The organism is Pseudomonas sp. WP18, from assembly GCF_036689585.1.
Lineage (GTDB): Bacteria > Pseudomonadota > Gammaproteobacteria > Pseudomonadales > Pseudomonadaceae > Aquipseudomonas > Aquipseudomonas chlororaphis_E.
Window position 1 is genome coordinate 1,133,847 of the sequence record NZ_CP144758.1, and the last position, 115,343, is coordinate 1,249,189.

Here is a 115,343-nt window from a genome sequence, read left to right on the forward strand (position 1 = left end):
ACGAAGTTCGGTCGGTTGCTGAAGTCCTTGCCGATCAAGTCGTCGGCCAGGGGCGGCTCCTGTGCCAGCAGGATCCCGTCGCGGCTGATCAGGTTCACCGTGCCGCCGTGGCCAATGTTCAGGCTCTTGAACAACTGGCTGAAGTAGTTCAAGCGCATCCCGGCCTCGGCCACGCCCATGAACTCACCCTGTTCATCGTTCAATCGATAGCTGAAGCTGATGCGCCAGTCCTGGGCGACACTCCTGGAGCGAAACGGACGGCTGATCATCATGCCCAGGCTCGGGTCGTCGAGGTGCACGCGAAAATATTCCCGGTCGGCGTAATTGCCCTGGCGCGGGATGACCGACGCGGAGTCGGCGATCACGTCACCGCGCTTGTCGAGCAGCAGTATGTCGCCCTTGTAGGGCGCGGCGGTGGCGCGGTCGAACAGGGCCAGGTGACGAATCGCCGGCGACACCCCGATGAGGTCACTGCGCTTGGCCGTGCTGATCAGTCCTTGTAGCGACAGGTCATAGAGCTCGACGTTGCGCAGCACGTCGGCGTCGATCAGTTGCACGATGTTGGTGGCCGCGCGGGTAGCGGCCAGTTGTGCGCTGGTATGTTCGCGAATCAGCAGGAACGTCACGATGCTCAGGATGGCCGTGACCACCAGCGAGCTGGCGAAAACGAGTGCCCGTTCCGAGCGTATCGAAAACAGGGTATTGCCGGGTGTCGCACTGCTCGTGCTCATGGTTACAGTGTCTGCATTGTCTGTGGCGGGGATCCATCCCAAAGGGCACACGGCTGGCAAATGAGCTGCATGCTGGCCTTTTGCTGATTGTGCTTGGATCGGTGAAGGCGGGCAATCCATCTCTGCGCAATCGCCCGTTCGCCGATGTCGCAGGCCGTGATCGCCTGATTCTGATTCAATTGCCTTTCGCCCAGCATTCAATGGGCAAAAGGCCGTTGGGATGCGACGTGTGGAACGTCAGGCGGGCAAGCGGATCCCGAAGGTGTTGGCCCCCCGCTCGCTGTGCACGAACACGTCGCCGCCATGCATCAGGGCGATGGCCTTGACGATCGCCAGCCCCAATCCGTGGTTGGCGCCGCTGTTGCTGCGCGAGGCATCGACCCGGTAGAAGCGTTCGAACAGGCGCGGCAGGTGTTCACCGGCAATCGGCTCGCCGGGGTTGGTGACGGCCAGGGTGATCTGGTCGGCCTGGACCTCGATGCGCACGTCGATGACCTGTCCGGCAGCGGTGTGCTGCACGGCATTGCTCAGCAGGTTGATCAGCGCCCGGCGCAGGTGGGCGATCTCGATGTTGGCCTGGGCGTCGCCGCTGACCCGAACCTGGACCTGGGCGTCTTCCAGGATGAAGTCCAGGTAGTCGAGGGTGGTCGCCACTTCGCTGGCCAGGGAGGTGCTGGTCAGCTTGGTGGCCTTGCTGCCCTGGTCGGCGCTGGCGAGGAACAGCATGTCGTTGATGATCGAGCGCAGCCGTTCCAGTTCTTCGAGGTTTGACTGCAGCACTTCGAAGTAATGTTCGGCCGAGCGCCCGCGGGTCAACGCCACCTGGGTCTGGCCGATCAGGTTGGTCAGCGGGGAACGCAGTTCGTGGGCGACATCGGCGTTGAACGATTCGAGCCGCGAGTAGGCCAGTTCGACCCGGTCGAGGGTGGCGTTGAAGGAGCTGACGAACTGGCTCAGTTCCGGCGGCAATGGCGTCAGTTGCAAGCGCCCGGACAGCCGTGGCGGCGTCAGGCGCTGGGCTTCGTCGGACAACTTGATCAAGGGCTTGAGGCCGATCCGCGCCACCCAATACCCCAGCAGGGATGCCAGCAGCACGCCGACGATGGCCAGGCTCACCAGCGCCACCAGCAGACGGTGCTGGGTCTGGTAGAACGTCTCGGTGTCGATGCCGATCATGAAGCGCAACGGTGGGCGTTGGTCCTTGGCCGGGAACTGACTGACCAGCACTTTCATCGGATAGGGCCGGTGAGGCAGCTTCAAGTCGCGCTTGCCCAGCGGCCCCTCGGCGAAGGCGCGGATCTGCGCATCCGGGTTGCCGTACTCGAAGCGTGGGTCGCCGCTGACGATCCAGAAATGGATGCGTTTGTCTTCTTCGCCCAGCAACCGCAGCTTGTTATTGATCTTCACCCAGTGTTCGGGGGTGCCGTAGCGGCCCACCGTGGATTCGAGCACGCTGTAGCGCGCATCGAGTTCGGCTTCCGGCAACAGGCCCAGGCCCTTGGCAACCTGCTGGTACAGCGCACCGCCGATCAACAGGAACACCAACGCCGCCACCAGCGTGAACATCCCGCTCAGGCGCAGGGCGAGGCTGTTACTCACTGCGGCTCTCCAGCACATAGCCCATGCCGCGGATCGTGTGCAGCAGCTTCTGCTCGAACGGCCCGTCGAGCTTGGCCCGCAGGCGCTTGATCGCCACTTCGACCACGTTGGCGTCGCTGTCGAAATTGATGTCCCAGACCATTTCGGCAATGGCGGTTTTCGACAGGATCTCGCCCTGGCGACGGGCCAGGACGCTGAGCAGGGAAAACTCCTTGGCGGTCAGGTCCAGGCGTTGCCCGGCCCGTGTCGCCTTGCGGCTGATCAGGTCGATCCACAGGTCGGCGATGGTCACCTGCACGGGTTCGTGGCCACCGCTGCGGCGGGTCAGGGCTTGCAGGCGGGCCACCAGTTCCAGGAAGGAGAACGGTTTGCCCAGGTAGTCATCGGCGCCGTCGCGCAGCCCCTTGATGCGATCCTCGACCCGTTCCCGGGCGGTCAGCATGATCACCGGGGTCTGCTTGCGGGCGCGCAAGGCCCGCAACACGCCGAAGCCGTCCAGGCCCGGCAGCATCACGTCGAGCACGATCACCGCGTAATCGGTTTCCAGGGCCAGGTGCAGGCCCTCTATGCCGTCCGGCGCGACGTCCACGGTGTAGCCCTGTTCGCTCAAGCCGCGGTGCAGGTAGTCGGCGGTTTTTTCTTCGTCTTCGATGATCAGGACACGCATGGGCCGGCCTCAGTGTGTGGTCGCCAGGGCCGTCGGCGCTGGCTTGGGCCGATGGAACAGTCGCTCGAGCCACAAGTATATGACCGGCGTGGTGAACAGCGTCAGCGCCTGGCTCACCAGCAGGCCCCCCACCACGGCGATGCCCAATGGCTGGCGCAGTTCCGCGCCAGTGCCGTAGCCGAGCATCAGCGGCAGGGCGCCGAGCAGGGCGGCCAGGGTCGTCATCATGATCGGCCGGAAGCGGGTCACGCAGGCCTGGAAGATCGCTTCCTGAGGGGGCAGCCCGCCGTTGCGCTGGGCGTCGAGGGCGAAGTCGATCATCAGGATGCCGTTTTTCTTGACGATGCCGATCAGCAGGACCAGGCCGATCAGGGCCATGATCGAAAAGTCCTGGCCCAGCAGCCAGAGCATGATCAGCGCACCGAGGCCCGCCGAGGGCAGGGTGGAGATGATGGTCAACGGATGCACGAAGCTCTCGTAAAGCACGCCGAGGATGATGTACACCGCCACCAGCGCGGCGAGGATCAGCCACGGCTGGCTGGCCAGCGAGCTCTGGAACGCCTGGGCCGCGCCCTGGAAGTTACCGGTGATGGCGGCCGGCATGCCGATCTCGTTCTTGGCCTGGTCGAGCATCCACACCGCATCCCCTAACGCCACGCCCGGTGCGAGGTTGAACGAGAGGTTGGCGGCCGGGAACATGCCGTCGTGGGCAATCGACAACGGGCCGCTGCTCGGTGCGTCGAAGCGGGCCAGGGCCGAGAGCGGCACCATCTCGCCGCTCAGGGGCGAGCGCAGGTAGAAGTACGCCAGGCTCTCGGCCTTGCCGCGTTGTGCGGTGTCGAGTTCCAGGATGACGTTGTACTGGTTGGTCTCGGTCTGGAACTCGTTGATCTGCCGCTGGCCGAAGGCGTCGTACAAGGCCTGGTCGACGTCGCTGGCGGTGAGGCCGAAGCGCGCGGCGGCACTGCGGTCGATGTTGATGTGGGTGATGCTGCCACCTGGTTGCAAGTCATTGGAGATGTCGCGGAACGCCGGGTTGCCACGCAATTTGTCGGTGAGCTTCTGGGTCCAGGCCGTGAGGCTCGGCCCGTCGTTGCTCTTGAGCACGTATTGATACTGGGCACGGCTGGGGCCGGAGCTTAAGTTGATGTCTTGCCCGGCTCGCAGGTACAGGACCACGCCGGGGATCTTCAGCAGCTTGGGGCGAATCCGGTCGATGAAGCCACTGGCCGAGACATCCCGCTGGTCCCGAGGCTTGAGGGCGATCCAGAAGCGGCCGTTGGCGATGGTCTGGTTGTTGCCCGAAACGCCGACGGAGTGGGAAAAGGTTGCCACGGCCGGGTCGGCGGCGACGATGTCGGCCAGGGCCTTGTGCTTGGCGACCATGTCCGGGAACGACACGTCGGCGGCGGCCTCGCTGGTGCCCAGCACCAGGCCGGTGTCCTGGACCGGGAAGAAGCCCTTGGGAATGAACACGTAGCCGCCCACGGCCAGCGCCAGGGTCAGGCCGAACACGCCGATCATCAGCTTCTGGTGAGCCAGGGCCCGCCGCAATCCGCGTTCGTACCGGGCTAGCAGGCGTTCGCCGAAACCCGGCTTGCCGTGGGCATGATGTACCGGGGCGCGCATGAAAAGCGCGGCGAGGGTCGGCGCCAGGGTCAACGACACCACCACCGAGATCAGGATGGTGGAGGTGGCCGTCAGGGCAAATTCCTTGAACAGCCGCCCGACCACGCCGCCCATGAACAGCAGCGGGATGAACGCGGCGATCAGCGAGAAGCTGATGGACACCACCGTGAAGCCGATCTCGCCGGCGCCCTTGATCGCCGCCTCGCGCATGCCTTCGCCGGCCTCAAGATGACGGTGAATGTTCTCCACCACCACGATCGCATCGTCCACCACGAAGCCCACCGAAATGACGATCGCCACCAGGGTCAGGTTGTTCAGGCTGAAGCCCATGATGTACATCAGGGCGAAACTGGCGGTCAGCGAAACCCCCAGCACCGCCGAGACAATCAGGGTTGCCGAGAGCTGGCGCAGGAACAGGGCCATGACCGCCACCACCAGCAACACGGTGATCAGCAGGGTGATTTCCACTTCGTGCAGCGAGGCGCGGATGGTCTGGGTACGGTCGATCAGCACCTTGACCTGCATCGCGGCGGGCAACATGGCTTGCAGGGTCGGCAGGGCCGCCTGGATACGGTCGACGGTCTCGACGATGTTCGCCCCCGGCTGCCGGAAGATCACCAGGTTGAGCCCCGGTTCGTTGTCGGACCAGGCCTGGACGTAGGCGTTTTCCGAGCCGCTGATGACCTTGGCGACGTCCTTGAGGTGCACCGGTGCGCCATTTTTGTAGGACACGATCAGCTCACGGTATTCCTCGGGCTGGAACAGCTGGTCGTTGGTGGACAGGGTGGAAATGCTCGATTCACCGTACAGGGCGCCCTTGGCCAGGTTGAGGCTGGCCTGTTGCAGCGACAGGCGGATGTCGGCCAGGGTCAGGCCGATGGCGGCGAGCCGGTCGGCCGAGGCCTGGACCCGGATCGCCGGGCGTTGCTGGCCGGTGATGTTGACTTGCCCTACGCCATCGATCTGGCTGATCTGACGGGCAAGAAGCGTTTCGACGTAGTCGCTCAGCTCGGTACCGGGCATCAGGGTGGAACTGATGCTGAGGATCAGCACGGGGCTGTCGGCCGGGTTGACCTTGCGCCAGGTCGGCAGGTTCGGCATGTCGTTGGGCAGTTTGCCGGCGGCGGTGTTGATGGCCGCCTGCACTTCCTGGGCGGCGGTGTCGATGCTTTTGCCGAGGCTGAATTGCAGGATCAGGTTGGTCGAGCCCAAGGCGCTGCTGGAGGTCATCTGGGTGATGCCGGGGATGGCGCTGAATTGCACCTCCAGCGGTGTCGCCACCGACGACGCCATGGTTTCCGGGCTGGCGCCGGGTAGCTGGGCGTTGACCTGGATGGTCGGGAACTCCGCCTCCGGCAACGGCGCGACGGGCAAGCGGGGAAACGCGATCAGCCCCAGCAGGACCAGGGCGAATGTCAGCAGCACCGTGGCGATCGGGTGGTTGATGCACCACGTCGAAATCGAGCCGCGGCCCTTCATGGTTGCGGCTCCGCGGACTTGGCCAGGGCCGGTGGGTCACTGAGCACCTGGATGTGGCTGCCGGGCTTGAGCCGTGATTGGCCGTCGCTGACCAGTTGGTCGCCGGGGTTCACGCCCTTGATGATGTTCAGGTCGCTGTCCTGATGGACCATCACCACCGGCACGCTCTCCACCGTATCGCCCTTGACCCGGTACACGAAGTGTTGCTCCAGCCCGCGCTGGACCACGGTCGGCGGCACCACCAGGGCGTCCTTGTCGACCGTGGTCTGGATCTTCAGGGTCACCAGTTGCCCTGGCCACAGCCGTTGCGCGGCGTTGCTGAACTCAGCCTTGGCCCGCAGCGTTCCAGTGTTGGCGTTGATCTGGTTGTCGATCAGGCTCAGCCGACCCTCGCCGAGCAGTTCCCCGGTCGTGGCATCGGCGCCGATGAACGCCTGGACCAGGGCCTGGTCGGGCGCGGCGATCAAGCGTTGCAGGGTGGGCAGCATTTGCTGGGGCAGGGAGAACTCCACCGCGATCGGGTCGATCTGGGTCACCGTGAACAGGCCTTCGGTGTCGCTGGTGCGCAGGAAGTTGCCTTCGTCGACGTTGCGGATGCCGACGCGCCCGGTCACCGGGGAACGGATCTGGGTGTAGGACAACTGCACCGTGGCCGCGTCGATGGCCGCCTGGTTGCCCTGGGCCGTGGCCTTGAGCTGATTGACTAAAGCCTGTTGCTGGTCGTAGGTCTGCTTCGACACGCCGTCGTCGACGCTCAGCAGCTTGTAGCGCTTGAGATTGACCTGGGCCACCGCCAGTTGAGCCTGGCTCTCGCCGAGCTGGGCCCTGGCCTGGTCGAGGCTGGCGCGGATCGAGCGGTCGTCGATGGTCGCCAGCAGGTCGCCTTTTTGCACCCGTTGCCCTTCCTTGACCAGCAGGCGGGTCAGGATGCCGTCGATCTGCGGACGAATGACCACGCTGTGCAGCGACAGCACCGTGCCGATGCCGCTGGCAAAGCGCGGCACGTCCTTTTGCACCACGCTGACCACCCGCACCGGAATGGCGGCGGGCGCGGCAGGCTTGGCGGTGACGGGCTTCATGAGCAACCAGAAGACCAGGGCCGCCAGGGCGACCAGGAACGCAACGAGCAGGACGGTTTTTTTCTGGATGTGCATGGATGCGAAGAGCCGGTTCAGGACGGTGGGATTTCTACCGCTCTTATATAGCGTTGCGAGGCGGTCAGGAAGGTGACGCCTAACTGACAGGCGCGTCAGTTTCGTCCCAAGGGGCTGTCGGACGAGTGGTGACGCTGATCGAATCTGCCCGATGCATTGCCGTGGCGGGCGGGTATACTGCGCGCTTTCGTGGCTCGCTCAACCGCCCCGACACGCACCTATTGTGGGGCTGCTGCGCAGCCCAGCGGGAGCAAGCTCCCTCGCCACGGATTGATGTCCCACCTCAAGTGAACACATTGACATGACTTCCCCGACACCGTCGCTCGCCGACGACCAGGCCGAGCGGCCTGACAGCGATGTTCCCAGCGCCGAGCGCGACAAGGCGGTGATCCCGGCCTTCAAGTTTCCGTTCAAGCCCGGCGAGTTGGCCGCGGCCAAAGGGGCCGCGCAACAGCCGTGGTACAAGAACGGCGCGAAGAACGGCCACACCAAGACCCCGGGCGCCGCGCCTCCCGGCACGCGTCGCTCGATGGGCAAGCGCTGAGCCGCCTCTGTTGAGCACGGGCGGTTTCAGTTCACCGCCCGTGCGCCCGCCAGGCTGCCACTCAATTCATAGGCCGTGAGCTCGGCCTGGTGCGCCGCCAGGATTTCCGGCAACGAGCCGCGCAGGTATTCGACCCAGGTCTTGATCTTTGCGTCCAGGTATTGGCGTGAGGGGTAGATAGCGTAGAGGTTCAGTTCCTGGGAGCGGTAGTTGGGCATGACCCGCACCAGCGTGCCGTTACGCAGGCCTTCGATGGCGGCGTACACCGGCAACACCCCGATCCCCATGCCGCTGATGATCGCGGTTTTCATCGCGTCGGCAGAATTCACCAGGAACGGTGAGCTGTTGATGGTGACCATTTCCTGGCCTTCCGGGCCGTCGAACACCCATTTTTCCAGCGGAATGACCGGGCTGACCAGCCTCAGGCAGGCGTGGTTGAGCAGGTCGCTGGGCTTTTGTGGGCAGCCGCTGGCCTTCACGTAGGCCGGGGACGCGCAGACGATGCTGTAGGTGATCCCCAGGCGCTGGGAGACGAAGCCTGAATCCGGTAATTCGCTGGCGAGCACGATGGACACGTCGTAGCCCTCGTCGAGGATGTCCGGCACCCGGTTGGCCAGGGTCAGGTCGAACGTGACGTCCGGATGGGTCTTGCGGTAGCGGGCAATGGCGTCGATCACGAAATGCTGGCCGATACCGGTCATGGTGTGGACCTTCAACTGCCCGGCGGGGCGCGCGTGGGCATCGCTGGCCTCGGCTTCGGCTTCTTCCACATACGCCAGGATCTGCTCGCAACGCAGCAAGTAGCGCTTACCCGCCTCGGTCAGGGCAATCCGTCGGGTGGTGCGGTTGAGCAAGCGGGTTTGCAGGTGGGCTTCGAGGTTGGAAACCGCGCGCGAAACGTTGGCCGTGGTGGTGTCCAGTTGCGCGGCGGCAGCGGTGAAACTGCCAGCTTCGGCAACACAGCTGAACGCGCGCATGTTTTGCAAGGTGTCCATGGAGGGCTCTCTTGGGAGGTAGCAAATTGTGACATGAAGTTACAGCGCTACGGGACCCCGACGATGGGATTATCGCGTTAACGGTAACAAAGATTCGCAGAAAGGTCGGCTTATCGCCGATGAGCCTCGTACCTAGAATTGCCTCCACTGTTGCAGCGCCTTACACCGAGGTCTTGAGCCCGGGCTTGCTGTGGGAGCGAGCTTGCTCGCGATAGCGGAGTGTCAGCTTGTAAAGAAGCTGACTGTGACGCCTTCATCGCGAGCAAGCTCGCTCCCACAGGTTTGGCGGTAACAGGCAACTACCTTCCTTCTGTCATGCCCATCTCAGGATATTTTCGCAAGTGCCGCGTTGCATCAGCAGAGAGCTGAAGACTCTCAGTGTTTGGGTTCTGGCGTTCACCATCAGCGGTTGCATCGGTACGGGAGGGATTGCGCCGCGGGGCGAGGCCATGCCGGCCGATCAACTGGCCACCGATGCCGCCATTCGCGAAGCCGCCCGCGATGCCCACTGGCCCGAACGCCAGTGGTGGCAGGCTTATGGCGATCGGCAGTTGGATCGCTGGATCGACCTGGCCCTGCAAGGCAACCCGAGCCTGGCGATGGCCGCGGCCCGGGTTCGACAGGCCAAGGCCATGGCCGGTGTGGTCGAGGCCGCCGAGTCGCTGCAGGTCAACGGCGAAGCGACCCTCAAGCGTCACAACTGGCCCACCGATCAGTTCTACGGCCCTGGCGAGCTGGCCAATACCACCACCTGGGACAACAATGCCGCCCTGGGCTTGAGCTATGCCCTGGACCTGCGGGGCCGGGAGCGCAACGCCAGCGAGCGGGCGGTGGACCTGGCCCACGCGAGCGTGGCCGAGGCGCGGCAGGCGCAACTGGAACTGCAGAACAACATCGTGCACGCCTACATTCAGTTGTCCCTGCACTACGCCCAGCGGGATATCGTCGTCGCGACGCTGCACCAACAGGAGCAGATTCTCGACTTGGCGCAAAAACGCCTGAAGGGCGGCATCGGCACCCATTTCGAGGTGAGCCAGGCCCGGGCGCCGTTGCCCGAGACTCACCGTCAACTCGACGCCATCGACGAAGCCATTGCCTTGAGTCGCAATCAATTGTCCGCGCTGGCGGGCAAGGGACCGGGTGCGGGCGCGCAGTTGCAGCGTCCGACGCTGGTCCTTGGCGCCCCCCTGAAACTGCCCTCGGCACTGCCCGCCGACCTGCTCGGCCAGCGTCCGGATGTGGTGGCGGGGCGTTGGCAGGTGGCGGCCCAGGCCCGGGGTATCGACGTGGCGCACGCGGGGTTCTATCCCAATGTCGACCTGGTGGGCAGCCTGGGTTACATGGCCACCGGCGGTGGCATGCTGGAGTTTCTCACCGGCAAGAAGCTCACCTACAACGTCGGGCCGGCGATCTCGCTGCCGATTTTCGAGGGTGGGCGCCTGCGCGCGCAGTTGGGCGAGGCGGCCGCCGGCTATGACCTGGCCGTAGCGCATTACAACCAGACGCTGGTCAATGCGCTCAAGGGCATCTCCGACCAGCTGATCCGTCGCCAGTCCATGGACAAGCAACACGCCTTCGCCGCCGAGTCCGTGGCGGCCGCGCAACGCACCTACGACATCGCCCTGGTGGCGTTCCGGCGCGGGCTGACCGACTACCTCAACGTGCTCAACGCCCAGAGCCTGTTGTTCAAGCAGCAACAGGTGCAGCAACAGGTGGAGGCCGCGCGCCTGAGTGCCCACGCCGACCTGGTGACGGCGCTGGGCGGCGGGCTCGACGCCGGTAGTGATGTGCCCGCGAAATGAACTGGAACCGTACCGTGGCGAGGGCGCTTGCCACAGGGGCAGTGTTTTCCTTGGTTGAGTGCTGCCTATGACACCGCTATTTGCCTCCCTGCGCTGGCTCTACCGCCTCGAATGGCGCCGCGGCTTCTACGACTGGGCCCGCAGCGACGGGGTGACCTGGGTCTACATGTTCAAGGTCCTGCTGGCCGCCTTCCTCACGCTGTGGTTGGCGATGCGCCTGGAACTGCCACAGCCGCGCACGGCCATGATCACCGTGTTCATCGTCATGCAGCCGCAGAGTGGCCAGGTGTTCGCCAAGAGTTTCTACCGCTTTCTCGGCACCCTGGCCGGCTCGGCGGTGATGGTGGCGTTGATTGCCCTGTTCGCCCAGAACACCGAATTGTTTCTCGGCAGCCTGACGCTCTGGGTCGGTCTCTGCACGGCCGGCGCGGCGCGTTATCGCAACTTTCGTGCATACGGTTTCGTGTTGGCCGGCTACACCGCCGCGATGATCGGCCTGCCCGCCCTGGCGCACCCGGAAGGGGCGTTCATGGCGGCGGTGTGGCGGGTGCTGGAGATTTCCCTGGGAATTCTCTGCGCCACCCTGGTCAGCGCCGCGATCCTGCCGCAGACCGCCAGCGCCGCCATGCGCAATGCCTTGTACCAGCGCTTCGGCGTGTTTGCCCTGTTCGTCACCGATGGCTTGCGCGGACGCAGCCGGTGGGAGGCATTCGAAGCCGGCAATGTGCGCTTCATCGCCGAAGCTGTCGGCCTGGAAAGCCTGCGCAGTGTGACCGTGTTCGAAGACCCGCACATGCGCCGCCGCAATGGCCGGCTCAGTCGCCTGAACAGCGAATTCATGGGCATCACCACCCGCTTCAACGCCTTGCACCAGTTGCTCGAACGCCTGCGTGGCAGCGCCGCCGATCACGTGGTGAATGCCATCAAGCCGGGCTTGCAGACGCTGGCGGAACGGCTGGACGGTTTCAGTGGCCGGCCGCTGACCGACACCGATGCGGCGCGGCTGGCGGTGGCGCTGGCCGAGTACAAGGCCGACCTGCCGGCGCAGGTGCGGCGGCTGCGGGCGCTGTTCCAGGAAACGGCGCCGAGTGACGCCCAGCAGTTGGATTTCCATACGGCTTATGAACTGCTCTACCGCTTTGTCGATGACCTGCACGGTTATGCCCTGACCCACGCCTCCCTGGCCGACCACCGTCACGAACGTGAGCGCTGGGACGAGCCGTTCGTGCCCCAGACCAATGGCCTGGCGGCGGTCGCCTCGGGGTTCCGCGCCGCCTTCATCCTGTTGGTGCTGGGCAGCTATTGGGTGGCCACGGCCTGGCCGAGCGGCGCGACGATGACGATGATCGCCGCGGCTACTGTGGGTTTGTCGGCGGCGACGCCGAACCCCAAGCGCATGGCGTTCCAGATGGCTTGCGGCACTTTGCTTGGCGCGTTGATTGGCTTCGTCGAGATGTTCTTCGTGTTTCCTTTGATCGACGGTTTCCCGCTGCTCTGCGTGATGCTCGCGCCGGTCATCATGCTGGGGTCGTTTCTCAGTTCCCGACCGCAGTACGCCGGCGTCGGGCTGGGGTTGCTGATCTTCTTCTGCACCGGCTCGGTGCCGGACAACCTGACCGTCTACAACCCCTACGCGTTCATCAACGATTACCTGGCGATGATCCTCGGCATGCTGGTGTGCGCGGCCGCCGGCGCGATCATCCTGCCGCCCAATAGCCGTTGGCTGTGGCGTCGGCTCGAACAGGATTTGCGCGAGCAAGTGGTGTTCGCCATCAGCGGCAAGCTCAAGGGCCTGGCCTCGGGGTTCGAAAGCCGTAGTCGGGACCTGCTGCACCAAGCCTATGGCTTGGCGGCGGGCCAGCCTGGGGTGCAGCGTGATCTGCTGCGCTGGATGTTCGTGGTGCTGGAAGTCGGCCACGCGATCATCGAGTTGCGCAAGGAGCAGGCGATCCTGCCGGTGCACCCGGCGTATGCCGAAAGCCAGCCGTGGCGCCAGGCGATCCGCGGGATGGGCAGGGCGCTGGTGCGGCTGTTCCGCCAGCCGGGCCACAGCAACCTGGAACGGGCCCTGGCGGCGGTCGATCACGCCATCGGGCGCGTGCAGGCCACTGACGAACCCTTCGCGCCGCACTTCGACACGTCCGCCCTGCGGCGGGTGAAAAGCTACCTGCATTTCATCCGCACCTCGCTGCTCGACCCGCAATCACCATTGGCGGCCTACGCACCGCCGCTGCGCCAGGAACCTGAACATGCCCCGTGAGATCGCCTTCCATGGCGTGTACATGCCGACCATGACCCTGATGTTTTTCATCGCCGCCGCCTTGGCCTGGGCCCTGGACCGTTTCCTGTCCGGGCTGGATCTGTACCGCTTCTTCTGGCACCCGGCGCTGCTGCGCCTGAGTCTGTTTACCTGTCTGTTCGGCGCGTTGGCGCTGACGGTCTACCGTTGAGATCGATGCGATGAAAAAGTTTTTCAGCCTGCTTGCGACGCTGCTGGTGCTGGCCTTGGCGCTGTGGATCGGCCGTGCGTTGTGGGAGCACTACATGAACACGCCCTGGACCCGAGATGGCCGGGTGCGGGCCGACATCATCAACGTGGCCGCCGATGTCAGTGGTGAAGTGGTCGAGGTGGCGGTGCGCGATAACCAGCGGGTGAGCAAGGGTGACCTGCTGATGCGCATCGACCCCGAGCACTATCGCATCGCGGTCAAGCAAGCCCGCTCCCTGGTGGCCTCACGCAAGGCCACTTGGGAAATGCGCAAGGTCAACGCCCATCGCCGTGCCGACCTCGACAGCCTGGTGATCTCCCGGGAAAACCGCGACGACGCGAGCAACATCGCCGACTCGGCCCTGGCCGATTACCAGCATGCCCAGGCGCAACTGGAGGCCGCCGAGTTGAACCTGACGCGCACCGAAGTTCGTGCGGCGGTGGACGGCTACGTGACCAACCTCAACGTCCACCGTGGCGACTATGCGCGCATCGGCGAAGCGAAAATGGCCGTGGTGGACATGAACTCGTTCTGGGTCTACGGCTTCTTCGAGGAGACCAAGCTGCCCAAGGTGCGGATCGGCGATCCGGCGCAGCTGCAACTGATGAGCGGTGAGGTGCTCAAGGGGCACGTGGAAAGCATCTCCCGCGGCATCTACGACCGCGACAACCCGCAAAGCCGCGAGCTGATCGCCGACGTCAACCCGACCTTCAACTGGGTGCGCCTGGCCCAGCGGGTGCCGGTGCGCATCCACCTCGATGAAGTGCCCGAGGGCGTGTTGCTGGCAGCGGGGATGACCTGCACCGTAGTAGTCGAAAACCAGGCCGAGCGGTGACTGTGGGAGCAGGGATTTTGTGGTGTATGTGGATTTGTGGCGTGCCACGAAATCTGTGGGAGCGAGCTTGCTCGCGAAAGCGGTGGTTCAGTGGGCATTGACGGTGGCTGTGCTGGCGCTTTCGCGGGCAAGCCCGCTCCCACAAGAGAGCCGGGGCTGAGGCCAAATCTGCGCCCAAACCACAATCCTCCTGTGGGAGCGAGCTTGCTCGCGAAAGCGGTGGTTCAGTGGGCATTGACGGTGGCTGTGCTGGCGCTTTCGCGGGCAAGCCCGCTCCCACAAGAGAGCCGGGGCTGAGGCCAAATCTGCGCCCAAACCACAATCCTCCTGTGGGAGCGAGCTTGCTCGCGAAGGCGGTGGTTCAGTTGGCATTGACGGTGGCTGTGCTGGCGCTTTCGCGGGCAAGCCCGCTCCCACAATAGAGCCGGGGCTGAGGCCAAATCTGCGCCCGAACCACAATCCTTCTGTGGGAGCGAGCTTGCTCGCGAAGGCGGTGGGTCAGTTGGCATTGATGGTGGCTGTGCAGGCGCTTTCGCGGGCAAGCCCGCTCCCACAATAGAGCCGGGGCTGAGGCCAAATCTGCACCCAAACCACCCCCCTCCTGTGGCAGCCGCCGGGAGGTTTGTGGCCGTCGCGGTCCCCGTGGCGAGGGAGCTTGCTCCCGCTGGGTGGCGCAGCCGCCCCAAAAAATGCCCGGCGTTAAAGCGAGCCCCCCAGGCCAAACCGCTTCCTCAAGCCCTTCTCCAGCAACCCCTTGGGCAGCAAGCCCGCCATCAAGGGCAAGGCCCGGCTGCCGTTGCCCAGGCGCAGCAGGCGGGGTGGTTTGGGTTGTTGGGCGGCCTTGAGCAGTCCGGCGGCGAATTCGTCGGCTGGGGTCGGGTTGTCCTGGGAGGCCCTGGCCCTGGCGCGGATGCCGTCGCGCAGGGGCCACCAGGGTGATCGTTCGGTGAGCAGCTGTTCGGCTTCATGGCCGGCGTTCTTGGCGAAGCTGGAGGCGATGGCGCCGGGCTGGACCTCCATGACCCGGATGCCGAACGGCGCCAGCTCCATGCGCAAGGCATCGCTCAACGCATGCACGGCGGCCTTGGAGGCGCAGTAGGCGCCTGCGAACGGCGTGACCAGCACCCCGGAAACGCTGCCGATGTTCACCACCAACCCCCTGGCCCGACGCAGTACCGGAAACAGCGCGCGCGTCACGCCGACGATGGCGAACACATTGGTCTCGAACTGGCGCTGCATGGCCGGCACACCACCGTCGAGCAACGGGCCCATGGCGCCATAGCCGGCGTTGTTGATCAGCACATCGAGGCCGCCGTGCTGCTGGTTGATCCGCTCGCTCAACTGCTCCAGCGCCGCGCCATCATTCACGTCCAACTGAACAGCGGTAAACCCGGCGGCGCTCAGCGCCGCCACATCCTCAGCTTTACGTGCACTGGCCCAGACCTGATACCCGGCGGTCTTGAAGGCATCCGCCAGGGCGCGGCCGATGCCGCTGGAACATCCGGTGATCAACGCGACAGGCATGGTGCATTCCTTGTGCAAGAAAGTGGAGGCGTGGAATCAGTTGGAGAAACTACCGTGCAATCGCTCGGCGCGAAACTCCAGGCTCTGCGCACGATAGCCCGGACGCAGTGGCGGCAGCGGCAGGCAGTCCTGCCAGCTGGCGCCCGGTTGCAGTTCGCCGGGGCCACGATAGCGCGGTGCATCGTAGGGATTGTCGGCCAGGTTGAGGGTATCACCGGGGGCGTAGGCTGCGACCTGCCAGTACAGCTCGGTCAACGGCACGTCATTACCGTTGTTCAGGTTCAGCGACAGTGGACGGTCGGCGGGGCAGCGCTCGGGCGCATAGGTGATGCGCAGCTCCAGGCGATCGAGCTGGCGGTTCTCGCGGTTTTCCTGCCAGAGCACCCACGCCGCCACCAGGCCCAGCCCGACGAACGCGGCCAGGGACACCGGCAACGCCTTGGCCGGGTAGCGCAGCAACAGGATGAGCCAGGTGATGACCAGCAAGACGCCGATAAGCATGGTGGAAGCCTCCGATACCGTCGTCACATCCTACCGAACGCAACGGCGGTGGCGAAGCGCTGATGCGTGCCAGGACCGCAATGAAAAAAAAGCCCCCACCCAGGCCACTGCGGATAGGGGACGCAGTGGCCTGGATGGGGACTTTTTGTCTTGCCCGGTGTTATTGCGCGATGGTTTTCACCGACACGCCACGTTCGACGGGAGTGGAACGCCCGTAGATGTCCTCGAAGCGCTCGATGTCGTCTTCGCCCAGGTAGCTACCGGACTGCACTTCGATGATTTCCAGCGGGATCTTGCCCGGGTTGCGCAGGCGGTGGACCGACGCGATCGGGATGTAGGTCGACTGGTTCTCGCAGAGCAGGAACACGTTCTCGTCGCAGGTCACTTCGGCGGTGCCGCTGACCACGATCCAGTGTTCGGCACGGTGGTGGTGCATCTGCAGCGACAGGCACGCGCCCGGCTTGACCGAGATGTGCTTGACCTGGAAGCGACCACCCATGTCCACGGAGTCATACGAGCCCCACGGACGATACACTTCGCAGTGGTTCTGAGTTTCGGTACGACCCTGGGCGTTGAGGGTGTTGACCATCTTCTTGACGTCCTGGACCTTGTCCTTGTGGGCAATCATCATGGCGTCCTTGGTCTCGACCACCACGATGTTCTCCAGGCCGATCACCGACACCAGCTTGCCGTTGCCGTGGATCATGCAGTTGCGGCTGTCCTGGACCACCACGTCGCCCTTGGTGACGTTGCCGTCGGCATCCTTGGGATTGACTTCCCACAGCGACGCCCAGCAGCCGACATCGCTCCAGCCCGCCGACAGCGGCACCACGCAGGCGCGCTGGGTTTTTTCCATTACCGCGTAGTCGATGGAATTGTCCGGGCAGCAGGCGAAGGTGGCTTCGTCGAAGGTGATGGTGTCCGCGGTCTGCTCGCTGCGCTCAAGGGTCAGCAGGCAGGTGTCGTAGATGTCCGGATCGTGCTTTTTCAGCTCTTCCAGGAAACGGCTGGCGCGGAACAGGAACATGCCGCTGTTCCAGAAGTAGCCGCCGGCCTCGACGAACTCGGTGGCGCGCTTGACGTCGGGTTTTTCGACGAAGTGCGACACGCGGCTCACGCCTTCAGGCAGCAGCGCGTCGTTGGTCGACTTGATGTAGCCATAACCGGTTTCCGGTTTGGTGGCGGGTACGCCGAACAGCACCATTTCGCCTCGCTCGGCGGCCACGGTGGCCAGGGCCAGGGCGCGTTGCAGGGCCTTCTGGTCATCGATCACGTGGTCGGCCGGCAGCACCAGCATCAGCTCGTCGCGGCCTTCGTTGACCAGCATCATCGCGGTCAGCGCCACGGCCGGGGCGGTGTTGCGCCCGAATGGCTCCATCAGGATGCGCTGGGCTTCCAGGTTGCGGCCTGCCAGCTGCTCGTTGACGATGAAACGGTGGTCTTTGTTGCAGACCACGATCGGCGTGTCCATCCCTTCGAACACCAGGCGCTCGAGGGTTTGCTGGAACAGGGTGTGTTCGCCGGTCAGGGCCAGGAACTGTTTAGGGAATTGCTTGCGCGAAAGCGGCCAAAGACGTGAGCCGCTACCACCTGACAAGATCACCGGAATCATGTGTGTTACTCCTTTGAAGCGTAATGGTTATAGAGCTACTGCGTTCTGTCGTTTCACTCTTGTTTTTATTCCGTGCCCGACTGACACCCCAATTCAGGGTGGGAGCGGGCTTGCTCGCGAAAGTGGTGTTTCAGCCAACATCAATGTTGAATGTGAGACCGTATTCGCGAGCAAGCCCGCTCCCACAGGGGCACAGCGTCAATCAGGTGAATTCATCAGCGGGTCGACACTGGGCGTTTCACCCATACCGGCGACAGGCTGCTGCCGGAACCGGTGACGTAGAGCACGGCGGCTTCGCCACGCTCCAGGGCCACAGGCTTGAGGTCGCCGACTTTCTTGTCGCCTTCAAACAGCGCCAGGCTTACTTTCACCGGGTTGATTTCACGCTCGCCACGGCCTTTGGCCGCCACGTTCGGGACCACTTCGGTCTTGCCGTCGGCGGTCTTGAGGGTCAGAGCCTTGTCGCTGAGGTTCTGCACGCGCACCAGGGACTTCTGCTTGTTCTTGAACGGTGGTTCTTCGATCAGCTGAGGCTGGCCGCTGGCGTTGTTGACCAGGGTGTAATAGTGATCGGGAGCCAGTTTGACCGGGACGGTCTGGCTGCCGACCTTGGCGCTGTAGTCGCCGCCAGGCATGAAGCTGAAGTCGCTGCTGGCCAGTGGGGCCACGTCGTTGAGGTTGGTGCTGCCGACGGTGGCGCTGACTTCGGCGTTGCTGGCGTTGTAGATGCGCACGAAGCTCGAGCCTTTTGGCGCGACTGGGCCGTACAGGGCCGAGTCACCGGCAAAGGCGGAGAGCGAGAGGGCGCTCATGCTGGCGACGAGGGCGACAGCCTTGAAGGAGCGAGCGGCGAGACGGCGAGGAGTAGTGTTGAAAGTCATGGTGGACCTCTCTTTCAGTTTTGCGCCCGGTCGGGCGTCTCGGATGGGGTGTTGGCGGCTACGTTCTGTTGACGCGCGCCGGCTTGCTTGAGCTCTGCGACCCACTGCGGGTCGGCGTCGCCGATTTCGTTGTTCACAGGCAGGTAACGTTCAGGAAACTCCCAGATCAGCACCTGTGGCGGGCTGTTCTTGAAGGCGTCGCTCTTGAGGTAGCTGAGCATCGGCAGAATCGGGCCGTGGCCGTCTTCGGCGTAGTTCACGACGTCGCTGTGCAGGGCTTGCTTGAGGGCACCGACGAAGTTCCAGTTGGGGTTGGCGCTGTAGCTGGTGCCGATCAGGGCCACGGGCACCTGGGCATCGGCGAACAGCGCGTCGCCTTCGGCCGGCTGGTCGTCGGCTTCGCGGGTGTTGCGTTTGACCAGCGGCTCCTGGGCTGGCATCAGGTTCTCGAACAATGGATCGAGTGGCAGGAACTGGCGCAGGTCGCCCTTGTGGGTGATTTTCTCCGCGGGCTCGGTCACGAAACGCTGTGGCTGGCCTTCCAGCGGCGTGCGTTCGGCAATCGCCTTGGCGATGTGCTCGGCCGCGACCTGGGCACCTTCCGGAGTCCAGTGGGTGTCGGTGCGCAGGAACACTTGCTGGCCGCTTTGCTTGGCCTGTTGCAGGGGGCCAAGCAGGTCGGGGGCGAGGATCTTGTCAGCCGCCACGCGGCTGTGGAAATCCTGGTAGAGGTTGGCGTGAATGCTCGAAGGCTTCACTTCACCCAGGTGCTCGGGGTACAGCCGCGCCTTGGCCGGCACGATCGCCATGACCAGGGTCACGCCTTGTTCCTTGAGCTTCTGGCGCACGCCTTCGACCAGCGCGTAGTTGCCTTGCAGGTTCAGCTCTTCGTTGACGATCGGGTTGAACTCTTCGTCGCTGTACAGCCACTGGTCGCGGCCCAGGACCACGCCCTTGCGGCCTTCGTTGAACAGCTTGTAGTCCAGCGCGGCCCAGATGTTGGTGCCCAGGCGCTTGATCGGGAACTCGTCGTCGTAGTGCGTTTCCACGGCTTTGGCCCAGCGACCGTTGAGCACGGTCGCGTCCGGGTTGGTGTTGAAGCCGAAGAAGCTGCGCATCGACCAGAGACCCAGGGCCGTCAGGATCACCATGAACAGCGTGACATAGAAGATGCGTAATGAGCGGGTCATGTTCAGATCCCTCAGAACTGGAAGTAAAGGAACGGCGAGAAGCTTTGCGCCGAGAGTTTGAGAATCGAGGCAATGAACAGCAGCAGTACCAGGGCGCGCATCACGTAGCGCGACCAGTCCACGGTCCAGTAGGCCGGTTGCACCTGGGCTTCGACACCGACGGTGTAGCCGGGTTCGTGGATAGCCGACGGGTTGTCGCCTGGTACGGCCTTGATCAGGCCCGGTTGGGCGGTGGCCGGGCCGTTGGCCTCGGTGTTCACTTCAGGCTTGGCCTTGACCGGCGGACGGTTGGTGTAGAAGTCGCGCAGGCCGAAGAAGGCGAGGGTGACGTAGGCCACCACCAGCGTGGCGATCTGCAGGCCGGTGAGGTTGGCGCGGGTCAGTTCCGACAGCGACCAGTCGCCGAAGCTGAACATGGCGCCGTACATGCGACCGGCCACGTGCAGGTTCTCGGCACGGAAAATCACCCAGCCCATGACCACCAGCAGGAAGGTCAATGCCCAGCGGATCGGGTTGATGGTGCGTGGGGTGGTATTGATGCCCACGGCCTTTTCGATGGCCAGCCAGATGCCGTGCCAGGCGCCCCAGATCACGTAGGTGATGTTCGCACCGTGCCACAGGCCACCGAGCAGCATGGTCAGGAACAGGTTGCGGTAGGTCATCAACGTGCCTTTGCGGTTACCGCCCAGGGTGATGTAGAGGTAGTCGCGCAGCCAGGTGGAGAGGCTGATGTGCCAGCGACGCCAGAACTCGGTGATCGATTGGCTGATGTAGGGCTGCTTGAAGTTTTCCATGAAGCGGAAACCCATCATCAGGCCCAGGCCGATGGCCATGTCGCTGTAGCCGGAGAAGTCGAAGTACAGCTGCGCGGTGTAGGCCAGCGCACCGAGCCAGGCGTCACCGGTGGTCGGGTTCTGCAGGGCGAAGCAATGGTCGGCCACCACCGCCAGGGTGTCGGCGATGAACACTTTCTTGATGAAGCCCTGCATGAAGCGCGTGCAGCCTTCGGAGAACTTGTCCAGGGTGTGGGTGCGGTTGTTGAACTGGTCGGCCAGGTCGCGAAAGCGCAACACGGGGCCGGCGATCAGGTGCGGGAAAATCGCCACGAACGCCGCGAAGTCGATCAGGTTGCGGGTGGCCGGGGTGTCACCGCGATAGACGTCGATGATGTAGCTGATGGACTCGAAGATGTAGAACGAGATCCCGATCGGCAACAGCACGTGGGTCAGGATGAACGGCTCCAGGCCGAAGCTGGTCATGATCGCATTGAGGCTGTCCACGCCGAAGTTGGCGTACTTGAAGTAGCCCAGGATGCACAAGTCCACTGCCACGCCGAGCAACAGCCAGCGCTGGGCCGGTTTGGTCCGCACGCCGGCGGCACCGACCTTCAGGCCGATCCAGTAGTTCCACAGGGTGACGGCGGCGAACAAGGCCAGGAAGTCCACCCGCCACCAGGCATAGAACACATAGCTGGCAATCAGCAGCAGCAGGTTGCGATAGCGTTGCCCGCTCAAGTAATACAGGCCGAGAAAGATCGGCAAGAACAGGAACAGGAACACATTGGATGAAAATACCATCCCGATCTCTCCATGTTGAATCAACAGTCAAGGGCCAGAGCCCCCCCAAACCCCCCCATGAAAACCGGGGAGTGATGACCCTGTGGGAGCGGGCTTGCTCGCGAAGGCGGTGTGTCAGTCGACATCGATGCTGGATGTCAGAGCGCTTTCGCGAGCAAGCCCGCTCCCACAGGGATCCGTGTGTATCTAAGAACCTTTGCTGCCTTTTTCGTTGGCCGGGTCATACACCTTGGTCAAGTCCCCGCCGAGGCGGAAGGTCTTGAACGGTTGCATTTCATGCTTGCGTTCCAGCACATCCTCGGGGCAGCTGTAGAGGCTGCAGAACGGTTCGAGCCAGGCGAATTTCGAATCGACCCTCAAATCTTTCATGTCCTGCTCTTCGCCGTTCTTCTCTTCGAAGATCTCCGGGTCCTTCACCCCGGCCAGCACCCGGTCACCCAACCGCTTGAGGGCACCGTTGTTTTCCTGGCGCAGGTCGACACCGTTGACCTGGGCGAAACTGGCGATCATCGCCAGCGGCGGCAGGGCATAGTTGTGATACGACAAGGCCCGTTGCTTGCGCTTGAGTTCGTTGGGCAGGTAGCCGTCGGCGTCGACCTGGTTGACCCCGACCTTGTATTCCTTGACGGCCCAGTCGAACAGGTCGCGGCGGTTGGTTGCCACGGAGGTGGCCATCACCGACCAGGCGGCCCAGTACGAGTGGTTGTTGGTCTTGTCCAACGGCAGGTTGTCCCAGTCGCTGACCACCTGGTCGGCCATCTTGCTGAACCAGCTTTCGATCAGTTGCGCTTGTTCCTGATGGTTGGCCAGCGGCCGCGACTCGGAGAACTTCAAGCGCACATAGGCCGAGGCCATGCTGCCCAGGGCCCATTTGCGCATGGACTTGCCGGTGTGGTTGAAGTCCTTGGACATCAGCGCATCGGCCTTGGCCCAGGTGGTCAGCCAGTTCAGGGTGCATTCCAATTGTTCCGGGCGACCGTCACGCATGAATTGCATCACCTGCTTGCTGACGCCGCGCTCGATCTTGGTGATGTCGGCGGTGCTGTCGCGAAAGGCTTTTTCCGATTGCACGTTCAGGGTCGCGCGGGCCTTGTCGGAGCCCTCGTACTTGCTGCGAAATTGCAGGGAACCGGTGTAGGGCGTCGGGGTGGCATCGCAGCCTTGGGAGGCGTCGCCCACCTTGACCTTCTCGATCGGTGCGAAGTAGCCCTGTGGCGGGCGCAGCGGGGCCGCCGCCTGCGTGGCCCCGGCGAACATCGCCAGGGTCAGCAGGGACGGTGCCAGCAGTGTTTTCAACGTTCGGGTATGCGTGGTTCTGGTCATGAGACGAGACCTCATTGTCCGATCTGAGCCGTTTGTTCGGCTTGCACAGATGCGTTGCGTTTGCAGACTTTCGCTTCCACCTGCAGAGGGGCTGCACCGGCTTCAGGCCCCTGGACTTCCAGGGCCAGCAGGTTCTGGGAAGCCCAGTCTTCGTCGGTGCGCAGTTGGAAGGCGAAACGCCCGTCGGTTTCGGAGGTATCCGGTTTTTCGATCTTGATATCCTCGTGGCGCCCATTCATGTACCAGAGGGTGGCTTGCAAGGTTTTCACCGAGGTATCGGCGAAGCGGATGTCGATCTGGTGACTGCTGTTACGCAGGTCCATATTCTTGCTATTGACCATCAATTCGTTCTTGCCCGGCTTGAGGGCGGTCTTGCTGCTCATCAGCGCCGGCTTGCCTTCACAGCCGTTGTTGTCGAGCAACGCCATCATCTGGCGGTAGATGGTTTCCTGGTCCAGGCGATACAGCGGCGAGAACTCCCAGATGAGGATCTTCGGCGGGTTCTTCTGGAACTCTTCGCTGCCCAGGTACTGGATCATGGCGCCCTCGAAACCGCCGCCGGGGAAGGCCACGTTGAGGATGTCGGCGCCGATGGCTTCTTCCAGGAAACCGGCGAAGTTGTAGTTCTTGCCACTGTGGCTGGTGCCCACGAGGGTGATCTGCGGGTTGCCGGAATCGCCGAACAGGTCGCCGTCACCGGCCTCGCCCTTCGGCTCGGTGGTGAACTGGTCCATGTACTGGATGGCATAGCTGGTGCCGCACAGTTGGCCGGCCATGTTGTGCAGGGTGCCGGTCTTGCCCATGCGGCCGGACTTCTTGGTCTCGAATTCACGCTTGGGAATGTCGGCGAAGGCCGGGAGCTGCTTGACCTTCTCGGCAACGATCTTGGCCGTGCGTTGGGCACCGTAAGGCGTCCAGTGTTGGTCGCCACGGAAGTAGAAGTCGTGGGCCGGGAGGGTTTCAGGCAGGTTTTCGTTGGTCAGCGGCGACAGGTCCGGCACCACGTAACCCATCTGGGCGAAGCGGCCCAGCATGGTCTTGTAGTTGGTCAGGGCCTTGTCGAAATCGAAGCTGGCCTTCTCCTGGGGGTTGAGCTTGTTGCGGTTCACCAGGCCACGGGTCGGCTGGTAGACCAGCACCAGTTCGACACCCTTGGCCTTGAACGCGTCATGCAATTGTTGCAGGCGCTTGTAGCCGGCCGGGGTGGTGTTGAACTCGGTACGCAGGTCTTCCTGGGTCCGGAACAGCCAGTCACCCTGGGCCTGGACCAGCGTGGTGAAGTTCTGCTGGTAGCGCGTGGTGTAGTTCTTCGCATCGTGGGCCGCAGGGCACAGGTTGCAGCAAGGCTCGGCCGTGAAGGTCGGTGCCTGGATTTCATCGGCGCGCGCGCCCGAGGTGGCGGCGAGAATGCCGGCAGTCAGGGCGGACAGGCCCAGAAGCTTGATCATCTGTGGGTTCATAAAGGTCATCCTCAGTCCCGCAATTCGGTCTGGCTTTCGACAGGGTCGATCAGCACGGCTTTCTGCTGGCGCACCAGCAGGTCGAGAATTTCATCCTGGCGTTCACCCAGGATTCCCGTGAAGCTGATGCCGCTGGATTTGGTCGGCGCGAGCATGGACACGCGGTACAGCTCCACGCTCAAGGGCGAGTCGATGGACAGTGGGCCGCTGCCGTTGGCAGCCAGTTCACCACCCACCACGATCAGCGAGACCTCGGCGTCGAACGGGTCGAGCTTGATGTCGCGGTCAGTGTCGGACAGGTCCTTGATGTGGCCGTAGATCCCGGTCAGGCCGTTGGCCATGGATACGTTTTCGTAGAGGCGGATGTTCACGCTGTTACGAATCCGGATGCCGTGACGCTGGTTGCTGATCACCTTGTTGTCCCACAACAGGTTGTCGGCACTCTCGTAGAGGGTGATGCCGTCGGTGTGGTTCTTGTAGATCTCGTTGTAGGCAATGATGTTGTTGACGCTGTTACGGTCGATCACCAGGCCCGAGAGCTTGTTGTCGTAGCTGCGGTTGTTGAAGATGAAGCTGTCGTTGACCTCACGGGAAATGATGATCCCGTGCTTCTTCTTCGTCCCGTAGACCGTGTTGTCGGCGATGATCAGCCGATGGGAACGGTCGTGGGGGTCGATGCCGTAGACGATGTTGTCTTTGTAGGTGTTGCTCTTGACCACGAAGTCTCGGGTCTCGTAGCAGTAGAAGCCGTACCACATGTCCGAGAACTCGGAACCGATGATCCAGCCGGTCGGTTCCGGACGCTTGAGGACCTTGGCCATGTTCGGCGTGTACTGGGAAATACTCACCCCGTACGACTTACTGTTGGAGTAACCGAAGCTGGCCATCTTGGTATTGACGATGTAGGTCTCGGTGCCGCCCCAGGACAGCAGGAACGGACGGAATTCCTTGGGCGAGCGGAACGTGGCGGGGCCGTTGTCCTTTTCACGCCAGCCGGTGACCTTGGTGTCGCGGATGAACATCTGGCCATCGTTGACCAGGAACGAGCCGCCCTCCTGGGACAGGCGCAGTTCCTGGGTCTGTTTGTCGATTTCCAGGATGCCCTTCTGGCCGACCACGATCGGGATCTTCGCCAGGTAGACACCGGGCGAGGTCTCGATGATGTACTTGGGCACCTTCTTGGCCACGTCCTTGAGGTTCATGTAGCCGTCGTCGAGGAAGATGGCCTGGGGGATGCCGTGCTGGCGCACCACCCACTCGGCCATCTTGTTGTCGCCGCCGATGAAGTCCTTCAAGGCGTTTTCCTGCATCATCCGGCGCACGCTGACCTTGCCGGTCTTGGTCCGCACGATCTTGGCCGCGGCCGCTTCGGCGGTGAAGCCCTTGAGGTCGGGCAAGGTCGGCTTGGCCAGTTCCAGCGGCGCGGTCGGCGCGCTGTTGACGGTGTAGGTCTTGGCGCGTTGCAGTTCCTTGACCACGTTGCCTGGCTTGACCGCCGGTTCAACGTTGGCGAACGCCGGCGAGCCGGCCAGCAGCATCGCTGCGACCAACAGGCTGATCGAACCTTTCATCGCCTGGCTGTTCCTGAGGTAGCGGTTCATTTCGGGCACTCCCATGGCCATTTGCATCAGAAGCGCCAGATCACGTCGACAAAGGCGCGATGCATGTACGAATCGACCTCTTTGCCGTAGGCATCGCCTGGCTTGAACACACCGCCACGAAAGCGCACCAGCGCCGATGGCTCATCGATGGACTGGCTCAACGCGGCAGGCAGCAGACCTTGCTTGAAGTACTTGGTGACGACGAGGTCGACTTCCTGGCCCAGGTCCTTGTCGCCGTCACGCAGCGGCAGGGTCGAGGTGGACAGGATGGCGCCGGTGACGTCGTCGGTGTTGTTCTGCACGGCGTTGATGCCGTTGCTGCCCACCGGCTTGTTGCCGTCCACGCGCCAGAACTTGTGGTACACCAGGCTGGCGTCGTATTCGTCGCGCAACTGCCAGGAACCGAACAGGCTGGCGCTCTGGGTGTTGGCCATTTCGCCGCGGAAGGCTTCGCCGAAACGGTGGACCCGCGAGCGCGTGCCGGTGAAGTTCGAGCGGTTGCTCTGCAGGCCGTTTTGTTCGTAGTCCTCGCTGGCGCGGGCATAGGCCGCACCGACTTGCCATTGCGGGTCGAGGCGCAGGCGGATACCCAGGTCGGTGGCCCAGCCGTCGACGTCATCGCTGCGCTTGGCTTGCGCCGGGCGCGTGCCGTCGGCATTGAGCGCATTGACGGTGTCGCGGTCGCCGGTCATGCCGGTGATGCTGGCCCAGTAGTTGACGGTGTTGGTGTTGCGCCAGTTGTAGGCGTCGCTGTTGGCTTCCAGGCCCAGCCAGGTCAAGTCGCCGTTCTGGGTCTTGTCCAGGGTGTCGGTAGGCTCGCCCGGTGTCGGGTAGTCGAGGCTGCCGTTGTCATGGGTGTGGTGGGCACGGATTCCGGCCCACTGGCCTGGCATCCACTGGTAGCCGACGTCGCCATAGACGTGCAGGCGATCCTTGTCCTTGGGCGACAGTTCCTTGAGGTCGGTGCGGTACTCGCTGAAGCGTTCGGCAACGCCGAGGTTGGCCCGCAGCAACGTGGTGTCGAAGGTCCAGTTCAGGGCCTCGATATTGGTGTCGCGCCATTGGCCGTCGTCGTTGCGCAGGCGCTGGCGGCCGAACTTCAATTGCTCGCCCGGGTACGGGGTCAGGCCGCTGTAGCCAATCCAGAATTCACGCATTGCCAGGTAGCTTTTCTTGGCTTCGCGGTCGCCGCTGTCGGTCTGTTCGGTGGCGCCGTCGGATTGTTGCAGGGTGTCCGTCTCGATGATGTCGGTGGAGGTCACGGCCTGAGCCATGGCGTAGGCGCTCCAGTTACCGCTTTCACCGTAGACCCAAGGGCGCAGGTCCAGGCCGATACCGTTGACGTCGCCACCGCTCTGGGTGCCGAGGTCGCGGTCGTCTTCGGACTGGCCGGTGATCTTCACTTCCAGGCCGAAGTTCTTGGTTTCAGTCAGGGCGGCCAGCGTCGGGCAGGACCAGAGCAGGGCGCATGTCAGGCCAATACCGGCCTGCACAAAAGGATTGAGCTTCAAAGGCTTCATAGTTGTTCCTCGCCGTCATCTTCTTTTAGGGCTTGCAGTTCCAGCGTATCGGGGCTCATGGCGCCCCGAATGGCCTGCTCCTGTTTTAGCAGGCGCTGGGCTTGTGCAAGTTGCTGCGGCGGTAATTGGGCTTCGAGGGTCTGGGCAAGTTCGATGGCTTGCGGGGTGTTCTGTACCTTGGCCAACTGGCTGAATACATAGGCGTTGACCGGGTTGGGCTTGGTGCCCTTGCCCTGGGAGAACAACTGGGCAATGGCGAAGTCGGCGCTGTTCTGGCCGTTGCGGGCGGCCTTGAGCAGATGGTCCAGGGCTTTTTGCGAGTACACCTGGCCCAGGTAGCCACGGCGATAGATCTGGCCGAGGTAGTAATCGGCGGCCACTTCGCGGCCCACGGCTTTCTGGAAATGTGCCTCGGCGGCCTTGGCATCGGCCGGGACCCACTTGCCTTCGTAGTACAGCTTGCCCAGCAACAGCTCGGCACGCGGCTGGTCGGCGGCGCGGCCGTTTTCCAGGTACTGCATCATCTTGTCGACGTCGCCCAGTTCAGGGAAATCGTAGAGCAGCTGCGCCAGGCTGACCCAGGCAGCGGGGTAGCCGGGAGCGATGCCTTCGAGCAGCGACTGGGCGGTTTTTTCGTCGGTCTTGCCCAGGCTGGCATCGGCCAGGACCCGGGCAACACTGTCCACGCGCTGGGCGGATACGACGCCGCGGGCGTGGCCGGCCTGCATCTGCTTGATCAACTCGGCCTGCTGTTCCGGCTGGCCGCGCTTCTGATAGACCGTGGCCAGTTCGACGTAGCAGATGTCGGTGGTGGCCAGCGCGGCCTTGCAGACTTTCTCGACTTCGTCCAGGTGCTGGTCGTAGGTGCCCTGGGTGCGGTAGAGCAGGATCTGCGCCAGGCCCGCTTCCGGGTAGCCGGCGCTGCGCCATTGGCTGATCTGCTGCTGGGCGTTGACGTTCGGGAAACTGTGCGGGTATTGCAGGTACAGCATCGCCAGCGGGATCAGGGTGTTGCCTTCACCGTTGGCGAAGGCTTTCTTCAACAGGCCTTCGGCTTCGTGCTTTTCGGCTTCGGTGGAGCCGGGTTTGGCCACCAGCAGGCGACCCAGGCGCGCCTGGGCCCGTGGCGAGATGTCGGCGGCGGCGCGGTAGGTCGCCTCGGCTTTTCTCATCTGCTCCGGATCACGGCTGTCCACCTGAATATCGGCCAGGCCGACCTGGGCTTCGCTGTAGCCCAGGTCTGCCAACTGCTGGTAGTTCTGCTGCGCCAGCGCCGTGTCGCCGCGCTTGAGCGCTTCGTTGGCCAGGCGCTGGTCGGGCAGGCCGGCGCAGCCGGCCAGGCTGATTGCCAAGGCCAGTGCGCAGTACCCCGATCGAATGTGGGAGCGAGCTTGCTCGCGATGCAGGCCGCTCGATACATCAGACACACTGCGCTGATCCCATCGCGAGCAAGCTCGCTCCCACAGGGAATGCGGTGCGTTGTTGTTTTGTGGAGTGGTCACGGGCATATCCTCGACTTAGATACCGACAGCCATGGCTTTGTCGATCAGCCAGTTCAGGTTCGGGCCACGGTCGCTGTGGACTTCCACAGGACGGCCGGCCAGCGAGCTGTCCAGCGGCTCGTCAGGCTTGATCAGCACGCGGATGTCGGAGGAGAGGTCTTCACTTTTCAGGCTGGTGCTGCTGACGATCTTGCCGGTGCGGGTGGTGTCTTCGCCGGCCACCTGGAAGTTGACCGAGGTGCCTGGGCGCACGTCGCCGAATTGGCGATACGAGAAGCGTGCCTCGACGTTGGCTTCGGTGCCGCGTGGCACCAGTTGGAAGATCACGTCGCCCTTGCTGGCGTACTGACCGTTGGCGACCAGTTGCTGGGCCACGATGCAGTCGCATGGCGAGGTCAGGGTGCCGGTCATTTGCTTGCCGAACAGTTCCTCGACCTTGGCCGGTTGCAGCTGGTTGTCGTCCAGGTGGCCCTTGAGCACGTCGAGCATGCTGGTGCTGAAGGTCGCCAGCGGAGCGCCCTTGGCGGCCACGCCGTCAGCCTTGACCAGGCTCTGCACGGTGCCGTCGCGCGGCATGGTGATGGCCATGCCGGGTACGTTCACCAGGCCCGCCTGGGCGTGGCTGACGAAGTACATGCCGTACACCGACTTGAAGATGAAGCCGAACGCGGCCAGGCCGACGACGAAGATCCCGAGGCTGAAGGTCACTGCGCGCAGGCGACCGAAAGCGCTCATGCCGCCGCTTTCGTCTTTCTGCTTGCGTGCCTTGGTGAAGTTGTCGCGCTGCAAGGTCGCCAGCACGTCGCCGACACCGACGATGTCGCCGGCCAGGTGCGAGGTGATGATGTGACGCAGCGTGGCGATGTCCCGTGGCTCCAGGTTCTGGAACTGGCAACCGGTGCGGCCGGTCTGGCGGTCGAAGGAGCGGATCTGCAATTCCACGTCCATGGCCAGGCCAAGGTTGTCGATCACGAACTGCAGGCGGGCCTTGTAGGTTTCACCCACCTTGAGCGGCATCTGGCCGGCGTTGAAGCAAAGGCCGCCAGCGGACAGGTCCAGGACCTTGACTTCCATTGGCGTGCGGTCGGGGCCGAAGAAACGCAGCTTGGCCGGGATTTTCACTCGGGCGTGCTGGCGCTGGGCTTCGGATTCATGCACTACGTTGACGTTCACGGCGGTGTTCATAGGGGCGATTTCCTAGTTAATTCATTCAAGTCCGGTCAGACCATCGTCAGCAGCACAGCGACAAAAATGCTGCCGGCGGAGAAGGTCATGGTCCGAGACGACCAAGTGTTGAACCAACGTTGAAAGCTGGCGAGATCACGGGTCAGTGAGGTGGGCTGGCGGGTCCAGGACTGCTGGTCAAGGCGGAAGAACACATAGATCTTCACCAACGCGCCGACGATCTGGTTGTAATAGAGAATCGCCGGGTAGGCAGGGCCGATCCGGTGACCGGAGCACGACAACAGCAGCGTCAGGATCAGGCGGGTGATGCCGATCCACAGCAGGTACACCAGGATGAACGCGGTGCCGTACTTGAAGCTGGCGATCAGCGCCACGGTCAGGCCCAGCAGCGAGGTCCACATCGACACGCGCTGGTCGAACAGCACCACCGAGGTGAACAGGCCCAGGCGGCGCATGCCCAAGCCCAGGGCCCGGGAATTCTGCCGCAGGTTGTTGCCGTACCAGCGGAACATCAGCTTGCGACTGGCCTTGATGAAGCTTTTTTCCGGCGGGTGTTCAACGGTGTTGATCGCCGCATCAGGCACGTAGAAGGTGTCGTAGCCCAGGCGCATCAGGCTGAACCAGCTCGACTTGTCGTCGCCGGTCAGGAACTTGAAGCGGCCCAGTCGCCAGTGTTGCAGCGAGTCGCTCTCGACGTCGGCGATGAAGTCGGGGTTGGTCACTACCGTGGCGCGGAACACCGACATACGACCGGTCATGGTCAGCACGCGCTTGGACAGGGCCATGGAGCACATGTTGATGTGACGCTGGGCGAAACGCAGCTTGTGCCACTCGGCCATGATGTAGCCGCCGCGCACTTCGCAGAACTCGTTGGTGGTCAGGCCGCCGACGTTGCCGAACAGCTGGAACCAAGGGACGGTCTTGCGCACGACGCCTTCGGCGAGGACGGTGTCGCCATCGATTACGGCGACCACCGCGCGGTCGTCCGGCAGGTGGCGGGAGATGGCGCGGAAGCCGTAGGCCAGGCCGTCGCGTTTACCGGTGCCGGGGATGCGCACGAAGTCCAGCTTGACCCGCTCTGGCGGGTTCATGCGGGCCCAGAGGCTCTTGACCAGCAGCTCGTCGGACATTTCCACGATGGAGCAGACCACGGTGGTAGGCAGCCCACAGTCGATGGCTTCGCGAATCACCGAGCCATACACCTGGGCGGTGGTCAGCGCATCGATCCGGAAGCTGGTGACCATCAGGTACACGTGGGATGGATCGGCGGCCTTGCCCAGCTTGCGAACCTTGCGGCGCAGATGCGGGTAGACGATGTACAGGAAGATCATGCCGCGCACGAAATGCGTTGCGCCCATGGAGTAACGCCAGATGCCCACGGCGCCGATCAGGAAGATGAAGTCCTTGGATTCGGAGTCGAACGTGGACGTGGGCAACGCCAAGGCGATGCCCATCAATAAACTCAAGTAAAACAGCCAACCGGCGGCCTGAAGCAGGCCGTGCTTTAGCCTGTGCATAATCTGCATCCGTCTCTATCTCGGGCGGGCCTCGTGGGCGGCCCGATGGGTTAAGGCAGGCGAAAGGCCGGCCGGGATGTGCCCCGGCCGGCAAACAGACTTACCAGCAGATGCCTTCGGTCCGGCCACTCGGCGTGGTGGCCTTGGACATGAAGCCGACCAGGTCGATGACCTGCTTGCCTTCCGGTACGTTCTCGGTCAGCGCGCGGAACTTCTCGTCACGGTTGCCCAGGATGATGATGTCGGAGCTGTCGATGACCGAGTCGAAGTCGGAGTTGAGCAAGGACGAGACGTGAGGGATCTTCGACTCGATGTAGTCCTTGTTCGCGCCGTGGACGCGGGCGTATTCGACGTTGCTGTCGTAGATGCGCAGGTCGTAGCCCTTGCCGATCAGCATTTCCGCCAGCTCGACCAGCGGGCTTTCGCGCAGGTCGTCGGTGCCGGCCTTGAAGCTCAGGCCCAGCAGGGCGACTTTGCGTTTCTCGTGGCTGGAAACGATGTCGAAGGCGTTCTGCACCTGGGACTCGTTACTGCGCATCAGCGAGTTGAGCAATGGCGCTTCCACGTCCAGGGAGCTGGCGCGGTAGGTCAGGGCGCGAACGTCCTTGGGCAGGCAGGAGCCGCCGAAGGCGAAGCCTGGGCGCATGTAGTACTGGGACAGGTTCAGGGTCTTGTCCTGGCAGACCACATCCATCACTTCACGGCCATCGACGCCGACTGCCTTGGCGATGTTGCCGATCTCGTTGGCGAAGGTCACCTTGGTGGCGTGCCAGACGTTGCAGGTGTACTTGATCATCTCGGCGACGGCGATGTCCTTGCGGATGATCGGCGCATCGAGTTCTTCGTACAGCGATTGCAGGACGTCGCCAGAAGCTTTGTCGAACTCACCGATCACGGTCATCGGTGGCAGGTCGTAGTCCTTGATCGCGGTGCTTTCGCGCAGGAATTCAGGGTTGACCGCGACGCCGAAGTCGACGCCGGCTTTCTTGCCGGAGCAGTCTTCCAGGATCGGGATGACAACGTTTGCGACGGTGCCCGGCAATACGGTGCTGCGGACCACGACAGTGTGGCGGGTGGTCTTGTCACGCAGTACGAAACCGATCTCGCGGCACACGGCCTCAATGTAGTTCAGTTCCAGGTCGCCGTTCTTTTTGCTCGGAGTACCGACGCAAATCATCGACAGGTCAGTATCGCGAATCGCTTCGGCGAAGTTGGTAGTACCGCGCAGTCGACCTGTTTCAATACCTTGGGCCAACAGCTCGCCAAGACCAGGTTCAACAATCGGCGATTTGCCCGCGTTGATCATGTCGATCTTGTCTTTGGCGACATCTACGCCAACTACGTCATGGCCCCGTGCAGACAGGCAACCGGCACATACTGCACCGACGTAACCCAAACCAAATATGCTAATGCGCATCGCATTTACCTCTGTTTTTCACGCCAATAAATGGCCGGAGTTAATAGTGTTCAGCGGTCATCGTGCACTCGGAAGTGTGGAGTGCAGGCGCCACAATGCCGTTGTGCAGGCATACTAAGTTCCGAGTGTCTAAATAATTGCACTCAAGTTGTGCGCAAAGCGGCCTTGTTGTTATGACCTGCCCTGTTATGCAGCCAGTCCTCGTTGTCGGGAACACTCGTGCAAAGGTGTTTCACTTCTGATCTCTGGCGAAAAGCCCACAAAATCAAAAACTTCCGTGCTCGGGTGAGCACAATGTAGGGGCGCAGCCTTGGCCTTTTTGGGGATAGTAATGTTGCGTTATCTCCCATCCTTTAAGGGTGGATCCAATTAGGCGACCGTTTCGCTAAGTTGCCGTGACAACTTGGTTACTCCGTCCGACGTCGTCTGTAAGTTATCTCCTACACGTTCGGCGATAATCGTTACCGGTGGTATGAGCCGTGCGATTTCACATAGTTCCGATCCGCTCATCGCGATTTTCGAAATTTTTCGAAATATTATCCAAGATGGCACTGCTTTCATTTTGATATCACGCGCCGTTTCGCCCTTTATAAATGGGGAGTTAGCGGGGGTGGATAGTTTTGTGCCACTACGGTAGAAAAAAATGTGTGCCACTACGCAAAAAACTGACGAGTGTCGAGTGAAACAAAAGTTAGCCTGCGGGGTGGACGATTTGTTGGCGTCATGAAGCTGACGAAGTGGGAGGGGAAGCAAGATGACAAGTACGGGGTTGATCGAGGCCCCCGATCAGGGGGCCTTATAAAGTTATGCTTTATTCCGGAGCATGGTCGCGCAGGAAAACCAGTTTGTCGGGGCTCGATTGTTGGGCGTTGAAGCGATAGCCCTGTACATCGAATTGCTTGAGGGCGGCAGGGTCGTTGATGCGTTCCTGGATCACGAAGCGACTCATCAGGCCGCGGGCTTTCTTGGCGTAGAAACTGATGATCTTGTACTGGCCGTTTTTCAGATCCTTGAACTCGGTGTCGATGACGCGCGCTTTCAGGGCGCAGCGCTTGACCGCCGAGAAGTACTCGTTGGACGCCAGGTTCAACAGGACGTCATCACCTTGTTCGGCCAGGGCTTCGTTCAGCCACTCGCTGATACGCGTGCCCCAGAACGCATAAAGGTCCTTGCCCCGGGCGTTGGCCAGCTTCGTGCCCATCTCCAGCCGGTAGGGCTGCATCAGGTCCAGCGGGCGCAGCAGGCCATACAGGCCGGAGAGCATGCGCAGGTGCTGCTGGGCGTAGTCGAAGTCGGCCTCGCCGAAACTCTGGGCGTCGAGGCCGGTGTACACGTCGCCCTTGAAGGCCAGCAATGCCTGCTTGGCGTTGGCCGGGGTGAAGGCCGGCGTCCAGCTGCCGAACCGTGCGGCGTTGAGGCCACCGATCTTGTCGGAGACGTGCATCAGTTCGCTGATCTGTGCCGGCGAGAGCTCGCGCAGTTGCTCGATCAGTTCCTGGGAGTGGTCCAGGTACTGCGGCTGGGTGAAACGCTCGGTGGCCGGTGGCCTTTCATAGTCGAGGGTCTTGGCGGGGGAAATCACCATCAGCATCTAGTCGTCTCCTTCAAAGGTGCGGCGATTCTAGGGGGTTGTCCGGGTGGACTCCAGCTATAGGGGCAATAGGGGATGGGTGGTGTGATGCGAGTTGTGGTCTGGAACCCGCATGTTCTTGTGGCGAGGGAGCTTGCTCGCGCTCGGGCGCGAAGCGGTTGCCGGCATTCCTGGGGCTGCTTCACAGCCCTGCGCGAGCAAGCTCCCTCGCCACAAAAGCGGGTATGTCCAGATAAGTGGTTGGAGCCGACAAGTCGTCGCCCCAGGATCAGCTATGATGCGGCGCGGGTTTCGTTATGGAGACATCCCTTTTGCGTATCGCCTTTGTGTTATCGGCCTGGCTGTTGAGTTGCAGCGTCATCGCCGCGCCCAACGACATTGCGACCCTCGACCGCAGCACCTGGCCGGAACAGCTCACCAGCCCGACCTTGTTCGACGTGGCCTCGCGGGCCGAGATCCTGATGTTCGCCCGGGTGCTGCTGGACGTCGACGCCATGGATGAAATCGCCCTCAAGCAATACCTGGGGCTGCGTACGGTCAACATGGCCGCGGTGGACGCGCTTCGTACCCGGTTGTGGCAGCGGCTGCTGGACAACTACAACTTTGCCCAACGCAGTTGCGACCAGGATGCCTCCTTCTGTTATCTGGTCGAGAACATGGCGACGCTGCGCGAAGAGGCGCGCAGGTTCCACCTCGATGAGAGTTCGTTCTATTACAAATGGGCCGGGCCGAGCCAGGTCTTCCACACCCAGTACCGCGACGAGCTGCTGCGAAAAGCCGCGCTTTTCCCGCAAACCAGCAGCGAAATTGCGCGGTTCGGTGATTACGAGCGCAACGGCGAAGCCATGCATGACCGGCTCTTCCTGCTGACCTTCGACAGCGGCGCCAACGTGACGCCGGACAATACCCCATGGGTGACGGATTACCTGCGCAAGTCGAACATGAACGGCACCTTCTTCGTGTTGGGCAAGGATATCGAGGCGCGGCTGGCGGAGCACGCCGTCAACGGCCTACAGAGCTTGTATTCCGGGCAGTGCGTGGGGGTTCAGGGCTGGGAGTTCCGTTCCCATAGCTATTGGCAGGACTGGCAGGATTCGGTGCGGCGCAGCGTCGACCTGGTCAAGAGCAAGTTGCCGGAGAACTACGTGCCGCTGTTCCGTCCGCCCCAGGGCCAGCGCCGTGGCGACGCCGAAGGGTTCTTCCGGCAACAGGGCCTGCAAGTGGCGCTGTGGGACATCGATCCCCAGGACAGCACCTTGCGGCTCAAACCCGAGCAAAGCGCCCAGCGTGCGCTGACGCTGATGCTGTTATGGCGCCATGGGGTGATCAACTTCAATGCCAAGCAGGAGGGGGTGAAGACGGCGCTGCCGTGGCTGGTGACGCAGACGGCGCAAAGCGGGATCGGTTGGGAAGACTGTCAGGAAGCGTTTCGCTGAAACCTGGAAAAGGCCCGGAAACATTGGGCGGGGCGCAAATTGCGGCGGACATTCAGGGCAACCGGACTTCCGACTTTAACGGTGCCGGGGCGGTACGCCAAGGGTTATTCGTCACTCTGAAAAATAAACTTCAAAAAAGCGTCAAAGTGCTTTTTCCTGTCATGGTTTTTGGAGTATCAAGAAGTCAGACCGCCGAAACCTGCAACACAGGTGGCGTCTTCCAAGACCCAGATTGTGTGCAGTTCACCTGAACCCTCGCGGGTGAATTCGGTGGCTACCTCGAGGCGCAGCACTGTCACGGTATTGCGTCGAATGGCCCCCACAAAGGTGACCGAGTATGGATGACCACGGACGTAGCCCTTCCTCCAACCAGCCAATCCTGTATGTACTCGATACCAACGTATTGATTCACGATCCAAACGCGCTCCTGAACTTCGAAGAACACCACGTCGCCATCCCGATGACCGTGCTGGAGGAGCTGGACAAGCTCAAGAGCGGGCATCACAGCGTGGCCGCCGAATGCCGCCAGGCGATCCGCCTGATCGACAAGACCCTGGGCGATGCCTCCCCCGAGGACGTCGAGCTCGGCGTGCCGATCCAGCGTGGCAAGAGCGGTCCCAAGGGCCTGCTCTCGATCCTGATGAGCAAGCGCACCGAACCGAACCTGGTGCTGCCTGAACACCTGAACGACAACATCATCATCAACCAGTTGATCGACCTGCACGCGCGCAACAAGGACCAGGCCGTGGTGTTGGTCACCAAAGACATCAACATGCGCCTCAAGGCCCGCGCCTGCGGGATCGCGGCGGAGGACTACAGCACCGACCAACTGGTCGACGACGTCTCGTTGTTGCCCAATGGCTACCACACCATGACCGGCTCCTTCTGGGACCGGGTGAGCAAGGTCGAGACCCGCCAGGATCACGGTCGCACCTGGCACCAGGTGCAACTGATCGACAACCTGCCGGCGGTGCACATCAACGAATTCATCATCGACGAACAAGGATTTGTCGGCTGGATCAAGGAAATCCAGGACGACAAGCTGCTGATCCTCGACCTGCACCAGGAGCCCCTGTTGCACCAGGAGGCCTGGGGCCTCAAGCCTCGCGACATCTACCAGAGCCTGGCGCTGTTCGCCTTGCTCGACCCGGACATTCACCTGGTCAACCTGTCCGGCGCCGCCGGTTCGGGCAAGACCATCCTGGCCCTGGCCGCCGCCATCGAGCAGACCATGGTCAGCAAGCGTTACCGGCGCATCATCGCCACCCGCAGCGTGCAGGGCCTGGACCAGGAAATCGGCTTCTTGCCCGGCACCGAGGCGGAAAAAATGGAGCCTTGGCTGGGGGCCATCACCGACAACCTCGAAGCCTTGCACATGGATGACGAAAGCACCCATGGCAGCGTCGACTACATCCTCAGCAAAGTGCCGTTGCAGTTCAAATCCCTCAACTACATCCGGGGCCGCAGCTTCCAGCAAAGCCTGATCCTGATCGACGAATGCCAGAACCTCACCCCGCACCAGATGAAAACCATCATCACCCGTGCCGGTGCCGGTTCCAAAGTGGTGTGCCTGGGTAACCTGGCGCAGATCGACACCCCTTACCTGTCCGCCACCAGCTCGGGGCTGACGTACCTGACCGAACGCTTCAAGGACTTCCCCAACGGCGTCCACATCACCCTGCAAGGCGTACCGCGCTCGATCCTGGCCGAATACGCCGAATCCCACCTGTAACCCAACCAGACCGGACGGCCTCCAGGCCGCCCGGTTTTTTACGGCTGTACAAAAACCTGTGTGAGCGGGATTGCCCGCGAAAGCGCGGTGTCAGACGCCTATTGAGCAACTGACCCACAGCATTCGCGAGCCAGCCCGCTCCCAAAAAGGGGATGTGCGGTGTCTGGGGCATTACAGCGCACCCCAGGTGCGACAATCAGGCGTGCCTGAATCTGACCCACGGGTTTACAATCGACACTCCCGATCAGGAGTAACCCTGTGCTGACTCATCTCGATTCCCAAGGTCGCGCCAACATGGTCGACGTCACCGACAAAGCCGTGACGTTCCGTGAGGCCACCGCCGAAGCCTTTGTGCGCATGCTGCCCGAGACACTGCAGATGATCGTCAGTGGCGGTCATCCCAAGGGCGACGTGTTTGCCGTGGCGCGCATTGCCGGTATCCAGGCGGCGAAAAAGACCAGCGACCTGATCCCGCTCTGCCATCCCCTGATGCTGACCAGCGTCAAGGTCGAGCTCAGTGCCGAAGGGCACGAGCGGGTGCGCATCGTCGCCCGGTGCAAGTTGTCGGGCCAGACCGGGGTGGAGATGGAAGCCCTCACCGCCGCCAGCGTGGCGGCACTGACCATTTATGACATGTGTAAGGCCGTTGACCGCGGCATGACCATCGAAGGCGTGCGCGTGCTGGAGAAACTCGGCGGCAAGAGCGGTCATTTCCAGGCGGACGCCTCATGAAAATCAACGTGAAATTCTTTGCCCGTTATCGGGAAGCGCTGGGCGTGGAAGCGGTTACCGTCGACGGTGAGTTCGCCACGGTCGAGGATGTGCGCGCGTTGCTCGCCCGCCGTGACGGTGCCGACGTGCTGCGCGAACAGAACCTGATGTGCGCGCGCAACGAAGACCTGTGCCAGCTCGACGAACCCCTGGCGGACGGTGACGAAGTGGCCTTTTTCCCCACCGTGACCGGAGGCTGAACCATGGCGATTCGGGTACAGGCCGAGCCGTTCGACCCGGGGGCCGAGGTCAATGCGATGCACGCGGCCAACGTCGGCGTGGGCGCGGTGGTCAGTTTTGTCGGCTACGTGCGCGATTTCAACGACGGCCTCGATGTGTCCGGGATGTTCCTGGAGCACTACCCGGGCATGACCGAGAAGGCCCTGGGCAAGATCGCCACCGAGGCCGAGCAACGCTGGCCGCTGCTCAAGCTGGAGGTGCTGCACCGCATCGGCGCGCTGGAGCCGGGCGAACCGATCGTGTTCGTCGCGGCCGCCAGCGCCCATCGCCAGGCGGCGTTCGACGCCTGCGCCTTTGTCATGGACTACCTCAAGACCCGCGCGCCATTCTGGAAAAAGGAAAACACCGCCGACGGCCCGCGCTGGGTCGAGGGCCGGGACAGCGATCATGCGGCGGCGGATCGCTGGAAGTCGTGAGCAGGCCCGTTTCCTTGCAGTGACTTTCAAGCGCGTGGCGAGCAGGCGTCCTCAGCTTTGCCCCTGTCCAATTGCGAAGACCTGAAGCCAAAAAAAACGCAGCCTTGGTGGGCTGCGTTTTTTTGTTGCGGCAGGCTCAGGAGCGCTTGCGCTCGACCGGACGCAGCAGATGCGTCGGCGGCATTTCGCAACTGATCTTGCGGCCCAGCAGCGCCTCGATGGACGGCAACTGGTAGGAGTCGTCTTCCCCGGCGAAGCTGATGGACACGCCTTCGGCGCCCGCGCGGCCGGTGCGGCCGATCCGGTGCACGTAGTCGTCCGGTACTTCCGGCAGGGTGAAGTTGATCACGTGGCTGATGCCGTCGATGTGGATGCCGCGACCTGCGACATCGGTGGCCACCAGGACGCGGATCTTGCCTTCGCGAAAGCCTTCCAGCGTCTTGATGCGCTTGTGTTGCGGCACGTCACCTGACAACTGCGCGGCGTTGACGCCATCGCGCACCAGGCGTTCCTCGATGCGGCGCACTTCGTCCTTGCGATTGGCGAAGACCATCACCCGTTCCCAGCCGTTGTCGTTGACCAGGTTGTAGAGCAGCTTGTACTTGTCGGCACCGGCCACCGCATAGATGTGTTGCTCGACGTTTTCGCTGGCCACGTTCTCGGCTTCGATCTCGACGATGGCCGGGTCGGTGGTCCACTGCTTGGCCAGGTTCATCACGTCATCGGTGAAGGTGGCGGAAAACAGCAGGGTCTGGCGCTCGCTTTTCGGCGGTGTCTGGCGAATGATCTGGCGGACCTGGGGGATGAAGCCCATGTCGAGCATGCGGTCGGCTTCGTCCAGGACCATCACTTCGACCATGTCCAGGTGCACGTCGCCGCGCTGATTGAAGTCCAGCAGGCGGCCCGGGGTGGCCACCAGGATGTCGCAGTGGCGGGCTTCGAGGTGCTTGAGCTGCTTGTCGAAGTCCATGCCACCGACGAACGTCATGACGTTCAGGCCGGTGTACTTGGTCAGGTCGGCGGCGTCCTTGGCGATCTGTACCACCAGCTCGCGGGTCGGGGCGATGATCAGCGCCCGCGGTTCACCCATGTAGCGTTCCTTGGGCGGCGGGGTCTGGAGCAGTTGGGTGATGATGGAGATCAGGAACGCGGCGGTCTTGCCGGTGCCGGTCTGGGCGCGACCGATGGCGTCCTTGCCGGCGAGGGTGTAGCCCAGCACCTGCGCCTGGATGGGCGTGCAATACGGGAACCCCAGGTCCTGGATGGCATGCATCAGTTCAGGGGCCAGCTTGAAGTCATGGAAGCGGGTCTTGCCTTCCTGGGGGGCGACGACGAAATCTTCCAGCTTCCAGGCGACGGCCGGCGGTTTTGGCGCCCGTTCGCGGCGTGGCCGGGGGGATTCGTTGCGTGGCTTCTCCGGCGCCGGGGCGACGGGTTTGGCGGCGGATGGCGCCGCCGGCTGTTTTTTCTCCTGCGCCACAGGGGCGGTCCGGCGCGGCTGCTGCGCATCGGGACGGCTCGGGGCGGGGACAGGCGCGCTGGCGGCAGGCGCGAGCTGTTCGGCCTCGCTTTTACCGAACATCTTCTTGAGTGCTTTGAGCACGGTCATCTCATCGATTGGTTAAGGAATGTACGCCGGCCAGTGTAATGCAAGAAACGGGCGCGGCGTAGTGGGTTCGTCAACGGCCTGGCGTGACGATTTGCCTCTTAGCGCAAGCGCTCGGCCAGCCAATGGCCAATGTCACGAATCTCTTCGGGTAACACTTCGTGGCCCATTGGGTATTCCTGCCATGTCACGGTGACACCATGCTGCTTCAAATACTCCTTGGCGGTGCGCCCCATCGGGTTGAGCACCACTTCGTCGTACTGCCCGTGCAGCGCCAGCACGGGAATGCGTTGCTGGCTGGCCGACAATTGCAGTTCGTCGCCGAACGTCGGGGCATATGTGGAGAGGGCGATCACGCCGCCCAACGGGCCCTGCCATTTCACGAACGCCGTGTGGTAGACCACCGCGCCGCCCTGGGAGAACCCCGCCAGGAAAATCCGCGAGGCGTCTATTCCGCCGGCTCGCTGGGTTTCGACGTGGTCGATGACCCGTTGTGCCGAGACGTCCAGTTGCTGTTCGTCGATGGCCCGCGCCGGGCTCAGCGCGCGGATGTCGTACCAACTGGGCATCGCGTAGCCCCCGTTGATCGTTACTGGCTGGGTCGGCGCCTGGGGTAGAACGAAACGCGTGGTGAGCAGGCTTTGTTGCAGCATTTCGGCCACTGGCAGGAAATCAAAGCGATCGGCGCCCAGGCCGTGGAGCCAGATAACGCACGCGTCTGCGGTGCCGCTGGGCTCGAGAATCAAGGGGTCGGTCATGGCGGTGCTCCAAATCTGTGCGGGTGCGCCCTATCAGTGCATTGTTACGGTGCGCGTCCGGTGTCTCAGTTAATTAGATGTCGCAAACTTACAACTTTTTGTCTTGACGTGTTTTACAAGGACCAAGCGCAGCGGTCTGGTACGGGCTTTGCTATGAGGATGCCTGAGTGATGATTCTTACGCTGCGCGGTAACACTATCAGCTTGACGCGACGCATGGGATATCAGAAATCCGGTGATGGATGTTCGCCAATAGCCGCTACGGGCTTCGCGAACGTGAAGGGCTACAGCCCGTTCGGCCGATTGGTGAGAAGTGGCATGACCACTGCTGGTGGACGTTCTCATTAATAGACTCATAGCGAAGGTCCAGACGTCGGTTGACCCTAAAAAAAGCCAACAAGGGTCGGCAATGCCTCAAAAGGGTGCGACAGGACTCAAGCTCCGACACAACAAGAGCAAAACTGGAGGTTTGAATGAAGTTACTGAAATCCACCCTGGCTGTCGTGACTGCAGCAGCTGTGCTCGGTGTCAGCGGTTTCGCGCAGGCGGGTGCGACCCTGGACGCGGTACAGAAGAAGGGTTTCGTGCAATGCGGTGTGAGTGATGGCCTGCCGGGTTTCTCGGTGCCTGATTCGACCGGCAAGATCGTCGGTATCGACGCCGACTTCTGCCGTGCCGTGGCCGCTGCCGTATTCGGCGATGCAAGCAAGGTCAAGTTCAGCCAGTTGAACGCCAAGGAGCGCTTCACCGCGCTGCAATCGGGCGAAATCGACGTGCTCTCGCGCAACTCCACCATGACCAGCTCCCGTGACGCGGGCATGGGCCTGAAATTCTCAGGCTTCATCACCTACTACGATGGCATCGGCTTCCTGGCCAACAACAAGCTGGGTGTGAAGAGCGCCAAGGAACTGGACGGTGCAACCATCTGCATCCAGGCCGGTACCACCACCGAGCTGAACGTGTCCGACTACTTCCGCGCCAACGGCCTGAAGTACACCCCGATCACCTTCGACACCTCCGACGAAAGCGCCAAGTCGCTGGAATCCGGTCGTTGCGACGTGCTGACTTCCGACAAATCCCAGCTGTTCGCCCAGCGCAGCAAGCTGGCCTCGCCGAAGGACTACGTCGTTCTGCCGGAAACCATTTCCAAGGAACCCCTGGGCCCGGTCGTACGTAACGGCGACGACGAGTGGCTGGCCATCGTGCGTTGGACAGGCTATGCACTGCTCAACGCTGAAGAAGCCGGCGTGACCTCGAAGAACGTCGAGGCCGAAGCCAAGTCCACCAAGAACCCGGACGTCGCTCGTATGCTGGGCGCTGACGGTGAGTACGGTAAGGACCTGAAATTGCCGAAGGACTGGGTCGTCCAGATCGTCAAGCAAGTTGGCAACTACGGTGAAATGTTCGAGCGCAACCTGGGCAAGAGCACTCCGCTTGAAATCGACCGCGGCCTGAACGCGCTGTGGAACGCTGGCGGCATTCAATACGCACCACCAGTGCGCTGATGGTTCTATCACCCGGTGGGCCAACCACCGGGTGATGTTCTGTTCCATTCTTTGCGGGGCACTTCATGCAAAATTCAATCGGCGCACCAAAGCAGAGGCTCAGCCTCAGCGATCCAAAAGTGCGTGCGTGGGTATTTCAGATCGTCACGGTCGTGGCGGTCATCGCGCTGGGCTGGTACCTGTTCGATAACACGCAGACCAACTTGGCACACCGGGGCATCACCTCCGGTTTCGGCTTCCTGGAACGCAGTGCCGGCTTCGGCATTGCCCAACACCTGATCGACTACACCGAAGCGGACAGCTATGCCCGCGTCTTCGTGATCGGTTTGCTCAACACGCTGCTGGTGACTTTCATCGGCGTGATCCTGGCGACCATCCTCGGCTTCATCATCGGTGTCGCACGCTTGTCGCAGAACTGGATCATCTCCAAGCTGGCGACCGTCTACGTGGAGGTTTTCCGCAACATTCCGCCGCTGCTGCAAATCCTGTTCTGGTACTTCGCGGTATTCCTGAGCATGCCGGGGCCGCGGGCTGCCCATAACTTCGGCGACACTTTCTTTGTCAGCAGCCGGGGCTTGAACATGCCGGCCGCGTTGGTGGCGGACGGATTCTGGCCGTTCGTGGTCAGCGTGGTGCTGGCGATCGTCGCTATCGTGCTGATGGCCCGCTGGGCCAACAAGCGTTTCGACGCGACCGGCGAGCCGTTCCACAAGTTCTGGGCCGGCCTGGCGCTGTTCCTGGTAATCCCGGCCTTGAGCGCGCTGCTGTTCGGTGCGCCGGTGCATTGGGAAATGCCGCAGCTCAAGGGCTTCAACTTCGTCGGCGGCTGGGTGCTGATCCCGGAACTGCTGGCCTTGACCCTGGCCTTGACGGTGTACACCGCGGCGTTCATCGCCGAGATCGTGCGCTCGGGCATCAAGTCGGTCAGCCACGGCCAGACCGAAGCGGCGCGCTCGCTGGGCCTGCGCAACGGGCCGACCCTGCGCAAGGTGATCATCCCGCAAGCCTTGCGCGTGATCATTCCGCCGCTGACCAGCCAATACCTGAACCTGGCGAAGAACTCCTCCCTGGCGGCCGGTATCGGTTACCCGGAAATGGTGTCGCTGTTCGCCGGCACGGTGTTGAACCAGACCGGCCAGGCCATCGAGGTGATTGCGATCACCATGAGTGTGTACCTGGCGATCAGTATCAGCATTTCCCTGCTGATGAACTGGTACAACAAGCGCATTGCGCTGATCGAGCGGTGAGGAAACGCGCATGACATCCCATACTTTCAAGCCTGACATGCCGCCACCGAGCAACAGCATCGGTGTGGTGGCATGGGTGCGCGCCAACATGTTCTCCAGCTGGATCAATACGCTGCTGACCCTGTTCGCGTTCTACCTGATCTACCTGATTATCCCACCGCTGCTGCACTGGGCCATCCTGGATGCGAACTGGGTGGGTACTACCCGCGCCGACTGCACCAAGGAAGGCGCCTGCTGGGTGTTCATCCAGCAGCGTTTCGGCCAGTTCATGTATGGCTACTACCCGACGGAACTGCGCTGGCGCGTAGACCTGACGGTGTGGCTGGCAGTGATCGGCGCGGCGCCGTTGTTCATCTCGCGCTTCCCGCGCAAGGCGATCTATGGCCTGAGCTTCCTGGTGGTGTACCCGATCGTTGCCTGGTGCCTGCTGCACGGTGGCGTGTTCGGCCTGGACGCGGTGGCGACCAGCCAATGGGGCGGCCTGATGCTGACCCTGGTGATCGCCACGGTCGGCATCGCCGGCGCACTGCCGCTGGGTATCGTCCTGGCCCTGGGCCGGCGTTCGAACATGCCGGCGATCCGCGTGGTCTGCGTCACCTTCATCGAGTTCTGGCGTGGTGTGCCGTTGATCACGGTGCTGTTCATGTCGTCGGTGATGCTGCCGCTGTTCCTGCCCGAGGGCATGAACTTCGACAAGCTGCTGCGGGCGCTCATCGGGGTGATCCTGTTCCAGTCGGCCTACGTGGCCGAAGTGGTGCGCGGCGGCCTGCAGGCCATTCCCAAGGGGCAGTACGAAGCGGCCGCGGCGATGGGCCTCGGTTACTGGCGCAGCATGGGCCTGGTGATCCTGCCGCAAGCCCTCAAGCTGGTGATCCCGGGCATCGTCAACACCTTCATCGCATTGTTCAAGGACACGAGCCTGGTGATCATCATCGGCCTGTTCGACCTGCTCAACAGTGTGAAACAAGCCGCCGCCGACCCGAAATGGCTGGGCATGGCCACTGAAGGCTACGTGTTCGCCGCCCTGGTGTTCTGGATTTTCTGTTTTGGTATGTCGCGCTATTCCATGCATCTGGAACGCAAGCTCGACACAGGCCACAAGCGTTAGGAGTTGACTCATGAGTGAAGCAATCAAAAAGCCTGTGAGCCCTGAAGGCATTATTCAGATGCAGGGCGTCAACAAGTGGTACGGCCAGTTCCACGTGTTGAAAGACATCAACCTGAACGTCAAGCAGGGCGAGCGTATCGTGCTGTGCGGCCCGTCGGGCTCCGGCAAGTCCACCACCATCCGCTGCCTCAACCGCCTGGAAGAGCACCAGCAGGGCCGCATCGTGGTCGATGGCGTGGAACTGACCAACGACCTCAAGCAGATCGAAGCGATCCGCCGTGAGGTCGGCATGGTGTTCCAGCACTTCAACCTGTTCCCGCACCTGACCATCCTGCAGAACTGCACCCTGGCGCCGATGTGGGTACGCAAGATGCCCAAGCGCAAGGCCGAGGAAATCGCCATGCATTACCTGGAGCGCGTACGCATTCCAGAGCAGGCGCACAAGTACCCGGGCCAGCTCTCCGGCGGCCAGCAACAGCGTGTGGCCATCGCCCGTGCCCTGTGCATGAAGCCCAAGATCATGCTGTTCGACGAGCCTACCTCGGCCCTCGACCCGGAAATGGTGAAGGAAGTACTCGACACCATGATCGGCCTGGCCGAAGACGGCATGACCATGTTGTGCGTGACCCACGAAATGGGCTTCGCCCGCACCGTGGCCAACCGCGTGATCTTCATGGACAAGGGTGAGATCGTCGAGCAGGCCGCGCCGAACGACTTCTTCGACAACCCGCAGAACGACCGCACCAAGCTGTTCCTGAGCCAGATCCTGCATTGATCGGTCCCAGGCGCTGAAATGAACCCGGACACTGCTCCGGGTTTGTTTTTTGTACCGCGTGCGGGTCGCGGTCGAGCAAGCGCATACTTAATTTCCCTCCCCCATCGCCATAGGCGGTTGCCGTACTACATAAAGCTGACTAACATGTCAGAAAATTCAGTTTGTGATTTCACCGCCGCCATACGGCGCCCAGCGGGTTGTACCGCTATTTTTGTAGCGTGATCGGTGCGCAATCGCGCCGGCGCCCCCACATCGTTCCTCGTCATCAATCTGTGTTCGACTTGATCCGCAATGGGCCAAGTCCCTGCCGGCAATTGATCCATGAACCCTGAAACCGAGCTTTCCATGTCCCGTCATCCGCTTGACCACCGCCCCTCGACGACGCCCCGGCACGCCGCTGAACTCGAAGAAATGCTGATCGACGCCGAAGCCGACGACGAGCAGACCCAACGGAGCCATCCGTTGGTGCGCCGCCCTTGGCTGTTGCTGCTCGGCCTGATCCTGGTGGCGCTGAACCTGCGTCCGGCGCTGTCGAGCATGGCGCCGCTGCTCAGCGAGGTGTCCGCAAGCCTTGGCCTGTCGGCGGCCCAGGCCGGTCTGCTGACGACGCTGCCGGTGTTGTGCCTGGGCCTGTTCGCGCCGCTGGCGCCGGTGCTGGCGCGACGGTTCGGGGCGGAGCGCGTGGTATTGGGGATCCTGCTGACGCTGGCCGGGGGAATTGTCTTGCGCAGTTCGTTCGGTCAGGTCGGATTGTTCGTCGGCAGCCTCTTGGCGGGTGCCAGCATCGGTGTGATCGGCGTGCTGCTGCCGGGTATCGTCAAGCGTGACTTCGCCAGGCAGGCCGGCACCATGACCGGCGTCTACACCATGGCGCTGTGCCTGGGAGCGGCGATGGCCGCCGGGGCCACCGTGCCCTTGAGTGAACACCTGGACCACCGCTGGGCCCTGGGCCTTGGCTTCTGGGCAGTGCCAGCCCTGCTGGCCGCGGTCTTCTGGCTGCCGCAAGTGGGTCAGAAGCACGGTGCCCACCAGGTGGCGTATCGGGTCCGCGGTCTGTTGCGCGATCCGCTGGCCTGGCAGGTGACGTTGTACATGGGCCTGCAATCGTCCCTGGCCTACATCGTGTTCGGCTGGTTGCCGTCGATCCTCATCGGGCGCGGTCTGAGCCCGACCCAGGCCGGCCTGGTGCTGTCCGGCTCGGTCATCGTCCAGTTGGTCAGCTCCCTGGCCGCTCCGTGGCTGGCCACGCGCGGCCAGGACCAGCGGCTGGCCATCGTGATCGTCATGGCCATGACCCTCGGCGGGCTGTTCGGCTGCCTTTATGCGCCCATTGAAGGCTTGTGGGGCTGGGCTATCCTGCTGGGGCTGGGGCAGGGCGCGACGTTCAGCCTGGCACTGACGCTGATCGTCCTGCGTTCGCGGGACGCCCACGTGGCGGCGAACCTTTCCAGCATGGCCCAAGGCTTCGGTTACACGCTGGCATCGCTGGGGCCGTTCGCGGTGGGCGTGGTCCATGACCTGACCGGCGGCTGGAACGCCCTGGGCTGGATCTTCGGCCTGGTGGGCCTGGGCGCGATGATCGCCGGTATCGGCGCAGGCCGGGCGCGGTACGTCGGCGTCAGCAGCGAACGGGTCACCGGGCTTCGTTGATGTCATTTTCATGGCGAATGACGATAGTCTTCGTCGCCGAGGCAGATTATCGTGCACCTCTATTCAAACGAATGCCGGAGTCTGTCCATGAGTGATGCCCACAACGCCCTGATCACCCGTTTTTATCAGGCCTTCCAGCGACTGGACGCCGAAGCCATGAGCGCCTGCTACACCGACGACGTGGTGTTCAGTGACCCGGCGTTCGGTGAGCTGCGTGGTCGTGACGCGGGCGACATGTGGCGCATGCTCACCACGCGGGCCAAGGACTTTTCCCTGACCTTCGACAGCGTGCGCAGCGATGACCGCACCGGCGGCGCCCACTGGGTGGCCACCTACCTGTTCAGCCAGACCGGCAACATCGTGATCAACGACATCCAGGCGCGTTTCGTTTTCCGCGATGGCAAGATCTGCGAGCATCACGACAGTTTCGACCTGTGGCGTTGGTCCCGCCAGGCGCTGGGCGCCAAGGGCCTGTTGCTGGGCTGGACGCCACTGGTGCGCAATGCGGTCCGGGCCCAGGCCCTCAAAGGGTTGCGAGCCTTCCAGGCCAGTCGCTGATAAGATCGCGGTTTGTTTTTGCGCACCTGTTGAACATCCCTTGACGACCGCCAACGAACTTTCCGAGTTGCCTGCACAAGGCCCCACCGAACCGGGCAAGCCCTGGTTCGTCTACCTGGTGCGGGCGGCCAATGGTGCGTTGTACTGCGGCATCAGCGATGACCCGGTACGGCGTTTCGCCAAGCATCAAAGCGGTAAGGGCGCGCGCTTCTTCCTGTCCAGCCCGGCCGTGGCGCTGGTGTACACCGAAGCCTGCCGCGACAAGGGCGAGGCCCTGCGCCAGGAGCGGCTGATCAAGAAGCTCAGGAAAAGCGCCAAGGAATGCCTGGTCGCCAGCATCAACCGCGCTGATACACCTTCATCAGGCCAGTAGGCTGCTTCTGCGTGGCGCGCTAAGCTGCAAGCCCTCATTCCTGCAGTGGCCAATTCTATGTCAGAGCTGATCCTTCATCATTACCCGACGTCTCCTTTCGCGGAGAAAGCCCGGCTGTTGCTGGGGTTCAAGGGCTTGTCCTGGCGCTCGGTGCACATCCCGCCGATGATGCCCAAGCCTGACCTCACGGCATTGACAGGGGGCTACCGCAAGACGCCTGTGTTGCAGGTCGGCGCCGATGTCTATTGCGACACGTCCCTGATCGCTCGCCGGCTGGAGCAGGAAAAGGCTTCGCCGGCGTTGTTCCCCGAGGGCCGCGAAATGATCGCGGCATCTTTCGCCGCGTGGGCCGACTCGGTGGTGTTCCAGCATGCGGTGAGCCTGGTGTTCCAGCCCGAGTCGATTGCCATGCGCTTCGCCAAGTTGTCGCCCGAGGCGATCAAGGCGTTCATCGCCGATCGTGCCGGACTGTTCAGTGGCGGCAGTGCCACGCGTCTGGCGGCCGAGCAGGCCAAGCATCAGTGGCCAACGATCATGGCGCGCCTCGAGCAGCAGTTGCAGCGCGAGGAAGGCGACTTCCTGTTGGGGGAGCCCTCGATCGCCGACTTCGCCATGGCCCATCCGCTGTGGTTCCTCAAGGGCACCCCGGTGACCTCGCCGTTGGTGGATGCATATCCGGCGGTGTCGGCGTGGCTGGCACGGGTGCTGGGCTTCGGCCATGGGGCAGCGAGCGAAATGAGTGCCGAACAGGCCCTCGACGTCGCCCGGAATGCAACGCCGGCAGCCTTGCCGGAGGAGTCGTTCGAGGAGCCGAACGGATTTGCCCTGGGGCAACGGGTGGCGATTGCCGCGACCGACTACGGTGTCGATCCGGTGGCGGGGGAGCTGGTGTTCGCCGGGCGGGAAACGCTGATCCTGCGTCGGGAGGACGAGCGCGCCGGGGTGGTGCATGTGCACTTTCCGCGGCTGGGGTTCAAGCTGTCAGCTCAGTAGCCCGGCGCCCCAGGCAGTTCAGCGCTGGATCATGGGCTGACAGGAATTTCGCACGTGATCCAGTTGTAGTCGGCATAGAAGCTTTCTTGTTTGAAGGTCGCCCTGGCCAGTGTCAGTGCGTCCTGGGTGCTGGATGCGCTCACGAAGAGGTTTTTTACGAAGACGAATCCCGGCATCGAATGGTACTTGCACAAATAGGACGCGGCTGAAGCGGAACTGGCATAGGTCCCGATGAGCAGGAACAACAGGCTCGGGCCGACGATTTGGATCAGCCGACGTTGAACAGGGCTGCGGCGTAGTGGGTTCATTTCCATAGGCTCCATCTGTTGAAGCAATCTGGCAGAGGACGGCCTCGGCGGTGTTTCTGCCGAGGCGCTGTCGTCTATGAAAATGGATTTGCCAGGGAGGGCGATACTGTAGACCTTGACAGTCCTGACCGGTGGTCAGGAGCGGGCTTGATGGGATATCAGGCCGCCCGACTCATCAATTTCGCCGTTTCAGCTGGTCCGTCAGGGACGTCGGCAACCCCTTGATGATCAATGTGCCGGCTTCTTCGTCGTATTCGATCTTGGAGCCCAGCAAGTGCGCTTCGAAGCTGATGGACAGCCCTTCGGCGCGGCCGGTGAATCGGCGGAACTGGTTGAGGGTGCGCTTGTCCGCCGGGATCTCCGGTGACAGGCCGTAGTCCTTGTTGCGGATGTGATCGTAGAAGGCCTTGGGGCGTTCTTCGTCGATCAGCTCGGACAGTTCCTCCAGGCCCATCGGTTCGCCGAGCTTGGCCTGGCTGCTGGCGTAGTCCACCAGGGTTTTGGTCTTTTCCCGGGCATCGTCTTCGGGCAGGTCTTCGCTTTCGACGAAATCACTGAAGGCCTTGAGCAAGGTGCGGGTCTCACCGGGGCCGTCGACGCCTTCCTGGCAGCCGATGAAGTCGCGGAAGTACTCCGAGACTTTCTTGCCGTTCTTGCCCTTGATGAAGGAAATGTACTGCTTGGACTGCTTGTTGTTCTGCCATTCCGACACGTTGATCCGCGCCGCCAGGTGCAGTTGGCCGAGGTCCAGGTGGCGGGAGGGCGTCACGTCCAGCTCCTCGGTCACGGCCACGCCTTCGCTGTGGTGCAGCAACGCGATCGCCAGGTAATCGGTCATGCCCTGCTGGTAATGGGCGAACAACACATGGCCGCCCACCGAGAGGTTGGATTCTTCCATCAGCTTTTGCAGGTGCTCCACCGCCACGCGACTGAAGGCGGTGAAATCCTTGCCGCCGTCCAGGTACTCCTTCAGCCAGCCGCTGAAGGGGTGCGCCCCGGACTCGGCGTGGAAAAAGCCCCAGGCCTTGCCTTGCTTGGCGTTGTAGCTCTCGTTGAGGTCGGCGAGCATGTTCTCGATGGCCGTGGACTCGTTCAGCTCGGAGTCGCGGGCATGGAGCACGGCAGGGGTGCCATCGGGTTTCTTGTCGATCAGGTGGACGATGCAGTGACGGATCGGCATGGATTTCTCGGCTGATGAAAGAGAGGAGGGCGCGCTCCCCGAAAAAGGGCTCAGTGTACCGCAATCACTGGTTTTGGAACCCGGCAAAGGCTCTTTCAGAGCCGTCCGACAGCCCATATGCATTTTTTTACCGTTTTAGCGCAAGAAAGCTGACCAAATGGGTAGCTAGAGGCGGATATTTCACAGGCGTTGTGCTAGTTTTGCCCGGTCTTACGCGAAGTCACTGCGTTAAGCGTGCATTCAGCATTTGTCAGGTCGAACCAAACCCGGTTTTTGGCATCTATTACCCCGATCCGTCGCGGTGATTGCCGAGGGTGCCTGATCAAGATGGATCGGGCTCGATGGCTGACACTGCACTCTGCAATCCATATGAATTTGATAGGGAAGGAACACTACATGGCTCTTACTAAAGACCAACTGATCGCTGATCTGGCTGAAGCCGTAGACGCGCCGAAAACCACCGTGCGTGCACTGCTGGACCAACTGGGCCAAATCGTTGCCGATCAGCTGGAAAACGGCGGCGAACTCACTCTGCCAGGCGTTGGCAAGCTGAAAGTCACCGAGCGTCCTGCCCGTACCGGCCGCAACCCTTCGACTGGCGCTGCCATCGAAATCGCTGCCAAGAAAGTAATCAAGCTGGTTGTGGCCAAAGGCCTGACCGACGCGGTCAACAAGTAAGACCGCTGCAAGTAGAACCGTGCCAAGGAGCGATCCGGGCACGGTTTTTTATTGCCTTGAAAAAGCCAGTCAGCCTGGCATCGCGACCCTGATGTCTTATTGCTTGCGCAGCCAGCGTGCCTGGCGCCAGGCCTGTTGTTGCGCCTCGTCCTGAAACGTCCAGGCCACGAAGCGGCTCTGTTTCTGCCCTTGGGACATTTCCACCACCTGGCTGTGCCGCGCGCCGGCCTTTTTCAGCGCGGCCTGGATCGCCGGCAGGTTCGACGCCTTCGACACCAGGGTGCTGAACCACAGCACCTGCCCGGCCACCTGGGCGCTTTCGCTGATCAGTTGCGTGACGAAACGCGCTTCCCCTCCTTCGCACCACAACTCGGCCGCCTGGCCGCCGAAGTTCAGCACGGGCAACTTGCGCTTGGGATCCGCCTTGCCCAGTGCCCGCCACTTGCGTTGGCTGCCCCGGGTGGCTTCCTCCAGGGAGGCGTGGAAGGGCGGGTTGCACATCGTCAGGTCAAAGCGCTCGGCGTCATCGAGCAGGCCGAGCAAAATCTGTTTGCGCTGGGTTTGCTGGCGCAGTTGGATGACTTTGTTCAACCCGTTGGCTTGCACGATGGCCTTGGCCGAGGCGATGGCCGTGGGGTCGATCTCCGAGCCGAGGAAGTGCCAGCGGTAATCGCTGTAGCCGACCAGCGGGTAAATGCAGTTGGCACCGGTGCCGATGTCCAGCACCTTCACCGCCGCCCCACGGGGGATTTCACCGTCGTTATGGCTGGCCAGCAGGTCGGCCAGGAAATGCACATAGTCCGCCCGCCCGGGCACCGGCGGGCACAGGTAGTCGGCGGGGATATCCCAATGGGCGATGCCATAGAAGGACTTGAGCAGCGCCCGGTTGAACACCCGCACGGCTTCGGGGCTGGCGAAGTCGATGCTCTCCTTGCCGTAGGGGTTGAGGATCACGAACCTGGCCAACTCGGGCGTAGACTTGATCAGCGCCGCAAAGTCATAACGGCCCTGGTGGCGGTTGCGCGGGTGCAGGCTGGCCTTCTCCCGTGGCGCCACGGTCTTGGCCTCGGTGGCGGGCTTGGGCTTTTGGCGGGCAGGTTTGGGCGTGCGAGGGGCGGTCATGGGCGAGTCGATTCGGGGGTGGCTCAAAAAGTGGCGGGCATTGTCCCACATCCATCCTGGTCTTGAGGCTTGCGCCGATTAAATGTGAGAGCGGGCTTGCTCGCGAAGGCGGTGTGTCAGTTAACCAATAGGCTGTCTGATCCACCGCTTTCGCGGGCAAGCCCGCTCCAACAACGGATTTTCGGTGGTCGGGAGAAAGTGCCGGGCAGGAAAAAGGAGGCCACCAGGGCCTCCTGCTTTCGTTGCGGCGTGTTGTTACAGGCTGGCAATCCGCGCGTGCTGTTCGGCCAGCTTGCCCAAGGCCTGTTCGGCCTCGGCCAGTTTGGCCCGCTCCTTCTCGATGACGTCGGCCGGGGCCTTGTCGACGAAGCCGGCGTTGGACAGCTTGCCGCCGACGCGCTGCACTTCGCCCTTGAGACGGCCGATTTCCTTGTCCAGGCGCGCCAGTTCGGCAGCCTTGTCGATCAGGCCGGCCATTGGCACCAGCACTTCCATCTCGCCGACCAGGGCGGTGGCCGACAGGGGCGCTTCTTCGCCGGCGGCCAGAACGGTCACCGATTCGAGCTTCGCCAGTTTCTTGAGCAGCGCTTCGTTCTCATTGAGGCGGCGCAGGTCTTCGGCGTTGGCGTTGTTCAGGAACAAAGTCAGCGGCTTGCCCGGACCGATGTTCATTTCGGCGCGGATGTTGCGCAGGCCCAGCATGAAGGTCTTGAGCCACTCGATGTCATCTTCGGCCGCTGGATCGATGCGGGTTTCATTGGCCACCGGCCAAGGTTGCAGCATGATCGTCTTGCCTTCGGCGCCGGCCAGCGGTGCGACGCGCTGCCAGATTTCCTCGGTGATGAACGGCATGAACGGATGCGCCAGGCGCAACGCCACTTCCAGCACGCGCACCAGGGTGCGACGGGTGCCGCGCTGGCGCTCGATCGGTGCGTTCTCGTCCCACAGCACTGGCTTGGACAGTTCCAGGTACCAGTCGCAGTACTGGTTCCAGATGAACTCGTACAGGGCCTGCGCGGCCAGGTCGAAGCGGAACTGTTCCAACTGGCGGGTCACTTCGGCTTCGGTGCGTTGCAGCTGCGAAATGATCCAGCGATCGGCCAGGGTCAGCTCATAGGCTTCGCCGTTCTGGCCGCAGTCTTCGCCCTTATCCAGCACGTAGCGCGCGGCGTTCCAGATCTTGTTGCAGAAGTTGCGATAGCCTTCGACGCGGCCCATGTCGAACTTGATGTCGCGGCCGGTGGACGCCAGGGAGCAGAAGGTGAAGCGCATCGCGTCGGTGCCGAAGCTGGCGATGCCGTCCGGGAATTCTTCGCGGGTCTGCTTCTCGATTTTCTTCAGCAGTTTTGGAGTCGGCTGCATCAGGCCGGTGGTGCGTTTCTCCACCAGCGCTTCCAGGTCGATGCCGTCGATGATGTCCAATGGGTCCAGGACGTTGCCCTTGGACTTGGACATCTTCTGGCCCTGGCCATCGCGCACCAGGCCGTGGACGTAGACCGTCTTGAACGGCACCTGCGGCGTGCCGTCCTCGTTCTTCACCAGGTGCATGGTCAGCATGATCATCCGGGCAACCCAGAAGAAAATGATGTCGAAGCCGGTGACCAGCACGTCGGTGGAGTGGAATTTCTTCAGGAACTCGGTCTGCTGCGGCCAGCCCAGGGTCGAGAACGTCCACAGGCCCGAGCTGAACCAGGTGTCGAGGACGTCGTTGTCCTGTTGCAGGGCCACGTCCGGCCCGAGGTTGTGCTTGGCGCGCACCTCGGCTTCGTCGCGGCCGACATAGACCTTGCCCGACTCGTCATACCAGGCCGGAATACGGTGGCCCCACCACAGCTGGCGGCTGATGCACCAATCCTGGATGTCACGCATCCACGAGAAGTACATGTTTTCGTATTGCTTGGGCACGAACTGGATACGACCGTCTTCGACCGCGGCAATCGCCGGCTCGGCCAAAGGCTTGGTGGACACGTACCACTGGTCGGTCAGCCACGGCTCGATGACGGTGCCGGAGCGGTCGCCTTTGGGCACCTTCAGGGCGTGATCGTCGACGCTGACCAGCAGGCCGGCGGCTTCGAAGGCCGCGACGATCTGCTTGCGCGCTTCGAAGCGGTCGAGGCCGGCGTATTCCGCCGGGATCTGGCCGTTGATGCTTTCGTTCAACGTGCCGTCGAGGTTGAACACCTGGGCAGCCGGCAGGACGTTGGCGTTCTTGTCGAAGATATTGAGCAGCGGCAGGTTGTGGCGCTTGCCGACTTCGTAGTCGTTGAAGTCGTGGGCCGGGGTGATCTTCACGCAGCCGGTGCCGAACTCGGGGTCGCAGTAATCGTCACCGATGATCGGGATGCGACGGCCGACCAGGGGCAGTTCCACGAACTGGCCGATCAGGGCCTTGTAGCGCTCGTCGTTCGGGTTCACCGCCACGGCCGAGTCGCCCAGCATGGTTTCCGGACGGGTGGTGGCGACGATCAGGTAATCCTTGCCTTCGGCGGTCTTCGCGCCGTCGGCCAATGGGTACTTCAGGTTCCACAGGAAACCTTTCTCGTCATGGTTCTCCACTTCGAGGTCGGAAATGGCGGTGTGCAGCTTGGTGTCCCAGTTGACCAGGCGCTTGCCGCGATAGATCAGCCCGTCCTCGTGCAAGCGCACGAAGGCTTCCTTCACCGCTTCCGAGAGGCCGTCGTCCATGGTGAAGCGCTCGCGGCTCCAGTCCACGGACGAGCCGAGGCGGCGGATCTGGCGGCTGATGTTGCCACCGGACTCATCCTTCCATTCCCAGACCTTCTCGAGGAATTTTTCGCGGCCCAGGTCATGGCGATTCTGGCCCTGGGCTTCGAGGCGGCGCTCCACCAGCATCTGCGTGGCGATACCGGCGTGGTCGGTGCCCGGCTGCCACAGGGTGTTGCGCCCCTGCATGCGACGGAAACGGATCAGGGCGTCCATGATCGCGTTGTTGAAACCGTGGCCCATGTGCAGGCTGCCGGTGACGTTCGGCGGCGGGATCATGATGGTGTAGGAATCGCCCGCGCCTTGCGGAGCGAAATAATTCTCGGACTCCCAGGTGTTGTACCAGGAAGTTTCAATGGCGTGCGGCTGGTAGGTCTTATCCATGCGCGGCGGGACCCTATTGGCATTTATTCAGGAAAAGCCGGCAAGTATAGCCCTGCGGGCAGAGGCAAGCTATAAGCTGCAAGCTGCAAGAGGAGAAGCTGGCTTTTGCTTTTGCTTTTACTTGCGGCTTAAAGCTTGGCGCTTGTAGCTGCGGCGAGCAGCCGCTCCATCCTGGCATCCAGGCGACGTTTGAGCTCGGTCTCGATGTGCGGGGCGAAGTCGTCGATGACGTCTTGCAGGATCAGTTGCGCGGCGGCGCGCAGTTCGCTGTCCAGGTGCAGCAAGGCATCAGGCCCCTTGGGCTCGGCCTTGGCAGCGGGCTGGGGTTCGGGTTGGCCGTTGATCGGGTCGAACAGCAGCGGGATCTGTTCTTCGTGCGCAGGTTCATGCACGACCGTGTCGGTCAACAACGGCGGCTGCAGGTTGTCGTCGCCGAGCAACTGGCGGATCGACTCGAGGTCATCCAGCAGGTGCGCGGGCTTTTGCGGTGGTTTTGGAGTGTCCATCGTAGGCTCAGAGTCGCTGTAAACGGTGGTCTTGCAGAGGATAGCCCTGTTCGCGGTAGAAACGGAAACTCTCCCGCGCGGCTTGCCGGATGGCCGGGTCTTCCACCACCACTTCCGCCACCCGGGCGAAGCGCGAGGCGAAGGCCGGTACTTTCAGGTCGAGGTTGACCAACAGGTCCTGATGCTGGCCGCAATCGGTCCCCAACCCCAGGACGATCAGCCCTTCGGGCTCGCTCTCGGCCGGGCCGTGGGGCACGAAGCTTTCGCCCTTGAAGGCCCATAGGCGCGCATCGAGGTCGTCGCGCTGGGCTGCATCGCTGCAATGCAGGTAGATGCAGTGGCCCATGCGCCAGGCCTTTTCCGTGAGCTTGCAGGCAAAATCCAGCCGTGCCGATGGATCGGCACTGGGCAGGATATAGAAATCGACTTTGGTCATTGCGGTTCCTGAGCCGCTGCCGGCGTCACCCGTGGGCAACGCCGGCGACGGTCATTGGTGTCAGGCCTTGGCGCGGTCCAGCAGGTATTGGGTCAGCAGGGGCACTGGACGACCGGTGGCGCCCTTGTCCTTGCCGCCGCTGGTCCAGGCCGTGCCGGCGATGTCCAGGTGCGCCCAGTTCAGGTTCTTGGTGAAGCGCGACAGGAAGCACGCTGCGGTGATGGTCCCGGCTTTCGGGCCACCGATGTTGGCGATGTCGGCGAACGGGCTGTCCAGTTGTTCCTGGTACTCATCGAACAGCGGCAGTTGCCAGGCGCGGTCATCGGCCAGTTGGCCGGCGTTGAGCAGTTGGCCAATCAGCTCGTCGTTGTTGCCCAGAAGCCCGGAAGTATGGGCGCCGAGGGCGACGACGCAGGCGCCGGTCAGGGTCGCGATGTCGATCACCGCCTGCGGCTTGAAGCGCTCGGAGTAGGTGAGGGCGTCGCACAGCACCAGGCGGCCTTCGGCGTCGGTGTTGAGGATCTCGACGGTCTGGCCGCTCATCGTCGTGACGATGTCGCCTGGGCGCGAAGCGGTGCCGCTCGGCATGTTCTCGGCACAGGCCAGGATGCACACCAGGTTGATCGGCAGTTGCAGTTCGAGCACGGCGCGCAGGGTGCCGAACACACTGGCGGCGCCGCCCATGTCGTACTTCATCTCATCCATGCCGGCGCCCGGCTTGAGGCTGATGCCGCCGGTGTCGAAAGTGATGCCCTTGCCGACCAGTGCATACGGCTTCTCGGATTTCTTGCCGCCGTTGTATTGCATGACGATCAGGCGCGGCGGCTGGGCGCTGCCCTGGCCGACGGCGTAGAACGAACCCATGCCCAGGTCCTTGATCTTCTTCTCGTCGAAGACTTCGACCTTCAGGGCCTTGTATTCCTTGCCCAGGGCCTTGGCCTGTTCGCCGAGGAACGTCGGGTGGCAGATGTTCGGCGGCAGGTTGCCCAGATCGCGGGTGAAGGCCATGCCGTTGGCGATCGCGGTGGCGTGGGTCACGGCGCGCTGGACCTCGGCCTGGGCGGCCTTGATGGTCAGCAGGGTGATTTTCTTCAGGGCGCGCGGTTCGGCCTTCTGGCTCTTGAAACGCTCGAACTGATAGTCGCCGTCCACCAGGGTCTCGGCCAGCAGGCGGTTCTTGCCGTAGCTGTCGCGGCCCTTGACCACCAGTTCGTCCAGCGCCAGGGTGGCTTCGCCGCCGCCCAGGCCCTTGAGAGTGCCCAGTGCTGCGGCAATGATCTTGCGGAAGGGACGGTCGCCCAGCTCGGTGTCCTTGCCCACGCCCACCAGCAGCACGCGCTCGGCCTTGAGGTTGGGCAGGCTGTGCAGCAACAGGCTCTGGCCGACCTTGCCGGCCAGGTCGCCGCGCTTGAGCACCGCCGAGATGGCGCCGCCACTCAGGGCGTCGAGCTGGGTGGCGACGACGCCGAGCTTACGGTTTTCGCCGACGGCAACCACCAGTGTGGCGGTTTTCAACGTTTCTGGGCTGACGCTTTTTACAACCAGTTCCATGTTCGGATCCCTGAGTGATTGGTCAAGATGCCAGGCGCTGACTGTGGCGAGGGAGCAAGCTCGCTCGCCACCCGTCCTGAGTGAAGCAGTCACGGTCGCGCCGGCGACAAAGGCCGCAGTTTGAACCCCGGCGCCCGAGCCTGACAACCCTCGGCGACGCTAACTTCACGGCTTTAAGCAGCGGCTTAAAGCGTGCGAAGTGACAGGCGCCTCCAATCACAGGATAATGCGGCTCTTTTTTCGGCGGCGCGCTGTGGTGGGCCGGCTCGATCTGTTCGCTTGTTTGGCCACCTTAGGTTTTTGTCTGAAAAGTCGCGCAGGCACTTTTCGTGCAAACCCTAGCCTGACAATCCTGGAGTGTCTGGTGTGATCGTCTTTCGTTATCTATCCCGCGAAGTCCTGCTGACCCTGAGCGCGGTCAGCGCCGTGCTGCTGGTCATCATCATGAGCGGGCGCTTCATCAAATACCTTGCGCAGGCGGCTTCCGGTGCCCTGGACCCGGGCTCCCTGTTCCTGATCATGGGGTTCCGCCTGCCGGGCTTCCTGCAACTGATCCTGCCGCTGGGCTTGTTCCTCGGTATCCTGCTGGCCTACGGCCGCCTGTACCTGGACAGCGAGATGACCGTGCTCTCGGCCACCGGCATGAGCCAGCAACGCCTGTTTCGCATGACGCTTTTCCCGGCCACGGTGGTCGCGCTGTTGGTGGCGTGGCTGAGCCTGAGCCTGTCGCCCCAGGGCGCCAACCAGTTCCAGTTGCTGATCAACCAGCAGGACGCGATGACCGAATTCGACACCCTGGTGCCGGGGCGCTTCCAGGCGCTGCGCGACGGGACGCGGGTCACCTATACCGAACAGCTGTCGGACGACCGGATCAACCTGGCCGGCGTCTTCATCACGCAAAAGAACCTGTCTTCCGACGGTAGCAAGGACCGCGGCATTTCCGTGCTGGTGGCCGAGAAGGGCAAGCAGCAGATCAGCCCCGAGGGCAATCGCTACCTGATCCTGGAAAACGGCTACCGCTACGACGGCAAACCGGGGCAGGCCGACTACCGAGCCGTGAAGTACGACACCTATGGCGTGTTGCTGCCCAAGCCCGAAGTCAGCGAAGAAGTCACCGACCGCGACGCCATGCCCACCGCCAGCCTGCTGGGCAGCGATGACATTCGCGCCCGTACCGAGCTGCAATGGCGCCTGTCGCTGCCGCTGCTGGTGTTTATCGTGACCCTCATGGCGGTCCCGTTGGCGCGGGTCAACCCACGCCAGGGTCGTTTCCTCAAGTTGCTGCCGGCGATTCTCCTGTATATGGCTTACCTGACCATCCTGATTTCCGCCCGCAGTGCCCTGGAGAAAGGCAAGATCCCGCCCACGCTGGGTCTGTGGTGGGTGCATGGGATATTCCTGGCCATTGGCCTGGGGCTGCTCTATTGGGAGCCTTTGCGCCTGAAGCTGGCCAGTCGTCGCAGCGCGCTGGAGGTGGCCCGTGGTTAAACTCGACCGCTACATCGGCAGCAGCGTGTTCATGGCGATCCTCGCGGTACTGGGGATCATCCTTGGCCTGGCGACCCTGTTTGCGTTCATCGACGAGATGAGCGACGTCAGTGACACCTACACCCTGGTAGACGTGGCCAGCTACGTGCTGCTGACCGCGCCACGCCGGCTCTACGACATGCTGCCGATGGCCGCGCTGATCGGTTGCCTGATCGGCCTGGGCAGCCTGGCCAGCAACAGCGAACTGACCATCATGCGCGCCGCGGGCGTGTCCATCGGTCGGATCGTCTGGGCGGTGATGAAGCCGATGCTGGTGCTGATGCTGGTGGGGGTGCTGATCGGTGAGTACATCGCCCCGGCCACCGAGAACACGGCCCAGGCCAATCGCTCCCTGGCCCAGGGCGGCGGCGATGCGCAAAGCGCCAAGCATGGCCTGTGGCACCGCCAGGGCGACGAGTTCATCCATATCAACTCGGTGCAACCCAACGGCATCCTCTATGGCGTGACCCGCTACCGGTTCGACGACCAGCGGCACATGCTTTCGTCGAGCTTTGCCAAGAAGGCCAACTTTGCCGAGGACCACTGGCAACTGAGCGACGTCACCACCACCCTGTTCCACGACAAGCGCACCGAAGTGGTTGCCGCGGCGCAAGAGCGCTGGGACGTGTCCATCAGCCCGCAATTGCTCAGTACCGTGGTGATGGCGCCCGAATCCCTGTCGATCACCGGTTTGTGGGGCTATATCCACTACCTGGCCGACCAGGGCCTTAACAACGGCCGCTACTGGCTGGCTTTTTGGGTCAAGGTGTTGCAGCCGCTGGTGACCGCCGCGCTGGTGTTGATGGCGATTTCCTTCATCTTCGGCCCGTTGCGCTCGGTGACCCTTGGTCAGCGGGTGTTTACCGGTGTGCTGGTGGGCTTCACCTTCCGCATCGCCCAGGACCTGCTCGGCCCGTCGAGCCTGGTGTTCGGCTTCTCGCCGCTGTTCGCGGTGCTGGTACCGGCAGGCGTGTGCGCCCTGGCCGGGCTCTGGCTGCTGCGCCGGGCGGGTTGATTCAAACTCAGGGCGAGCGGGCTTCTGTGGCGAGGGAGCTTGCTCCCGCTGGGCTGCGCAGCAGCCCCAGGATCTATCAGCCGCAGGGGGCCGCTTCGCAGCCCGGCGGGAGCAAGCTCCCTCACAACAAACGCTCATCGACAGGCGAACGTGACGCTCGCGCGGTCTATCAGGTACAATCGCCGGCTATTTTTCGGCGGGCTATGCCTGCAGCCTTTTTGAGTGTTGACCCGTGAGTGATTTGAGTCATATCCGCAATTTCTCCATCATCGCCCACATTGACCATGGCAAGTCGACGCTGGCCGATCGCTTTATCCAGATCTGCGGCGGCCTGGCCGAGCGTGAAATGGAAGCCCAGGTGCTCGACTCCATGGACCTCGAGCGTGAGCGCGGGATCACCATCAAGGCCCACAGCGTTACCCTTTACTACAAGGCTCGCGACGGCATCACCTATCAGCTGAACTTCATCGATACCCCCGGCCACGTTGACTTCACCTATGAAGTCAGCCGGTCGCTGGCGGCCTGTGAAGGTGCGCTGCTGGTGGTCGATGCCGGCCAGGGCGTCGAGGCACAGTCGGTCGCCAACTGCTACACGGCCATCGAGCAGGGCCTGGAAGTCATGCCGGTGCTGAACAAGATCGACTTGCCCCAGGCCGATCCGGACCGTGTGAAGGAAGAAATCGAGAAAGTCATCGGCATCGATGCCACCGACGCCGTGACGTGCAGTGCCAAGACCGGCCTGGGCGTGGACGAAGTGCTCGAGCGCCTGGTAGCCACCATTCCCGCGCCGACCGGCAACATCGAAGATCCGCTGCAAGCGCTGATCATCGACTCCTGGTTCGACAACTACCTGGGCGTGGTCTCCCTGGTTCGCGTGCGCCAAGGCCGCGTGAAGAAGGGCGACAAGATCCTGGTCAAGTCCACCGGCAAGATCCACCTGGTGGACAGCGTCGGCGTATTCAACCCGAAACACACCGCTACCACCGACCTCAAGGCCGGTGAAGTGGGCTTCATCATCGCCGGCATCAAGGACATCCACGGGGCGCCGGTCGGCGATACCCTGACCTTGAGTTCCACCCCCGACGTCGATGTGCTGCCCGGCTTCAAACGTATCCAGCCCCAGGTCTATGCCGGTCTGTTCCCGGTCAGCTCCGACGACTTCGAGGATTTCCGCGAAGCCCTGCAAAAGCTGACCCTGAACGACTCGTCCCTGCAATACACCCCGGAAAGCTCCGACGCCCTGGGCTTCGGCTTCCGTTGCGGGTTCCTGGGCATGCTGCACATGGAGATCATCCAGGAGCGCCTGGAGCGCGAATACGACCTGGACCTGATCACCACGGCCCCGACGGTGATTTTCGAGCTGTTGCTCAAGAACGGTGAAACCATCTACGTCGACAACCCGTCCAAGCTTCCGGACCTGTCGGCGATCGAGGACATGCGTGAGCCGATCGTGCGGGCCAACATCCTTGTGCCTCAGGAGCACCTGGGTAACGTCATTACCCTGTGCATTGAAAAGCGTGGCGTGCAGCACGACATGCTGTTCCTCGGTTCGCAGGTCCAGGTGACCTACGACCTGCCGATGAACGAAGTGGTGTTGGACTTCTTCGATCGCCTGAAATCCACCAGTCGCGGCTATGCTTCGCTGGACTATCATTTCGATCGTTACCAATCGGCTAATCTGGTGAAGCTGGATGTGCTGATCAACGGTGAGAAAGTCGATGCCCTGGCATTGATCGTGCACCGTGACAACGCGCACTACAAAGGTCGTGCATTGACCGAGAAGATGAAGGAACTGATTCCGCGGCAGATGTTCGACGTGGCAATCCAGGCCGCCATTGGCGGGCAGATTGTGGCGCGTACAACCGTCAAGGCGCTCAGAAAGAACGTATTGGCCAAGTGCTACGGTGGCGACGTCAGCCGTAAGCGCAAGCTGTTGGAAAAGCAAAAGGCCGGTAAAAAACGCATGAAGCAGGTCGGTAACGTGGAAATTCCACAGGAAGCCTTCCTTGCAGTGCTCAGGTTGGAATAGTTAGGTCCTATGTCGCTAAATTTCCCGCTGTTGCTGGTTATCGCCGTGTTTGTCTGCGGCTTGTTGGCGTTGCTTGATCTGTTGTTCCTGGCGCCCCGGCGCCGGGCGGCCATTGCCTCTTATCAGGGCAGCGTCAGCCAGCCTGACGGTGTGGTGGTCGAGAAACTCAACAAGGAACCGCTGCTGGTCGAATACGGCAAGTCGTTCTTCCCGGTGCTGTTCATTGTGCTGGTGCTGCGTTCGTTCCTGGTGGAACCGTTCCAGATCCCGTCCGGCTCGATGAAGCCGACCCTGGACGTGGGCGACTTCATCCTGGTGAACAAGTTTTCCTACGGGATCCGCCTGCCGGTGATCGACAAGAAGGTCATCGAGGTGGGTGACCCGCAACGCGGCGATGTGATGGTGTTCCGCTTCCCGAGCGACCCGAACGTCAACTACATCAAGCGGGTGGTAGGCCTGCCAGGCGACACGATCCGCTACACCGCCGACAAGCGCCTGTTCGTCAACGGCGAATCGGTGGCCGAACAGTTGCTCGGCTCCGAGCCGGGCACCTTGGGCAGCGCCGAGCTGTACAAGGAAAAACTCGGCGCGGTCGAGCACCTGATCCGCAAGGAGATGAGCCGCTATCGCGCGACGCCGGACCATTCGTGGACCGTGCCGGCGGGGCACTATTTCATGATGGGTGACAACCGCGACAACTCCAACGACAGCCGGTACTGGGATGATCCGAACATTCCCAAGGACCTGCTGGGCATGGTCCCCGACCGCAATATCGTCGGCAAGGCCTTTGCAGTCTGGATGAGCTGGCCGGAACCCAAACTCAGCCACCTGCCGAATTTCTCGCGGGTTGGCCTGATCAAGTAATCCCACACGGCGCTGTTGAACACAGCGCCGAATGCATTTCTGGAGCCTGCATAAGGCTGCCCGAAAGCTTGAAGCCAACGATAGTCAGGACGTTATTTTTGAACACAGCGTTAATTGTCCCAAGCCAACGGCGCTTTGCCGGCCTGGCAGTGGAATCCAGCCACGAACTCTACGTGGGTAAACCGTGAGCGTTTCTCTAAGCCGTCTCGAGCGCCAGCTCGGCTATACCTTCAAGGATCCGGAGTTGATGCTCCTGGCCCTCACTCACCGCAGTTTTGCCGGTCGCAACAATGAGCGCCTGGAATTCCTCGGTGATGCGATCCTCAACTTCGTCGCCGGCGAGGCGCTGTTCGAGCGCTTCCCGCTGGCCCGTGAAGGCCAGTTGTCGCGTTTGCGCGCGCGCCTGGTAAAAGGTGAGACCCTGGCCGTGCTGGCCCGTGGTTTCGACTTGGGTGACTACCTGCGCCTGGGTTCCGGTGAGTTGAAAAGTGGTGGTTTTCGCCGCGAGTCGATCCTCGCCGATGCCTTGGAAGCGTTGATTGGCGCGATCTACCTGGACGCCGGCATGGAAAAGGCTCGCGAGCGCGTGCTGGCCTGGTTGACCTCCGAGATCGACAGCCTGACGCTGGTGGACACCAACAAGGACCCGAAGACGCGCCTGCAGGAGTTTTTGCAGTCGCGCAGTTGCGAGCTGCCGCGCTACGAAGTCGTGGATATCCAGGGCGAGCCGCATTGCCGAACTTTCTTCGTCGAATGCGAAGTTGTCTTACTGAATGAAAAAAGCCGAGGCCAGGGTGTGAGTCGTCGTATTGCCGAACAGGTAGCGGCCGCCGCAGCACTGATTGCCCTGGGCGTGGAGAATGGCAATGACTGATACAACCCTGACCCGTTGCGGCTATGTCGCCATTGTTGGCCGGCCGAACGTGGGCAAGTCCACATTGCTGAACCACATCCTCGGGCAGAAGCTGGCGATCACCTCGCGCAAGCCCCAGACCACCCGCCACAACATGCTGGGCATCAAGACCGAAGGCGCCGTGCAGGCGATCTACGTCGACACCCCTGGCATGCACAAGGGCGGCGAGAAGGCGTTGAACCGCTACATGAACAAAACGGCGTCGGCGGCGTTGAAAGACGTCGACGTGGTGATCTTCGTGGTCGACCGCACCAAGTGGACCGAAGAAGACCAGATGGTCCTCGAACGCGTCCAGTACGTGACCGGTCCCTTGATCGTGGCGCTGAACAAGACCGATCGCATCGAGGACAAGGCCGAGCTGATGCCGCACCTGACCTGGTTGCAGGAACAACTGCCCAACGCCCAGATCATCCCGATCTCGGCCCAGCACGGCCATAACCTCGACGCGCTGGAGCGGGTGATCGCCGAACACCTGCCGGAAAACGATCACTTCTTCCCGGAAGACCAGATCACCGACCGCAGCAGCCGTTTCCTGGCCGCCGAGCTGGTGCGCGAGAAAATCATGCGCCAGATGGGCGCCGAGCTGCCGTACCAGATCACCGTCGAGATCGAAGAGTTCAAGCAGCAAGGCAAGACCCTGCACATCCACGCCTTGATCCTCGTCGAACGTGACGGCCAGAAGAAAATCATCATTGGCGACAAGGGCGAGCGCATCAAGCGCATCGGCACCGAGGCGCGCAAGGACATGGAGCTGCTGTTCGACTCCAAGATCATGCTCAACCTGTGGGTCAAGGTGAAGGGTGGTTGGTCGGATGACGAGCGGGCGTTGCGCTCGCTGGGTTACGGCGACCTGTAATCCGTCCGGCCGTACACCACGGACCTTGTGGGAGCGGGCTTGCTCGCGAATGCGTCCTGTCAGTCGACATCATTGTTAACTGATACACCGCCTTCGCGAGCAAGCCCGCTCCCACATTGGTTTTGGGTCGTTTATACAATTGTGCTCCGTCAGTGAGACTTCAACTTCCATGTCCTCCAGCCCACCCATCGCCCAATCCGCCTACGTCCTGCATTCGCGCGCCTACCGCGAAAGCAGCGCCCTGGTGGACTTCCTCACGCCGCAAGGGCGGCTGCGGGCGGTGTTGCGTGGGGCTCGGGGCAAGGCCGGGACCCTGGCGCGGCCGTTCGTGCCGCTGGAAGTCGAATTGCGCGGTCGGGGCGAGTTGAAGAATGTCGGGCGCATGGAAAGCCAGGGCGTTGCCGCCTGGCTCAATGGCGAGGCGTTGTTCAGCGGCCTGTACCTCAATGAATTGCTGATCCGCCTGCTGCCCGCCGAAGATCCCCATCCCGCGGTCTTCGACCACTACGCCGCGACCCTGCTAGCCCTCGCCGAAGGCCGCCCGCTGGAGCCGCTGTTGCGCTCGTTCGAATGGCGGCTGCTGGATGACCTTGGCTATGGTTTTGCCCTGGACACCGACCTGCATGGCGCGCCCATCGCGGCCGACGGCCTGTACCGCTTGCAAGTGGATGCCGGCCTCGAGCAGGTCTACCTGTTGCAACCGGGCTTGTTCAACGGCGCCGAACTGTTGGCCATGGCCGAAGCCGATTGGACCGCGCCAGGCGCCTTGTCGGCGGCCAAGCGTCTGATGCGCCAGGCCCTGGCGGTTCACCTGGGTGGCAAACCGCTGGTCAGTCGCGAGTTGTTTCACAAGCCTTGATCAACCCGTATGCTGTGGGCCGTCCATTAGCCCATTCAGGAGCGCTTTTTCGTGAGCACCAGCCAACGCATTCTTCTCGGCGTGAACATCGACCATGTCGCCACCCTCCGCCAGGCCCGGGGTACGCGCTACCCGGATCCGGTCAAGGCCGCACTGGACGCCGAAGAGGCGGGCGCCGACGGCATCACCGTGCACCTGCGGGAGGATCGCCGGCATATCCAGGAGCGCGACGTACTGCTGCTCAAGGATGTGCTGCAAACCCGCATGAATTTCGAGATGGGCGTGACCGAGGAAATGATGGCGTTCGCCGAGCGCATCCGCCCGGCGCACATCTGCCTGGTGCCTGAGACGCGCCAGGAACTGACCACCGAAGGCGGCCTGGACGTGGCGGGGCAGGAAGCGCGGATCAAGGCGGCGGTGGAGCGGCTGGCGAAGACCGGTGCCGAGGTGTCGTTGTTTATCGACGCCGACGAGCGGCAGATCGAAGCCTCCCGACGTGTCGGCGCCCCGGCCATCGAACTGCACACTGGCCGCTATGCCGACGCCGAAACCCCGTCCGCCGTGGCCGATGAGCTGCGGCGGGTAGCCGATGGCGTCACCTTCGGCCTGGCCCAGGGCCTGATCGTCAACGCCGGCCACGGCCTGCACTACCACAACGTTGAGGCCGTGGCGGCCATCAAGGGCATCAACGAGCTGAACATCGGCCACGCGCTGGTGGCCCACGCGCTGTTCGTCGGGTTCAAGTCGGCGGTCTCGGAAATGAAAGCGCTGATCCTGGCGGCTGCTAAGGCCTGATGCCACCACATAACTCAATATGCCTGCTTATTTAAGGCCTGCTTGATTCATTGTGGCGAGGGGATTTATCCCCGTTGGGCTGCGAAGCAGCCCTAAAATCTGGCGCCTCGGTGTGTCAGGCAGATTGAGTTGACAGCTTTGGGGCTGCTTCGCAGCCCAACGGGGATAAATCCCCTCGCCACAGATTCATCACAGCATCAGGGATTGTGTGGGGCTTTCAGAGCGGCGGGGTTTCCTGGTTCGGCTTGCTCTTGTCGACGCCCGGTACGTGCAGGTTGCCCTCGGCCACCTGGTTGCCTTCGAGCTGCGGCTGCGTGACCCAGGTCAGGATGTCGTAGTAGCGCCGGATGTTCGCCACGAAATGCACGGGTTCGCCGCCTCGGGCGTAGCCGTAGCGGGTCTTGCTGTACCACTGCTTCTGCGACAGGCGCGGCAGGATTTTCTTCACGTCCAGCCACTTGTTCGGGTTCAGCCCTTCCTTGGCCGCCAGCTTGCGGGCGTCGTCCAGGTGACCGCTGCCGACGTTGTAGGCGGCGAGGGCGAACCAGGTGCGGTCCGGTTCTTCGATGCTCTCGTCCAGTTGGTCCTTCATGTAGGCCAGGTACTTGGCGCCCCCCATGATGCTTTGCTTGGGGTCCAGGCGGTTGGACACGCCCATGGCCTGGGCCGTGTTCTGGGTCAGCATCATCAGGCCGCGCACGCCGGTCTTGGACGTGACCGCCGGTTGCCACAGCGATTCCTGGTAGCCGATTGCCGCCAGCAGGCGCCAGTCGACCTTTTCCTGCTTGGCGTAGGTCTTGAAGTGTTGCTCGTACTTGGGCAGCCGCTGCTGCAGATGCTGGGCGAAAGTGGTGGCGCCCATGTAGCCGAGAACATCGACGTGCCCGTAGTAACGATCCTTGAGGCGCTGCAGGGTGCCGTTCTTCTGCACCTTGTCGAGGTAGCTGTTGATCTCGTTGAGCAGGCTGTTGTCTTCACCGGGGGCCACCGCCCAGCTCTGGCTGCGAGCGTCGCCCAGGTCGAAGGCCACGCGCACGTTGGGGAAGTACACCTGGTTCATCGCCACTTCGTTGGAGTCCACCAGGGTCAGGTCGATCTGGCCCTCGTCGACCATGCGCAGCAGGTCGACCACCTCAACGGCGTCGGACTCTTCGTATTCGATGCCGGGGTATTGCTGTTTCAATTGCGCCAGCTGCTCGGCGTGGGTGCTGCCCTTGAGCACCATGATCTTCTTGCCCGCCAGGGCCGCCGCGTCGGTGGGGCGCGACTGGCCGTTGCGGTAGATGACCTGGGGCGTGACCTCCAGGTAGGCGTGGGAAAACCGCACCTGCTTCTTGCGCGGCTCGCTGCTGACCAGGCCTGCGGCGGCCAGCACCGGGCCGTTGGGCTTGCCGATCTGGCTGAACAGGTCGTCGAGGTTGTCGGCGGTCTCGATCTTCAGCTCCACCCCCAAATCGTCGGCGAAGCGCTTCACCAGCTCGTATTCGAAGCCGGTTTCACCGTTGCGATCCTCAAAGTAGGTGGCGGGGCTGTTCCGGGTGATCACCCGCAGCACGCCATCCTCCTTTACGCGCTCCAGTGTGTTGGGTTTCTCAACACAACCACTGAGCACCAGGAAGAGTCCGGTTGCGATCAGCCACTTGGCATATCGCGGACGCAAAGCCGTTGGGGAAAACATCTGCGCAGTATACGCAAACGGCCCTTACCGCCATATCTCGACAGCAAATGGCCAGTCTGCTAGCGATTGCAAAACATGTCCGCAACTCAGGCCGGCCGGCGCGCGGCGGGTTTTATGGCACTGAAAAAAATCTCTGCGCGAACATTGGAACGTGCGTCCAATCCGGTTTTTCGGGCAAAGACCGACATTCGGGGCGCATCCGGGGTGCCGTTTCGGGTGCCGTTGCCGGCGGTTTAGGCTAGAATGCACGGCCTCAAAGCACACCCCCTTCCCGAGGCTGTCCCGAAGATGTTGATCCTGCGCGGCGCTCCTGCCCTTTCTGCCTTTCGCCACAGCAAACTTCTTGAGCAACTGGGCCGATGCGTCCCGGCTGTCAGCGGCTTGTATGCTGAATTCGCTCACTTCGCCGAAGTCACCGGCGCTTTGACCGGCGACGAACAGCAGGTGCTCGCGCGCCTTCTGAAGTACGGTCCCAGTGTTCCCGTCCAGGAGCCCACCGGCCGCCTGTTCCTGGTACTGCCACGGTTCGGCACCATTTCGCCGTGGTCGAGCAAGGCCAGTGACATCGCCCGCAACTGTGGCCTGGCGAAAGTCCAGCGCCTGGAGCGCGGCATTGCCTTCTATGTCACCGGTGAGTTCAGCGAGGCCGACGCCCGGCTGATCGCCGAGAACCTGCATGACCGCATGACCCAGATCGTACTGGGCAACCTGGAGGAGGCCGCCGGCCTGTTCAGCCACGCCGAGCCCAAGCCACTGACCGCCATCGACGTGCTGGGCGGCGGGCGCGCCGCGTTGGAAAAAGCCAACGCCGAACTGGGCCTGGCCCTGGCCGAAGACGAGATCGATTACCTGGTCAACGCCTTCCAGGGTTTGCAGCGCAACCCCCACGACATCGAACTGATGATGTTCGCCCAGGCCAACTCCGAGCACTGCCGCCACAAGATCTTCAACGCCAGTTGGGACATCGACGGCCAGAGCCAGGAAAAAAGCCTGTTCGGCATGATCAAGAACACCTACCAGATGCACAGCGAAGGCGTGCTGTCTGCTTATAAGGACAACGCCTCGGTCATCGTCGGCAGTGTGGCCGGCCGCTTCTTCCCGGACCCCGAGACTCGCCAGTACGGCGCGGTCCAGGAGCCGGTGCACATCCTGATGAAGGTCGAGACCCACAACCACCCGACCGCGATTGCCCCGTTCCCGGGCGCGTCCACCGGTTCCGGTGGCGAGATCCGCGACGAAGGCGCCACGGGTCGCGGTGCCAAGCCCAAGGCTGGCCTGACCGGTTTCACCGTGTCGAACCTGCAGATCCCGGGCTTCGAACAACCGTGGGAAAAGCCCTATGGCAAGCCTGAGCGCATCGTCAACGCCCTCGACATCATGATCGAAGGCCCCCTGGGGGGCGCTGCGTTCAACAACGAATTCGGCCGTCCGGCGCTCACCGGTTATTTCCGCACCTTCGAACAATCCATCGCCACCCCGCGCGGTGAAGAAGTGCGCGGCTACCACAAGCCGATCATGCTCGCCGGCGGCATGGGCAACATCCGCGCCGAACACGTGCAGAAAGGCGAGATCGTGGTCGGCTCCAAGCTGATCGTCCTCGGTGGCCCGGCCATGCTCATCGGCCTGGGCGGCGGCGCTGCGTCCTCGATGGCCACCGGCACCAGTTCGGCGGACCTGGACTTCGCCTCGGTCCAACGGGAAAACCCGGAAATGGAACGCCGTTGCCAGGAAGTCATCGACCGTTGCTGGCAGCTGGGCGACAAGAACCCCATCAGCTTCATCCACGACGTCGGCGCGGGCGGCCTGTCCAACGCCTTCCCGGAGCTGGTCAACGACGGCGGCCGTGGTGGCCGCTTCGAATTGCGCAACATTCCAAACGACGAGCCGGGCATGGCCCCGCACGAAATCTGGAGCAACGAATCCCAGGAGCGTTATGTCCTGGCGGTCGGCCCGGCCGACTTCGACCGCTTCAAGGCCATCTGCGAGCGCGAGCGCTGCCCGTTCGCCGTGGTCGGCGAAGCCACCGCCGAGCCGCAACTGACCGTGACCGACAGCCACTTCGGCAACAGCCCGGTGGACATGCCGCTGGAAGTGCTGTTGGGCAAGGCCCCGCGCATGCACCGTTCGGCCGTTCGCGAAACCGAGCTGGGCGATGACTTCGACCCGTCCACTCTCGACCTCGCCGACTCCATCGAGCGCGTCCTGCATCACCCGGCCGTGGCAAGCAAGAGCTTCCTGATCACCATCGGCGACCGCACCATCACCGGCCTCGTGGCCCGCGACCAGATGGTCGGCCCGTGGCAAGTACCGGTGGCCGACGTCGCCGTGACCGCCACCAGCTTCGACGTCTACACCGGTGAAGCCATGGCCATGGGCGAGCGCACGCCGCTGGCGCTGCTGGACGCCCCGGCGTCGGGCCGCATGGCCATCGGCGAGGCCCTGACCAACCTCGCGGCCTCGCGCATTGGCAAGATCTCCGACATCAAGCTGTCGGCCAACTGGATGTCCGCCGCCGGTCATCCGGGCGAAGACGCCCGCCTGTACGACACCGTCAAGGCCGTCGGCATGGAGCTGTGCCCTGAGTTGGGCATCACCATCCCGGTGGGCAAGGACTCCATGTCCATGGCCACGCGCTGGAAAGACGAAGGCGTGGACAAGAGCGTGACCTCGCCGCTGTCGCTGATCGTGACCGGTTTTGCCCCGGTGACCGATGTCCGCCAGACCCTGACCCCGCAACTGCGCATGGACAAGGGCACCACCGACCTGATCCTGATCGACCTGGGCCGTGGCCAGAACCGCATGGGCGCCTCGATCCTGGCCCAGGTGCATGGCAAGCTCGGCAAGCAGGCACCGGACGTTGACGATGCCGAAGACCTGAAGGCGTTCTTCGCCGTGATCCAGGGCCTCAACGCCGACGGTCATCTGCTGGCCTACCACGACCGTTCCGACGGCGGCTTGCTGACCACTGTGATGGAAATGGCCTTCGCCGGTCATTGCGGCCTGAACCTGACCCTCGACAGCGTGGCCGAGTCCGCCAGCGAAATCCCGGCCATCCTGTTCAACGAAGAGCTCGGTGCGGTGATCCAGGTGCGCCAGGACGCCACCCCGGACATCCTCGCCCAGTTCAGCGCCGCCGGCCTGGCCGAGTGCGTCTCGGTGATCGGCCAGCCGATCAACAACGCGCACATCGACATCACCTTCAACGGCGACACCGTCTTTGAAGGCCAGCGCCGCCTGTTGCAGCGCCAGTGGGCTGAAACCAGCTACCAGATCCAGCGCCTGCGGGACAACGCCGAGTGCGCCGAGCAGGAATTCGACGCGCTGCTGGAAGAAGACAACCCGGGGCTGAGCGCCAAGCTCAGCTACGACGTCAACCAGGACGTGGCCGCGCCCTACATCAAGAAAGGCATTCGCCCACAGGTGGCGGTACTGCGTGAGCAGGGCGTCAACGGCCAGGTGGAAATGGCGGCGGCGTTCGACCGTGCCGGTTTCAACGCGATCGACGTGCACATGAGCGACATCCTCGCCGGTCGTGTCGACCTGAACGACTTCAAGGGCCTGGTTGCCTGTGGCGGTTTCTCCTACGGTGACGTGCTGGGGGCCGGCGAAGGCTGGGCCAAGTCGGCGCTGTTCAACAGCCGCGCCCGTGACGCGTTCCAGGGCTTTTTCGAGCGCAACGACAGTTTCACCCTCGGTGTGTGCAACGGTTGCCAGATGATGTCCAACCTGCACGAGCTGATCCCCGGCAGCGAGTTCTGGCCGCACTTCGTGCGCAACCGTTCCGAGCAGTTCGAAGCCCGCGTGGCGATGGTCCAGGTGCAGGAGTCGAATTCGATCTTCCTGCAGGGCATGGCCGGCTCGCGCATGCCGATCGCCATCGCCCATGGCGAAGGCCATGCGGAATTCGAAAGCGAAGAGGCGTTGCTCGAAGCCGACTTGTCCGGTTGCGTGTCGCTGCGTTTTGTCGACAACCACGGCAAGGTCACCGAAACCTACCCGGCCAACCCGAACGGTTCGCCGCGCGGGATCACCGGCCTGACCAGCCGCGACGGCCGTGTGACCATCATGATGCCGCACCCTGAGCGTGTTTTCCGCGCGGTGCAGAACTCGTGGCGTTCGGACGACTGGAACGAAGACGCGCCATGGATGCGCATGTTCCGCAACGCCCGCGTCTGGGTGAACTAAAGGCGTGTACAAACTCTGCTTCTTCGTCCCGGCCAGCCATGTGGACGAGGTCAAAAACGCCGTATTCGCTGCCGGTGGCGGGCGAATCGGCGACTATGATCACTGCGCCTGGCAAGTGCTGGGCCTGGGCCAGTTTCGCCCGTTGGACGGCAGCCAGCCGTTCATTGGCGAAGCGGGGCAGGTTGAGCAGGTCGAGGAGTGGAAGGTGGAGCTGGTTGTCGCTGATGAGTTGATTCGTGGGGTAGTGGAGGCTTTGAAACAGAGCCATCCCTACGAGACGCCGGCGTATGAGGTGTGGCGGTTGGAGGATTTTTGATCTTCCTACGCTTGAATCGCTTAAATGAAAAACCCGCTGAGTAGATCGGCGGGTTTTTTATTGGGGGCGAGATTTGGGTGTATATCCGTTGCTGCGGTCATGGCTGCTTAGGGTTCCGCCCTTACGGCGGGTCACTTTTGGAAGAGCGCCAAAAGTAACCAAAAGCGCTTTGCCCCACCACTCGGCACCTCGCCCAGGCGAGGTGCCGAGTGGTGGGGCCAGCGTTCTTTGCTTACTTTCTTCTGGGCCGGCATTCCGGGGCGTTTGAAAGAAAGTAAGTCGCCGTAAGGGCGAAACCGCCAGCAGCCATTACCGCAGCAACGGATATGCCCCCGTATGAAACATCCGCAACCAGGCAATTGGTCTGTCAGACGCACCGAAGTTTCCGACAAGTTTTTAAGGTTGTCGCTCGGAAGCGAGGGCTCTAGCTTTCGGGGCCCGTCTCCAAGCGCATGGATCGCCTATTAGTCTTTGGCAAGGCTGAGTGGCAGATCCAGGTTTCAAGGAGCAACACCAGCCTCTGAGGTTCAAACATGGAAATGCCGGAAATGATCACTCCTCGCCTCAATACCCGCACCGCGCTGGGGCAGGCTTTGGTTTCAATGTTCAAATCCGTCGAAGCAGAGCTGACATCTGAGAGTGCAAAACCAGGGGCGGTTAAAGTCATGGTATTTGGTGGATGCGCAGTGCACCTCTATACAAATCATCGTGTTTCCACGGACGTTGACGCGGAAATCTATGAGGCCAGCCTTCCGGACGGTTTTGATCTTCGAATGCTGCTCGCGCAAGTGCCCGAGCAATTTCGCGACGAGAAATCCGGTCGATTGATGGAGCTAAACTACGACCTCCAATACAACACCAGCTTTGGTCCAATTCACGAGGACTACTGGGTTCGAAGCCTTACCCTTGAAGAGTTCCCTGTCGAGTCTCCTTTGCATGTTCACATTGCCGCTCCGATCGATATTGCGATTTCAAAGCTGGGTAGGGCAACGGATCAAGATATTGGCGACATCATGGCGCTTCTGAGGGCTGGCTTCATTTTATCTTCCGAGCTGCGTCGACTGGCGCTGCAGGCAATTGACGTATATGTTGGCAACAAAGAGCCTCCAACCTCTGTTCTTAACCACATTTTGCAAAATTATTTGGAGGATACAGATGACGAAGCCTTCTAACGGCCAAGTCCTCTCGGCCGCTCTGGACACATTGGTCAAGAACCCATTGGATCACGCAGACGATGCTGCGCTTGTGAGCATGGCCAAGGCTGTCTGGTATTCCAGCGCGGATTTAATAAGCGCAGCCCAAGCTTTCCTGAGCCAACACACTGATGAGGTCGAGCAGCGTCGAGCAGGATATTTGCTCGAACGACTCACCCGTTTTTCGTGTGTCACGGACAGTCGTGCGTTGGAAGTTTTCAATGCCCTAGAGCTGTTCTTGCGCTCGACACCCAAGCAAGCCATTACCTCACAGACTGCTGTTGCGCTTCGCAAGCGCCGTGATGAACTGGCTCTTTCTTGGGGGTTAAAGGAAGGTCTTGGTTTGAAGGTGCAAACCCTTTTGCCTTTTCAGACTCGGCATTATGAGGCTGAGCAGCGGGCAGCGTTTGTTTGAATCCAAATATCACCAATGAAAACCGGCCTAGGCCGGTTTTTTGTTGTGTGAATACTTGTCCATTGGTCTGTCAGGCGCACCGAAGTTTCCGACAGGTTTTTAAGGTTGCCCGTCGGAAGCGACGGCTCTAGCCTTTGGGTGTCGCTGCCAATTCAGCGACCGGGTTTGACCGTCCGAAAACACAAGGGGCAATAGGCCCGGACAATTTGTCCTGGGCTCCATTAATAAAAGGAGCTTCCATTGAAAAATAATTCTGACATTCCAAACCCGGCATCCACCTTCCCCTACGGCGACTACGCCCCCGAAAAACTGAAGGAAGCCGCCGACCGAGCGATGGACCATTACCTCAAGCCTGAAGACGGCGAGTCAGCCCCCCAACCCTCGACGCAGCTCTTCACCGTGACCGCCGGTGTCGACCCCGAAGTGATGCTGGCCAACCTCAGCGAAACCCTGGCCTCGGCCAACGCCATGCTCAGCGACCTGGCGTTCGACCTGGAAGGTTCACGACGCCATGTGGCACTGGGCGTGGCGCAGATGATCGAGCTGGGCACGTTGCTGGCGAACAAATGCCTGGACCGGGCAGAGCTCCGGGTTTGATGCCATAAGCACCGGCCCCGTTGTCGGACTGGCCCAGCGGTCGCAGACCCCCTCGCCACAGCAGGGCGAGGGGGCGTACAAGGCCTCAAGTGGAGCCGACAGCCTGCATGACGGCTGGTGTCGGTTTGAAGCTATTGGTGGACGTTCTCGAGTCGGCAAACTTCTTTTTCAATGCCGATGCACTCGACCGGTTGGCTCACGCCTTTCTCGAAACGGCGCGCGTTCATCAACAGCCCGCTTTTGATACCACCGATGAATGCGAAGGCGCCTGGACGGTTGCCGGTATATTCACCTGACAGATCCACCGCCACGCTGTTGGGCCTGACCTCATAGACCCAGCCGCCGTTTTCTGCTTCCGTGACCGCCCAGATCTTGGCATCGCTATAGTCACGAAATGCCACGACGACCGATTGAATGGAGGGAGACTCTGGGCTGCTCGCCCAGCGTAAGACCGGTGGCTGCGAATTCTTTGCTCGTAACCCGCTGGCCAGTGCTTCTGCTCCCTGCACAGGATTGATCCTCGACGAGCCCACTGCCCAGAGGGATTGTTTGTTCGTTGTCCAGGCCAGACCTTCTGCGGGTGTGAGCTTGTTCCAATCGATTCGGGTCGCGGCCACTTCCTGCATTGTCTCGTGACCGGTGGGTTCACGGTAGTTAGGGTTCGCGACACAATCGGCGAGATTGGTTTTGTTGCAGGCCTGCTTGATAAAGATCCCCTTGACCCCGCCCGGGTAGCTGATCTCTTGCTCACCTACAATAGGCCCGCCCGATTGCTCCTGATCGATGCCATGGGGAGCCCTGAATTCGAACACCCATTCATTGGCGAAGCTCTGGGCGATACGTTGATTGCGGGTGGTGCTGCTATATACCGACCGTGGGGCGCCAGCGCCATGCCTGAACCAGTCATACATCCATTCGTCTTCGGGAAACGCGACGGATTTGGGCAATAGCCCGTCCTGGAACGCCTCCAACCCCTGATTGGTGGTGTCGCCCCGATAGAGCGTGTCCATGTCGGTTCGCCAGCGCAGGGAAGGGGTGGTCGCACGGATGTCCACGCTCGGGTCTGCCGTGACCTGAAGCCAGGCCTGGTACCAGGGCTCTTCTTTCTGCGCCGAGCCCTGGGTTGCCGCCCACGCATAAGAACCCGCTTGCCAGGCGCCAGCCAACACCACGGCGACCGCCGTCGCCCGGATGAAACCGTTACTTCTACTCATGATTTGGACACCTCACCTGAAACGAGGATGCCAACCGAATCACATACTTCATTACGACCTATTCTTCGAATTGACAGTTTAAATATTGATTGCGCAGTGCGAAGACCCCGCTGGGGTGCGCCTCGGTTCACTGCGTGAGACTGAGAATAGATGAAGGATCAGAGTTTGATGGCTCGATCTTGTAACAAGCTGATAGTCGAGGAATGGCAGGGACAGGGCGATGTGCGTCACTGGTCGGAAATATCCGTTACCTGTTATTTCTGACAGTAGATAAGCGTTGTGCGATGACTTTTAATCGAGGGTTTTGCAAGGGGTGGTGGAGCACCGGATTGCATTGCGCCTGTGGAATTGAGAGATGGCAAGGGAGGGGGCGGCTGGTAGGGCGCTTTCGCGGGCGAGCCCGCTCCCACAGGGGGAAATGCATTCGGGCATGCATCGGCATGGCCGGGGTCCTAGAGGCTGGGGTTCTCACCCCGCGTATGGCTGCGCCCACCGGCCCCTTCGCATCGCGGCGCTACGGCCGAATCTCGATCATCGTACCGTCGGGCACCAGGTTCCAGACTTCGCGCATGTCGACGTTGCGCATGGCGATGCAGCCGTCGGTCCAGTCCAGGGTGTGGAACAGTTCTTCAGGGTTTTCCTCGGTGTCCGGCGTGCCGTGGATCATGATCATGCTCCCCGGTTCCACCCCTTCGCGCCGGGCGCGGGCTGCGTCGCTGATGTTGGGGTAGGAAATGTGCATCGACAGGTAGAAGCGATCGCTGGTCTTGCGCCAGTCGATCCAGTAGAAACCCTCGGGGGTGCGCTTGTCGCCCTCGATCAGCTTGGGGCCTTTCTTGGCGCCCTTGCCCAATGAAATGCGGTAGGTCTTGAGCGGTTTGCCGTCGTTGATCAATTGCAATTGATGGGCGGACTTGAGCACCAGCACTTTTTCGATGAGCTTGCCGTCGTAGGTTCCCAGCGCAGACGCCTGGGACAGGGCGGTGAACGACAAGCAGAACAGCACAAGCAACCAGCGCATTGACAGGGTATTCCTATGGGGTTTCAGGTATTGGCAGGTTGAGCCAGCGGCGGGATCGATTCGCTGCGCACCGGGTAGGCCTCGGCGCGACGGTCCGCGTAGAAATATTCCAGGGTGCGCCCCACGGTGCGAAACGCCAGTTCATCCCAGGGAATGTCGGCTTCTTCGAACAGTTGCACTTCCAGGCTCTCGGGACCGGCGGCGAAATCCTCGTCCACCAGTTCAGCGCGGAAGAATACATGCACCTGGCTGATATGCGGTACGTCTATCAGCGTATAGATGCTCAGGTTGCGCACCCGGGCGCAGGCTTCTTCGGCGGTTTCGCGCACGGCGGCCTGTTCGACGGTCTCGCCGTTTTCCATGAAACCCGCCGGCAGCGTCCAGTAGCCGCGCCGCGGCTCGATGGCGCGCCGGCACAGCAGGACTTTACTGCCCCAGGTCGGTACGCAACCGGCCACGATGTTGGGGTTCTGGTAATGGATGGTGTGGCAGGTGTCGCAGACAAACCGCAGGCGCGAGTCGCCTTCGGGTATGCGTTGGGTCACCGGGTTACCGCACTGGCTGCAGAATTTCATGCTGGGGTTCCTGAATGCTGCGCCTATCTTGGCGTGCGCGGGCGGGGTCGGCAAGTTGTCGTTTCGCGACACGACGCGGTGTCGGGGGTTGGGCGGCTTGAACGATTGGTGCATGATGCAAGGTAGCGAATAAATCGAGAAGTCTCATGCTGGACGAGCTACTGCATCGAGTAAGCAACCATACCCCGCGTGACCTGCAGGCCGACCGTCGCTTCCCTGAAGCCGCTGTGCTGGTGCCGATCACTCGCGGTGACGAGCCGGAGCTGGTATTGACCTTGCGCGCCAGCGGGCTCTCGACCCACGGCGGCGAAGTGGCGTTCCCCGGCGGACGCCGCGACCCGGAAGACCCGGACCTGATCTTCACTGCCCTGCGCGAAGCCGAGGAAGAAATCGGCCTGCCCCCCGGTCTGGTGGAGGTGATCGGCCCGCTCAGCCCGCTGATCTCGCTGCATGGGATCAAGGTCACGCCGTATGTCGGGGTGATTCCGGATTTTGTCGAGTACCGGGCCAACGATGCCGAGATCGCCGCGGTGTTCAGCGTGCCGCTGGAGTTTTTCCGCAAGGATCCCCGCGAACATACCCACCGTATCGACTACCAGGGCCGCAGTTGGTACACGCCCAGTTACCGTTATGGCGAATACAAGATCTGGGGTCTGACGGCGATCATGATCGTCGAGCTGGTCAACCTGCTGTACGACGCGGGCATCGACCTGCATACGCCGCCCAAGAGCTTCATCAACACCTGACGCCCCGAGGATTGCCATGAAATACCGTTTGGGCGATGCCCGTGTCGAAACCCATCCCGACAGTTGGGTCGCACCCAACGCCACGCTGGTGGGCAAGGTCCGCCTCGAAGAGGGCGCCAACGTCTGGTTCAACGCCGTGCTGCGCGGCGATAACGAGCTGATTCTGATCGGCCGGAACAGCAACGTGCAGGACGGCACGGTGATGCACACCGACATGGGGTACCCGCTGACCATCGGCACCGGCGTGACCATCGGCCATAACGCCATGCTTCACGGTTGCACGGTGGGCGACTACAGCCTGATCGGCATCAATGCGGTGATCCTCAATGGCGCCAGGATTGGCCGCAATTGCATCATCGGCGCCAACTCGCTGATCGGCGAGGGCAAGGAGATCCCCGACGGTTCGCTGGTGATGGGCTCGCCCGGCAAGGTGGTGCGCGAGTTGACCGAGGCCCAGAAGAAAATGCTCGAGGCCAGCGCCGCCCACTATGTGCACAACGCCCAGCGCTACGCTCGCGACCTGTCCGAGCAAGACCAATGAGCGCGTCCGAGCGCCCGGTTCCTTCGCCCTGCGTGAGCATCTGCGCACTGGACGATGACGACATCTGCACCGGCTGCCAGCGCAGCGTGGCGGAAATCACCCGCTGGAGTCGGATGGACAACGAAGAGCGGCGCAGCGTCCTGGCGTTGTGTCACGAGCGGGCGAAGGCCAGCGGGTTGGTGTGGATGTTGCCCGCGAAGTCCTGAGCGATGAAAGCTCCACTGTGGCGAGGGGATTTATCCCCGTTGGGCTGCGAAGCGGCCCTAGAACCAGACAACTCGGTGTGTCAGACAGATTTGAGTCCACAGCGATGGGGTTGCTTCGCAACCCAGCGGGGATAAATCCCCTCGCCACAAAAGTGATCGGCGATAAATCCCTAGCGCGCCCGCCACCGATCAACCCCCACCACCCCCAGCGCAATCACGACAAACCCCAACAAGATCCCCCCGGCATTGATGAACACCTGTGGATAACCCAGGTTGGCCACATCAATGAACGGGTAGGGGTAGGCCGCCAGCAGATTGCCCCGCAACAAAATGTAGGCGAAATACACCAGCGGGTAGAGGATCCACAGCCCGATATGGCCCAGGCGCAACGAGCCCTTGGGCACCCATTGCCACCAATAGATCAGGTAGAGCAGCGGCACTACGTCGTGCAGCAGTTCGTCGGCCACGAACTGCCAGCCTTCGGGTTGCCAGAGGTGCCGCAGCAGCAGGTTGTAGGCCAGGCTCACCAGGGCAATGCTGGCGGCGATGCCGCTGCGTACGGCGGGCCGCAGGAACCAGCGGCGCACAGCCGATGGCCGTGGGGTCTGTTCCCAGGTCAGCACCACCGCCACCAGGGTGTTGGTCAGCACGGTGAAGAAGCTGAAGCAATTGACCAGCCCACCCAACAGGCTCGCGCCCAGTTCCCAGCGCCCCAGCAGGATCAGGTACAACTGGATGCTCAGCCCCACCCAGGCCAGCAGTGCCGTCACCGACACGAAGTGCTGCCGCAGGGCGACGCGCCCATCCGAGCCCATGGCTCAGACCGGCCGCTTGGTGCGCATCAGCTTGATGTAGAGACGTTCGACTTTCTCCCGCGCCCAAGGGGTCTTGCGCAGGAAGGTCAGGCTCGACTTGATGCTCGGGTCGCTCTTGAAGCAGCGGATGTCGATGCGCTCGGCCAGCCCGGACCATTCGTAGTGCTGCACCAGGACGTTGAGGATCTGCTCCAGCGTCACGCCGTGCAGCGGGTTGTTGTTGGGTTCGGTCATGGGGAGGCCTTTACGCGAAAAGGGTGAAAGCCGCGCACCTTAGCCGAGGTGCCCGTGGGGTGGAAGCCTAGCGTGCGCCATCGGGCGTCCGCGCGGTAGCTGTCGAGGCACACTGTTACCGATTTCGCGATGATCCATGTCAACAAAAGCACTTTCTCTATCTGTAACAGAACATTATCCTTGCGCCGCTTGCTGAAACGCTTCTTTTAGCGCGCTAGAGCCTTTTCGCTGTTCTCGATGTTCTGCCTTCAATCTTAAAAGACAGCGCTATCTCTGCATCCGCAGCGACCTGCTTTTCTGTGGGAGCGGGCTTGCTCGCGAAAGCGATTTCATATTCAGCCTCATTAGTCGACTGATTCACCGCTTTCGCGAGCAAGCCAACTCCCACAGGGGGTTCGTAACATCCGGAAACTTTTAACTGAACCAAGCCCCCAAAGGATCGTCATCTACAGTGAGACTTTGCGCGGGACTCCTTAAAACCTCACGGAGAATCACACTATGAGCACTGAGGGTGCTTTGAGTCGAAGCCGTCTGCTACCGAGCCTGCTCGGCATTCTGCTTCTATTGATGGGCTTGGCCCTGCTGGCGGGCGGAGTCAAGCTGAGCACGCTTGGCGGCTCATGGTATTACCTGCTGGCGGGTATCGGCCTGGCGCTGACCGGCGTGCTGCTGATCATGGCCCGGCGCGCGGCCCTGGGCCTGTACGCGCTGGTGCTGTTTGCCAGCACCGTGTGGGCGCTGTGGGAAGTGGGCCTGGACTGGTGGCAACTGGTGCCGCGCCTGGCCCTGTTGTTTGCTCTGGGCATCGTCATGTTGCTGCCATGGGTGCGCCGTCCGTTGTTGACCGCCGACGCATCGCCCATGGGCACCCGCGCATTGAGTGCGGCCGTGATCATCGCCGGTATCGCCGCGCTCGCCAGCCAGTTCACCAACCCGGGTGAAATCAAGGGCCAACTGGATCGCGACACCGTAGAAGGCATGACCAACACCGCCCCGGCGATGCCGGACGGCGACTGGAATTCCTACGGCCGCAGTGCTCACGGCGACCGTTACTCGCCACTGGCGCAGATCACCCCGCAGAACGTCAGTAAGCTGGTGCCGGCCTGGACCTATCGCACCGGCGACCTGCCAGGGCCGAACGACCCGGGTGAGACCACCGCCGAAAACACCCCGCTCAAGGCCAACGGCATGCTCTACGTGTGCACGCCCCACAGCCAGGTGATTGCCCTGGAGCCGGAAACCGGCAAGGAAATCTGGCGTTTCGATCCGAAGCTTTCCACGCAAAAGGCGGAGAACTTCAAGGGTTGGGCGCACATGACCTGCCGTGGCGTGAGCTATCACGATGACGCCGCGTACGCCTCTGCCGAACAGAGCCCCACCGGCGCTGCCAGCGCTGCGCCAGTCAGCACCGTGTGCCCGCGCCGGATCTTCCTGCCGACCGCCGACACCCGCCTGATCGCCCTCGATGCCGACACCGGCAAGATGTGCGAAGACTTCGGCGACAAGGGCCAGGTCGACTTGAGCGCCAACATCGGCGGCTTCACGGCTGGCGGTTACTATTCCACTTCGCCACCGGCGGTCACCCAGAACCTGGTAGTGATCGGCGGCCACGTCACCGACAACGTGTCCACCGACGAGCCGAGCGGTGTGATCCGTGCCTATGACGTGCACACCGGCAAGCTGGTGTGGAACTGGGACAGCGGCAACCCGGACGACACCACGCCGATTGCCGAAGGCCAGACCTATACCCGCAACTCGCCGAACATGTGGTCCATGTTCAGCGTCGATGAAAAACTCGGCATGCTGTACCTGCCGATGGGCAACCAGACCCCCGACCAGTTCGGTGGCATGCGCACCCCGGAATCGGAAAAATACGCCGCCGGCCTGACCGCCCTGGACATCGCCACCGGCAAGGTGCGCTGGTACTTCCAGTTCACTCACCACGACCTGTGGGACATGGACGTGGGCGGTCAGCCGACCCTGATGGACATGAAGACCGCCGAGGGCGTGAAGCCGGCCGTGCTGGCCTCGACCAAGCAGGGCAGCATCTACGTGCTGGACCGCAGCACCGGCAAGCCGATCATCCCGATCAAGGAGATCCCGGTGCCGCAAGGCGCGGTGGAAGGCGACCATACCTCGCCGACCCAGCCGATGTCCGACCTGAACTTCGTGCCGCCGGTCCTCAAGGAGCGCGACATGTGGGGCGTGACCCCGTTCGACCAGATGCTCTGCCGGATCGACTTCAAGTCGCTGCGCTATGACGGCATGTTCACCCCGCCGTCGCTGCAAGGCTCGATCGTCTACCCAGGCAACTTCGGGGTGTTCGACTGGGGCGGTATCTCGGTCGACCCGGTGCGTCAGATCGCCTTCGTCAACCCGAGCTACATGGCGTTCAAGTCCAAGCTGGTCCCGGCGGCGGAAGTGGCCGGCGGTCCGGGTCGCAAGAGCGAAACCGAGGGCGTGCAGCCGAACAAGGGCGCGCCGTATGGGGTGATCCTCGAAGCGCTGCTCTCGCCCATGGGCCTGCCTTGCCAGGCGCCGGCGTGGGGTTATGTGGCGGCGGTGGACCTGACCAACCACAAGACCTTGTGGAAGCACAAGAACGGCACCGTGCGTGACAGCTCGCCCGTGCCGATCCCGCTGAGCATGGGCGTACCGAGCCTGGGCGGCACCTTCACCACCGCCAGCGGCCTGGCGTTCCTGAGCGGCACCCTCGACCAGTACCTGCGTGCCTATGACGTGAAGAACGGCAAGCAGCTGTGGGAAGGCCGCCTGCCAGCCGGCGCCCAGACCACGCCGATGACCTACACCGGCAAGGACGGCAAGCAGTACGTGCTGGTCGTCGCCGGTGGCCACGGTTCCCTGGGCACCAAGCAGGGTGACTATGTGATTGCTTACAAACTGCCGGATTAAGCCCTACCGGCGGACATGAAAAAGGCGACACCTTTACGGGTGTCGCCTTTTTTTGCAGCATCGGTTTTTGGTGAGCGCAGGCCTTTGAGCGGTTGAGCTTTTGTGGCGAGGGAGCTTGCTCCCGCTGGGCTGCGCAGCAGCCCCAAAAAAAGCAGCCACCTCAAACTACCTGATCCACCGAGTTGCTAGGTTTTAGGGCTGCTTCGCAGCCCAACGGGGATGAATCCCCTCGCCACAGATGAATCCCTTTACTACAGGGGATTAGTGTGCAGCTTTTACAACTCGATCTTCACCGCCTGCGAAGCCCGGGTCGCCTTGGCACGGGCCGCTTCGATGGATTCGTCGCGGGCCAGGGCCACGCCCAGGCGGCGCTGGCCGTTGACTTCCGGTTTGCCGAACAGGCGCAGGGCGGTGTCAGGCTCGCTCAGGGCGGCGCCGAGGTTGGCGAACGCGGTCTGGGTCGACTGGCCTTCCACCAGGATCACCGCCGAGGCCGACGGGCCGAACTGGCGGATCAGCGGGATCGGCAGGCCGAGGATGGCGCGGGCATGCAGGGCGAACTGCGACAGGTCCTGGGAAATCAGCGTCACCAGGCCGGTGTCGTGTGGCCGTGGCGACACTTCGCTGAACCACACCTGGTCGCCCTTGATGAACAACTCGACACCAAACATCCCGCGCCCACCCAGGGCCTCGGTCACTGCCTGGGCGACGCGCTCGGATTCGGCCAGCGCCGCCGGGCTCATGGCCTGGGGCTGCCAGGATTCCTGATAGTCGCCTTTCTCCTGGCGGTGGCCGACCGGGTCACAGAAGGTGGTGCCGCCGGCATGACGGACGGTGAGCAGGGTGATTTCGTAGTCGAAGTCGATGAAGCCTTCGATGATCACCCGACCCTTGCCGGCCCGGCCGCCTTCCTGGGCGTAGTCCCAGGCTTTCTGCACGTCATCATCGCTGCGTAGCAGGCTCTGGCCTTTGCCCGACGAGCTCATCACCGGCTTGACCACGCAAGGGAACCCCAGGCTTTGCACGGCCTTGCGGTAGTCTTCGACGGTGTCGGCGAAGAAGTACGGCGAGGTTGGCAGACCCAGTTCTTCGGCGGCCAGGCGGCGGATGCCTTCACGGTTCATGGTCAGTTGCGCGGCACGGGCGGTCGGGATCACCGTGAAGCCCTCGGCTTCCAGCTCCACCAGGGTGGCGGTGGCGATGGCTTCGATTTCCGGCACGATGTAGTGCGGTTTCTCGGCTTCGATCACTGCGCGCAGGGCAGCGCCGTCGAGCATGTTGATCACGTGGCTGCGATGGGCCACTTGCATGGCCGGCGCGTTGGCATAGCGGTCCACGGCAATTACTTCGACGCCCAGGCGCTGCAGTTCGATTACCACTTCCTTGCCCAGCTCACCGCTGCCACACAACAAAACGCGGGTCGCGGTCGGCGACAATGGAGTACCGATACGGGTCATCTGAAAGTCCTCAAGCAGGAGCGGATCGTCGAGGGTTGCGCGCCGGGCGAGCTTCCCGTGGGAGAAAGCGCGGCATTTTACATGAACCGCAGGTTTTGGCTTCAGCTGGCGACGGCCTGTTTGCGTAAACGCCAGGCCATGATCAGCCAGACCGCCGTGACCCCGGCGAACTTGGAGGCCAGGGCGGTCCCGACCACGCCCGGCGTCAGGGCATCGATCAGGCCGAAGAAGATGAAGGTGTCCAAGGGAATGCTCAAGGCCGAACTGATCCACAGCCGATCATGCAGCGGGCGCCGGGTGATGGTGAACACCAGCCAGTCGATGCACTCGGACACCGCGAAGGCCGTGGCGCTGGCCAGGGCGATGGTCGGGTCCGAGGTGACATAGGACAGCACCAGCGCCGCCAGCATCGCGACGATGGCGCCATGACCGAAGCGGGTCTGCACCATGTCCCGCAGGATAAACACCAGCCCACCCCAGGCCGACCAGATGATGTCCAGGTGCGGCGCCGCGGAAAACGCGTAGTTGATCAGCACGACGCTGCTGATGTAGGCGAGCAGGAAAAGCATGGGGGGACCCGGTTCAGCCGATATTCGAAGGCGAATGATAAACCGGTGGCGAAGCGATTTATCGGTGGAGAGGGATTTATCTGTGGCGAGGGGATTTATCCCCGTTGGGCCGCGAAGCGGCCCCCATCAACTCGCCTCAATCGGCCTGATACTCCGGGTTGGCTGGTTTTAGGGCTGCTGCGCAGCCCAGCGGGGATAAATCCCCTCGCCACAGAGACCGGCTCTTGTCACGGGGCACAAGTGCATTCACTCCTCGTCGCTATCGTCCGCCTTCCAGTAGCCCACGGCCTTGACGTAATCCGGGTCCAGGCTTTTTTCCTCCAGCAACACTTTGCGAATGCGCCGCGACACTTTGCTTTCGGTGGCGACCCAGGCATACAGCTTGCCGGCGGGGACTTCCAGTTGCCTGACCGTGGCCACCAGATTGTCCTGGCGGCCTTCGCGCAGCACCCAGATCACATGGACCTGCGCCGGGCTTTGCAGCACTTGCTGCTCGGCGCCGTTTTCCACTTCCACCACCACCAGGGCCCGGCGGTTCGGCGCCAGGCCTTCGAGGCGGCGGGCGATGGCGGGCAGGGCGGTTTCATCGCCAACCAACAGGTAACTGTCGAACACGTCCGGCACGATCATCGAGCCCCGCGGCCCGCCGATGTCGAGGTATTGCCCCGGCTTGGCCTGGGCCGCCCAGGTGGCTGCCGGACCGTCGCCGTGCAGGACGAAGTCGAGGTCCAGCTCCAGGGTATCCAGGTCGTAGCGGCGCGGGGTGTAGTCGCGCATGGGCGGCATTGCCGCCTGCCCTTTGCCGGCGCTGGGGTCGAAGTGCTCCAGGGCGGCGTGCTGCGCGGCGTCCTGCGGGAAAAACAATTTCACGTGATCGTCCGTGCCCAGGCTGACGAAGCCTGCCAGTTCCGGCCCGCCGACGGTGATGCGGCGCATGCGCGGGGTCAGCTCCACCACCCGCAGCACTTGCAGGCGACGACGCTTGATCTCGTGGTTGACGCGGTGAATGGTGGTTGGATCGACTTCAGTCATGGCTTGACTCCGAAACAGGTGGACGGTCGGGGCCGTCGATGATGGCTTTGGCAGTCTCGTTGAGCAGGTCGCGGATGCGCAGGATTTCTTCTGGATTCCAGCGCGCCTGGTGCATCTGCAGCGCGCGACGCAAGTTGACCACCGCTTCGTGGATTTCCGCCGGCCGCCCTTGCTCGCGCAGGACACGCTTGCTGGCCTCGATGCGTACCCGCACACCGTCCAGCGCCTCGGCTTGGTCTCGAAGGAATAGACGTCCGGCGTCGGTGGCGCTGTAACATTTTTTCCCGCCCTCGGCGTCGCGCAGGACCATCTTACCCATTTCCAGCTGTGTCAGCGTCGGGTAGATCACGCCGGGGCTGGGGGTGTAGGCGCCGTCGAACATGGACTCGATCTGGCGAATCAACTCGTAGCCGTGGCAAGGCTTTTCGGCGATCAACGCCAGCAACAGCAATTTCAACTCGCCGGCCGCGAACACCCGGGGGCCGCGCCCGCTGCGTTCGCGACCGGGCGGGCGCCGTTCGAAGCCATCGTGATGACCCTGGTCGCGAGTGGAGGGGAAGTAAGGGGCTGTCATCTTTCTGCTCTCTGTTCGGCATCAATAGAACCGAGATATATCTTTGATTTCAGATATATCTTCGCCTATAGATATATCTTGTCTTGGCGATATATCTTAGTTGCGTCCTACACTAAGTGAAATAAGACCTTACCTGAATCCCCCATGGTTGCGGGATGAATCGAAAGTGTCTGCGAGCCTTTTCCCCTTTGGCTCTTGGGAATGTGGGAAGCCTCTTACATTAAAAGTTACGCTTTATCGAAAGTTGCGTATTTTTCGCTCTTTTGCGTGCGCGATTTACTACATGACTGTGCGAACTTTCCTGCTTATTTTTAATTAAAGAGCGACGATCATGCAGCGGCGTTGAGGGGGCATGCCAAGGTGTATTTGGCCTGCCACTTCAACCCTTCTCTCTTTATTGCTATGAACAGGTGTTAACCCATGCTCATGAAAATCGTAACCGCCGCTTCCCTGACTGCTGCGGCCCTGAGTTCTTCGCTGGCTTTCGCTCTGGATGATGCACGTTCGGCCATCCACATCACCGCGAACATCCCGACCCAGCAGTTCCATGTACAACCGCGCGACGGGAACTGGGGTAAGGACGAAACCATGAACTACAACACGGTCAGCGGTACGCTGACGTCGCTGCGCCAGACCTATGACGTGAAGAACACCGAAGGTTCGGTCAATGCCTACATCGAAGGCGGCCCGGCTTCGCTGTACAACGGCAGCGATGCCATCGCCCTGACCACCACCTTCAATGGCATCACCCTGACCGCCCTGTCCCAGGAAGTGGTCGACGACGCCACCTCCACCCCGGGCACCCAGGCTGAGATGACCATCACCGCAGCCAAGCCGCTGGCGACCCAGAACGGCCTGTACACCGCCGACATGACCGTCATCTTCGACGCCGTGCCTCGCCCGTAAGGCCCCCGCTGCCCAGTGATCCCCACCTCATCCCAGGGCAGCAGCAGGTCGACCGGTTCTCCCCGACCGGTCGACCCACCCCGAAACGCCCAGAAAGCTCGCTGATTATGAGAGTCCGTTGATGTTTCCGATGACACCCATCGCGGGTGCGTTCGCGCTGCTGTTGTGCGCCAGCGCATTGGCCGCGCCGACTGCCCCCGGTACCACACCGACCAGCCTGCTGTCCCAGGCCAAGGGCCTTCCGGCGGAATTTGAAGCCCACTTCTTCGACGTGCCCCTGGCGGTTCGTATTGAGCTCAATCAGCAGTACCTCGGTGAAGCCATGGTGGTCTTGACGCGGGACGATCGCATTACCCTGCTGGAATTCACCGACACCCATGACAGCACGGTCAAGGCCGTGGAGCGGGACCAGTGGGAGCAGACGCTCAAGCAAGGCCAACGGCTGGGCGCCTGTGAAAAGAACTGCACCGCCGGGCTCCTGGCCGTGCACTACAGCCTTGAGAACTCGCTGGTGTCGATCCTCACGCGCGATGTCGAACGCGGTACCCACACCCAGCGTTATCACGACCAGCCCCAGGACGGCAGCCTCGGGCTGATCTTCAACAACCAACTCAATCTCAACGGTGGCCAGCAACAGGACACCGGCGGCCGCTATGGCCTCAACGCCAGTTCCAGCGTCGGCAACTGGAGCCAGTCCCTGGACCTCCAGCTCTCGCGCCTGGGCGGGCCGGACGACAAGCTCTACCACGCCGTCCATGAACTGTTCACCCAACGTGAACTGGAAGGGCATTTCTTTCGCCTTGGCTATTTCACCCCCAGCTCCGATGGCTTGAACCGGCAGATCCGTTCGTTCGGCGCCAACCCGGACACCGCCCTGGGCGTGATGTACGGCAGCTCCGACAGCCTGGTGATCGACAACCCCAAGCCCAGCGTCTACCCCATTTACGTCACCGCCAGCCGCCAGGCGTCGGTGGAGATCTATCGCAACGGCCTGCTGATCAACAGCCAGGCCGTCAGCGCCGGCTTGCAAAGCCTGGACACTCGCCCGTTGCCCGGCGGGATCTACGAAGTGGAAGTGCGGCTGATCGAGGACGGGCAAACCACCGCCACCAGCCAGGAGCTGGTCTACAAGCCGAACAATTGGAACAGCACCGAAGAGCGCTGGCGCTACAACCTGTTCGCCGGCCGCGAGACCCGGCTCTGGAGCAACTGGGAAGACCAGCCCTCGGGGTTCACGACCGCGGGGGGTGGCGTCAACTACCTGCTGCACCCACGGGTGATCGTTGGGGGTTCCACGCGCCAGGTGCAGGACAAGCTGCAGGTCGGCACGTCGATAGATTGGACCCTGGCCTCCCACACCAGCCTGTACGCCAACGTCTACCACACCGAGCAGTACGGCAACGGCATGGACGTGCAGGCCCTGTACAGCTATGGCTTGGGCAGCGTCGTCGCCAGCCACAACCGCAGTTGGCTGGACACCCGCAACACCTACGAAACCCTGCCGGACGGCACCCGCATTCGCCAGCGCAACGTGTACGTCGGCCAGACCAGCAATTCCTCGCTGTCGGTCAATCACCGCTTGAGCAGCAAGTCCTCGATCAATGGGCGGCTGGCCTACAGCGAAGGCAATGTCCAGGGCACGGGCCTGGACCTGGGTTGGACCCAGCGCGGCAAGCTGCGTGGCAGCGACGCCAACTGGCGGCTGTCGGTGTTCGACCGCCCTGGCACGTCGAGTACCAATGACCGGCGCAATCGCGGCGTGGACCTGAGCGTCAGCGTCGCCTTGGGCGGGCCAGGCGAATACTGGTCGGGCAGCATCGGCACTCGCACTTCCCGCGAAGGCGACCGGGACAACAATGCATCGCTGACCTATCGCCGGGACCTTGAGGATCATGTGCTGCAAAACGTCTCCGCCACGGCCCTGGCCGACACCTATGGCGTGGGCCTGTCCGGCATCGCCAGCTTCAGCACCGAATCGCTCTACGGCGACGGCTTCCTGCAGCGCTCTTCCTACAACGACAACCTCACCGGTGGCCTGAACCTGAGCAGCACGGTGGCCATCGGCGGCCAGAAAGCCGTCTTCACCGGCCTGCCCCAAGGCCGTGGCGCGGGGATGATCGTCGATGTGGAAACCGACCTGGACGACATCGTCCTGCGTGCCGATGACCTGACCGGTGGCTCCACCACGTTGCACCCGGGCCGCAACTTCGTACCGATCACCGCCTACCGCAACAGCATGGTGACCTTCGACTTCGAGGGCGTGCACCCACCGGCGGCGAGCATCGAGCCGGCACGCACCCGCTATCACCTGAACAAGGGCGGCGTGGATTACCGCAAGGTCAGTGTGATGAAAACCGTGACCGTGCTCGGGCGCCTGCTGGACGAACAGGGCGAGCCGCTCAAGGGCCACCACGTGATCAACCACGCCAGCCGCGGTGTGAGCGAGGCGGACGGGTTCTTCTCCATGGAAATGAATGCCGCTTCGCCGACCCTGGAAGTGCGCTACGGCAATGAGCTGTTCTGCCGCTTCCGCCTCGACCCGGAAAACGCCAGCAACGAAGGCGATGTGCTGATGATCGGCGATCTGCGCTGCACGCCGGACAGTCTGGCCGATAGCTCGCTGGCCGCCGCCCACAACGACCGGCAGCGCTCCTGAATCCTCACGTGGCGCGGGAGAGCAGGGCGCTCCCCGCGCGAGGATTCTTCCCCCAACTTGCAGGGATTCGCTTTGATGGATGAGGTTGTATAGATGAAATGTTTACCGGTGGCTGTGAGCAGCATCGTCTCGATGTTGTTGCTTGCCTGCGTGCCTGCTGCCAATGCCGTAAGCCGGGATATCACTGCGATATTCAGGCCGGATGCTTCGAAGCCTCACGAGAATGTGTTCCTCAATACCACCCCTATTGGTGGTTACTGCCAGCATCAACCGACGGTATGCGAGGCCAAGAAACTATCCAGCATTTTGTTGCCCGTGACTTTCGATTCAACCGGACCCATCCAGGCAAATCACACCGACCCTCGCAAGGGCGCAATGTTGAGTGTTCCCACTCAATGGCGCGAGCTCCAGGTAATCCATTCGGAGACAGGAGAAACCGAGACCGTAGAGTTTCGCTGGGCTGGTATAGGAGCGACCTATCGACTCCCCGTGTCCGCACCCAGTCTGGTTGGTGGGGGGGTATCTAACTGGACAGCTCATGGCCGATTGTGGGGCGGGAAGACCTGGCAAAGCGCGCCTGCGCCCTGCCAAGAGGTTGGTTTTATAGGTTATAGCGATAAAGACTTTCCGTTTATCTGGTGGACGCCGACTGACGGCGTATGTGCCAAAAAGGCTAGTTATGCCGTTCCCAGCCTGAAATATCTCTCGGTGAATTTTGCCTACGAATTGCGTACACCCAACCCGTTGAAAATGTCGTCTGGTCGATACACAGGTTCACTGAATTACACCATCGGACCGGGACAAGATTTTGATGCAGGCGACGTCATGATCCCTACCGACTCGCTGCTGACGCTCAATTTCAAACTCGACGTCGAACACACCCTCAAGGTCGAAGTCCCTCCCGGCGGCAATCGCGTGGAACTGGTGCCCCAGGAAGGTTGGCAATCCTGGCTCAACAGCGGGCGCAAGCCTACGCGGCTGTTCCGTGACCAACGCTTCCATATTTCCGCCTCTTCGCGTTTCAAGATGGCAATCGAATGCCAGTACATCAGCGGCAACACCTGCGCGATGTCCGAAACCGACACCGGTCACGCCGTGCCGGTGGACGTCAGCGTGACCCTGCCCGATGGCTTGATGGACGGCGCCGGGCAACCGGTCAACCGCCGCCGGCTGTTGCGTGACGGCAGTGGCACGGAGTTGTTCGAGCCCAGCTTATACGTCGACCGCAGGCTCGGGATGCTGCATTTCGAAGTGGGCCGCAGCAGCGTCGAAGCGATGCTCGACACGGGCGCCACGCGCTACACCGGGGATGTCACGGTGATCTGGGATTCGGAAGTTTAAAGGGCACGGATTGGCCTGCCTGAGGCGAAAGGACGGTGATTGATGAAAGGTCTACCAGTAGCAGTGCGTAGCATGGTTTCGGTGATGGTGTTGGCCGGCGCATCGGCGGCCCATGGCGTGAGCAAGGAGATCACCGCCGTCTTCAGGCCCGATCCCTCGAAGCCCAACGAGAACACCTTTCGCAACACCACGCCGGTTTCCGGTTACTGCGCTTCTAACCCGGCGGATTGTGAAAGGGAGAACGTATCCAGCCTGCAGTGGAACATCAACTCGTATTCCAACGCGCCCATTCAGGCCAATCATGCGGACCTGCGGCAAGGGGCGACATTCCATGTGCCTGCCAATTGGCGTCTGGCGCAGGTCACCCATACCGGCACGGGCGAGACTGAGATCGTCCAGGTGCGCATCGCCGGCATCGGCTCGATGTACTTCCTGCCGGTCAGTGTGATCGATCTGGTCGGAGGCGGCGTGGACATGGGGACCGCCCATGCGATGTTGTGGGGTTCGACCTGGAAGTACGCCCCTGCACCTTGTCGATCCAGCAGTGAATCGGGTTTGAACGACCGCGCCTACTTTTTCTTCTGGAAAACCCCGGTCGAAGGCAACTGTGCCAAAAGAGCCCGTTACCTGATTCCGGGCATGGAATACACCTCCATGAACTTCGCCTACGAACTGCGCACCCCCAACCCGCTGAAGATGTCGTCTGGCCAATATACCGGCTCCTTGGTCTACAGCATCGGCCCGGGGCAGGACTTCGACTTCGGTGACCTGATGATCCCCAACGAATCGGTGATCACCCTCAATTTCAAGCTCGATGTCGAGCACACCCTCAAGGTGGAGGTGCCCCCGGGTGGCAACCGGGTGGAACTGGTGCCCCAGGAAGGCTGGCAAGCGTGGCTGAACAGCGGGAGCAAACCGACGCGGCTGTTTCGCGACCAGCGCTTCCATATCTCGGCTTCGTCACGTTTCAAGATGAGGCTCGAATGCCAGTACGTCAGCGGCAACACCTGCGCGATCTCGGAAACCGGCAGCGGCCATACCGTGCCGGTGGATGTGCGCGTGAGCCTGCCCGAAGGTCTGGCAGACGTTGGCGGCCAACCGGTCGACCGGCGTCCGTTGTTACGCGATGGCAGCGGGACCGAACTCTTCCAGCCAAGTGTTTACGTTGATCGTCGGTCCGGGATGCTGCATTTCGAAGTGGCCCGGGGCAGCGTCGAAGAGATGCTGGACACCGGCGCCAAGGCTTACTCCGGCAGTGTCACGGTGATCTGGGATTCGGAAGTCTGAGTGGCCTGCCGGCCAAATTTTTTGTGAGTTGCGTTTAATGCATGAGGTCAAGCAAGTGATGAAACAACTATGGGCATGGGTGGGTATTTCTCTGTTTTGCGGCGTGGCCCAGGCCGGGCCGCAGATCGGTGTCGGGGTGGTCTACGACTACCTGGACGGCAACAAGACCACCTACATGAAGCGGGTGTTCAACGGCGGGACGTCGACGGCCTTCGTCAAGGTGAACATCCTGGAGATCATCTACAACGAGGACGGCACCTACAGCGAGGTGCCGCTGCAGAACCAGGCCAGTGCCCAGGCCAGGGATGGCCTGATGGCCAGCCCGGCGCGCCTGATCGTGCCGGCCAACGGTGTGCAGGGCACGCGGTTGTTGTTCATGGGCAACCGCGACAAGGAGCGTTACTTCCGCGTGCGTTTCGTGCCGGTGGTGCCGGAAGCGGAAGACGAATTCGCCGTCAGCGCCGAGGAACGCGAAGCCTATAAGAAAGAGCGCGTGGCCGCCGGGGTCAAGGTGTTGGCTGGGTACGGCACGGTGTTTTTCGTGCGGCCCAAGGACACCCGTTTCGACACCGTGATCGATCACAGCGCCACCCGCTACCAGTTGCGCAACAACGGCAACAGCGTGGTGGTGATCGACGAGTTCAAGGACTGCGAAGCGAAAAAAGAAAACGAATGCCGCCCGACCACCAAGCATCACGTCATGAAGGGCCGCACGTTCGCGTTCGACAAGGAGGCGGGACGTGAGTACCGCTTCACGCTGATCGAAGGCAGCAAGACCCAGAACGTCGAGATCAAGGGCTGACGGCTGTCGCCGAACCGTCGTTGACGCAAGAGGTAAATCAAAATGATCAAGACACGGCTACGCCCTCTCGCTTTGACCGCCCTGGTCATGCCCTGGTCTTTGGCCTGGGGGGCTGTCGAGCGGGAGACGTTCGAACTCTACGTGACCATCCCGACGGCCGACTTCTATGTGTTGCCACTCGACCCGCAGCTGGTCCAGCGAGAACAACGGCTGCCGTTCAGCACCATCACCTCGGACCTGAGCCCGTTGCGGGCCATTTATGAGGTGAAGAACAGCAACGGCTCCATTGGCGCGCGCCTCGGCGAGGAGGCCTACCTGTCCAATGGCCGCGACCGCATCGACTTGCGGGTGCGCTTCAACGGCGTCGAACTGACCCTGGATTCGACCCAGGTGGTCTCGGCCACCGAGGCCCGTCCGGGCCGCCAGGTTCCCCTGGAAATCGCCGCCATCAAGCCCGATGACGACTACAAGCCTGGCGACTACTACGGCACGGTGCACATGGTGTTCGACGCCACGGCGCCATAGCACTGGATAAAGATCATCGAAACAACACAAAACCCTGTGATGCAGATGATTTGAAGCAGCACCGATCGCCTGTGGCGAGGGAGCTTGCTCCCGTCGGGTGGCGAAGCCGCCCCGTTGCCAGGGTTGGCAGTGATGGCATGGATGCTTCTTTAAAAACAACGATGAAAAAAGGTAGCAAGCATGTTGAAGAAATGTATATCCGTCATGGCCCTGGGCGCCGCGACCATGAGTCCGTCGCTGGCACTCGGAGCCGATGATGCGCGTTCAGCCATTCATATCAAGACGAACATTCCCACCCAGCAATTCCATGTCCAGCCACGGGACCCGGAGTTCGGCAAGCACGAGGTCATGCATTACAACCCCTTGAACGACGACCTGGGCATCTTGCGCCAGATCTTCGATGTGAAGAACACCGAGGGTTCGATCCACGCCTACATCGAAGGCGGCGCGGCGTTCCTGTCCAACGGCAATACCAGGATCCCGTTGAGGGTCCGGTTCAACGAAGTCCGTCTGGACGGCTTGCCGCGGGAAGTGGTGGACGATGCGTCCTCCACGCCCGGCACCCAGGTCGAGATGACCATCTCTGCCGATGCGATGCCGGCCCAGCGCAGGCCGGGCTTCTACACCGGCGACTTCACGGTGATCTACGACGCCGTGCCGCGGATCTCCGCTTGACCCACCCAGTTTCTCTACGGCTAAAAGGTATTTGCCATGTTCGATAAAAAGGTCTTTGCAATGGCTCTGGGCCTTGTTGCCTCGAGCGTTTCGCCGCTGCACGCGGCCGATGATGCCCGTTCGCCGATTCACATCACGGCAAACATTCCCACCCAGCAGTTCCATGTGCAGCCCCGGGATCCTGAGTTCGGCAAGGATGAGGTCATGCATTACGACCCGGTGACGAGTCAGTTCAGTACGATACGCCAGACCTTTGATGTGAAGAACACCGACGGGTCGGTGCATGCGTACCTGCCGGCTGGCCAGCCTGCGTTGACCAACGGCAGCAGCGATATTCCGCTGCTGGTGCGGTTCAACAACGTCACCCTGACCGCTTCGCCCCAGGAGGTGGTGGACGACCCCACGTCGACGCCAGGTACCCAGGCCGACATGGTCATCAGGGCTTCGGCCTTGCCTCTGCCCGGACAGACAGGTGTGTTCAATGCCGATTTCACGGTCATTTTCGACGCCGTGCCGCGGGTGAACCCGTAATCCGCGCGCCCGTCACTGGCGCGCCACCAACGGCTTGCACTGGGTATGACTGCCCGGCTGCAAGTAGGGCGAGAGGAATGGGGCCATGCCCTTGAGCACCTGTACCGGCAAGGCCGAGGTGAACCTGAAGTTCTGCGCCGACGCCCCCGGGACATAGGCGGTGAGGGTGCCGAAATGGCTGTCGCCGATGTAGAAGACGAAGGTGGCCGTGCGATTGATCGACTTGGAGCTGAGGATGCGCCCACCGGCGCCGATGGCTTCGATGCGGTTGTCGCCGGTGCCGGTCTTGCCGCCCATGGCCAGTGGCGTGCCGTCGTCCAGCTTGAAACTGCCGGCCACCCGTTTCGCGGTGCCGGCATCCACCACCTGGGACAATGCCCCGCGCAGGGCCCGGGCCACGTCCACTGGCATCACCCGCTTGCCGTTGTCCGGGTCGCTGACCAGCCGTGTTTCGTACGGCGTGCCCACCGCGAAATCCAGGCTGTCGACCCGCAGCGCCGGTTGGCGGATGCCGTCGTTGAGGATGGTGCCCACCAGTTCGGCCAAGGCCGCCGGGCGGTCGCCGGAGCTGCCGATGGCGGTCGCCAGTGACGGCACCAGGTGGTCGAACGGATAGCCGACTTTCTGCCAGCGCTGGTGGATATCCAGGAAGGCTTCGATTTCGAGCATGGTGCGAATGCGACTGTCGCGGGCGCTCTTGTGCCGGCTCTTGAACAACCAGCTGTAAACCTCCTGGCGCTCGAATTCGCTGGCCTTGACGATCTGGCTGAACTTGGCGTCGGGGTTGTTCAACAGGTACCCCATCAACCACAAATCCAGAGGGTGGACCTTGGCGATGAAGCCCTGGTCCGGCAGGTCATAGGCGCCGGGGCCATAGCTCTGGTAGAGCCGCTCCAGGCGTTCGTCGGTGAGTTTCTCGCTGCTCTTGACCGACTTGAGGTGCGAACGCACGAACAGGTTGAAACTCTCCTGGCTGTCACCGGGAAAGAAATAGCGGTGCACGGCGGCCAGGCGGATCGCCGTGGGGTGCATGCTGTCGAGGAAGGTTTCCAGGCGTTCACCGGTGTCTTTCTTCTGGTACTTCTTCCAGAACCTGAGCAGGAACGAGGTACCTTCGCGATCGGCGAACTGGGCCAGGTATTCCTGGCGGCGCGGGTCGCTGTCGTCCTTGAGCAACTCGGCGCTGTTGCTGGGGCCGGCGTAGGTGGCATAGCGCACCAGGTCGCGCATCAGGCGGATGAACGGCAAGTTGATCGATTCGCGCAGGGCGTCGCGCAGGGTGGGGTTGCGGCCGTTGTCCTCGTTGCGAAAGTTATGGAAGGTGTGCAGCCCGCCACCGGTGAAGAACGCCTCGCCGGGGCTGGCCGAATAGGTACGGTCCAGGGCCGCTTCGAGCATTTTCGGCAGGCTGCGGTCGCTGTTCTGGCTCAGGTAGTCGACGGCCCAGCGGGACAGGCGGTCCTGCTCGGCGATGTCGGTTTTTCTCAGCTCCGCCGGGGTCTTCTGGGCGTAGCGATCGTGCAGCTCGGCGATGATCTGCAGGTAGGTGGTGAGCACCCGCAATTTGGCGGTGGAGCCCAGCTCCAGCTTGCTGCCTTCATTGATGTCGAAGGGCTGGTCGGTGCTGTCGGTCTGCACCCGCACCCGCGAGCCGTCCGGGGTCAATTCCAGCAAGGTGAAGCTGTAGCGCACCTGGGTGGTACTGGTGGGGGTCAGCAGGCGCTCGCCCATGAGGCCGATCTCGGCCGCGAACGCCGGGTCGGCCAAGCGCTTGAGGTACTGGGTGGCCTGGGCCTGCAAGTCGCTTTGCAAGGTGCTGGTGGCCGACAGGTCCAGGCGATCGAGGTCATAGAGCGGGCGGTCGAGCAGCGTGGCGAGGCGACTGCGGGCGGCGCTGATGCCTTTGTTGGTCTCGTTGGGCTGGATCGTCGGTTGTTGCACCCAGTCGCGGTAGCTGACCTTGCTCGCCAGGGCGGCAGCGGACAGGTCTGCGTCGATCACGCCGTTCTGGGCCAGCAGGCGGATGTGGCTGTCGGTCAGGCGCGCCAGTTCGTCGTGACCCTTGGTCAGGTAATGGGAAGGGCGGCGCTGGGCGATCATCAACGACAGCATTTCCCGCAGCGCCAGGCCTTTTTCGGCCAGGGTCTGTGGGTCGGTGGCGGTGCTGAACAGACGTTCGTTGGCCCGGTTGAAATCGGCGCCGTACCAGACCCGCAAACCTTCGGCCATGCCATGCACTTCACCGTGCCCCGGGACGGCCGAGAGCGGCACGCTGTTGAGGTAGTCACGGATCACCCGCTGCCGCGCCTCGAGGGTTTGCGGGCCGCCCTGGTAGGCGCGCACGCTGGCGGAGATCATCTGGCGGATCTTCTCCGCGCCCGACACGGTCAAGCCTTCAGGGGAGTGGCGGTATTTTTCCAACTGCGTCGCCAGCGTGCTGCCCCCGGCGGACTGCCCCGGCAAGCTCAGCAGCTTGGCCACCTGCGACCACGCCGCCATGGCGAAGCGCGGCCAGTCCACCGCCGGGTTCGCCAAGGGCTGCTGCGGGTCGAGCAGGAAGCGGTTTTCGATGAACAGCAGGCTTTGCACCACCACCGGCGGAATCGCGTCGAAACTGCCGTACAACTGCTGTGGGTACTTGAACTGGTACACCGGCGCGGCGCGGCAATCGGTGATGGTCAGCCCGGCCTGGATCTTCTCCGTATAGGGCACGAACAGGCCTTTTTCGACGTAGTCCATCAGGGCCGGTGAAAAGCGCGCCTGGGCCTGGATCACGTAGTCGCGCTTGAGCAACCGCGGCAGGAACTCGCCCAGCGAGCTGTAGCCCAGGCGCCGGTCGAACGGACCCGCGCCGGGGTAGACGATGGCATCGCTGGGGCCAGGTTGAACCGAATAGGAAAGGGAGTCGGCGTACTTGCTGATTTCCCGGGCCTGAAACCGCGAGGTGCGCATTTCCTTGGCCACCGCCAACCCGACCACCACCACGATGATCAGCAACAACAACCAGAACGCCCGCCAGCCATGCCGTACACGGGGCTTTTTTTGGGGTGAGGGCGCGTCTTCCATACGTTCAGTCGGGACCACAGGTTTGTTCGAATCGGTATGCCATAAAGCGCCCATAGTCGACTGATCCAATTAAGCAGATTGATCGGACTTGCTTGAAGCTTAGACGGTGGTTGGCGTGGGGGGAGGGGAAATTGTGGGTGGGCAGGTGCCATCAAGGCTGCGATGAACTTTGTGGCGAGGGGATTTATCCCCGTTGGGCTGCGAAGCGGCCCCATTGCAATTGACTCAATCTGTCTGACAGACCGAATGGGCTGGTTTCAGGGCTGCTGCGCAGCCCAGCGGGGATAAATCCCCTCGCCACAGGTGAGTAGAGGACTTCAAAGCCATGCGGCGTCCCAAAGGGGGTAGTCGCCGATACGATCCGCCAGCCCGGCACGAAGGGGATTGGCAATAATGTATTGGGCAAAAGGCAGGAGGTCTTCGTTATCGCGGATGGCCCGGTCGTGAAAACCACTTTGCCAGAGTGGGCCAGACGTTCCGGCCCAACAGTTGAGACGTCGAGTGCATCGGGCTTTGACGGCGCCGATGACCTGGCTCAGAGAGCCTTCGTTGATCTGCAGCAGCCAATGGAAATGATCCGGCATCACCACCCATGCCAGTGAATTCACTTGGTTTGAGTCATGGGCGTGCTTGAACTCGGCAACCAGCAGTCGTCCAACTGTCCAATCAGCAAAAACCGGACGTCGTCGATGGATAACTGCGGTTACCAGATAAGCTCGTCCTTGCTCTGAATAGCGACCTTGACGCAAGCGATGAGAATTGGGGTATGGAGGCATTCCTTGATTCCAGTGAAGGGATTCAAGGCAGCGTAGTGCCGCGGCTCTTGCCTTGGTGCTGAAAACGTCGAGCGAAATGTCCGTGGGTTTTGTAGTCCTGTGGCGAGGGGATTTATCCCCGTTGGGCTGCGAAGCGGCCCCATTGCAATTGACTCAATCTGTCTGACAGACCGGATTGGCTGGTTTCAGGGCTGCTGCGCAGCCCAACGGGGATAAATCCCCTCGCCACAAGAAGGGTGTTGCTTGTAATGCCGGTGTTAGAGCCATCGGTCGTCGCACTCGTACCTCGCTTTTTCGCTTGACGTTTGCCCGCCAATACCGCGTTTGTCCACTGAATTTCCTGTAATCTCAGTCAATGCCTCTCCAAAAGAACCGATTTTGTTGAGGCTTTCCCCTGAATAACCCAGGTTTTACAGTGAAAATCTCTATCGCAGGCTTTTTATACTGCATGGCCCGCTGATCCTGAGGCTGTCGTTCCACAGGACGGCCTGTCCACAAGACAGGCCCGGTTTCGGCAAGGTGGCAGGCTTATCGGTCTGCGCCTTGGAGACTCGGTGGTTAATCCAATAACAAGACGAGGTTGTTCCCTATGCCAGTCGGCAATCATCTGCCCCATGGCGAGACCGCTCAGGGTGGTCCGCTCAAACGTGAGCTCGGCGAGCGGCATATCCGCCTGATGGCGCTTGGCGCATGCATCGGTGTCGGGTTGTTCCTCGGTTCGGCCAAGGCCATTGAAATGGCCGGCCCGGCGATCATGCTCTCCTACATCATCGGCGGCCTGGCGATCCTGGTGATCATGCGTGCCCTCGGCGAGATGGCCGTGCATAACCCGGTGGCCGGTTCGTTCAGCCGTTATGCCCAGGATTACCTCGGCCCTTTGGCAGGCTTTCTCACCGGCTGGAACTACTGGTTCCTGTGGCTGGTGACCTGCGTGGCGGAGATCACCGCCGTCGCGGTGTACATGGGCATCTGGTTCCCCGATGTGCCGCGCTGGATCTGGGCCCTGGCGGCACTGGTCAGCATGGGCTCGATCAACCTGATCGCGGTCAAGGCCTTCGGTGAGTTCGAATTCTGGTTCGCCCTGATCAAGATCGTGACCATCATCGCCATGGTCATCGGTGGCGTTGGCATCATCGCCTTCGGGTTCGGCAACGATGGCGTGGCGCTGGGTATTTCCAACCTCTGGGCCCACGGCGGCTTCATGCCCAACGGCGTGACGGGCGTGTTGATGTCCCTGCAGATGGTGATGTTCGCGTACCTGGGCGTGGAGATGATCGGCCTGACCGCCGGTGAGGCGAGGAACCCGCAGAAAACCATCCCCAACGCCATCGGCTCGGTGTTCTGGCGGATCCTGCTGTTCTACGTCGGCGCTTTGTTCGTGATCCTGTCGATCTACCCCTGGAACGAGATCGGCACCCAAGGTAGCCCATTCGTGATGACCTTTGAGCGCCTGGGCATCAAGACCGCCGCCGGGATCATCAACTTTGTGGTGATCACCGCGGCGCTGTCGTCCTGCAACGGCGGCATCTTCAGCACCGGGCGGATGCTCTACAGCCTGGCGCAGAATGGCCAGGCCCCGGCTGGCTTCGCCAAGACGTCCACCAACGGCGTGCCGCGCCGTGCATTGCTGCTGTCCATCGCCGCATTGCTGCTGGGTGTGCTGCTCAATTACCTGGTGCCGGAAAAAGTCTTCGTCTGGGTGACCTCCATCGCCACCTTCGGCGCGATCTGGACCTGGGTGATGATCCTGCTGGCCCAGCTCAAATTCCGCAAAAGCTTGAGTGCTTCCGAGCGTGCGGCCCTGAAGTACCGCATGTGGCTGTACCCGGTCAGCTCGTACCTGGCGCTGGCATTCCTGGTGCTGGTGGTGGGGCTGATGGCCTACTTCCCGGATACGCGAGTGGCGTTGTACGTGGGGCCGGCGTTTCTGGTGTTGCTGACGGTGTTGTTCTATACCTTCAAGTTGCAGCCGACCGGGCAAGCCCGGGGTTCGATGGATGCCGTTTCGTAAGTTGCCAACCATGCAGTAGAAATGCCCCGGGCGAATGATCGGGGCTTTTTGGGGGCCATGTCGATTACGTCTCTTTGAATGCTGTCCAAGGGGCAAGTCCCGAGGGCGTTGCATATGAATGTATCGCTGGTTTTCGATCGCGCGCTCGACCGTCGCCAAGTGGCGTGTTTTTTCCTCTTGGCGACCCTCCTGTATGCCTTGCCACTGATCCTCGCTGATTTTCGCTACATCGACGATAGTTGGCGAACGCTGGAGGCGGGCAACGCCTGGGCCGGCGAGGGGCGCTGGTTCACTGACCTGCTGTATCAGGTGCTGTCCTTTTCCGGCGCCGCGCCGGATATTTTTCCGCTGCCCCTGCTGCTTGCGATCTTGGCAGTGGCCCTGGCTCTGGCCCGGCTGACCTTCCATTATTTCCCTGAGCCGACACTCGCCTGTTGCCTGGTACCGTTGCCCCTCTGGTACAACCCTTTCCTGTTGCAGAACCTGTCGTATCAATACGACGGCCCGAGCATGGCCCTGAGCCTGGTCGCGGTTATCTACGCCGTCACCTGTCGGGGGACATCGCGCCTGCGACGACTGTGGGAGCCGGCGGCCTGGTTGGTGCTGGCGTTCGGGCTCTACCAGATCAGCCTCAACGTATTTCTGGGGTTGGTCTGCCTGGATCTGTGCCGAACAGTCTGCAACCGGTGGCCGTGGCGGCAGTGCTTGGACCTGCTGGGAGACAGGTTCGCCCAGCTTGGCCTGGCCCTCCTGGTGTACTTCGCCATGGCCTTCTGGCTGATGGGAACGGAGCGAACCGCGTTGCTGAACTGGAACGCTGATCCATTGATGCAGTTGGGCATCAATCTCGCCACGGTGCTACAGAAGGTTGCCCTGTTGTTCCACGGTGGCTACGCCTGGATATTGGCCGTGCTGGTGCTGATTGCGCTGATGGGGGCCATGGGGGTGGGCCGCCGGCTTGAGGGAGGTGAGGAGCCTGGTTGGAAAACATGGCTCCTGGGCCTGCTCTGGCTACTGACATCTTTGATACTGGCGCTGTTGGTACCCGGCATCACGCTGTTGTTTCGTGACTTCAATGAGGGGGCCCGCACACTGATGGGCTTCGGTGTGTGGTTGATGCTGCTGTTCTATCTGGCTTACCTCGCGCTGACGCCACTTCATCGTCGATTACCAGCGTTGCTGATTATTCCATTGCTGGCGACCCTGTCACTGTCCTTTGCCTATGGTCGGGTATTGACCCTGCAAAAGACCTTTTCCAGCGGCGCGCTTTATAGCTTGGCGCATGACATCACTTCCCGTCGCGAGCTGTATGAGGCCAAGCGCATCTATATGTCAGTGACTTATTCCGCCCATTGGCTGACAAGTGCCTGCGGCTCGTTCAACCAACTGCCGGTCCTGCATTACCTGCTCAATGTTGATTACTTGCTTCTTCCGGAAAGCCCGCCGTTCCTGGGTATCACTAACGTGGTGATCGAACGGGAGCGGCGCAATGCGACCCGAGTCGGTTATCGGGGTTATCCGCCGCTCGTGGACAACCTGTACTACCGGATTTATCTGCTGGGCGACTATGGCTTCATTGTCATGAAGGAGCCGTCGCGGACCCGCGCGCCGCTGTGCTAGCCAGCGGCGCCCCCGGAAAACCGCAGTGTGGAAATTTTTTGCTGTGGGCGTGTTCAAGCCGCCACGGTTTCCATCGGCTCAAAACTGTCCGCCCGCGCCATCTGCCACATCCGCGAATAAAAGGCTCCATTGACCTCGCCCGTCAGCAGTTCCCCGGGCTTTAAGAACACATGCAACTGCGAGAACAGCTTCACCTCGGTGGCCGACATGCGCCGCACCAGGTGCTTGGGCTGCAATTGCGACGGGTGTTCCAGGCCGGCGGCGGCGAGCATTTCGGCCAGGGCCTTGAGGGTGTTGCGGTGGAAGTTGTAGACCCGCTGGGCCTTGTCCGGGACCACCAGGGCGCGTTGGCGCAGGGTGTCCTGGGTGGCGACGCCGGTGGGGCATTTGTTGGTGTGGCAGCTTTGCGACTGGATGCAGCCGATGGCGAACATGAAGCCGCGGGCGGCGTTGGCCCAGTCGGCACCGATGGCCAGGACGCTGGCGATGTCGAACGCGCTGACGATCTTGCCGCTGGCGCCGAGCTTGATCTTGTCCCGCAGGTTCAGGCCCACCAGCGTGTTGTGCACGAACAGCAGGCCTTCGCGCAACGGCACGCCGATGTGGTCGGTGAACTCCACCGGTGCCGCGCCCGTGCCGCCTTCCTTGCCGTCCACGACGATGAAGTCGGGCAGGATCCCGGTTTCCAGCATGGCCTTGGCAATGCCCATGAACTCCCATGGGTGGCCCAGGCAGAACTTGAAGCCCACCGGCTTGCCGCCGGACAGTTCGCGCAGTTGTTGGACGAATTGCATCAGTTCCAGCGGCGTGGAGAACGCGCTGTGGCGCGACGGTGAAATGCAATCCTCGCCCATGAGGATGCCGCGGGTCTCGGCGATTTCCCGGGTGACCTTGTGCTTGGGCAGGATCCCGCCATGGCCGGGCTTGGCGCCCTGGCTCATCTTGATTTCAATCATCCGCACTTGTGGGTCTTGAGCCTGGACGGCGAAGCGCTCCGGGTCGAAGCGCCCGTCGTTGGTGCGGCAGCCGAAATAGCCGCTGCCCAGTTCCCAGGTCAGGTCGCCACCGTGTTCGCGATGGTAAGGGCTGATGCTGCCCTCGCCGGTGTCGTGGGCAAAATTGCCCAGCTTGGCGCCCTGGTTCAGCGCGCGGATGGCATTGGCGCTTAGCGAGCCGAAGCTCATGGCCGAGATGTTGAACACCGAGGCGGAATACGGTTGGGTGCACTGCGGGCCGCCGACCGTCACGCGAAAACCACTGGGGTCGCTCAACGGCGCCGGGCGCATGGAATGGCCGATGAATTCGAAGCCGGTCTGGTAGACGTCGATCAAGGTGCCGAACGGTTTGTCGGAGGTCTCGTTCTTGGCCCGGGAATACACCAGCGAGCGCTGGGCCCGGGAAAAGGGCAGGGCGTCGCTGTCGGATTCGAGCAGGTACTGACGGATCTCCGGGCGGATGCCTTCGACCAGGTAGCGGATGTTGCCCAGGATCGGGTAGTTGCGCCGTACCGCGTGACGGCTTTGCAGCAGGTCGAACAGCCCCAGCAGGCTCAACAGGCCTGTCACCAGCGCGAATGGCCAGAGCCAGTCGTGTTGCAGGAACGGCAGGCTGGCGAGGGTGAATATCACACAGCCGGCAAAGAAGGCGTAACGGCTCAGCAGAGACAGGCTCATACGGGTTCCTTGGGAAGGGACAACGAGGGGCATTCTGCGCTGGCCGTGAAAGGATGGGCAACCGGCGATGAGAGAACTTCATGTGCTGAGGGGGCATCTGTGGCGAGGGGATTTATCCCCGCTGGGGCGCGCAGCGGCCCTGGAACCAGACGGCTCGATGCATCAGGCCGACTGAGTCGACTGTTTTGGGGCCGCTGCGCAGCCCAGCGGGGATAAATCCCCTCGCCACAGGTCATGGGTCCGTAAAACACTCTTTGTAGACCGACTCGATGTCACCCCGCCACCTTCATCTGCCGCACCGGCAACTCCACCCTGAAGGTCGTGCCGACTCCCACTTCGCTGCGCACCGTGATTTCGCCGTTGTGTTTTTTCACGATGCCGTAGGACAGCGACAGACCGAGCCCCGTGCCTTGGCCGATGGGCTTGGTGGTGAAGAACGGGTCGAAGATTTTTTGCAGGGTTTGCGGTGGGATCCCCGAGCCGTTGTCGGCGACTTCGATCCAGACGGTATCGCCGTCGACGCCGTTGCGCAGGGTGATGGTGCCGCGTTCGGGGCCGATGGCCTGGGCGGCGTTGACGATCAGGTTCATGATCACCTGGTTGATCTGCGACGGCAGGCATTCGACTTCCGGCAGCGGCGTGTATTGCTTGACCACGTCGGCCTTGTACTTGATTTCGTTGGCGACGATGTTCAGCGTCGAATCCATGCCCTGTTGCAAATTGGCCATCTGCCATTCCTGGTTGGAGTCGACGCGGGAGAAGTCCTTGAGGTCCTTGACGATCTGCCCGACCCGGCCGATGCCGTCCTTGGACTCCTTGATCAACAGCGGGATGTCCTCCACCAGGAAATCCAGCTCCACTTGCTCGCGCAGCGTCCTCAGGTGCACCAGTTGCTCCGGCGAGGCGATGGCTTGCTCGGCGCTGCCGTAGGCCGCGAGCATTTGCTGGAGCTTGCTGAAATAGCCGTCCAGGGCCCCCAGGTTGGAGGAAATGAAGCCGATGGGGTTGTTGATTTCGTGGGCCACCCCGGCGGCCAGTTGGCCCAGGGAGGCGAGTTTTTCCGATTGAACCAGCTGGGTTTCGAGCATCTTGCGTTCGTCGATTTCCATCTGCAGCAGTTCGCTGGCCTGCTTGAACGCCTGGGTTCGTTGTTCCACCAGGTCTTCGAGCTTGCTCATTTTCAACTGGGCGCGGGCGGTCATGGCCCATTTGGTGGTCAGGGTGTTGGCCATCTGCTGGACTTCGATGTTGTCGAAGGGCTTCTTCAGGATCAGCAGGCGGTCGTGGCCATTGAGGCGTTCCAGCAGTTCGTCCCAGGAGTAATCCGAGTAGGCGGTGCAGACCACCACCTGCAGCAGCGGATCGCGCTTCCACAGTTCTTCGATGGTCTTGGCGCCGTCCCAGCCTTCGGGCATGCGCATGTCGACGAAGGCCAGGGCATAGGGGCGTTCCCTGGCCTGGGCGTCGAGCAGTTTGTTCAGGCCTTCCTGGCCGCCATAGGCCGAGTCGAGTTCGAACACAGTGGCGACCGGTTTCGGTGCCTCGCCGAACAGGGCGTTCTCCATGTCCTGCAGGTCGGCGTTGATCTCGTTCTCGGGGGTGAGGATCTTGCGAAAATCCTCATGGATGGCCGGTGTGTCGTCGATCAACAGGATGCGGCGGTTGCTCAGGGTGTTCATGGCTCACCCTCCGCGAGTTTCAGTGGCACCTGCAGCTGGAACGTGGCCCCTTTGCCGGGGCCTTCGCTGTGGGCGGTCAGGCGCCCGTTCATTTCGATGGCCGCCAGGGCGCAACTGTGCAGGCCAAACCCGTGGCCGTCCTTACGCGTGGTGAAGCCGTGGGCGAAGATGCGTGTCATGTTTTCCTCCGGGATGCCTTCGCCTTCATCCTTGACGCTGATCTGCAGGGTCTCGCCATCCACCACGGCCGCCTTCAACGTCATGTTCCGCGCATGATTGGACACCCCCGCCATGGCGTACTTGGCGTTGCTGATGAGGTTGATCAGGATCAGCAGCAGGCGGTGCTTGTCGCCCATGATTCGCGGGACGTCGCCATACTCCTTGATCACCGTGACATGGTGGCGGGTCAGGGCGCCGGAGTTCATGCGCAGGGCGTCTTCGAGCAGTTCGCTGACCACCAGGGGCTCCAGCAGGCTGTTGGCCCCGGCGTAGGATTGCTGGGTCGAAACGATGTCCTTGATGTGGTCCACGCTCTTGCTCAACTGCCCCAGCTCGTCGATCAGGCTATGCTGTTCCGCGGCGATGGCGTCCACCAGTTGGTTGAGGTAGCCGGGCAGCAGCTTGCCTTTTTCGTCTTCGGTGAGGAAATGCCCGAGGTCGTGGGGGTGTTCGTTGACCAGTTGCATGGCCTTGCCCAGCCCCAGCGCCTTGCTGCTGCGCAATTTGCGGCTGACCAGGTCGGCGGAAATGTTCACGCTGTTGAGAACGTTGCCGACGTTGTGCAGCACGTTGGTGGCGATTTCCGCCATGCCGGCCTGGCGGGCGGTGTCCATCAGCTCGCTCTGGGTGTCCTTGAGCTGGCGGGTGCGTTCTTCCACCCGTTGCTCCAGCTCGTCGTTGGCGGTTTTCAGGGCGCTGTTGACCCGCTTGATCTCGGCGAAGCTGCGTACCAGACGGATCGCCAGCCAGATCAGGATCAGCACCAGGAACATCGCGAACACCATCAGGTAGATGTGGTTGCGCTGGTGGAGGGCGGCAGCGGTTTCCTGATCCTTGTCGAGCAGGCTGGTGATGGTGTCCAGCCGGTCCGCCACCGGGACCGCCTCGATGCCCTCCAGCAACTCGTTGACCTGGGGTTGTTCGCGCAGGACCATCGCGATGTGTCGGCTCATGGTGGTCACCGCGTTCTGGAACCCTTCGGGCAGGCGCTCCTTGTTGACGTCCAGCCGGTTCAGCCCAAGCAGTACCTCGGCGGCCGTGTCCGGGGTGGTGAGTTGGGCGAACTCCATGCTGCTGAGCAACAGGTCGTAGGTGTCGATGGCGACGTTTTGCAGCTGCAACCGTTGCTCGTCGGTGAGCCGGGCGAACTGGCCCTGGATATCGTCTTCGGCCGTTGGCAGGAAGGCCAGGGAGTTGCGCAGTATCGCGTGGTGCGACTTGAATTTTTCCACCAGGCGGGTCTTTTCCTTGACCGCCTCCAGATACGCGTCGCGCTGGGTTTCCCAGAGCGTGGGCGCGTGGCGGCCCGAGGCCGATTCGATGGCGTCCAGGCGCTGCCAGAGCCGGGTGATTTCATGCAGCGGCGAGACCAGGGGGTCGTAGTTGTGGGTCAGGGCGATCCGGGTCTTGAGCACTTCGTTGTCCCAGATCGCGTCCTGTTGCTTCAACTGCCGGACCAGGTCCCGGGACTCGATGTACGAGGCGGCCTGTTGCGCACCCGACTGGATGTACATGAACAGCAACACCGAAACGAGCAACACGCCGATGAATGCCAGGCCAAGTCGACGGAGGGCCTTCATAGGGGCTTGCCCTCCCATTCGCCGGTCAGGGTCTTGAGGAACTCGACGATCAACTCGGTATCCTTGCCGGCCGGTTCACGGCCCAACTGGTACTTGAACATCACTTCCACCGCCTGCTCCAGCGTCGCCGCGGAGCCCTTGTGGAAATACGGTGCGGTGACGGCGACATTGCGCAGGCTGGGCACCTTGAACACCTGGCGATCACCTTCATCGCCGGTGACGTTGAAGCGCCCTTCATCGGCCCGGGTGAGGTTGCCCCGGTCCGCGATGTAGTCCCCCATGACACCGAACTTCTGGAACATGTTGCCGCCGATGTTCACGCCCTGGTGGCAGGCGATGCAGCCGTATTCCTTGAAACGCTCATAGCCGAATTTTTCCCGCGGCGTGAGGATGTCGGTGTTGCCCAGCAGGTATTGGTCGAAGCGTGAGTTGGGGGTCAGCAGGGTGCGTTCGAAATCGGCCAGGGCGCCCTGGATATTGGGCTTGGTCACGCCGTCGGGGTAGGTCGCGTTGAAGTCCCTGGTATAACCCGGGTCGTCGGCGATGCGCTTGACCACGGTGTCCCAGTTACTGCCCATTTCCGTGGGGCTGGTGACCACGATGTGCACCTGCTCTTCCAGGGTGTCGGCGCGGCCGTCCCAGAATTGATGGAAATTCAGGCTGGCGTTGAACACCGTGGGGGTGTTGACCTCCACCGGCTTGCCGTCGAAGCCCAGGGACAACGCCTTGTCGTCGGCACCGCCCTTGTCCAGGCGATGGCAACTGGCACAGGACAGGGTGTTGTTCACCGACAGCCGTGGGTCGTTGAACAGCCGCTGGCCCAGTTGGACGCGCTTGGGGTCCAGCGCGGGGACGGGAGGCAGCGGCTTGAGCGGTTCGTCCAGGGGCTCGGCGTGGGCGGCCACACTGAGTCCCATGAACAGGCCGAGAGCCAACAAGAGTCCTGGTGACGCCATCGCAGACTTCCTTGAACGTGGGTTGATGGAGCAGGCTGTTTTTAGGAAAACGGGTTCGGGCGCTGTTCCCATTCGGCCATCCATTGGGCGAAGGCGTGCGGTTCCACGGGCTTGCTGAAGTAATACCCCTGGGCCTCCTCGCACTGGTGGGCCCGGAGGAAGTCCAGTTGCGCCAGGGTCTCCACGCCCTCAGCAATGATGTGCAGGTTCAGGCCCTTGCCCAGGCTGATGATGGTGCTCACCAGCTTGGCGTCATTGCTGTCGATGCTCAGGTCGCCCACGAACGACTGGTCGATTTTCAGGACATCCACCGGGAATTTCTGCAGGTAGCTCAGGCTCGAGTACCCGGTGCCGAAATCGTCGATGGCCAGCCGCACGCCCAGTTGCTTGATGGCCTTGAGAATGGCGACGGTGGTGTCGATGTTCTGCATCAGCACGCTTTCGGTGATCTCCAGTTCCAACTGTGTCGGGTCCAGGCCGGTTTCCTTGAGGGTGCGGGCAATGCCTTCGACGAAGCCGCGCTGGCGAAAGTCGATGGCCGAGACGTTGACCGACAAGTACAGGGGTCGCATGCCCTGGTCTTGCCAGGTGCGGGCCTGCTGGCAGGCTTCCTGGAGCACCCATTGACTCAGCGGCACGATCAGCCCGCTGTCCTCGGCCACCGGGATGAAGTCCGACGGGTAGACCAGGCCGTGCTCCGGGCGATTCCAGCGCACCAGCGCCTCGACACCGACCACTTTGCCGCTCGTCAGGTCGAGCTTGGGCTGGTAGTGCAGCACGAATTCCTTGCGTTGCAGGGCCAGCCGCAGGCCAGACTCGATGGTCTGTTGCTGGCGGGCCCGGCGGTTCATGTCTTCGGTGAAGAAACGGTAGTCGTTGGGGCCGGCTTCCTTGACGTTGCGCATCGCCGTCTCGGCTTTCTTGATCAGCGCCACGGCGTCGAAACCGTCGGTGGGGTACACGCTTACCCCCAGGCTGGCGGTGACGGTCAAGTCATGGCCGTCGATCGGTTGGGGCGTGCTGACCGCTGCCAACAGTTTTTCCGCCACGCCCTTGGTCTGCTGCGGGTCGGCGATGTCCCCCAGCACCACCACGAATTCATCGGAGCCGTAGCGAAACACCGAGTCGGACTCGCGCACCACGGTGGCCAGCGCCCGGGCCACGCGCTTGAGCATCTCGTCGCCGACCGGGTGCCCCAGGGCGTTGTTGACCCGTTTGAAACGGTCCAGGCCGAGGAACATCACCGCCAGTTGCCGGTCATGCCGGCGGCACTGGGCCATGGCCTGGGTCAGGCGGTCGCCGAGCAACATGCTGTTGGGCAGTTCGGTGAGCACGTCGTATTGCAGCAGGTGGGAGACCTTGAGCAGTTCCTGGACCCGCTCTTCAATCGTGCGCTCCAGGCTGCGCATCTTGCGCGCGGCATCCTGGGCCAGTTGCCATTTCCAGGTCATGGCGCTGGCCATCTGGCGGATTTCCAGGGTGTCGAAGGGTTTCTTGAGGATCAGCAACTGATCGTCGAACTCGATCCGTTCCGACATGGTTTCCCAGGTGTAGTCGGAGAACGCCGTGCACAGGGCAATTTGCAGCCGGGGGTCGGCTTCCCACAGTTTTTCGATGGTCTGCAGGCCGTCCCAGCCCGGCGGCATGCGCATGTCGGCGAACACCAGGGCGTAGGGCTGGCCTTCGGCCTGGGCGCGCTTGACCAGTTCCAGCGCTTCTTCGCCCTGGTACGCGGAGTCGATCTGGAACTGCGGCCGGCTGACCTGGGGCGTGCCGAACAACAGGCTCTCGGTATCGTCCAGCGACTCATCACCGCCGCCACCGGCGCTGAGGATCTTGCGAAAGTCCTGGTGGATGGCCGGGGTGTCGTCCACCACCAGGATTCGCCTGTTCGCGGGTACGGACAAGGGGTTCATGGGGTGCTCTCCGATAGCTGGCTCGGGGGGCGTGTCCAGTGGTCGGCCGCCGGAACGATGCTGCCGGCCTTGAGCAGCTCGGCGGCCTGGTGGCTGTCCACGACCGTGCTGAAGTAGTGCCCCTGGGCTTGCATCGTCCCACCGCTGGACATCAGCGTGGTGCGCTGCTCCTGGGTCTCGACGCCTTCGGCGATGATCCCGATGCCCACGTCCCGGGCGAAGTTGAGGATGGCCCGCAGGGTCGTGGCGTTGCCGGGGTCGGCGTTGGCACTGTCGAGAAACCGTTGGGCGAGCTTGAGGTGGTTGACGCGGTAGGTCTTGAGGTAATCGAACGAGGAATATTCGGTGCCGAACTCATCGATTGCGATCTGCACGCCCAGTTCGCACAGGCGCGGCAGCACGTCGTTGTGGGTCCACTTGGTCTGGGCCAGGGTGGCTTCGGTGACGTCGAAGCGCAGGTCCCACGGGGCCAGTTCCCAGCGCGCGGTGGTGCGCAGCACGTCGTAGATCAGTTCCGGGCCGGTCTTGAGCTGGGTCAGGGACAGGTCGAGGGCGATCACCGGCGGCGCCATGTTCTGGTCGCGCCACTGGCGCATCTGCCGGCAGGCCTGGTCCAGCGCCCAGTGGCCCAGGCCGATGATGAGCCCGGTCTTCTCGGCGGCCGGCATGAACACCGCCGGCTCCAGCCAGCCGCGCTCGGGGTGGTTCCAGCGCACCTGCACGCCCATGCCGAGGATTTTGCCGGTGCCCAGGTCGACTTCCGGCAGGTAATGCAAATGCAGCTCCTGGTTCTCGATGGCCCGGCGCAGATCGTTGGCCAGGGCGACCCGGTCGGTGACTTCCTGGTTGATCTCTTCGTTGTGGAAATGGTACTGGTTGCGACCCTTCTCCTTGGAGCGGTACAGGGCCATGTCGGACTGCGCCATCAGGCTGTCGGCGCTCAGGCTCTGCGGCGTATACAGGGCGATGCCGATGCTCACCGAGATCCGCACGTCGTTGCCGTCCAGGGCGTAGGGCGCCACCAGGGCGTCGCGGATCTTCGCCGCCAGCGCGGCGCAATGGGTGGCCTCGTGAACGTCCAGTTGCAGGATGGCGAACTCGTCGCCGCCCAGGCGCGCGACCACGTCGTTCTCCCGGGTGCAGGCCTTGATGCGTGCGGCGACTTCCTGCAAGAGCAGGTCGCCGATGGGGTGGCCCAGGGTGTCGTTGATCCGCTTGAAGTGGTCCAGGTCCAGGTAGAACATCGCGAACGCCGGCGCCCCCCGGCGCGCGGCGGCGAAGGCCTGGTGCAGTCGTTCGATCATGGTGGCGCGGTTGGCCAGCCCGGTCAGGCCGTCGGTGCGGGCCAGCAGGGCGATCTTCTCTTCGGCCAGCTTGCGTTCGGTGATGTCGAGGATGATGCCTTCGACCTCCAGCAACAGGCCTTGCTCATTGCGCACCGGAATGTAGCGGTTCTCCACCCAGCGGTAGGTGCCGTCGCCGGTGCGCAGGCGAAACTCGATGGAGGCGCCGGCATTGTCCCGGTCCAGGACGCGGACCATGGCGGCGTCGATCTTGGACTGGTCATCGGGGTGGATGAGCATCTGCGCCCAGTCCGGCGCGCCCACCAGACGCGCTGCGACATGGCCGAACTTGGTGATGTTGTGGGAGATGTACATCAACGGGAACGGCGGCTCGCCCCGCAGGCGATAGAGGATGGTCGGGCTGTTCTGCACGATGATGTTGGCGTCGGCCAGTTCTCGGGTGCGCGCTTCGACCGCCCGTTCGAGCATGTCCATCTTCAGCGCGGCGTCCTCGGTCATCTGCCATTTGACCGTCAGCGTGCTGGCCATCTGGCGGATCTCGATGGCGTCGAAGGGTTTCTTCAGAATGAGCAGACGGTCGCCCAGCTCCAGGCGGTCGGCGATGTCTTCCCAGGAATAGTCCGAATAGGCGGTGCACAACGCCACTTGCAACTTGGGGTCGGCGCGCCACAGCCGCTCGATGGTTTCCAGGCCGTCCCAGCCGGGCGGCATGCGCATATCGATGAAGGCCATGGCGTAGGGCTGCCCTTGCTCCAGCGCGGCCTCGACCTTGTTCAGGGCTTCCATGCCCTGGAAGGCCGAGTCGAGGTTGAAACTCTGGGCGGCGACGGCCACCGGCGCGCCGAACAGGGCTTCTTCGGCACTGCTCAGGTGGTCCTCGGACGGCGCGTGGGGGCTGAGGATCTTGCGAAAATCCTCATGGATCGTCGGCGTGTCGTCGACGATCAGGATCCGCCGGTTGGCTCTTTCCGATGGCAGGCTCATGGCCGTGCACCGTGGCGATGCTGACAATAGAACCCTGGGAACATCTGATATCCCTTTCGCTGGCATGAGAGTTCTGGCCCGTACATGGCCTTCCATGGGGTACAGCATAGTCGGCTCATCGGGATGCGCTCGGCCCGTGATGGCAAATCGTGCCTAAATGCCGGCAATCTACTAGCCTGTCTTCTGGGGGACGGTAAACGGTCGTCATCAATAGGAGGGGGTAGCAATGGAAGATCAATCGCCGGACGTTCCGGTCAAAAAACCGACGGTGCTGTTGGTCGATGACGAAGAGTCGATCCTCAACAGCCTGCGCCGGCTGCTGCGCAGCCAGCCCTACGAAATCCTGCTGGCCGACAGTGGCGCCAAGGCCCTGGAAATCCTCAAGGAGCGGCCGGTCGACCTGGTGATGACCGATGCGCGCATGCCCAACATGGACGGCGCCACGCTGTTGGCACAGATTCGCCAGTTGTACCCATCGACCTTGCGCATCCTGCTCACCGGCTATGCCGACGTCGACATGATGACCAAGGCCATCAACGAGGGCGGCTTGTACCGCTACCTCAGCAAACCGTGGAACGACGAGGAAGTGGTGCAGGCCCTGCGCCAGGCCCTGGCCCACCAGCATTCCGAAAGCGAACGCCAGCGCCTCGAAGCGCTGACCCGCGAGCAGAACCAGCAACTCAAGACGCTCAACGCCACCTTGGAAAAACGCGTGGCCTCGCGCACCTCCGAGTTGCAGCAGACCGCCGACATGCTCGACCTGGCCTACGATGAACTCAAGCGCAGCTATGTCACCAGCACGGAAGTGTTCTCGCTGATCGCCAACCTGCGCCTGCCCAAGGCCAAGCAGACCAACCGGCAGATCATCGAGTTGATCCGGGTCTACAGCCGCCTGCATTTCCTCGACGAGTCCACCGATCGCGACCTGACCATGGCGGCGGCGCTGTACAACATCGGCAAGCTGAGCTGGACCGACAACATGATGGTCACGCCGGCCGACCTGCTGCACCACACCGAGCTGGACCTGTATCGCGCCTATCCGAAGCAGAGCGAATCGCTGTTGATGACCCTGGACCCGATGAAGGACGCGGCCCGGATCATTCGCCATCACCAGGAGCGCTGGGACGGCAGCGGCTTCCCCGAACACCTCAAGGGCGAGGCGATCCCGTTCGGTTCGCGGCTGTTGAAGCTGGCGGTGGACTTCATCGAGTTGCAGCGCGGGTTGATCCTCGAACGGCAGATGAACAGCGACGAAGCCCTGGTCTACATCCGCAAATACGCTGGCAAGCTGTACGACCCGGACATGATCGAGGACT

General features: G+C 62.3%; 94 protein-coding genes and 2 pseudogenes (2 of these 96 cut by a window edge). 48 read left to right on the forward strand and 48 right to left on the reverse strand.

From position 1 onward, the window contains the following. From V5F23_RS04895 to V5F23_RS04915, 5 genes and pseudogenes are all read right to left on the reverse strand, one after another. Positions 1-731 (reverse strand): annotated as a pseudogene (locus V5F23_RS04895) (sensor domain-containing diguanylate cyclase) (it extends 752 nt beyond the left edge of the window). 237 nt (positions 732-968) lie between these two features. Next, positions 969-2,348 (reverse strand): heavy metal sensor histidine kinase, encoded by a 1,380-nt coding sequence (locus V5F23_RS04900; protein WP_123578191.1) that lies wholly within the window; start codon positions 2,346-2,348, stop codon positions 969-971. Next, complete coding sequence (locus tag V5F23_RS04905) at positions 2,323-2,997, reverse strand: heavy metal response regulator transcription factor (protein ID WP_047739496.1); 675 nt, start codon at positions 2,995-2,997, stop codon at positions 2,323-2,325. The genes V5F23_RS04900 and V5F23_RS04905 overlap by 26 nt, the downstream gene beginning before the upstream one ends. A gap of 9 nt (positions 2,998-3,006) precedes the next feature. Beyond that, positions 3,007-6,105 (reverse strand): multidrug efflux RND transporter permease subunit, encoded by a 3,099-nt coding sequence (locus V5F23_RS04910; RefSeq protein WP_212803430.1) that lies wholly within the window; start codon positions 6,103-6,105, stop codon positions 3,007-3,009. Beyond that, positions 6,102-7,259, reverse strand: a complete 1,158-nt coding sequence (locus V5F23_RS04915; protein ID WP_042731883.1) for an efflux RND transporter periplasmic adaptor subunit — start codon at positions 7,257-7,259, stop codon at positions 6,102-6,104. Before V5F23_RS04915 ends, V5F23_RS04910 begins: the two co-directional genes overlap by 4 nt. A gap of 301 nt (positions 7,260-7,560) precedes the next feature. Here V5F23_RS04915 and V5F23_RS04920 point away from each other — a divergent pair, with 301 nt between their 5' ends. Then, complete coding sequence (locus tag V5F23_RS04920) at positions 7,561-7,803, forward strand: hypothetical protein (RefSeq protein ID WP_042731882.1); 243 nt, start codon at positions 7,561-7,563, stop codon at positions 7,801-7,803. Positions 7,804-7,829: 26 nt separating this feature from the next. Here V5F23_RS04920 and V5F23_RS04925 read toward each other — a convergent pair whose 3' ends face one another. After that, positions 7,830-8,798 carry a LysR family transcriptional regulator gene (locus tag V5F23_RS04925; RefSeq protein ID WP_042731881.1) on the reverse strand — a complete coding sequence of 323 codons (969 nt, stop codon included), beginning with the start codon at positions 8,796-8,798 and terminating at the stop codon, positions 7,830-7,832. 341 nt (positions 8,799-9,139) lie between these two features. Between V5F23_RS04925 and V5F23_RS04930 the strand changes: the two genes are divergently transcribed. From V5F23_RS04930 to V5F23_RS04945, 4 genes are all read left to right on the forward strand, one after another. Beyond that, on the forward strand, positions 9,140-10,600 hold the full coding sequence (locus tag V5F23_RS04930) for an efflux transporter outer membrane subunit (protein ID WP_042731880.1): 1,461 nt from the start codon (positions 9,140-9,142) through the stop codon (positions 10,598-10,600). Positions 10,601-10,667: 67 nt separating this feature from the next. Continuing rightward, positions 10,668-12,860, forward strand: a complete 2,193-nt coding sequence (locus tag V5F23_RS04935; protein WP_338497709.1) for an FUSC family protein — start codon at positions 10,668-10,670, stop codon at positions 12,858-12,860. Continuing rightward, complete coding sequence (locus V5F23_RS04940; RefSeq protein ID WP_024617598.1) at positions 12,850-13,050, forward strand: DUF1656 domain-containing protein; 201 nt, start codon at positions 12,850-12,852, stop codon at positions 13,048-13,050. The genes V5F23_RS04935 and V5F23_RS04940 overlap by 11 nt, the downstream gene beginning before the upstream one ends. Positions 13,051-13,060: 10 nt before the next feature. Next, positions 13,061-13,924, forward strand: a complete 864-nt coding sequence (locus V5F23_RS04945; RefSeq protein WP_042732899.1) for an HlyD family secretion protein — start codon at positions 13,061-13,063, stop codon at positions 13,922-13,924. A gap of 699 nt (positions 13,925-14,623) precedes the next feature. Here the strand turns inward: V5F23_RS04945 and V5F23_RS04950 are convergent. The 15 genes from V5F23_RS04950 to yaaA form a co-directional block, all read right to left on the reverse strand. After that, on the reverse strand, positions 14,624-15,448 hold the full coding sequence (locus tag V5F23_RS04950) for an SDR family oxidoreductase (RefSeq protein ID WP_042729906.1): 825 nt from the start codon (positions 15,446-15,448) through the stop codon (positions 14,624-14,626). Between the two features lie 36 nt (positions 15,449-15,484). Beyond that, the gene (locus tag V5F23_RS04955) at positions 15,485-15,949 is read right to left on the reverse strand and encodes a hypothetical protein (RefSeq protein WP_042729905.1); all 465 of its coding nucleotides are present in this window, start codon (positions 15,947-15,949) and stop codon (positions 15,485-15,487) included. A 160-nt stretch (positions 15,950-16,109) separates the two neighbouring features. Then, complete coding sequence (locus V5F23_RS04960) at positions 16,110-17,561, reverse strand: mannose-1-phosphate guanylyltransferase/mannose-6-phosphate isomerase (RefSeq protein ID WP_042729904.1); 1,452 nt, start codon at positions 17,559-17,561, stop codon at positions 16,110-16,112. Positions 17,562-17,776: 215 nt separating this feature from the next. Beyond that, entirely contained in the window at positions 17,777-18,442 is a 666-nt protein-coding gene (locus tag V5F23_RS04965; RefSeq protein ID WP_042729903.1) for an alginate O-acetyltransferase AlgF, read from the reverse strand. A gap of 14 nt (positions 18,443-18,456) precedes the next feature. Continuing rightward, positions 18,457-19,632, reverse strand: coding sequence for an alginate O-acetyltransferase (locus tag V5F23_RS04970; protein WP_042729902.1), 1,176 nt, complete (start codon positions 19,630-19,632; stop codon positions 18,457-18,459). An 11-nt stretch (positions 19,633-19,643) separates the two neighbouring features. Beyond that, positions 19,644-21,209 (reverse strand): MBOAT family protein, encoded by a 1,566-nt coding sequence (locus tag V5F23_RS04975; protein ID WP_042729901.1) that lies wholly within the window; start codon positions 21,207-21,209, stop codon positions 19,644-19,646. Positions 21,210-21,395: 186 nt separating this feature from the next. Next, the gene (locus V5F23_RS04980) at positions 21,396-22,532 is read right to left on the reverse strand and encodes a mannuronate-specific alginate lyase (RefSeq protein WP_042729900.1); all 1,137 of its coding nucleotides are present in this window, start codon (positions 22,530-22,532) and stop codon (positions 21,396-21,398) included. A gap of 11 nt (positions 22,533-22,543) precedes the next feature. Next, positions 22,544-23,992 (reverse strand): alginate O-acetyltransferase, encoded by a 1,449-nt coding sequence (locus V5F23_RS04985; protein ID WP_042729899.1) that lies wholly within the window; start codon positions 23,990-23,992, stop codon positions 22,544-22,546. Between the two features lie 11 nt (positions 23,993-24,003). Further along, positions 24,004-25,593: a mannuronan 5-epimerase AlgG gene (gene algG / locus V5F23_RS04990; RefSeq protein WP_042729908.1), complete on the reverse strand. Its 1,590-nt coding sequence runs from the start codon at positions 25,591-25,593 to the stop codon at positions 24,004-24,006. Positions 25,594-25,619: 26 nt separating this feature from the next. Beyond that, a complete protein-coding gene (locus tag V5F23_RS04995) occupies positions 25,620-27,104 on the reverse strand; it encodes an alginate export family protein (RefSeq protein ID WP_042729907.1) in 1,485 nt (494 codons plus the stop codon). A 5-nt stretch (positions 27,105-27,109) separates the two neighbouring features. Next, positions 27,110-28,621 carry an alginate biosynthesis TPR repeat lipoprotein AlgK gene (algK, locus tag V5F23_RS05000; RefSeq protein ID WP_123578181.1) on the reverse strand — a complete coding sequence of 504 codons (1,512 nt, stop codon included), beginning with the start codon at positions 28,619-28,621 and terminating at the stop codon, positions 27,110-27,112. Positions 28,622-28,630: 9 nt separating this feature from the next. Next, positions 28,631-29,800: an alginate biosynthesis protein Alg44 gene (locus tag V5F23_RS05005; protein WP_042729897.1), complete on the reverse strand. Its 1,170-nt coding sequence runs from the start codon at positions 29,798-29,800 to the stop codon at positions 28,631-28,633. Positions 29,801-29,835: 35 nt separating this feature from the next. Further along, positions 29,836-31,320 (reverse strand): mannuronan synthase, encoded by a 1,485-nt coding sequence (alg8, locus tag V5F23_RS05010; RefSeq protein ID WP_172679752.1) that lies wholly within the window; start codon positions 31,318-31,320, stop codon positions 29,836-29,838. Between the two features lie 97 nt (positions 31,321-31,417). Then, positions 31,418-32,734 (reverse strand): nucleotide sugar dehydrogenase, encoded by a 1,317-nt coding sequence (locus V5F23_RS05015; RefSeq protein ID WP_042729895.1) that lies wholly within the window; start codon positions 32,732-32,734, stop codon positions 31,418-31,420. Between the two features lie 811 nt (positions 32,735-33,545). Next, the gene (yaaA, locus tag V5F23_RS05020; protein WP_123578179.1) at positions 33,546-34,325 is read right to left on the reverse strand and encodes a peroxide stress protein YaaA; all 780 of its coding nucleotides are present in this window, start codon (positions 34,323-34,325) and stop codon (positions 33,546-33,548) included. Between the two features lie 311 nt (positions 34,326-34,636). Here yaaA and V5F23_RS05025 point away from each other — a divergent pair, with 311 nt between their 5' ends. The 5 genes from V5F23_RS05025 to moaE all read left to right on the forward strand — a co-directional run bounded on the left by V5F23_RS05025 (position 34,637) and on the right by moaE (position 38,920). Further along, positions 34,637-35,761, forward strand: coding sequence for a polysaccharide deacetylase family protein (locus tag V5F23_RS05025; RefSeq protein WP_042730166.1), 1,125 nt, complete (start codon positions 34,637-34,639; stop codon positions 35,759-35,761). 337 nt (positions 35,762-36,098) lie between these two features. After that, entirely contained in the window at positions 36,099-37,493 is a 1,395-nt protein-coding gene (locus V5F23_RS05030; protein WP_042730167.1) for a PhoH family protein, read from the forward strand. 258 nt (positions 37,494-37,751) lie between these two features. Further along, the gene (moaC, locus tag V5F23_RS05035; protein ID WP_042730168.1) at positions 37,752-38,225 is read left to right on the forward strand and encodes a cyclic pyranopterin monophosphate synthase MoaC; all 474 of its coding nucleotides are present in this window, start codon (positions 37,752-37,754) and stop codon (positions 38,223-38,225) included. Then, positions 38,222-38,464: a molybdopterin converting factor subunit 1 gene (gene moaD, locus V5F23_RS05040; protein WP_042730169.1), complete on the forward strand. Its 243-nt coding sequence runs from the start codon at positions 38,222-38,224 to the stop codon at positions 38,462-38,464. Before moaC ends, moaD begins: the two co-directional genes overlap by 4 nt. A gap of 3 nt (positions 38,465-38,467) precedes the next feature. Beyond that, positions 38,468-38,920: a molybdopterin synthase catalytic subunit MoaE gene (moaE, locus tag V5F23_RS05045; RefSeq protein ID WP_042730170.1), complete on the forward strand. Its 453-nt coding sequence runs from the start codon at positions 38,468-38,470 to the stop codon at positions 38,918-38,920. A 136-nt stretch (positions 38,921-39,056) separates the two neighbouring features. On the opposite strand, the gene rhlB is transcribed toward moaE, so the two are convergent. Together rhlB and V5F23_RS05055 are read right to left on the reverse strand one after the other, a co-directional pair. Beyond that, positions 39,057-40,529: an ATP-dependent RNA helicase RhlB gene (gene rhlB / locus V5F23_RS05050; RefSeq protein ID WP_042730171.1), complete on the reverse strand. Its 1,473-nt coding sequence runs from the start codon at positions 40,527-40,529 to the stop codon at positions 39,057-39,059. Positions 40,530-40,627: 98 nt separating this feature from the next. Continuing rightward, the gene (locus V5F23_RS05055; protein WP_042730172.1) at positions 40,628-41,284 is read right to left on the reverse strand and encodes an alpha/beta fold hydrolase; all 657 of its coding nucleotides are present in this window, start codon (positions 41,282-41,284) and stop codon (positions 40,628-40,630) included. A 472-nt stretch (positions 41,285-41,756) separates the two neighbouring features. Here V5F23_RS05055 and V5F23_RS05060 point away from each other — a divergent pair, with 472 nt between their 5' ends. The 9 genes and pseudogenes from V5F23_RS05060 (at position 41,757) to V5F23_RS05100 (ending at position 49,492) form a co-directional block, all read left to right on the forward strand. Then, complete coding sequence (locus V5F23_RS05060) at positions 41,757-42,788, forward strand: amino acid ABC transporter substrate-binding protein (protein WP_042730173.1); 1,032 nt, start codon at positions 41,757-41,759, stop codon at positions 42,786-42,788. 65 nt (positions 42,789-42,853) lie between these two features. Beyond that, positions 42,854-44,035, forward strand: a complete 1,182-nt coding sequence (locus tag V5F23_RS05065) for an amino acid ABC transporter permease (protein WP_042730174.1) — start codon at positions 42,854-42,856, stop codon at positions 44,033-44,035. 10 nt (positions 44,036-44,045) lie between these two features. After that, positions 44,046-45,143 (forward strand): amino acid ABC transporter permease, encoded by a 1,098-nt coding sequence (locus V5F23_RS05070; RefSeq protein WP_042730175.1) that lies wholly within the window; start codon positions 44,046-44,048, stop codon positions 45,141-45,143. 10 nt (positions 45,144-45,153) lie between these two features. Then, complete coding sequence (locus V5F23_RS05075) at positions 45,154-45,918, forward strand: amino acid ABC transporter ATP-binding protein (protein WP_042730176.1); 765 nt, start codon at positions 45,154-45,156, stop codon at positions 45,916-45,918. Between the two features lie 191 nt (positions 45,919-46,109). Then, positions 46,110-46,202, forward strand: a pseudogene (locus V5F23_RS05080) (GntR family transcriptional regulator); the annotation flags it as partial. Positions 46,203-46,263: 61 nt separating this feature from the next. After that, entirely contained in the window at positions 46,264-47,568 is a 1,305-nt protein-coding gene (locus V5F23_RS05085) for a CynX/NimT family MFS transporter (RefSeq protein ID WP_234407995.1), read from the forward strand. Between the two features lie 87 nt (positions 47,569-47,655). Next, the gene (locus tag V5F23_RS05090) at positions 47,656-48,126 is read left to right on the forward strand and encodes a nuclear transport factor 2 family protein (RefSeq protein ID WP_042730178.1); all 471 of its coding nucleotides are present in this window, start codon (positions 47,656-47,658) and stop codon (positions 48,124-48,126) included. A gap of 40 nt (positions 48,127-48,166) precedes the next feature. After that, entirely contained in the window at positions 48,167-48,499 is a 333-nt protein-coding gene (locus V5F23_RS05095; RefSeq protein ID WP_042730179.1) for a GIY-YIG nuclease family protein, read from the forward strand. Between the two features lie 57 nt (positions 48,500-48,556). Beyond that, positions 48,557-49,492 (forward strand): glutathione S-transferase family protein, encoded by a 936-nt coding sequence (locus V5F23_RS05100; RefSeq protein ID WP_042730180.1) that lies wholly within the window; start codon positions 48,557-48,559, stop codon positions 49,490-49,492. 29 nt (positions 49,493-49,521) lie between these two features. Here V5F23_RS05100 and V5F23_RS05105 read toward each other — a convergent pair whose 3' ends face one another. Both V5F23_RS05105 and yejK read right to left on the reverse strand, forming a co-directional pair. Beyond that, on the reverse strand, positions 49,522-49,800 hold the full coding sequence (locus V5F23_RS05105; RefSeq protein ID WP_042730181.1) for a hypothetical protein: 279 nt from the start codon (positions 49,798-49,800) through the stop codon (positions 49,522-49,524). 175 nt (positions 49,801-49,975) lie between these two features. Next, a complete protein-coding gene (gene yejK / locus V5F23_RS05110) occupies positions 49,976-50,980 on the reverse strand; it encodes a nucleoid-associated protein YejK (protein ID WP_042730182.1) in 1,005 nt (334 codons plus the stop codon). A 396-nt stretch (positions 50,981-51,376) separates the two neighbouring features. Between yejK and V5F23_RS05115 the strand changes: the two genes are divergently transcribed. After that, positions 51,377-51,658 carry an HU family DNA-binding protein gene (locus tag V5F23_RS05115; protein WP_003178349.1) on the forward strand — a complete coding sequence of 94 codons (282 nt, stop codon included), beginning with the start codon at positions 51,377-51,379 and terminating at the stop codon, positions 51,656-51,658. A 96-nt stretch (positions 51,659-51,754) separates the two neighbouring features. Here the strand turns inward: V5F23_RS05115 and rlmF are convergent, their stop codons facing one another. From rlmF to V5F23_RS05140, 5 genes are all read right to left on the reverse strand, one after another. Further along, on the reverse strand, positions 51,755-52,780 hold the full coding sequence (gene rlmF, locus V5F23_RS05120) for a 23S rRNA (adenine(1618)-N(6))-methyltransferase RlmF (protein ID WP_047737118.1): 1,026 nt from the start codon (positions 52,778-52,780) through the stop codon (positions 51,755-51,757). Positions 52,781-53,035: 255 nt separating this feature from the next. Next, positions 53,036-55,888, reverse strand: a complete 2,853-nt coding sequence (locus V5F23_RS05125) for a valine--tRNA ligase (RefSeq protein ID WP_042731873.1) — start codon at positions 55,886-55,888, stop codon at positions 53,036-53,038. A gap of 128 nt (positions 55,889-56,016) precedes the next feature. Next, a complete protein-coding gene (locus V5F23_RS05130; RefSeq protein WP_042731874.1) occupies positions 56,017-56,394 on the reverse strand; it encodes a hypothetical protein in 378 nt (125 codons plus the stop codon). A 7-nt stretch (positions 56,395-56,401) separates the two neighbouring features. Then, the gene (locus tag V5F23_RS05135; protein ID WP_338497718.1) at positions 56,402-56,830 is read right to left on the reverse strand and encodes a DNA polymerase III subunit chi; all 429 of its coding nucleotides are present in this window, start codon (positions 56,828-56,830) and stop codon (positions 56,402-56,404) included. A 60-nt stretch (positions 56,831-56,890) separates the two neighbouring features. Further along, positions 56,891-58,381, reverse strand: a complete 1,491-nt coding sequence (locus tag V5F23_RS05140) for a leucyl aminopeptidase (protein WP_042731876.1) — start codon at positions 58,379-58,381, stop codon at positions 56,891-56,893. Between the two features lie 366 nt (positions 58,382-58,747). Between V5F23_RS05140 and lptF the strand changes: the two genes are divergently transcribed. From lptF to pdxJ, 8 genes are all read left to right on the forward strand, one after another. Then, positions 58,748-59,869, forward strand: coding sequence for an LPS export ABC transporter permease LptF (gene lptF, locus V5F23_RS05145; protein ID WP_042731877.1), 1,122 nt, complete (start codon positions 58,748-58,750; stop codon positions 59,867-59,869). After that, entirely contained in the window at positions 59,862-60,923 is a 1,062-nt protein-coding gene (lptG, locus tag V5F23_RS05150) for an LPS export ABC transporter permease LptG (RefSeq protein WP_042731878.1), read from the forward strand. The genes lptF and lptG overlap by 8 nt, the downstream gene beginning before the upstream one ends. Before the next feature lie 232 nt (positions 60,924-61,155). Further along, positions 61,156-62,952, forward strand: a complete 1,797-nt coding sequence (gene lepA / locus V5F23_RS05155) for a translation elongation factor 4 (protein ID WP_042732745.1) — start codon at positions 61,156-61,158, stop codon at positions 62,950-62,952. A 9-nt stretch (positions 62,953-62,961) separates the two neighbouring features. Further along, entirely contained in the window at positions 62,962-63,816 is an 855-nt protein-coding gene (gene lepB, locus V5F23_RS05160; RefSeq protein ID WP_042732746.1) for a signal peptidase I, read from the forward strand. Positions 63,817-64,000: 184 nt separating this feature from the next. Next, positions 64,001-64,690, forward strand: coding sequence for a ribonuclease III (gene rnc / locus V5F23_RS05165; RefSeq protein WP_042732747.1), 690 nt, complete (start codon positions 64,001-64,003; stop codon positions 64,688-64,690). After that, positions 64,683-65,585 (forward strand): GTPase Era, encoded by a 903-nt coding sequence (era, locus tag V5F23_RS05170; protein ID WP_047737114.1) that lies wholly within the window; start codon positions 64,683-64,685, stop codon positions 65,583-65,585. Before rnc ends, era begins: the two co-directional genes overlap by 8 nt. Before the next feature lie 169 nt (positions 65,586-65,754). After that, positions 65,755-66,444, forward strand: coding sequence for a DNA repair protein RecO (recO, locus tag V5F23_RS05175; RefSeq protein ID WP_042731858.1), 690 nt, complete (start codon positions 65,755-65,757; stop codon positions 66,442-66,444). Positions 66,445-66,495: 51 nt separating this feature from the next. Continuing rightward, on the forward strand, positions 66,496-67,239 hold the full coding sequence (gene pdxJ, locus V5F23_RS05180; protein ID WP_042731857.1) for a pyridoxine 5'-phosphate synthase: 744 nt from the start codon (positions 66,496-66,498) through the stop codon (positions 67,237-67,239). Positions 67,240-67,456: 217 nt separating this feature from the next. Here the strand turns inward: pdxJ and mltF are convergent, their stop codons facing one another. Beyond that, entirely contained in the window at positions 67,457-68,917 is a 1,461-nt protein-coding gene (gene mltF / locus V5F23_RS05185; protein WP_080922146.1) for a membrane-bound lytic murein transglycosylase MltF, read from the reverse strand. A gap of 288 nt (positions 68,918-69,205) precedes the next feature. Here mltF and purL point away from each other — a divergent pair, with 288 nt between their 5' ends. The 5 genes from purL to V5F23_RS05210 all read left to right on the forward strand — a co-directional run bounded on the left by purL (position 69,206) and on the right by V5F23_RS05210 (position 75,623). Then, positions 69,206-73,102 carry a phosphoribosylformylglycinamidine synthase gene (gene purL, locus V5F23_RS05190; protein ID WP_047737109.1) on the forward strand — a complete coding sequence of 1,299 codons (3,897 nt, stop codon included), beginning with the start codon at positions 69,206-69,208 and terminating at the stop codon, positions 73,100-73,102. A 4-nt stretch (positions 73,103-73,106) separates the two neighbouring features. Further along, positions 73,107-73,418: a YqfO family protein gene (locus V5F23_RS05195; RefSeq protein WP_123578175.1), complete on the forward strand. Its 312-nt coding sequence runs from the start codon at positions 73,107-73,109 to the stop codon at positions 73,416-73,418. Between the two features lie 533 nt (positions 73,419-73,951). After that, a complete protein-coding gene (locus tag V5F23_RS05200) occupies positions 73,952-74,590 on the forward strand; it encodes a DUF6036 family nucleotidyltransferase (RefSeq protein WP_123578174.1) in 639 nt (212 codons plus the stop codon). Then, positions 74,574-75,026: a hypothetical protein gene (locus tag V5F23_RS05205; protein WP_042730930.1), complete on the forward strand. Its 453-nt coding sequence runs from the start codon at positions 74,574-74,576 to the stop codon at positions 75,024-75,026. The genes V5F23_RS05200 and V5F23_RS05205 overlap by 17 nt, the downstream gene beginning before the upstream one ends. A gap of 240 nt (positions 75,027-75,266) precedes the next feature. Continuing rightward, entirely contained in the window at positions 75,267-75,623 is a 357-nt protein-coding gene (locus V5F23_RS05210) for a DUF6124 family protein (RefSeq protein WP_052497387.1), read from the forward strand. Positions 75,624-75,754: 131 nt separating this feature from the next. Here V5F23_RS05210 and V5F23_RS05215 read toward each other — a convergent pair whose 3' ends face one another. From V5F23_RS05215 to V5F23_RS05225, 3 genes are all read right to left on the reverse strand, one after another. Further along, the gene (locus V5F23_RS05215; protein WP_047737097.1) at positions 75,755-76,837 is read right to left on the reverse strand and encodes a hypothetical protein; all 1,083 of its coding nucleotides are present in this window, start codon (positions 76,835-76,837) and stop codon (positions 75,755-75,757) included. Positions 76,838-77,351: 514 nt separating this feature from the next. Then, positions 77,352-77,858, reverse strand: a complete 507-nt coding sequence (locus V5F23_RS05220; protein ID WP_042730932.1) for a L,D-transpeptidase family protein — start codon at positions 77,856-77,858, stop codon at positions 77,352-77,354. Positions 77,859-77,881: 23 nt separating this feature from the next. Beyond that, the gene (locus V5F23_RS05225) at positions 77,882-78,433 is read right to left on the reverse strand and encodes an NUDIX hydrolase (RefSeq protein ID WP_042730933.1); all 552 of its coding nucleotides are present in this window, start codon (positions 78,431-78,433) and stop codon (positions 77,882-77,884) included. 146 nt (positions 78,434-78,579) lie between these two features. Between V5F23_RS05225 and V5F23_RS05230 the strand changes: the two genes are divergently transcribed. From V5F23_RS05230 to V5F23_RS05240, 3 genes are read left to right on the forward strand one after another with little or no spacing between them, the layout of a single operon-like run. After that, on the forward strand, positions 78,580-79,179 hold the full coding sequence (locus V5F23_RS05230) for a CoA pyrophosphatase (RefSeq protein ID WP_123578173.1): 600 nt from the start codon (positions 78,580-78,582) through the stop codon (positions 79,177-79,179). A gap of 16 nt (positions 79,180-79,195) precedes the next feature. Continuing rightward, entirely contained in the window at positions 79,196-79,720 is a 525-nt protein-coding gene (locus tag V5F23_RS05235; protein WP_042730935.1) for a gamma carbonic anhydrase family protein, read from the forward strand. Next, on the forward strand, positions 79,717-79,926 hold the full coding sequence (locus tag V5F23_RS05240) for a DUF1289 domain-containing protein (RefSeq protein ID WP_042730936.1): 210 nt from the start codon (positions 79,717-79,719) through the stop codon (positions 79,924-79,926). Before V5F23_RS05235 ends, V5F23_RS05240 begins: the two co-directional genes overlap by 4 nt. 170 nt (positions 79,927-80,096) lie before the next feature. Here the strand turns inward: V5F23_RS05240 and V5F23_RS05245 are convergent, their stop codons facing one another. Together V5F23_RS05245 and V5F23_RS05250 are read right to left on the reverse strand one after the other, a co-directional pair. Beyond that, positions 80,097-80,741, reverse strand: coding sequence for a Pr6Pr family membrane protein (locus V5F23_RS05245; protein ID WP_123578172.1), 645 nt, complete (start codon positions 80,739-80,741; stop codon positions 80,097-80,099). A gap of 3 nt (positions 80,742-80,744) precedes the next feature. Continuing rightward, positions 80,745-80,975, reverse strand: coding sequence for a VF530 family protein (locus V5F23_RS05250; RefSeq protein ID WP_042730938.1), 231 nt, complete (start codon positions 80,973-80,975; stop codon positions 80,745-80,747). A 498-nt stretch (positions 80,976-81,473) separates the two neighbouring features. On the opposite strand from V5F23_RS05250, the gene V5F23_RS05255 reads away from it, so the two are divergent. After that, positions 81,474-83,888 (forward strand): glucose/quinate/shikimate family membrane-bound PQQ-dependent dehydrogenase, encoded by a 2,415-nt coding sequence (locus V5F23_RS05255; protein WP_123578171.1) that lies wholly within the window; start codon positions 81,474-81,476, stop codon positions 83,886-83,888. Positions 83,889-84,163: 275 nt separating this feature from the next. Here V5F23_RS05255 and purT read toward each other — a convergent pair whose 3' ends face one another. From purT to V5F23_RS05275, 4 genes are all read right to left on the reverse strand, one after another. Then, on the reverse strand, positions 84,164-85,345 hold the full coding sequence (gene purT / locus V5F23_RS05260) for a formate-dependent phosphoribosylglycinamide formyltransferase (protein ID WP_123578170.1): 1,182 nt from the start codon (positions 85,343-85,345) through the stop codon (positions 84,164-84,166). Positions 85,346-85,446: 101 nt separating this feature from the next. Then, positions 85,447-85,914 (reverse strand): VUT family protein, encoded by a 468-nt coding sequence (locus V5F23_RS05265; RefSeq protein WP_042730941.1) that lies wholly within the window; start codon positions 85,912-85,914, stop codon positions 85,447-85,449. Positions 85,915-86,160: 246 nt separating this feature from the next. After that, positions 86,161-86,946 carry a siderophore-interacting protein gene (locus tag V5F23_RS05270; RefSeq protein WP_338497723.1) on the reverse strand — a complete coding sequence of 262 codons (786 nt, stop codon included), beginning with the start codon at positions 86,944-86,946 and terminating at the stop codon, positions 86,161-86,163. Next, positions 86,939-87,520 (reverse strand): PadR family transcriptional regulator, encoded by a 582-nt coding sequence (locus V5F23_RS05275; RefSeq protein WP_042731172.1) that lies wholly within the window; start codon positions 87,518-87,520, stop codon positions 86,939-86,941. The genes V5F23_RS05270 and V5F23_RS05275 overlap by 8 nt, the downstream gene beginning before the upstream one ends. Positions 87,521-87,940: 420 nt before the next feature. Here V5F23_RS05275 and V5F23_RS05280 point away from each other — a divergent pair, with 420 nt between their 5' ends. The 8 genes from V5F23_RS05280 (at position 87,941) to V5F23_RS05315 (ending at position 96,243) form a co-directional block, all read left to right on the forward strand. Next, on the forward strand, positions 87,941-88,426 hold the full coding sequence (locus tag V5F23_RS05280) for a CS1 type fimbrial major subunit (RefSeq protein ID WP_042731173.1): 486 nt from the start codon (positions 87,941-87,943) through the stop codon (positions 88,424-88,426). A gap of 121 nt (positions 88,427-88,547) precedes the next feature. After that, positions 88,548-91,082, forward strand: coding sequence for a CS1-pili formation C-terminal domain-containing protein (locus V5F23_RS05285; protein WP_338497724.1), 2,535 nt, complete (start codon positions 88,548-88,550; stop codon positions 91,080-91,082). An 825-nt stretch (positions 91,083-91,907) separates the two neighbouring features. After that, entirely contained in the window at positions 91,908-92,423 is a 516-nt protein-coding gene (locus tag V5F23_RS05290) for a hypothetical protein (RefSeq protein ID WP_234407994.1), read from the forward strand. A 42-nt stretch (positions 92,424-92,465) separates the two neighbouring features. Continuing rightward, positions 92,466-93,710, forward strand: coding sequence for a hypothetical protein (locus V5F23_RS05295; protein ID WP_042731176.1), 1,245 nt, complete (start codon positions 92,466-92,468; stop codon positions 93,708-93,710). Positions 93,711-93,768: 58 nt separating this feature from the next. Then, positions 93,769-94,512 carry a pilus assembly protein gene (locus V5F23_RS05300; protein WP_042731180.1) on the forward strand — a complete coding sequence of 248 codons (744 nt, stop codon included), beginning with the start codon at positions 93,769-93,771 and terminating at the stop codon, positions 94,510-94,512. Positions 94,513-94,599: 87 nt separating this feature from the next. Further along, a complete protein-coding gene (locus V5F23_RS05305; protein ID WP_237614172.1) occupies positions 94,600-95,037 on the forward strand; it encodes a CS1 type fimbrial major subunit in 438 nt (145 codons plus the stop codon). Positions 95,038-95,217: 180 nt separating this feature from the next. Further along, on the forward strand, positions 95,218-95,712 hold the full coding sequence (locus V5F23_RS05310) for a CS1 type fimbrial major subunit (RefSeq protein ID WP_042731178.1): 495 nt from the start codon (positions 95,218-95,220) through the stop codon (positions 95,710-95,712). Between the two features lie 60 nt (positions 95,713-95,772). Beyond that, complete coding sequence (locus tag V5F23_RS05315; protein WP_234408010.1) at positions 95,773-96,243, forward strand: CS1 type fimbrial major subunit; 471 nt, start codon at positions 95,773-95,775, stop codon at positions 96,241-96,243. A 12-nt stretch (positions 96,244-96,255) separates the two neighbouring features. On the opposite strand, the gene V5F23_RS05320 is transcribed toward V5F23_RS05315, so the two are convergent. Both V5F23_RS05320 and V5F23_RS05325 read right to left on the reverse strand, forming a co-directional pair. Next, entirely contained in the window at positions 96,256-99,363 is a 3,108-nt protein-coding gene (locus tag V5F23_RS05320) for a transglycosylase domain-containing protein (RefSeq protein WP_047737080.1), read from the reverse strand. A 263-nt stretch (positions 99,364-99,626) separates the two neighbouring features. Then, positions 99,627-100,085: a transposase gene (locus tag V5F23_RS05325; protein WP_212803438.1), complete on the reverse strand. Its 459-nt coding sequence runs from the start codon at positions 100,083-100,085 to the stop codon at positions 99,627-99,629. Positions 100,086-100,674: 589 nt separating this feature from the next. Between V5F23_RS05325 and V5F23_RS05330 the strand changes: the two genes are divergently transcribed. Together V5F23_RS05330 and V5F23_RS05335 are read left to right on the forward strand one after the other, a co-directional pair. Continuing rightward, positions 100,675-102,096 carry an amino acid permease gene (locus V5F23_RS05330; RefSeq protein WP_042732530.1) on the forward strand — a complete coding sequence of 474 codons (1,422 nt, stop codon included), beginning with the start codon at positions 100,675-100,677 and terminating at the stop codon, positions 102,094-102,096. A 114-nt stretch (positions 102,097-102,210) separates the two neighbouring features. Then, complete coding sequence (locus V5F23_RS05335; protein ID WP_338498861.1) at positions 102,211-103,716, forward strand: glucosyltransferase domain-containing protein; 1,506 nt, start codon at positions 102,211-102,213, stop codon at positions 103,714-103,716. A gap of 53 nt (positions 103,717-103,769) precedes the next feature. Here the strand turns inward: V5F23_RS05335 and V5F23_RS05340 are convergent, their stop codons facing one another. The 6 genes from V5F23_RS05340 to V5F23_RS05365 form a co-directional block, all read right to left on the reverse strand. Then, a complete protein-coding gene (locus V5F23_RS05340) occupies positions 103,770-105,389 on the reverse strand; it encodes an FMN-binding glutamate synthase family protein (protein ID WP_123578164.1) in 1,620 nt (539 codons plus the stop codon). A 272-nt stretch (positions 105,390-105,661) separates the two neighbouring features. Next, positions 105,662-107,068, reverse strand: a complete 1,407-nt coding sequence (locus V5F23_RS05345) for an ATP-binding protein (protein WP_047737066.1) — start codon at positions 107,066-107,068, stop codon at positions 105,662-105,664. Next, positions 107,065-108,867 carry a DAHL domain-containing protein gene (locus tag V5F23_RS05350; protein WP_047737064.1) on the reverse strand — a complete coding sequence of 601 codons (1,803 nt, stop codon included), beginning with the start codon at positions 108,865-108,867 and terminating at the stop codon, positions 107,065-107,067. Before V5F23_RS05350 ends, V5F23_RS05345 begins: the two co-directional genes overlap by 4 nt. Then, the gene (locus V5F23_RS05355; RefSeq protein WP_047737062.1) at positions 108,864-109,823 is read right to left on the reverse strand and encodes a cytochrome c peroxidase; all 960 of its coding nucleotides are present in this window, start codon (positions 109,821-109,823) and stop codon (positions 108,864-108,866) included. Before V5F23_RS05355 ends, V5F23_RS05350 begins: the two co-directional genes overlap by 4 nt. A gap of 41 nt (positions 109,824-109,864) precedes the next feature. After that, positions 109,865-111,739, reverse strand: a complete 1,875-nt coding sequence (locus V5F23_RS05360) for a GGDEF and EAL domain-containing protein (RefSeq protein ID WP_047737060.1) — start codon at positions 111,737-111,739, stop codon at positions 109,865-109,867. Further along, positions 111,736-114,027 (reverse strand): EAL domain-containing protein, encoded by a 2,292-nt coding sequence (locus V5F23_RS05365; protein ID WP_042731623.1) that lies wholly within the window; start codon positions 114,025-114,027, stop codon positions 111,736-111,738. The genes V5F23_RS05360 and V5F23_RS05365 overlap by 4 nt, the downstream gene beginning before the upstream one ends. Before the next feature lie 226 nt (positions 114,028-114,253). Here V5F23_RS05365 and V5F23_RS05370 point away from each other — a divergent pair, with 226 nt between their 5' ends. Continuing rightward, positions 114,254-115,343 carry the 5' portion of an HD domain-containing phosphohydrolase gene (locus V5F23_RS05370; RefSeq protein WP_042731624.1) on the forward strand. The gene runs 269 nt beyond the window's last position, so only the first 1,090 of its 1,359 coding nucleotides appear in the window; it begins with the start codon at positions 114,254-114,256; its stop codon lies beyond the right edge, outside the window.

Coding starts and splice junctions, on each gene's coding strand:
- V5F23_RS04900 (WP_123578191.1), bottom strand. CDS start 2,348: ATGTGCTGGAGAGCCGCAGTGAGTAACAGCCTCGCCCTGCGCCTGAGC.
- V5F23_RS04905 (WP_047739496.1), bottom strand. CDS start 2,997: ATGCGTGTCCTGATCATCGAAGACGAAGAAAAAACCGCCGACTACCTG.
- V5F23_RS04910 (WP_212803430.1), bottom strand. CDS start 6,105: ATGAAGGGCCGCGGCTCGATTTCGACGTGGTGCATCAACCACCCGATC.
- V5F23_RS04915 (WP_042731883.1), bottom strand. CDS start 7,259: ATGCACATCCAGAAAAAAACCGTCCTGCTCGTTGCGTTCCTGGTCGCC.
- V5F23_RS04920 (WP_042731882.1), top strand. CDS start 7,561: ATGACTTCCCCGACACCGTCGCTCGCCGACGACCAGGCCGAGCGGCCT.
- V5F23_RS04925 (WP_042731881.1), bottom strand. CDS start 8,798: ATGGACACCTTGCAAAACATGCGCGCGTTCAGCTGTGTTGCCGAAGCT.
- V5F23_RS04935 (WP_338497709.1), top strand. CDS start 10,668: ATGACACCGCTATTTGCCTCCCTGCGCTGGCTCTACCGCCTCGAATGG.
- V5F23_RS04940 (WP_024617598.1), top strand. CDS start 12,850: ATGCCCCGTGAGATCGCCTTCCATGGCGTGTACATGCCGACCATGACC.
- V5F23_RS04945 (WP_042732899.1), top strand. CDS start 13,061: ATGAAAAAGTTTTTCAGCCTGCTTGCGACGCTGCTGGTGCTGGCCTTG.
- V5F23_RS04950 (WP_042729906.1), bottom strand. CDS start 15,448: ATGCCTGTCGCGTTGATCACCGGATGTTCCAGCGGCATCGGCCGCGCC.
- V5F23_RS04955 (WP_042729905.1), bottom strand. CDS start 15,949: ATGCTTATCGGCGTCTTGCTGGTCATCACCTGGCTCATCCTGTTGCTG.
- V5F23_RS04960 (WP_042729904.1), bottom strand. CDS start 17,561: ATGATTCCGGTGATCTTGTCAGGTGGTAGCGGCTCACGTCTTTGGCCG.
- V5F23_RS04965 (WP_042729903.1), bottom strand. CDS start 18,442: ATGACTTTCAACACTACTCCTCGCCGTCTCGCCGCTCGCTCCTTCAAG.
- V5F23_RS04970 (WP_042729902.1), bottom strand. CDS start 19,632: ATGACCCGCTCATTACGCATCTTCTATGTCACGCTGTTCATGGTGATC.
- V5F23_RS04975 (WP_042729901.1), bottom strand. CDS start 21,209: ATGGTATTTTCATCCAATGTGTTCCTGTTCCTGTTCTTGCCGATCTTT.
- V5F23_RS04980 (WP_042729900.1), bottom strand. CDS start 22,532: ATGACCAGAACCACGCATACCCGAACGTTGAAAACACTGCTGGCACCG.
- V5F23_RS04985 (WP_042729899.1), bottom strand. CDS start 23,992: ATGAACCCACAGATGATCAAGCTTCTGGGCCTGTCCGCCCTGACTGCC.
- algG (WP_042729908.1), bottom strand. CDS start 25,593: ATGAACCGCTACCTCAGGAACAGCCAGGCGATGAAAGGTTCGATCAGC.
- algK (WP_123578181.1), bottom strand. CDS start 28,621: ATGCCCGTGACCACTCCACAAAACAACAACGCACCGCATTCCCTGTGG.
- V5F23_RS05005 (WP_042729897.1), bottom strand. CDS start 29,800: ATGAACACCGCCGTGAACGTCAACGTAGTGCATGAATCCGAAGCCCAG.
- V5F23_RS05015 (WP_042729895.1), bottom strand. CDS start 32,734: ATGCGCATTAGCATATTTGGTTTGGGTTACGTCGGTGCAGTATGTGCC.
- yaaA (WP_123578179.1), bottom strand. CDS start 34,325: ATGCTGATGGTGATTTCCCCCGCCAAGACCCTCGACTATGAAAGGCCA.
- V5F23_RS05030 (WP_042730167.1), top strand. CDS start 36,099: ATGGATGACCACGGACGTAGCCCTTCCTCCAACCAGCCAATCCTGTAT.
- moaD (WP_042730169.1), top strand. CDS start 38,222: ATGAAAATCAACGTGAAATTCTTTGCCCGTTATCGGGAAGCGCTGGGC.
- moaE (WP_042730170.1), top strand. CDS start 38,468: ATGGCGATTCGGGTACAGGCCGAGCCGTTCGACCCGGGGGCCGAGGTC.
- rhlB (WP_042730171.1), bottom strand. CDS start 40,529: ATGACCGTGCTCAAAGCACTCAAGAAGATGTTCGGTAAAAGCGAGGCC.
- V5F23_RS05055 (WP_042730172.1), bottom strand. CDS start 41,284: ATGACCGACCCCTTGATTCTCGAGCCCAGCGGCACCGCAGACGCGTGC.
- V5F23_RS05060 (WP_042730173.1), top strand. CDS start 41,757: ATGAAGTTACTGAAATCCACCCTGGCTGTCGTGACTGCAGCAGCTGTG.
- V5F23_RS05065 (WP_042730174.1), top strand. CDS start 42,854: ATGCAAAATTCAATCGGCGCACCAAAGCAGAGGCTCAGCCTCAGCGAT.
- V5F23_RS05070 (WP_042730175.1), top strand. CDS start 44,046: ATGACATCCCATACTTTCAAGCCTGACATGCCGCCACCGAGCAACAGC.
- V5F23_RS05075 (WP_042730176.1), top strand. CDS start 45,154: ATGAGTGAAGCAATCAAAAAGCCTGTGAGCCCTGAAGGCATTATTCAG.
- V5F23_RS05085 (WP_234407995.1), top strand. CDS start 46,264: ATGTCCCGTCATCCGCTTGACCACCGCCCCTCGACGACGCCCCGGCAC.
- V5F23_RS05090 (WP_042730178.1), top strand. CDS start 47,656: ATGAGTGATGCCCACAACGCCCTGATCACCCGTTTTTATCAGGCCTTC.
- V5F23_RS05100 (WP_042730180.1), top strand. CDS start 48,557: ATGTCAGAGCTGATCCTTCATCATTACCCGACGTCTCCTTTCGCGGAG.
- V5F23_RS05105 (WP_042730181.1), bottom strand. CDS start 49,800: ATGAACCCACTACGCCGCAGCCCTGTTCAACGTCGGCTGATCCAAATC.
- yejK (WP_042730182.1), bottom strand. CDS start 50,980: ATGCCGATCCGTCACTGCATCGTCCACCTGATCGACAAGAAACCCGAT.
- V5F23_RS05115 (WP_003178349.1), top strand. CDS start 51,377: ATGGCTCTTACTAAAGACCAACTGATCGCTGATCTGGCTGAAGCCGTA.
- rlmF (WP_047737118.1), bottom strand. CDS start 52,780: ATGACCGCCCCTCGCACGCCCAAACCTGCCCGCCAAAAGCCCAAGCCC.
- V5F23_RS05125 (WP_042731873.1), bottom strand. CDS start 55,888: ATGGATAAGACCTACCAGCCGCACGCCATTGAAACTTCCTGGTACAAC.
- V5F23_RS05130 (WP_042731874.1), bottom strand. CDS start 56,394: ATGGACACTCCAAAACCACCGCAAAAGCCCGCGCACCTGCTGGATGAC.
- V5F23_RS05135 (WP_338497718.1), bottom strand. CDS start 56,830: ATGACCAAAGTCGATTTCTATATCCTGCCCAGTGCCGATCCATCGGCA.
- V5F23_RS05140 (WP_042731876.1), bottom strand. CDS start 58,381: ATGGAACTGGTTGTAAAAAGCGTCAGCCCAGAAACGTTGAAAACCGCC.
- lepB (WP_042732746.1), top strand. CDS start 62,962: ATGTCGCTAAATTTCCCGCTGTTGCTGGTTATCGCCGTGTTTGTCTGC.
- era (WP_047737114.1), top strand. CDS start 64,683: ATGACTGATACAACCCTGACCCGTTGCGGCTATGTCGCCATTGTTGGC.
- recO (WP_042731858.1), top strand. CDS start 65,755: ATGTCCTCCAGCCCACCCATCGCCCAATCCGCCTACGTCCTGCATTCG.
- mltF (WP_080922146.1), bottom strand. CDS start 68,917: ATGTTTTCCCCAACGGCTTTGCGTCCGCGATATGCCAAGTGGCTGATC.
- purL (WP_047737109.1), top strand. CDS start 69,206: ATGTTGATCCTGCGCGGCGCTCCTGCCCTTTCTGCCTTTCGCCACAGC.
- V5F23_RS05200 (WP_123578174.1), top strand. CDS start 73,952: ATGGAAATGCCGGAAATGATCACTCCTCGCCTCAATACCCGCACCGCG.
- V5F23_RS05205 (WP_042730930.1), top strand. CDS start 74,574: ATGACGAAGCCTTCTAACGGCCAAGTCCTCTCGGCCGCTCTGGACACA.
- V5F23_RS05215 (WP_047737097.1), bottom strand. CDS start 76,837: ATGAGTAGAAGTAACGGTTTCATCCGGGCGACGGCGGTCGCCGTGGTG.
- V5F23_RS05220 (WP_042730932.1), bottom strand. CDS start 77,858: ATGCGCTGGTTGCTTGTGCTGTTCTGCTTGTCGTTCACCGCCCTGTCC.
- V5F23_RS05225 (WP_042730933.1), bottom strand. CDS start 78,433: ATGAAATTCTGCAGCCAGTGCGGTAACCCGGTGACCCAACGCATACCC.
- V5F23_RS05230 (WP_123578173.1), top strand. CDS start 78,580: ATGCTGGACGAGCTACTGCATCGAGTAAGCAACCATACCCCGCGTGAC.
- V5F23_RS05235 (WP_042730935.1), top strand. CDS start 79,196: ATGAAATACCGTTTGGGCGATGCCCGTGTCGAAACCCATCCCGACAGT.
- V5F23_RS05240 (WP_042730936.1), top strand. CDS start 79,717: ATGAGCGCGTCCGAGCGCCCGGTTCCTTCGCCCTGCGTGAGCATCTGC.
- V5F23_RS05245 (WP_123578172.1), bottom strand. CDS start 80,741: ATGGGCTCGGATGGGCGCGTCGCCCTGCGGCAGCACTTCGTGTCGGTG.
- V5F23_RS05250 (WP_042730938.1), bottom strand. CDS start 80,975: ATGACCGAACCCAACAACAACCCGCTGCACGGCGTGACGCTGGAGCAG.
- V5F23_RS05255 (WP_123578171.1), top strand. CDS start 81,474: ATGAGCACTGAGGGTGCTTTGAGTCGAAGCCGTCTGCTACCGAGCCTG.
- purT (WP_123578170.1), bottom strand. CDS start 85,345: ATGACCCGTATCGGTACTCCATTGTCGCCGACCGCGACCCGCGTTTTG.
- V5F23_RS05265 (WP_042730941.1), bottom strand. CDS start 85,914: ATGCTTTTCCTGCTCGCCTACATCAGCAGCGTCGTGCTGATCAACTAC.
- V5F23_RS05270 (WP_338497723.1), bottom strand. CDS start 86,946: ATGACTGAAGTCGATCCAACCACCATTCACCGCGTCAACCACGAGATC.
- V5F23_RS05275 (WP_042731172.1), bottom strand. CDS start 87,520: ATGACAGCCCCTTACTTCCCCTCCACTCGCGACCAGGGTCATCACGAT.
- V5F23_RS05280 (WP_042731173.1), top strand. CDS start 87,941: ATGCTCATGAAAATCGTAACCGCCGCTTCCCTGACTGCTGCGGCCCTG.
- V5F23_RS05285 (WP_338497724.1), top strand. CDS start 88,548: ATGTTTCCGATGACACCCATCGCGGGTGCGTTCGCGCTGCTGTTGTGC.
- V5F23_RS05290 (WP_234407994.1), top strand. CDS start 91,908: ATGATCCCTACCGACTCGCTGCTGACGCTCAATTTCAAACTCGACGTC.
- V5F23_RS05295 (WP_042731176.1), top strand. CDS start 92,466: ATGAAAGGTCTACCAGTAGCAGTGCGTAGCATGGTTTCGGTGATGGTG.
- V5F23_RS05300 (WP_042731180.1), top strand. CDS start 93,769: ATGAAACAACTATGGGCATGGGTGGGTATTTCTCTGTTTTGCGGCGTG.
- V5F23_RS05305 (WP_237614172.1), top strand. CDS start 94,600: ATGCCCTGGTCTTTGGCCTGGGGGGCTGTCGAGCGGGAGACGTTCGAA.
- V5F23_RS05310 (WP_042731178.1), top strand. CDS start 95,218: ATGTTGAAGAAATGTATATCCGTCATGGCCCTGGGCGCCGCGACCATG.
- V5F23_RS05315 (WP_234408010.1), top strand. CDS start 95,773: ATGGCTCTGGGCCTTGTTGCCTCGAGCGTTTCGCCGCTGCACGCGGCC.
- V5F23_RS05320 (WP_047737080.1), bottom strand. CDS start 99,363: ATGGGCGCTTTATGGCATACCGATTCGAACAAACCTGTGGTCCCGACT.
- V5F23_RS05325 (WP_212803438.1), bottom strand. CDS start 100,085: ATGCCTCCATACCCCAATTCTCATCGCTTGCGTCAAGGTCGCTATTCA.
- V5F23_RS05330 (WP_042732530.1), top strand. CDS start 100,675: ATGCCAGTCGGCAATCATCTGCCCCATGGCGAGACCGCTCAGGGTGGT.
- V5F23_RS05335 (WP_338498861.1), top strand. CDS start 102,211: ATGAATGTATCGCTGGTTTTCGATCGCGCGCTCGACCGTCGCCAAGTG.
- V5F23_RS05340 (WP_123578164.1), bottom strand. CDS start 105,389: ATGAGCCTGTCTCTGCTGAGCCGTTACGCCTTCTTTGCCGGCTGTGTG.
- V5F23_RS05345 (WP_047737066.1), bottom strand. CDS start 107,068: ATGAACACCCTGAGCAACCGCCGCATCCTGTTGATCGACGACACACCG.
- V5F23_RS05350 (WP_047737064.1), bottom strand. CDS start 108,867: ATGAAGGCCCTCCGTCGACTTGGCCTGGCATTCATCGGCGTGTTGCTC.
- V5F23_RS05355 (WP_047737062.1), bottom strand. CDS start 109,823: ATGGCGTCACCAGGACTCTTGTTGGCTCTCGGCCTGTTCATGGGACTC.
- V5F23_RS05360 (WP_047737060.1), bottom strand. CDS start 111,739: ATGAACCCCTTGTCCGTACCCGCGAACAGGCGAATCCTGGTGGTGGAC.
- V5F23_RS05365 (WP_042731623.1), bottom strand. CDS start 114,027: ATGAGCCTGCCATCGGAAAGAGCCAACCGGCGGATCCTGATCGTCGAC.